This is a genomic window from Bifidobacterium sp. B4111 (genome assembly GCF_026537235.1).
Lineage (GTDB): Bacteria > Actinomycetota > Actinomycetes > Actinomycetales > Bifidobacteriaceae > Bombiscardovia.
The window spans coordinates 1-115343 of sequence record NZ_JAFNMO010000003.1; the positions used below are offsets into that span (position 1 = coordinate 1).

The following is a 115343-nucleotide window of genomic DNA, read 5'->3' on the forward strand; positions in this document are numbered from 1 at the left end:
CACCATCATCCCCCTGGTCATCGCCTTCCTCCTCCTGCAGAAATACTGGCAATCCGGCCTCGCCGCAGGAGCCGTCAAAGAATAAACCAAAAATTCTATGGAATCGTTATATTGGATTCGTCACATGTAATCGTGCATCAATAGGGTGGACTGGAATGCTTGTCTGCCTGCTATTGGACGGTGGTGTGACGTTCAACCAGCCGATAGCCAGTTGTTAGTACGTGGACTTTTTCGCTGGAACCTTCGATGCGTGCGATGAGTTGTTGGACCGCTAGTTGGGCGTATTGCATGACATGAGGGTCAACCGTGCTCAGTGGCGGCGAGGAGTAATGGGACTCGCGTGTATTGTCAAAACCGATTACCTGTATTTGTTCCGGTACGGAAATATGGTGTTTGGACAAAGTAGACAGGGCGCCCAGCGCTAAGGCATCGTTAGCGCATATAATGCCTGACGGCATATCTCCTGTTTGTAGCAGCATCTCTGTAGCTCTTTCGCCTTCTGCTTCGATCAATTTACGGACGGGACGAATAATCGTCCAATCAGGTTGTATAGCGTGATCTTGCAGGGCTAATAGATATCCGTGCAGTCTCATATCTGTGTTTCTATCCCGCGTATGACGAAGTCGTTGGGGTATCGGATCAGGATCTTTGGCATCCTGTTCGTATGTTTCGAAAGATGCGCCAATCATTCCTACATGGCCATCAGAATGTTCGATAAGCCAATTCGTGGCGTAACGTGATGCGTCAACATTGGGCATCATAACTGCATCCAATTCACCGTCGCCCAAATAGTCACCTGCCAATACGACAGGATAGTCCTGCTTAAGGTGACGGATGCGTCGCAAAATAGTGGCATCAGCGAAGAAAATCCACCCATCTGCGTTGAGTTGGTAGGTTTCTTTGATGGTCTCTTCAAAATTGTCGCCGAATACGCTTACGGCCAGGCCGTACCCTTCTTGATGGGCATATTGTGCTACACAGTCACAGAATAAACTGCAGAACGGCTGATCAAACCGAGGAACAGTGATGCCGATCATCCGGCTATGCCCCGTTCTCAGCATCTGAGCGGGCCGATTGGAATGATATCCCAAGGTAGTTATGACAGACTGCACCCTTTTCTTGGTTTGTTCGCTCATTCGACCGGTTCCGTTAATTACATTGGAAACTGTCTGTTGAGATACCTGTGCTTTGTGAGCTACTTCGCGGATAGTCACCCGGTGCTTCGTCACTTCATCTTCTCCCTACATGGTTGATGATTCGGTGATACTTCCACATTATCTAGAAAGTTCTTGAGGCGAATGATGTGTTGTTCAGAGTATAAGCACATGGGTTTTGTGTTCAAGGACAAAGCGCATTGCGGCAGATAATCTGACCGTCGTACTCGCGTCTGGACTGCTCAATCGATCAGGCCCTCGAGCTGGCGGCGGTTGATCAGAGAGGGAATGACGCCTTCGCGGGCGACGCTGAAGCCGGCGGCCAGATTGGCGATATGGGCGGCTTTGTCCAGGGAACATCCGTTGCACAGATAGGAGGCCAGAGCACTGATGAAGGCATCGCTGGCGCCGGTGTCGTCGATTGCTCGGGTTTCGTGGGCTGGGAAGTCCTTGTGTCCGCTGGCAGTGACCAGGGTGCAGCCGTGCTCGCCCAGGGTGATGATAACCTTGCCCACCCCGCCGTCGATGAACTGTTTCGCCTTATCAACCACGGGTTCTGGTCCATGTATCAGGGTGTTCAACTCGTTGAAATTCGGGATCAGGATGTCGATCGAAGACAGGAGGTCCTCGGGCAGGTGATCGCAGGATGATGGCTTGACGATGGTGACAGCCTGGTGGCGCTTGGCTGTTCTGCAGGCCTCGGCGACAGTATCCATGGGGATCTCTGTCTGGATCAGGCAGTAGCCGGTGTTTCTGAAGATCTGGTCACGCTCGGTGATGTCACCCGGGGTCAGGGATTCGTTGGCGCCCGCCACCAAGGAGATCATCGACTCGCCCTTGCTGTCGACAAAGATGTAGGCTTTGCCCGTGTCCGCCCCGCTGATTCTGCGCACACCAGTGGTATCCACATGGGCTTGCCTCATAGCTTTGTAAATGTAGTCTGCAGCGGGATCACTGCCGACATTGCCAATAAGGGAAACTTGATGCCGCAGCCTGGCCACGCCTACCGCCTGGTTGGTGGCCTTGCCCCCCGGTGTAGAGGCGAAATTTCTGGTCGTGGTGGTCATGCCCGCCTTAGGCAGACTAGGAGCGGTCAGGTAGGTGTCCACGTTGATGCTGCCCACCACCACGATCTTCTTGCATCGCTGGTCCGGGGGTCGGCCAATAGTCTTCTCGCCGTCCAGGGCAAAAACATGCTCGAAGGTCTCGCTCGAATCAGACTCATGCTCGATGGCGCGGATGATCCGTCGACACAGATAGGCGCCGAAATCGGCATTGCGCATGACGTAGGACGATATCTCTGGGCTGCCTGGGTAGCGCAGATGCACGTTGGTGTCGTTCATCAGGGAGACCAGGGAGAGGTCCTGGGGCAGGTGGTAATGCATGGATTCAGCGAACTGGAGGAATTCCAGGGCATGGTGGTAGTGGGATGCCACGATTCCGGTGACGTGCCGGTTCTCCAGGACTTGGGTCAGGTCCTCGCCGATGGTTTCCAGGACCATGTCGGTGTGGTACTGGAGGTTATGGTCGAACAAGCAGCGTCGGTAGCCGTGCAGGAAGCTCTGGGTCCGCCTGCCTGGCGAGAGCAGGCAAGCGATGCTGGTGTGGTGGCGATTGATCAGCTCTTCAGTAAGACTGTAAGCAGCCTCCTCGTAGGGCATGAGCGCGGCCCGATCGTCCCTCAGGGGTCCAATGGTGAGTTCGGGGATCCTGCGTTCCTCGATTTTGCTTTTCAAGGCCAAGCTTGCGCGGTCGATCGGCTCCCATACCATGCCATCCACTCGATGTTCCAGAGCGGCCAGGATGTTTCGTTCCTCCTGGTCGTGATCGCCGTAGCTGTTGAAGACCAGGGTGCCGTACCCCGACTTTTGTGCCTGCTGGATGATCCCATCCAAGGTGGAATCCATGGAGATGGATGAGCTCAGCAGGACTCCGATTCTCCAGGTGGTGGTGTTGGGCTTGGAGGATCCGTAGGGCGTGTAGTGGTACTTCCTGACCAGTTCAAGGACCCTGTCGCGCGTGGCGGCGGTAATGCTCGCGTCCCTGTGATTTACGATCTTGGAGACCGTCGATGTGGATACGCCGGCAAGCTCAGCAATGTCCTTGATATTCATGGGGTTCCTGCCCTCCTCATCTCTGATGCTCCGGCGAATGGCTTCGTTGGCCTGTTGGGTCTAGCGAATCAAGCTTACCTGAGAGATCGTCGTCAGAGGTTTCGCATTTGACACCTCATGCAGCTGTTGATAGTCTCTGTCAATGAAAGTTGTTTACGAAAGTGGTTTCTCAAAGCGGTGATGCGGATCTGGCTGTGAGCGACGGCCGTCTGCAGAAATCGACATTCAAGGACCAAAGGCGGTACGAATTATGAGCGCGCGATCGTTGTGGAGAGGAATCACAGCTCAATTCTCGACAAAATCCTTGGTGCTGATACCCATTGCGGTGGGCATCAACCTCATCGGTGGGACCCTGAGCTCCACCCTCAAACTGCCGCTCTTCCTGGATATGATTGGCACCACGGTTATCGCCTGCCTGTCCGGGCCTTGGGTGGCTGCCCTGTGCGGACTGCTGACTAATGTCTTCCTCGCCTTGGTAGCTAATCCGGTTTACCTGCCCTATGCGCTCTCCAGCGTTTTGTGCGGCCTGGTGATCGGATACATGGTCAAGGCCGGGCTCTTCAAACGGATATGGGGAGTCGTCCTGGTCTGGCTGGCCTGCGCCCTGGTCAACACGGTAACCGCCTCTCTGATCACCGTGCTCGTCTACGGGGGCGCCACCGGAGTCAATGGCACTTCGGTCCTCACAGCTGCGCTGGTGGTGGCTGTGAAGAACATCGTCATTTCAGTGCTCTCCTCCTCCATGCTGGAGAATCTGATCGACAAGGGCATCACCGTCCTGATCGCTTATGTGATTGTGCGTCGAATCCCCAAGCGCTTCCTGAGCCAGTACGCCTTGGACGGCAGCGATGACCAGTCCGATCTGGACGATTTGGATGACCTGGATGAGGATGAAGACGAGGATGAACGCGAAGCGACTGGAGCGTCCAGTCTGGCGAGTTCAGCACGGCCGGGGAAGATCGACGGCGCAGCAGAAGCTGATGGTGGCACATCGACAGGCGACTCAGTGGCCTTGGACTATGAACGCACCCAAAGGTCTGAACGCTGATGCCTGGTCCTGCATCGAACGGGATTCCTGATTCTCCCCTGGCCCGCATGCATCCCATGGCCAAGATTGCTGGAGTGTGTTCCTTGGGCCTTGCGACTTTGGTTTGGCCGGACTTTACCATGGGTCTGGGAATCGTCGTCATACTTTTCGTAGCAGCGGCTCTGGCCCGGGTGCTCAGGCCCTTCACTGGGGTTATGTTTGGGTTCGGCATTCCCATCACGCTCATGCTGCTGTTTATTCAGGGATGCTACAGCCCAAAAAACACCAAGGTCATTCTTGATCTGGGATTTGCCGAGCTGGGTCTTGAAGGCAGCCTCTACGCAGCCAAAATCGTAGTAACCCTTTTGGTTTTCCTAGGGTCTTTCTATCTGACCAATAAAACTACCTACATGGGTCGCCTGGTTGCGGCTCTGACACAAATAGGCGTGCCATCCAAGATCGGCTACCTGATCCTGGCCAGTCTGAATGTGGTTCCCCAGATGCAGCGCAGGATTGCGGTCATCGAGCAGTCGCAGCACGCGCGTGGCTTGGAGACCGGCGGCGGCTTGATTTCCCGGACGCGGGCCTTCCTGCCCCTGCTCGGACCGGTTGTTCTTTCCTCCCTGACGGATTCGCAGGAGCGCGGGATGACCTTGGAGACCCGCGGATTCGGTATCCGTAGGGTGCGGCAGACCAGCTATCTTGAGGTGGTTTGGCGGCGCAGCGACACCGTGATGACCATCCTGTTCACCGTTTTTCTGGTGCTTGCCCTGGTGCTCGGCTGCCTTTCTCGCACAGGTCTGGTCACCTTCGCAATCCAGTGGGGAGGTCGGGCATGACCGAGGTCATACGAGTGGAGGACTTCTCTTTCAGATACCGTGATGCCAATCGGACCACTTTGAAGCGGGTGAGCTTCAGCGTGGAGCAGGGCAGCTTCTTCTGCATCGTCGGAGCCAACGGATCGGGAAAGTCGACCCTGTGCAACGCCCTGGTCGGTCTGATTCCTCACTATTTCGTAGGTAAATCCAAGGGGAGTGTCCAGATCGAGGACATCGACGTAGCTGCTTCGAGCATTGCCGATCTGTCCAGACATGTGGGCTTGGTCTTTCAGAACCCCTTCAATCAGCTCTCCTATACGGCCGGGACCGTAGCCGAGGAACTGGCCTTCGGGCTGGGCAACCATGGGGTTCCACGTGAAACCATGCATGCCAAGGTGGCTCGGGTGGCGGCCCTTATGCATATCGAGGATCTGCTCGACAAGAACCCTCTGGAACTCTCCGGTGGACAGGTGCAGCGGGTGGCCTTGGGCTCGACCTTGATCATGGAACCGGACATCCTGGTTCTGGACGAATGCACGGCCCAGCTGGACCCGCTAGGCAGCGAGGAGATCTTCGACATTGTCAAGCGGCTCAACCAGGAGGGGATCACCGTAGTCATGGTCGATCACGATATGGAGCGGGTCGCTCGATGCGCCGATCAGGTCATGGTTCTGGGGGCAGGCCGGGTTCGCTCCATAGGTACTCCCGGGGAGGTCTTCACTGATCCCGAGACCGCGAAGTGGGGGATTGACATACCGGATTACGTCAAACTCGGCAGGGGTTTGCAGGACGCTGGATTCGACCTGCCGGATCTGCCCGTACGCGAGGACCAGGCGGTACGCATGATTCGGGAGGCGTTGCGGTGAAGATCGATCTGGAGCATCTGGAGTACGTCTACCCGCATGGCCATCGTGCCCTGGACGGAGTGAATCTGACCCTCGAAGGTGATCAGCCTGTAGCGCTGATCGGTCAGAACGGCGCTGGCAAGACCACCCTGGCCAAACATCTGAACGGCATCCTTAGACCAACCAAGGGTCGCATCTTGATTGACGGCGTCGATCTGGCTACAGCGAACACGGCCCAGTGGGCCCGGAAGGTGGGGTACGTCTTTCAGAATCCCGACGATCAGCTCTTTCTGGACAGTGTGCGCAAGGAATTCGCGTTCGGTCCCCGGCAGCTTGGTTTCGATCAGGATCTGATAGCGCGACGTATGGAGCAGGTTGCTGGGTTGGTGGGTCTGGCGGACCGGTTGGACGATCATCCTTTCGATCTGAGCCCTACCGAGAAGAAATTCTGTGCCATCGGCTCCGTCCTCATGATGGATACGGGTGCCGTAGTTTTCGACGAGCCCACATGCGGACAGGACAAGGCGGGCGATGATCGGCTGGCGGCCATCATCGCCCGTCTTCGGGGCCAAGGCAGACTCTGCATCACCATTTCCCACGACATGAAGTTTGTCGCCCGCAACTTCCCCAGGGTTGTGCTCATGCAGCATGGCCGGATCCTGCTGGATGGCAGTCGCGAGGAGGTCTTCGCCCGGGACGATGTGCTCGAGCAGGCCTATGTGACGCCTCCGCCCATCACTCGGGTGGCCCGGCAAATCGGCTTGGATGGCCCGGTCTTCACCGTCTCTGCCTTTGTCGATGCAGCCTGGCGGGCCAAATCGGGGAGCAGGAATTTGAGTTTGGATACGACAAGAGCAAAAGGAGTGAAGCAATGACCAGACCACTGATCATCGACACGGATCCTGGCATCGATGATGCTGCGGCCATTACGATGCTGGTCGACGAGCCCAGCTTCGACATCAGGCTGATAGCCTCGGTGTCAGGCAATGTGGGCATCGGCCACACCACCAACAATGCCCTGAAGCTGCTGACCTTCCTGGGCAGGCGCATCCCCGTGGCCCGTGGTGCTGCGGCCCCGCTCATGCGTGACAACAGGTTCGCCACCGAAGCCCATGGCAAGTCAGGGATGGGGTCATTCGTCTTCCCTGAGCCTGACGCCAGCCTGCTGACCGAGAACAATGCGGTCCTGGAGGAGCGGCGGGTGCTTCTGGAGAGCGATGAGCCAGTCACCATCCTGACCCTGGGCCCTCTGACCAACATCGCCCTGCTGCTGGCCACCTTCCCGGAGGTCAAGGACCACATCGACCGGATCGTCATGATGGGAGGTTCCACCGGGCGCGGCAACATCGGAGTCTATGGCGAGTTCAACATCTCCGTCGATCCTGAAGCTGCCAAGATGGTCTTCCGCAGCGGGCTGCCTGTGACCATGGTTGGTCTGGACATCGGTCGCAAGGCCCATCTGGTCGCCGGAGATCTGGACGATCTGGACGCAGCCGGCGAAGTGGGCGGCATGGTCGCATCCCTCTTCCGGTCGTACGACGGTGGACACATCGAAGAGGGGATCAAGATGTACGACCCTTCGGCCGCCATGGTCCTGCTCCAGCCAGACCTGTTCACCATGCGCGAGGCCTTAGTAGACGTCGAAATCTCCAGCCCGCTCACCCTGGGCGCCACGGTGGTCGATTACGACGGCATCTTGAGCGACAAGGCCAACGCCAGCGTCTGCGTGGACGTGGATGTGGACGGATTCCGCTCCGCCTTTGTCGACAGGGTCGGCCGAGTTCGCCGTCAGTAGCTTCCGCATTGAGAAGAACCGAAAGGAAATTAAAGAAAAAATGAGCGAGTCAACTGTCTCCGAGGAGCAGAAGAACGGTATACCCGTTCCCGAGGAGGGGACTCCGGAGTTCGCGAAAATGAACAAGATGGCCCGAGTGGCCATCCCGGTGGTCCTGATCATCTTCACCCTGGGCGTGCTTCAGCAGCAGGCCTTCGGGATGATCTACGTGAACATCGGCAAGCAGCTCAACCAGGCCAATCTGGCTCCGCTGATCACCTCGCTGCCCGGCATCATCCTGGGAATAGTCTGCGTCATCTACGGTTCGCTGGGTGATTTTGTCTCCCTGAAGAAGATGATGATCCTGGGTACGATCGTCTTCGTGCTGGGTTCGATTCTGGGGTGCTTCGGCACCTTCAGCATCTGGATCGTCATCGCGGCCCGCGTGGTGCAGTCGGCCGGCTGGCAGGTCTCCGGCTCCATCTTCCTGGTTCTGGTCTCCAAGTACGTGGAGAAGAAAAAGCGCGTCATCTGGTACGGCGTCTTTGTAGCGGTCTTCCGCTTCGCTGCCGCCCTGGGAGTCTTCCTTGCTGGCTACATGACCCTGCTTGACTGGCGCTGGCTCTTCGGCGTGGGCGTTGTGGCCGTCTTCTTCATCCCCGTCCTGGCCAAGAACCTGCCCGACCAGCATGCCGCCGGCGCGCGCATCGACGGAGTCGGCTTCACCCTGATCGGACTGTTCGCCGCTTCGGTGACCATGTTCTTCACCGATATGAACTGGGGCTGGGGCATCGCCTGCATCGTGACCCTTGTTGCATTCGTGGTGTACATCAACAAGGCCAGGAACCCCTTCATCACTCCCAAGATGCTGACCAACCCGGCCTTCGCCTTGACCATGACCGTCATCTTCGTCGGCTACTTCTTCAGCTACACCCTGAACGCGGGCGTGAACGCCATTGGTCTGAACGTGTACGGCATCGATTCCTCCAAGGTCTCCAACCTGCTGGTCTGGTCCATCATCCTGGCTGGCATCATGGGATTCGCTGCCGGGCCGGTCATCCAGAAGATCGGGCGCAAGGCTTCCGTGATCCTGGCTCTGGCCTGCATGGGCGGCGGCCTGATCGCCATCGCCTTCCTGATCCCTGCTGGCAAGATCTGGGCCCTGGCCGTGGCGCCCTGCATCTACTACTTCGGCACCTCTTTCTTCTACCAGCCCATCGTCGACACCGCGACTTTGACTGTGGAGCCCGAGGAGTCCGGACGCGTATTGGGATTCAATGATCTTCTGCAGGCCATCACCGGCTCCATCGGCGTTTCGCTCTTCGGCCAGCTGATGGCCAACGGTTCCATGGGTTCGGGCAGCCTGGCCGGCACCAAGGCCGGTCTGGCCTCCACCTACGCCAACGTCTTCATGATCGGCGGCGTGATCATCCTCGCTGGCATGGTGCTCTTCATCTGCTCCATGAAGATGATCTACAGCCACTCTCGCGTGGCTGAGGACGAGGACTGACCTTCCGAACTGCTGGTTGAGAGAACCGGACCCAGGATTTGCCCCTGAGCCCGGTTCCTGTCCATAAGGGTGTGGGCAGAATTCTGCTGGGCGTATCTTCCGCAACCCAGTCGGCGGTGGCACAATCTGCGGCCTAAAAGTACCCGAATCCGACGTGAACGAGGCAAGGGAAGGAGCGGGTCAGCCATGGCCATATCCAGGTTGGGCAGGCAGATGGATGCGAACATTGTGATTTGCCTATTTGGGACCCAGGCCATGAGCGGACTTGTCAATGTGGCTGAAGTCAGCACTCATGTCAAGATGGAAGTGGGAACTGTCCCGCGTATGTAACTTAACTCATTGACTGCTTTCCACATGGACTTGTGCGGTTCTGCACCCGTTGGCTCTCCCTGGCATTAGGCATTCCTTGCGTTCCAAATGCTCCTGTGTGTGCGATATCAAATATGCGAATCAATCAGTCTGGCAAAGCTGGCCGGGATAGAATGACCGCATTGACTTAGTGGTGGCGCGACAATCTGTTCCGCCGCCTTTATCTTTCTTTATTTTCGGTCTTTAGTCTGGCTCCTGCCATACGGAAACGGAGAGGAGCCGATCATGCATTACATATTACGGACCGAGGGGCTGACCAAGGTCTTCGGCCATGGGCAGCGGGCCGTCGACCAAGTGTCCCTGCATGTACCCGAGGGCGGAGTCTACGGGCTTCTGGGCCCCAATGGGGCTGGCAAATCCACCACTCTGAAGATGGTCACAGGCATGCTGCGCCCTAGCGGCGGGTCCATGATCCTGGATGGACACCCTTGGTCGCGCCGGGACCTTTACGACATCGGTGCTCTGATTGAGCAGCCGCCCGTCTACCCCAACCTGACGGCCCGCCAGAACCTCAAGGTGCGCACCACCCTGTTTGGCCTGCCTGATGAGCGGATCGACCAGGCGCTCTCCATTGCCGGACTTGTCGATACGGGCTCCAAGAAGGCTGGGCAGTTCTCCCTGGGCATGAAGCAGCGCCTGGGGATAGCCAACGCCATCCTGACCAAACCTCGGCTGCTGATCCTGGACGAGCCCACCAACGGGCTGGATCCGCTGGGCATCGAGGAGCTGAGAGGGATGATCCGCAGTTTCCCCCAGCAGGGGATGAGCGTGATCGTCTCCAGCCATATCCTCTCCGAGGTGTCGGTCCTGGCGGATCACATCGGCATCATCGCCGACGGCCGCCTGGCCTACGAGAATGAGCTGCATGCCGGGGAGGACCTGGAGGGGCTGTTCATGGATGTGCTCAGGAGGTCGCGATGAGCAGCAGGAACCTTGAAGAACTGACCCAAGATAATGTGGCTGCATCAGGCGACCAGATCGGGACGCGGGTCAGGGCCGGAGGCATCCCCTTCGGCAGGATCCTGGCAGCAGAGATCATGAAAGGTCGGTCGGCCGCGCCGAGGCGTATGGCCCTGGCCTTTCCTCTGGTGCTCATTATCATCATGGCTGTCCTCGTGTTCGGACTGCATGTCTGGTCGCCCTCTTCGGTCAACTACTGGTATGTCCTGCTTCTCCCAGCCATGGCTGCCCTGATGAGCGCCGCCGTGGCCAGCATCGACGCAAGGCAGCAGTGGAGGACGACCCTGGCCCTGCCCGCCGCGCCCATTCTGGTTTGGTGGGCCAAGATCGTCTACTGCCTGTTCCTGGTCGGCGTCGCCACCCTGCTGGCTCTGGGCCTGCCGGCGCTCATGGTCGCCATCTCTGGAGTCGAGGGGCCCTCTCCGGCTGATTTTGTCATCAGCGCCCTGATGCTGGTCCTGGCCTGCTCCTGGATGATACCGGCGGGATTGGCGCTGACCGCCAGATTCGGCATCCTGATCGGATTCGGCCTGCCTTATATGGCGGACCTGCTGGTCTCGACAACCTTCTGGGGAAACCAACGGCTATGGCCCTTCCTGCCGCCCTCCGCCATGATCAGCCTGCCAGTGCCTTTCATGAGGGTCATGCCCGATGGCGTGCCCCTGAAAATCGAGAGCAGTAGTCCGATCAAGACCGCACTGTCCGTCTTCGGCGGTCAGAGCCTGACGGCGCTGGCGGTCTGTCTGGTCTGGTTCCTGCTCCTGTCCCTCCTGACGGGAATCTGGTTCTCGCATAAGGAGGCCGACTGACATGACCGTGCACTACAGACGCGCCGCCAGACAGACCGTTCCGACCAGGCAACCCAGGGCAACCATCTGCCGGGCCATAGTCTCGGAGGCCGGACGGCTGCGCGGATCAGCGCTCATCCCCATCCACGCCGTCTGCGGGCTGGCGGCCGGGATCGCCTGCGGCGCCTACTTCGCTGCGGCCCCTTACGACCCCGGGTTCGGGACCGATGCCTTCTTCCAGATTCTGGGTGCCTTCATGCCCCTGATGGTCGCCATCATCGTCGCCTTGAACATCGAAACCGAGCGCGAGGCTGGCGACATGGCCAACCTTCTGGGGATTCCCAGCCGCCGCCTGGGCCTGACAGCCAAGATCATAGTGCTCTGGATCTTGGGCCTGCTGGCTCTGGTCCTGGCCGCCCTGGCCTTTCGCCTGCCCATGGCTCTGGCAGGCCGGGCGGGGACGCCGGTCTCCGCCCTCGCGCTCGCCATCCTGGGCATTGCCGGGGGTTCCCTCTGCCTCTACCTCTTGGCCATAGCCCTGGCCATGCGTTTCGGCAGGAACCTGACCATTGCCGTCGGGGTCGTCGGCACGGGGACCGCCATCGGCTCCCTGGGAGGCCTGCTCAACGGCCTGTACAGTCACACCCTGGCCGGGGCCGGCCCCACTGGGGTCAGCCGGTGGATCCCCTTCACCTGGCCCGCCCGCTTCGGCTCCCTGGGCATTGAGCAGGCCTTGGCCCTGACCATGCCGGGAGGGGACGGCCTACGGGTCTCCATCGGCGTAACTGCCTTGGATAATCTGGTTCCCTGCCTGGACTTTACCTTGGCCTTGGCCGTGGCGCTCATGCTGTGGATCGGCTGGTTCGAAGACCGGCACAAGTCCAGCGATTAGACTGGGCTGAGAAACGCCTGACAGGCATGTATGCCGGCTGAGCCGGGGGAGGCCAAGCGCAGAGAAGGAGCCGATCATGGTTGACACGCAGGCCGACCTTTCCCATGGGGGCGATCGGCATCCGGCCACCATCCTGGTGGTGGACGACGATCCCAGGATCACTGCGCTGCTGATGGCGGCCCTGTCCAAGGACGGCCACGCGGTGACCGTGGTCAACGATTCCCGAAAGGTTACGAAGATGGATCTGTCCTCGGTCGACCTGATCCTGTGCGATGTCATGATGCCTCACATGGACGGCTTCGCCCTCCTGGCCTCCATCAGGGACCGGGCGTCCTGCCCGATCATCTTCCTGACGGCCAAAACCGACGAGGACAGCGCTGTGCTGGCCTATGGCCTAGGTGCCGACGATTACATACGCAAGCCCTTCGGCGTAGCCGAACTCCGCGCCAAGGTCAGGGCGCGGCTGTCCCAGGGCAGCCGGTCCAGACGCCCGCTTCTGCGTTTCGGCTCCTTGGACATGGATCTTCAGACGCGTCAAATCAGAGTGAATGGGCACAAAGCCAATCTGACGGATGCGGAATACCGCATATGCGCCCTCTTGGCCCAACATCCTGGGCGGGCATATACGCCTCCGCAGATATGGGAGGCCTGCCTGGCCACGGCGGACGACCCGGCCGCCAATAGTCCAAACGGCGATGCCACTGCAGCGGTCAGGGTGCACCTGAGCAATGTCCGGCGCAAGTTCAAAGCCCTGGGAGCGGATCCCATCAGAACCATCTGGTCGGTGGGGTACCAGTGGGCGGCCTGACCGGCGGCGGGCCCGGATCGCCACAGAGGCGGAGCAGCGAGGGGAAGGGTGCGTCCGGCCGCAAAGGGATCCCCATTGTTCTGCTGATTATCAGATACTTTCTTTATGTGCTCCTAGCACTGGTCCTGCTCTTCGTCGGCATCGACGCGGTCTGGACGGGTCTGGGCGCTAGGGGCGACTTCCTTTGGGCCAACTACGGCGAACGGCACCTGGAGGAGGTGGGGCGCACCATCAGCAGTTCGGCCACTGTGGACGACGCCATGATTCCCGCAGCCTACTGGTACCGGACCTATGACCATCGAGGACGTCCCTTGGGGGGCGACATGGGCCCTGGCATGGCCGCTGATGCGGACCTGCTGGCGGCCGATCATCCTGAGCGCGGAGCATCCACGCTGGTGGAGGAGCAGGGAAGGAAGACCGGCCAGCCGCTGGGCACCCGCGTGGGCAAGGAAGCGACGTATGCCATCTATGCCACGGCTGATGGAAGCCGGTGCGTTCTGGCTTATCAGATCATGCCGCAGTGGGTTTCGAAGCAGGCCCGTGACCGGTACCCCAACCCTCAGGACTTCCTGCTGGCGGCATTTGCGGCGGCCCTGCCGATTACTCTGCTGGCGGTCGGGCTGAGGGCAGCTCATGTCATATCGTCCAAGCTCAAGGTTTTCAACCAGGTGGCTGCCGATATAGGGCGCCAGGATCTGGAGGTCGGGCTGCCCCGCACCAACATCCTGGAGATCAACCGGGTGCTGGACTCCTTCGACCGGATGCGCGTCACGCTCAGGAAGTCCCTGGAGGCGACCTGGACGGCACAGGAGGCCCAGCGGCGGCAGGTGGCAGCCCTGGCTCACGATTTGAAAACGCCTTTGACCGTCATGCGAGGCAATGCAGAACTGTTAAGCGAGACCGAGCTCAGCCAGGAGCAGCAGACCTACCTGGGTTACATCGAGGGTGCCATCCATGAAATGGCTGACTATGCCCAGGCCATCAGCCAGGGCTCCATGGGTGCGGCCTCCGGACGATCTGGGGTCGCCACAGCTGTTCTGAGGGATATGGTCGACAATCAAGCCCAAGGCTATGTGAAGGCCCGGGGGTTGCGGCTTGAGAGCGATGGCCGTCTGGATTCCGCCGCCGGTCACATTTCCGGTTATGCCGCTGACCTTGTCCGAGCGATCATGAACATCGTTGCGAACGCGGCTGACTACTCGCCGGACCATGGCCTAGTGACGTTGACCTGGAGGCTGGAGGGTGGTCAGGAGGGCGGGCGAGCCTTAGTGGTGACCGTGCGTGACCGGGGTCCAGGTTTCAGCAGCCGGGCTCTGGCCCATGCCACGGAATGGCTCTATCAGGCTGACAGCAGTCGGCACGGCTCCAGCGGTCACCATGGCATCGGCCTGGCTGCAGCGCGGTCGACTGTGGAAAGTGCAGGAGGCCGCCTAATCCTGGCCAATGCAGCCAGTGGCGATGGCGCAGCAGTCACTGTATCTTTGCCAGTGCAGTGAATTCAGCGGAGCTGATACCGGTCACAGCAAACTCGGTGTCCAGTTAAGAATTGCGCAGTGGTAAAGATTAGGAAATAGTGTTAGTCGTGGGCCAATAATTATGAAAACATCAATTATTTAGTAATTATTTAAGCAATCTATTACTAATAGCTTGCCGTTTTTTAGCCCTCTTGCTTGAAGTGGGTGCGCTCGCCATAGCACTTTCCGAATAATCTAGTGTAAGTACTCTTATACATATTATTCTAACGAAAAACCTTTAATAATAGTATGCATAATAATTTAAAATCTATAATGGTCCTAGTGCTTGCGACAGTTATAGGATAGGGCAGATGGAAGAATTCCCATGCCAGTCTTTCCATGCAGATATCAGGTATTCAATTAACAAGTCGATATCAGTAGATGGTCTATTGTTCGGGAAATAGCATCTATGCTGCTTATGCGCTTTTCTGGCGTTCTGGGATCTAGAGCGAGCATCGTTGCAACTATGTGGAGGTAGTGTTGTGAAATCTATGTCCATGCCTTTTTTATAATTTGGCCACACTTTTTGTAATTCTTTTAACGTCTCCTTTTGGTCGCATGAAGGGTTCATGTAATCAAGGAAATGCCACACCAGCCATAGTTCAAATGCTGGATTTGACAGCGCAACGTGGACGCGATTTTTCTTTGCAAGGTGTTTGGCTTTTCTAACCTGTTCCGTTCTACCGTCCCAATCGAATACTGCCCAAACCTCGTCGTAGTAGCCTTCATCCACGCCTTTATGTAGGTCCCCTCTATTTGCCTTTATTGCTTCTTCTACGACTTCACTTGGATCTGATTTATCAGAATAAGGTTTTATCTGGATGCCAGATGTTCGTAATTCAGTATTTAAATATCGAAAATAAGCACGCTCCGTTTGTCCTTCACACGCTACAAAGATACGCGACGCCGGTTTCCGTTTTCTGCTTCTTCTTGTAGAGTCGAATCTCCTCTTCCTGGCCTGCATAGTTGAGTTATAGCTTATTACGCAAAGGTAGGCAAATCGTCGATCAGGGGTACAGCTCCAAAGCGCCCACCAATATACATTTTTTCTGTATTTGCATCTCGTCTCGGATCAAAGTCAGTCAGCGGGTATAGGCTGGTAGCTCCGTTGGCATCTTTCTCAGTAAACCATATTTGATCCCTGTCTAATGCGTATCCTAGTCCGCCGAAATTTCCAAGTAGACTTATATCGTGAGTCGTAAATAAAATTTGAGCGTTGTTCGGATTGGATCGTTTAGACTGAAAGATATATACGAGCTGGCGCATTAAGGCAGGATGCAAGTCAGACAATTCGTCTATCCAGAAAGGCAATCCCTTTTTTAGGCAGGTGTATAAGCCTCCTGCGAGGTCCCACAAACTTAAAGTTCCCGCAGACTCATAATGCCAATCCAGGCGGACGGATTTAGATTGTTCGCCGTAATGATATAAGGCCGGATGCCTGTTCATCCTAAGCAGTTTATTTATTGTTGCATCATCTTGTTGCTTGTTGTCGCTCTCATTCATCATCTTATATAATTTTACTAATTCTTTTGGTGGATTTGTTGTTGGTGGTATTATTTCGATATTGCCGATGCCTAAATCAGATTTTTTTATTAGTTGTAATACCCATTTTTGGAATTCCTTATCGTTCTCAAATAGAGCAACGCTCAGACTAGGCGTATCGATGGCCTTGACCTGGCTATCTTCTGGTGGTACAAACCATTCATACGCATCTAAAATATCTTTATTATTCTCTTGAGCTGCTTTAGAAAGGAAGAGTGAATTTGGCCTTGTACTATCGACTATATGTTTTTTTGCTCCATGCATATACGACGAAGTTTTGATTATGTCGCGCTGTCCTTTCTCTGTTTGTCTGGAAAAGATTGTCTGAATTGATCTTCGTTTTCCAGCAGGATTTATTCGTAATAGCTCCTCGTTGGACACGTTGCCTTTGTGGTTAATTTCGAATCTATAACTATATTCTGATTTAGCTGTTGTAAATACGATTTCAGTCCGAAAAGGCTCTGCCCTTGTTTGCTCTGATAAAGCGAAGAACGGGACGCGAATAGGCTGCCCAACAGGCCTTAGAGCGGATGTCGAAACTAGTTTTTTGACGAAAGAAAGAGCATGGAGGAAAGTAGATTTTCCTGATGCATTCGCGCCGTATATCACTGCAACTGGGGAAATATCATTACCGGCTAGTTCGTCATCAATTACAATACGACTTTCCATGCCGCTTTGATATCGCCTTAAAGAAAGGATTTGCTTTTCCTTAATTGAGCCATAATTTGCTACGCTGAAGCTGATTAACATAAGTTCTGGCGCCTTCCCTTATTTTTTTCATGCTAGCACAATAATGAAAAGTAAAGCGATTTTTCGCGAGAAACAGCGTTGTGTAGATTATATTAATGATACTGGCTCTTCCTAAATGTTTGCTTCTCCCAGCAGGAAGCATTTGTAATATAGAAATATATATATAAATATATCTTAACTGATGTTAGACATTCTGAGTATATAAGCTCGATAAGTTCTAAGTTCGTAAGTGATTAGAAAACAATACTAACAAATTAAAACTTGTGAATCTTATTGGAAAGAGATATTTGCTAATAAATGAGATAATGAATAAACTGCGCGACAGTTTGTCATAATACCGAGTCTTTTAAGTTTTGCTCTCGCTATATCTAATTACACATGGGGAAGCCTAATATTATAGCTTTGCAAAAAGTGGACATTATAATCTTACTATACGAAATACAGACTCTAGTTAAACTGGTCTGCACCATGCTTCTGACGGGGTGCTATGCAAAAAGTGCTTATAGACCTATTATTTCAGTAAGGGCTTGGAGTGTTTGTATTTAGGTTTCCACGCGTGGTGCAGGTATTGCGTTGGGTAGCATATCATCAAGTCAGCAACGAGGCTAAACAAACAATGTTTCTAGGGTCACCTTACACAATTGTGCATTGTTGCATGTGTGAAAGTTCAGCTTATATATGCAAGACAATTTAAGCTGTTCGGGTTTGGTAAAAAGAAGTCTGTGGTTCGGCAAGGAGTAGGTGGCCTTATTCGCTTACTGTTTATTCCGTCTGACTATATATTGAATTATACTTATGAAAATGCTCTGAAGCATAGCCGACAGTTCGTGCCCATGTTGCGCAATAAGTAGATTTACCGTAGTTAATTTAGCCTGCAAGCCCACGTCCGATAGACTTGTTGTTGTACAGATATCATCGTCGCGTAATGCGATTGCTTTGCCTTGGGACGAAGGCCTTGACGACTCCGGCCGTGTTTATGTATATTATAAATTTAACTTGGCAAGCATCCACGCAACGTTTTGGTCTGGCCGCTTATGATTTCTTCCAACGGGCCTCTGAAGCGTTGACTACTCCGTGGCATAAGCAGGAGAGTGGCATGACTGGGTTGATCAGCGACCCCAAGCATGAGCAATCGACAGATACCGGCGTGATCCCGACTGCAGGGCAGGACCATGAGCAGAGGCGCAGCGTGAATGGCCCCGTCCTCAAGGACCCTTCTATAGTAGGTGTCGATCAGGTTGCCCTTGCCCTGAATGTTGACCCCGACCGGGGCCTGGATGAGGCCGAGGCGGCGCGTCGGCTGGACAGGTTCGGTCCTAATGAGCTGGCTGGAGCGCCTCCCGTTCCTGGATGGAGGAAGTTCCTTCAACAGTTCAAGGACCCCTTGGTCTATCTGCTTCTGGCAGCCACGGCCATTTCGTTGGTGGCCTGGGTGGCGGAACGCTCACATCCGGCATCAGGAGGCGGGGAGCCCCTGCCCTTTGATGCCATCGTCATCATGATCATCCTCATCCTTAATGCCGCCCTGGGGTACGCTCAGGAGGCTAAGGCCGAGCGGGCTGTGGATGCTCTGGCGAGCATGACGGCCCCGCACGCCTCGGTGCTGCGAGGCGGCCGGGTGGTCAGCCTGGAGACCAGCAGGATCGTGCCTGGTGATGTAGTAGTCCTGGCTGAAGGCGATTCGGTCGGCGCCGACGGAAGACTGTTTCAGGCCGCGGGTCTGCGCGTGGCCGAGGCATCGCTGACCGGCGAGTCGCTGCCGGTGGGCAAGCGGCCCGGTCGGCTTGACCAGCCCAAGGCTTTGGGCGACAGAACCAACATGGTCTTCAACGGCACCGCAGTGACCCAGGGGAACGGGCGCATGATCGTCACCTCTACTGGTATGGACACCCAGGTCGGGAAGATCGCCGACATGCTGGCTGATACCCAGGAGGAACCCACGCCCCTACAGAAGGAGACGGCCCGCGTCTCCAAGCTCCTCGGACTGGCCGTCTGCTTGATTGCCGCCCTGGTTTTGGCTGCTTTGGCCCTGATGGAAGGCTTTCAGACAACTCAGGATCTGATTGATTCCCTGCTCATGGCCGTATCTCTGGCCGTAGCTGCTGTGCCGGAGGGGCTGACGGCCATCCTGACTGTGGTTCTCGCCCTGGGCGTGCAGCGCATGGCCAAGCATCATGCCATCGTCAAGAAGCTCAGCTCGGTGGAGACCCTGGGATCGGCATCAGTCATCTGCTCCGACAAGACAGGAACTCTTACACGCAATGAAATGACCGTTGAACGGGTGGTCGTCCCCTCGGGGCAGGTCAGGCTCACTGGCACCGGGTACGCTCCGGAGGGAACCATGCAGCCGGTCGAGGCCAGTGGGTCAGATGATCAACAACTGACAGATACCATTGGTTCATCTCTGGCTGAGGCAGTGGAAGAGACCCTGATGGTCGGGGCCATCGCCAACGACGGAGACCTGCATTGGCAGCCGGTCGAGGCCGAACCTGATTCCCAGGCCCAGTCTGGATCCGGGCAGGGTCACTGGCAGAGCGTCGGCGATCCCACGGAGGTCTCTCTGATTGTCGCCGCTCGCAAAGTCGGCGCTGATGCCAAGGCTGACGGCTACCGTCGTTTGGCTGAGATTCCTTTCACGTCCGAGCGCAAGCTCATGTCGGTCCTGGCCGCTCCGCGTGACGGCAGCGAAGGGCAATCGCGCCTCTTCTGCAAGGGTGCTCCCGATGTGCTGCTCGGCCGGTGCGACCGGATTCTCGAAGACGGCCAGGTCAGGCCTATGACTAGCGCTGATCGGGAGAGGATACTCGCCCAGGTCAGCCATCTGTCCGGCGATGCCTACAGGACTCTAGGACAGGCTTTCCGGCCTGTATCCGGTCAGGAACTGTCGTCCCTGACCGAAGATGACGAGGGGGAGAGGCCGTCAAGCACGATTGGGACAGGCCAGACGGACCGTTTGTCTAAGGAGACTCAGCGTGCTTCCGCAGTTCTCCTGTCTGCGGACAAGGTATTCCAGGAGAGCGCCCATTTGGAAAGCGATTTGATCTGGGCGGGCATGGTCGGCATCATCGATCCGCCTCGGACTGAGGTCCGCCAGGCTGTGGCTCAGGCTCACAGTGCCGGCATCAGAACGATCATGATCACTGGCGACCATCCACTCACTGCGGCCAGGATCGCGGGTGACCTGGGCATCACCGAACCCGGCGGCCCCGCCTGCACCGGCGAGCAGCTGGATGCCATGGATGCGGACCAGCTTCGGGAGACCACCTCCAAGGTCTCCGTCTACGCTCGCGTGGCCCCCGAGCACAAGCTGAAGATCGTCGAATCGCTTCAGGACCAGGACAAGGTCGTGGCCATGACCGGCGACGGCGTCAACGACGCCCCTGCTGTAAAGGCTGCGGACATCGGCGTGGCCATGGGCATCACCGGGACCGAGGTCACCAAGGAGTCGGCCAAGATGATTCTGGCGGACGACAATTTCGCCACCATCGTCCAGGCTGTACGAGAGGGCCGGGGCATATTCGACAACATCCGCAAGTTCCTGCGCTACCTGCTCAGCTCCAACATGGGCGAGGTTTTCACGGTCTTCGGGGGCGTGGTTTTTGCGGGTCTTCTGGGCATATCGCAGCCCGGTGTGGCGGGCGTGACCGTGCCGCTCCTGGCCACTCAGCTGCTCTGGATCAACCTTCTGACCGATGCGGTTCCCGCCCTGGCCATGGGAGTGGACCCGCAGAGCGACGATCTGATGGGCCGTCCGCCCCGGTCCATCGACGACCGGGTGATTGACCGGAACATGTGGGTCGACATCGTCTATATCGGCCTGGTCATGGCCTTGGTGACCCTGATTGGCATGGACATGCATTTGAGTGGCGGTCTCTTCACTGACAGGTCGGTCCAGGCGATCGGCCATGAGGCGCAGATGCGTGAGGCGCGGACCATGGGCTTCACGATCCTGGTCTTCGCCCAGCTGTTCAACGCGCTGGCCTCACGCTCATCCCGGAGATCGGCTTTCCTGGGCCTGTTCGGCAATCTCTGGCTCTGGGGCGCCATCGGCGTCTCCATCCTTTTGCAGATGGCTGTGGTCTATCTGCCTTTCCTGGGCGAGGCCTTCGGGACTGTCCCCCTCCGGCCCCAGGCCTGGCTGGAATGCATCGTGCTGGCCTCTCTGGTCCTGGTCGCCTCTGAGCTGCGCAAACTGGCCATGTGGGCAGTCAGACGACTGCGGGCGTGACCCTTTCGCCCTCCCGGTTCCCTGTGTAGTGCTGCCGATCGGGGGGGGGGTAATCCACTTTGACGCTATACGGCTGTTGGTACGCTCGATACCAGCCTAGGAAGGCTGCCCAGGCCGATTGCCTTGACTGCTTTGTGACGAAAGTGCCCTCCCCTCAGGCAGAGGAGAGCCTCTACGCTGCTCAGTGCTGCTGCATCTGCGCTGTCGACGGTTTTGGCGCCCCTGCAGTCGCCAAGGTCTTGCATATCGAATCATTCAGGAGCGATGGGTGCTATTTGACTCAAACTGTGGTTTGTCGGAAATCTTATCTTGAAGCCTAGGTTTGCATCTTGGTGGCATTGATTGTGTTTGTTGTGTGGTTGTTTGCTGGCGGTGTGTGGTTGGTCCGACTGGGGTCTGGTTGTGGTTTGTAGGGTTGATGGGTGTGGTGGCGGCCCCGTCGTGTTGGGGGTGGCGGGGCCGCCTGTTGGCCTGGGTCCTGTTGGGGGTGTGGCCCGGGCTGCTTACTCGTGTGAAGTGTGTGTTTGGGTTTGTTGTCGTCGGTTTTTGGCGGCTGCGGCGGCTCCTGCGGCGAGCAGTCCTGTGGCGAGCAGGAGGAGCATGCCGTTTCCTCCGGTCAGGGGCAGGCTGGCGATGGACAGGTACCGGTAGGTGTTGCTTGTGTCGGTTTCCTGTGGTACGCCGTCCTGGGTCCAGTCGATGGCTGCGGGGACCGGGCCTGGCGTGTAGGCGGGCGTGGTGGCGTTCCAGGTGCCGTCGGGGTTGGGCGCCAGGTTTTTGCCGGCGGCGGAGCAGACGCCTCGCCACCGGGTTTGGTCGAAGCAGATGCTGGTGGCTTGCGGTTTCCCGGGGAAGCCGACCGGTCCTGGCCGGCTGGCCGGCCAGGCTTCAGCGGGCTCGCGCCCCAGCTGGCCGGTGCCGTTGTATCCCCAGGTGTAGAGCTGGCCGTCGGAGCCTAATGCTGCGGAATGGTTGAAGCCCAGGCTGACCTGCGTCCAGGCGAACCCGTCGGGAGCGCCTTGGGGCCTGCCGACCTTGACTGGCCTGTTCTGGCTGCTGGTGGTGGTGCCGTCGCCCAGCTGGCCGTCGCCGTTGCTTCCCCAAATGCAGAGGCTGCCGTCGGAGCCGATCGCCGCGGAATACCACCTGCCTAGGCTGGCCTGTGTCCAGGTGAACCCGTCTGGCGCGCCTGTGGGCTTGCCGACCTGGGTCGGCGTGTGCTTGTCGACCTGGGTGCCGTCGCCCAGCTGGCCGTAGTGGTTGCCTCCCCAGGTGTAGAGCTGGCCGTCGGAGCCTAATGCTGCGGAATGGTTGAAGCCCAGGCTGACCTGCGTCCAGGCGAACCCGTCGGGAGCGCCTTGGGGCTTTCGGATCAGGGTCGGCGTGCCCCTGCTGCTGGTGGTGCCGTCGCCCAGCTGGCCGTTGAAGTTGTACCCCCAGGTGTACAGGTTGCCGTCGGAGCCGATCGCCGCGGAATGCTGGTCGCCCAGGCTGACCTGTTTCCAGGTGAACCCGTCGGGAGCGCCTTGGGGCTTGCCGACCAGGACTGGCTTTGCTTGGCTGCTGGTGGTGCCGTCGCCCAGCTGGCCGCTGCTGTTGCTTCCCCAGGTGTAGAGGTTGCCGTCGGATCCGATGGCCGCGGAATGCTGGTCGCCCAGGCTGACCTGCGTCCAGGTGAACCCGTCTGGCGCGCCTTGGGGCTTGCCGACCTTGACTGGCCTGTTCTGGCTGCGGGTGGTGGTGCCGTCGCCCAGCTGGCCGCTGCTGTTGCTTCCCCAGGTGTACAGGTTGCCGTCGGATCCGATGGCCGCGGAATGCTGGTCGCCCAGGTTGACCTGTTTCCAGGTGAACCCGTCGGGAGCGCCTTGGGGCTTGCCGATCTGGACCGGCGTGCTGCGGCTGCTGGTGGTGCCGTCGCCCAGCTGGCCGCTGCTGTTGCTTCCCCAGGTGTACAGGTTGCCGTCGGATCCGATGCCTGCGGAATGGCTGCTGCCGAGGCTGGTCTGGCTGAATCTGATGCCTCGCTGTGCGGGCGGGGTCAGGGTTAGCTTGGTGCCGCCGGCCTCGGGTCCTTGGGCGGGGCTGATGGTCCAGTGCTGCGTGTCCGTCCTGGTCCACCGGGCGGTCAGGGTGACTTTCCCGGTGACGGGCTGGGTGAAGTCGTAGGCCACATTGTCCTGGAACCAGCCGTCGAACAGGCAGCCGTCGGCCTTCGGGTCCGGCTGGGGGCGTTCCGCCTGCCCGTCCTGGGTGACGGCCTGGCTGGGGGGCATGCCCGTGGGGGCGGGGCAGGAGCTGTCCTTGGAGGTGAAGCCGACCTGGTATTTGGGGGCGATATATGTGTATTGCAGGTGCGCGTCCGGCTGGGGCCCGTTCCTGTTCCAGACGATGGTCACGTCCACGGCTCCCGGGGCATGCTCGGGCGTGGTCGCCTGCCAGGTGCCGTCAGGGTTTGGCGTGATCCCCCCCATGGCCTTGGCCTGGCCGAACAGGACACTGGTGGGCGTGGCGGCGCCAGGGAAGACGACCACGCCCGGCCTGCCCTGTGGCGTGGCTTCGGTGACGTCACGTCCGAGCTGGCCAGGGTTGTTCTCGCCCCAGGTGTACAGGTTGCCGTCCGAGCCGAACGCTGCGGAATGATACCTGCCTAGGATCGCGTATTTCCAGGTGAACCCGGCGGGCGCGCCTTGGGGCTTGCCGACCAGGGTCGGCGTGCTCCTGTCGGTGGTGGTGCCGTCGCCCAGCTGCCCGTACTGGTTCCATCCCCAGGTGTAGAGCTGGCCGTCCGAGCCGAACGCTGAGGAATGAGAGTTGCCTAGGCTGGCTTGTTCCCAGGTGAACCCGGCGGGCGCGCCTGCGGGGTTAACGACCTGGACCGGCCTGTAGCTGTCGGTGGTGGTGCCGTCGCCCAGCTGCCCGTTGAAGTTCAATCCGCAAGCATAGAGGCGGCCATCGGAGCCTATGGCCGCAGAGTGCCAGCCGCCTAGGCTGGCTTGTGTCCAGGTGAACCCGTCGGATGCGCCTTGGGGCTTGTCGACCACGCCCGGCCTGTTTCGGTCGGTGGTGGTGCCGTCGCCCAGCTGACCATTGCTGTTCCACCCCCAGGTGTAGAGGTTGTTGTCCGAGCCTATGGCCCCGGAATGGCGGCCGCCCAGGCTGACTTGTTTCCATGTGAATCCGTCGGGTGCGCCTTGGGGTTTGCCGACCAGGGTCGGCGTGTTTCGGTCGGTGGTGGTGCCGTCGCCCAGCTGGCCGTAATAGTTCCATCCCCAGGTGTACAGGTTGCCGTCCGAGCCGATGCCTGCGGAATGATACCAGCCAATGTCGACTTGTGTCCATGTGAATCCGTCGGATGTGCCTTGGGGCTTTTCAACTTGGACTGGCCTTGTCCGGTCGGTGTTGGTGCCGTCGCCCAGCTGGCCGTAGTTGTTGCTTCCCCAGGCGTAGAGCTGCCCGTCCGAGCCCATGGCCACAGAATAATAGTCGCCTAGGCTGACTTGTGTCCATGTGAATCCGTCGGGTGCGCCTTGGGGCTTTTCAACTTGGACTGGCCTTGTCCGGTCGGTGTTGGTGCCGTCGCCCAGCTGGCCTTCAAAGTTTCTTCCCCAGGTGTACAGGTTGCCGTCGGAGCCGATCGCAGCGGAATGCATGTAGCCTAGGCTGGCCTGGCTGAATTTGATGCCGCGCTGTGCGGGCGGGGTGAGGGTGAACTTGGCGCCTCCGGCTGCGGGCCCTTGGGTGGGGCTGATGGCCCAATGCTGGGTGTCTGCCTTGGTCCATCGGGCGGTGAGAGTGATGCTGTCGGTGACGGGCTGGGTGAAGTCGTAGGCGATGTCGCCTTGGAACCAGCCGTCGAACACATACCCGCCCCTGGACGGGTCGGGGCTGGGCCGGCTGGCCTGGCCCCCGTCGGGGATGGTCTGCTGGTCGACGCTGCCGCCGCCTGCCGTGTCGAAGCTGACCGTCCAGACTGCGGAGGACCGGGCCTGAGCTGTGGCAGTATCGCCGGAAGTGCCGCGCGTGGGTGATGCAGGTGTCGGGGTCGTGTGGCTCAGGGGCGAGGACGTGGCCAGCGGGGATGATGACGGGGCTGCGGTCAGCGTGCTGCCAGCGGCATCGAACTGTCGGCTATCCGCGCGGGGGGGCTTGTATTCTTCCTGCCTGGCGTTTCCCAGGGTGGCGGGTGTGGCTGCTTCCGATGGGCTGCTGAATCCTCCGGCCAGGGCAGGAGCGCAAGACAGGGCCAGGAGGATGGCCAGAGCGGCGGCCGCCAAGCTCGGACGCTGACGCATAATAGAAAAACCCTCTTTTCCGCAGAGTCGCAACCATGCCCTGGACCCCCCCTGGCCGGGCTGTGGCCGCGCGCCGGGGACAGCCCGGCCGTGCCTATCACCGTACCACGCGCACCAACACTCTCCCAGTCCGAGGGTGTCGCCAGGGCGAGCGAAGTGCCGTGCCCTCCTTGCACCCGCATTCAAGAGAGCCATGGCCGCTAAAAGTGCACCTCTGCAGCCGTCGTCGGCAACGATCAGTGCAAATCGCTGAACAACGCTGCTGCCGCAGGCTCCGGCTTGCCTGATGCCGCGCAATTCAGCTACGAGGACCTTCCTGAGTACCAGATAAAAAATTGTAAAGGGTATCAGCAAGGACTATGCCAGAGGCACTTGGTCTTCGTAGGCCATCAGCGGCGGCATCTACGGTCTGCCCATGGACCCCGGCCCAATGGCTCTGTTCTGCAACAAGGAGGTTCTCGACAGGGCGGGAGTGGGGGAGCCTCCGAGGACCTGGGATGAATATTGCGAAGCTGCTAGGAAGATCAATGCAGCTGGTTCGTACATCGAGGCCGACGCGGGCGATGCAGGCTTCTTCAAATCCATGATCTGGGCATTCGGAGGCCACCCCTATAGCGCCTCAGACGATGGGCGGAATGTCACCATCAACCTGACAGGCGACAAGGGGACCCAGAGGTTCATCTACTACTTCGGCACCTCTTTCTTCTACCAGCCCATCGTCGACACCGCGACTTTGACTGTGGAGCCCGAGGAGTCCGGACGCGTATTGGGATTCAATGATCTTCTGCAGGCCATCACCGGCTCCATCGGCGTTTCGCTCTTCGGCCAGCTGATGGCCAACGGTTCCATGGGTTCGGGCAGCCTGGCCGGCACCAAGGCCGGTCTGGCCTCCACCTACGCCAACGTCTTCATGATCGGCGGCGTGATCATCCTCGCTGGCATGGTGCTCTTCATCTGCTCCATGAAGATGATCTACAGCCACTCTCGCGTGGCTGAGGACGAGGACTGACCTTCCGAACTGCTGGTTGAGAGAACCGGACCCAGGATTTGCCCCTGAGCCCTGTCCGTGTAAACAGGAGTGCATGAATTCTTTGGTAGGCAGGGACTGGCCAGGCATAGGCATTCATCACTCAATATTCACGCAGTTTGGAACTGCCGCTTGCCGGGGCCAATGCCGTGCTCGGGAGGGTGGATTCGCCTGTTGCCTGGCTAGGCATAGCAGCACGCATGTTGCGTAATCGATAGCTGCGGATTGCCCAAGGTCGGACGGTATGCACGTCAGGCGATTTCAATGATCAAAGTGCCCAGGTCGAGTGTGATGTCCTACAGGAAGTCAACGGCCGCCGCCCGTCCTTCTGCTCTACTGATGCCAGCATTCTCAAGCCTTGCACGCATCCAGACTCTGCTCTGGCCTTTCCCTTCTGGAGGGCGGTTGAATGGCTCAGTGCAGGCGGAGGCGAACATAAGAATCAAGCAGATGTCGGGAAAAGCGAGGCCCATACATCCGTACGTCGGTATTGCGAGATGTGGAGGATCGTGCGATAGGGCGCACGTTGAAGGGGCATCGGGACTGTACGAGCAATAATTTGGTTTGGTTGGCTTTCGTCCCCTGGCAAGGTCTCGTGAGAGTAATTGCTGGCGACCGGCATGACCTGGCTCATGCATGGGGGCGACTCAACCGTTCCGCACTGCTAGGAGATGCTCTACCGGCATTGAAGCGCTTGAGGCCAGGGTGCATGAATTGCAGGGGCAGACGGGTTTCTTGAACCGGAAGATAGTGGATATGAGCAGAATTTTGATGAAGAAGCGACTCAGCCGTTTTTAACAACTGCGGCTAAAGGGGGCTTTGCAGAAAGCCATCCAGGCAATGGGCATGAAAAAGATAGATTACGGCTATCCGGTACTGAGCGATATTGAAGAATTGCCTGTGTGCGGGGCTGAATCGTGAGTTGGCCATAACAGATGTCTAGAAAGGCATAGGTCTGCTCGTATTTCTCAAGCTTGTGCGTCTGGGCAATGTCATGAACCTCGATCGGATAATGGAACGCTGAAACTCTTAAGGCAATAAGAGGTGACGGTGTCACAAAATCAGTGTGCGATCGTTCCTGGCCTATCTAGCGGAACCCACCGCGTTTGAAAGGACTAGACCTGGTTTTCTCCCAATCCTCTGAATCTTCCGAAGAATTCAGAGAGCCTGTCGATCACCTGCTGTTTCTTTTCGCCATGACCGCCTTGCGGGATGAACCTGGACACAGGTGGAAGAATGGTAGCGATCGTTGTGCCGCCGGTCTGCAGTGTCCCATTGCGGAATGCCTCGTCCATGAACCGTTCAGTCGGCTGGGGTTTGAGTCCTTCCTCCCTGATGATGGTCTGTAATTCCTCATCGCGTCTATGGTCGATGAACTCCCGCCACTGGTCATCCACGGTTCCCTTCATTGAAACCGTGTTGACGAAGTCGTCAATCAGGTCCTTCTTGTTGCGCAGGGAGGGGCTTGCCGAGACAGCCTTGTTGATCTCCGTGCGGATCTCCTTGTCCTCGCCGTTGCCATGCTTCTGACGGTACTGCTCCACCAGCATCAGGATATAGTCGACATTGATCTCAACCTGTTTGACCAGTTCGATCTCGAAGGTCAGATCATCATTGATGTTCTCCTTGTCGGCCTCCCCGGCCTTCCGGTACTCGGCATACAGATCCAGGTAGATGCTGCGATAATCCTGGCTCTGGCGCTCGGACAGGATCTCGTTGCCTGCGAAGTCATCGAAGCTGTTGAGGATGTTCTGCAACCTGAGGATGTTCCCGAAGAGGGTTATGAAGTCCTTCTGTGCCTGTTCTCCAGAGATGGGTTGACCGATGGGGTAGGAATCAAGCAGTTCGGCAACCTTGTCTGCATACTCCTTGTGGTACTGCCGGTAGGGTTTGAGCAGGACGATCCCGCATGCTTCCTTGTTCCCGAACAGTTCCAGAGCCTCATTGGTCTCCTGCTCCAGGTTTCTGAAGGAGACGATGTTGCCGTAGGTCTTGACCGAGTTGAGGATGCGGTTGGTCCTTGAGAAGGCTTGGAGGAGTCCGTGCATCCTCAGGTTCTTGTCCACGAACAGGGTGTTCAGGGTTTTCGCATCGAACCCCGTCAGGAACATGTTGACCACGATCACCATGTCGATCTCACGGTTCTTGAGCCGCATGGAGAGATCCTTGTAGTAGTTCTGGAACTTCTCGGCACTGGTGTCGTAGCTGGTCCCGAACATATGGTTGTAATCGTCGATCACATCTTCGAGGAAGTCCCGATCATCCTTATGCAGGTCCTGGGTGCTGAAATCCTCGTCATCCAGTATTCCGTCAGTCTGTGGTCCGTTGGGGGCGTAGGAGTATATGAGACCGATCTTCAGTCTTTCATCGGGGACCAGATCGGCCTGCTGATGTTGGAACTCGATATAGTACCGCTTGGCGGCTTCAATCGAGGCGGTGGCAAAGAGGGCGTTGAATCCATGCACGCGGCGAGATTGCTTGACTTCCTCGACCTTGCGCCGTGATGAGATCACATCACGGACGTTGGTAACAACCGATTGCTGGTAGGAGTCGAGTCTCCGGGTCTTCTGCGCAAAATGCTCGAGAGTGTATTTGACGATCTGATAGATACGACGGTTAGATAAGAGGGCCTTTTCGGTATCGATGCCATGGACGGTGGCAGTGGGGTCGATAGTGTTGTTCTCACCCAGGCTGTCTACATAGTCGATGCGGAAGGGGAGAACGTTCTTGTCGTTGATGGCATCCACGATCGTGTAGGTGTGCAGCTTGTCCCCAAAGGCCTGTTCAGTGGTCCTGAGTTTGGGATTCTTGCCGCTGCCGGCGTTCCTTGCGAAGATGGGTGTTCCTGTGAAACCAAAGAGGTTATAGCGCTTGAAGGAGCGGGTGATCATGGTATGCATGTCACCGAACTGGGATCGGTGGCACTCGTCGAAGATGATGACCACATGCTTCTCATATACAGGGTGGCCGGGGTTGGCATGAATGAAGGTGGACAGCTTTTGGATGGTGGTGATGATGATCCGTGCCCCGGGATCTTCCAGCTGCCGCTTCAGCACCCTGGTTGAGGTGTTGGAATTGGCGGCACCCTTCTGGAAGCGGTCATACTCACGCATGGTCTGGTAGTCCAGGTCCTTGCGGTCGACCACGAAGAGAACCTTGTCGACATCCTCCATTTGGGTTGCTAGCTGTGCGGTCTTGAAGCTGGTCAGGGTCTTGCCTGATCCGGTCGTGTGCCAGATGTATCCGCCCGCCTTGACCGTGCCTAATTGATGGGCGTTGCTGGAGACGAGGATGCGCTGGAGGATGCGCTCGGTGGCCACAATCTGGTAGGGACGCATCACCATCAGGGTATCGTCTGCCGTCAGCACGCAGTACCGGGTCAGGATGTTCAGAATCGTGTGCTTGGCGAAGAAGGTCCTGGTGAAGGCCATCAGGTCCATGATCGGCTTGTTGGCGGCATCGGCCCACCAACTGGTGAACTCGAAGCTGTTGGATGCCTGGCTCCCTACGGTCTTCCGCTGCTTGACGGTTTCGTCGATATGCTGCTGGCGGGTGGTGTTGGAGTAGTACTTGGTCAGGGTGCCATTGCTGATGACAAAGAGCTGGATGTACTCGAAAAGCCCGGAGTCCGCCCAGAAGGAGTCGCGCTGGTAACGGTCGATCTGGTTGAAGGCCTCGCGCAGGTCCACGCCGCGTCGCTTCAGTTCCACATGAACCATGGGCAGACCGTTGACCAGGATGGTCACGTCATAGCGGTTGGAATACCTGGCCGTGCCTCCCTCGGTCCTGCCTGGCACCACATACTGGTTGATGACCTGAAGACTGTTGTTGTGTATATCCTTCTTGTCGATCAGCATGACGTTCTTGGTGGAGCCGTCATCACGGCGGAGCACCTGGACGCTGTCCCGTTGAATGCGGATGGTCTTCTCCCTGATGCCGTCGTTGCTGTCAGCGATGCTGTGCTTGAAGAATCGTCCCCATTCCTCATCAGTGAAGGTCATATGGTTGAGCTCTTCGAGCTGGGCACGTAGGTTGTCGATCAGGTCGGCCTCGGCATGGATGGGCAGATACTCATAAGCTTGGGATTCCAGCAGTGAGATAAGGGACTTTTCCAGGTCAGCCTCCGACTGGTATTCCGTCTGTTCGGATTCGGGCGCCTTATATTCGGCAACCACCGTACTCTCGGACGAGAGGGCGATTGGATTGAATGTGTAGGCTGCTGCTTCACTCATGGCCCAGCTCCTTGAAGGTCAACAAACGATCCCGGTAGTACTCGTACTGCTTATGGCGCGCTTCGATTTCAGCGGGTAGACCGATATTCAGGCTAGTAATCATGCTTGAAAAGTTATTGAGCGTCTGAATGATTCTTCTTTGCGTCAACATGTCAGGGAGAGGAATAATCATCTTCTCAACATCTGATTTCCGTATGGATGGAACAGCTCCTGAGTCATGGGCTAATGAAAACAAGTCAATAGTCTGCATCCAATAATAAAGGTACTCAGATAGGATGATGTCGCCGTTAGGAATAAGCCCCATGACATTGTTGTCGTAAGCAGCTTTGCATTCCAATAGTCTTTTTTTATTTGTGGCTATCGCAGCTCCAATTTTCGGGAAAAGCACTGTTCCTGCGGGCGCAGGATGTATACCAAGTTCGTGGGCATTTTCACTTGAAATGTAGTTATTTGACTTCTTCATAACCATTTTGTTCGAAGGTAGATTCATATCACTTACCTTGTAAAAAGGCAGGCTCCCTTGTTTGCTTCCTTGATAGCCTTTCGGGAATCCCCATCCGCTACGAACTTCGGCAACAGAATTCAAAGCAACCCGAGGAACAGTGACGCTAAAATTAAACAACGAGTAGAGATAATAGCCGTATTGTTGTTCTCTGCTTTCCAGTTCTGCTTCCAGTTCTGCTTCCAGTGAGGTGAATGAGTCAAGGATCCGTACAATCTCTTCTTGTACTCTGAGTGAAGGTACAGGAATGCGAATTCGTTTCAATGTAACCTGTGTCAAGCTTGGCACGCCGCCTGCTTGATTCAAATCTTCAATGTGTTGTGTGAGAAGATAGTAATATAAAAATTTTGGTTTTATAATATCTTTCGCGAGCGTATAAAAAATTGTGTCTACTGTCCAGAATGGGCCATCAACATATGTAATGTTTGCGAGTGAGCCTTTACGGGGGACTAATACAGCGGGGCCACTATTAGCTGCTTTGTTGACGTATCGCATTATGCCGCCGCTGCCATATACAGGGACACTGCCTTCGGCTAGATGTCTGTCAGTTTTGCCGTTGCAGATTTCAGCAACTTTCCCTAGAGGTAAGAATGGTACTGGTCTTGATAGTTGTGTTTTTGTGTTTTTGTTTTCAGACATAATTTCATTGCTCATTATTAATATGTGCTGCATCTTCGTCGTCCCAGCCCAATCCAGTCACCGCTTGAGATAGCTCTTCACTATTGCTTATGTTGTCGAGGATCCCACAAACAAGGCGTCTGAAATTTTCATATTTAACGAGTGCAACATTCTCATCAAAGTCACCGTGGATGACATCGCTTAGATCACCAAATAGTCGATAACCATTTCTAGAAAACTCTTCTGGTATTATACGGTGGATACTATTTACATCTTCAAGTATATCTTTAAATGGCCTTCTTCTGTTATTGTGATTTTTTATGTCGATGTTGCATGCAGAGGCAGTTTGAAATGTGACCTTCTCGAATATCTTCCTCAGATATATTACCGCTCCGGCACCGAGACGGTTGCTGTATGCTCGGTCCGCTTTCTCCAAAAGATCCGCAAACTTTCCCCCCTGTTCTCTCGGATAACAGATACCCCCAGTAAGCCTTTCGCTGCATTGAAGTAGATACACCGTAGGAGAAGCGGAGAGGATCGTGTCTCGGCAACCAATTAAAAACCAGGCTTCAACGTTTGTGGGAGTATATCGCGGACATATTGAGCAACTTAAAATGGCGTCAATGCTAACAAGATGTTCATTTTCGAATAGGCAGGTCAGCTCTTCGGTAGAAGTGAAGGTCCTGTTGGAATTGCATTGTGGACAATAATAGTTACGTCCTATTTTCCCAGCTCTTATTTTCCGAGATGTTCCAGGTTTAATCGGGGACTTACCAAGGAATCCTTCTACTTCATGGTCGTTGGAATTATGCTCCATGCTGAGTACCTCTGTTATTCGCATCTTCCCTCGAGTCTCGGATAATTTCTATCACTTGTTTTCTAAATCGGCGATGATTCTGTCAATCTGCGTGCGCAGCTCTTGCTCGCGTTTGACAATGCCCTCGATGCGTTGGTTGAGCTCGTGGATGTCGACCTTTTTACTGGTGTCCTCGGGTTGCACGTAGCTGGAGACGGCGATGTTGTATTCGTTCTCGCCGATTTCCGAGTTCTGCACCAGTTTGGTCCGGTGTTCCACATCCTGGCGCTGTGTGAACCAGTCCAGAATCTGCTGGCGGTTGTTGCCATCGAGCTTGTTCTTGTTCCCCGAGTGGATGAATTGGTCGGATGCGTCGATGAAGAGCACGGCGTTGTCCTTCTTGGACTTCTTGAGCACGATGATGCAGGTGGCAATCGTGGTGCCAAAGAAGAGATTGGGCGGCAGCTGGATCACCGCGTCGACATAGTTGTTGTCAATCAGGTACTTGCGGATCTTCCGCTCGGCCCCGCCACGGTAGAGCACACCAGGAAATTCGACGATGGCCGCCGTCCCGTTCACAGCCAGCCAGGAGAGGATGTGCATGGTGAAGGCCAGGTCGGCCTTGGAGGGAGGGGCCAGCACACCGGCAGGGGAGAACCGCTCATCGTTGATGAGCAGGGGGTTGTTTTTGCCCTCCCAGTGGATGGAGTAGGGCGGGTTGGAGACGATGGCTTCGAATGGCTCCACATCGCCGTGTGCCGGTGCCGTCAGGGTGTCTCCATGGGCGATGTCGAACTGCTCATAGTTGATGTCGTGAAGGAACATGTTGATGCGGGCCAGGTTGTAGGTGGTCAGGTTGATTTCCTGGCCGTAGAACCCACCCACCTTCTCCTTGCCCAGGACCTTGTCGAACTGGAGCAGGAGGGAACCTGAACCACAGGCCGGGTCATATACCTTGTCGACCCGGGTCTTGCCCACTACGGCGATCCTGGTCAGCAGCTCGGAGACCTCCTGGGGGGTGAAGAACTCACCACCAGACTTGCCGGCCTGCGAGGCATACATGGTCATCAGGTACTCGTAGGCGTCGCCGAAGGTGTCGATCTGCGTTCCCTCGCTGATTCCCAGTTGCATGTCTCCTATGGCATCCAGCAGGCGGACCAGTTTCTTGTTGCGGTCTGCAACCGTCGGGCCTAGCTTGTTGCTGTTGACATCAAGATCGTCGAAGAGCCCCTTGAGGTCGTCCTCACTGGCCGTGCCCACGGCTGACCCTTCGATGTGTTTGAACACGCGCTCCAAGGTCTCGTTTAGGTTCACGTCATGCGGTGCCTGGGCACGCACGTTGGTGAACAGCTCAGAGGGCAGTATATAGAAGCCCTTTTCCTGCACGGTATCATCCCGCCCCAGTTCCGCCTGGTCGTCGGGGAGCCGGGAGTAATCAAAGCCAGGGTCTCCCGCTTCTTGCTCCCCCTGGTTTATATAGGTAGTCAGGTTCTCCGAAATGAACCTGTAGAAGAGCAGACCCAGCACGTAGGATTTGAAATCCCACCCGTCGACAGAACCCCGCAGTTCGGTGGCTATTCGCCATATGGTCTTGTGGAGCTCGGCACGCTGCTCTTCTCGGGTGGTGGATTGCATCGATTTCCTCCTGCTGTGGGGTGGAAGCCGCTCTTCTGCTCCTGGCCGCTCGGCCGACAGATGAGCGGTCCTTCTCATGTTCAGTATATGCATCCGCCGTTTGCCTCAAATCGGGCATGTCCGCACAGGCCGGATGCCTGACCCTGCTCGTTTGCATTCCTGAGATAGGGAATAAACGGGTCTCAGCATTCTATGGATGTCCTTTCGCATTGGTGCGTCGTTGAGTTGTTCTCTCCTCAGTCCTGGCTCAAACCCGATTTGATTCTCTTGAATTCCCATGATTCCAGTGCGTGCAGCCGTGAGGCGGAGAGATGGGGAGGGTGGTCCTCTCCCCTGGGAGCACATACGGGTCCCGGCCTGTAACTAAAAGCCGATGGAAAGGGGCCGCTACGCAGTTCCAAAAGAATCTGCCCCTGGCCTACTATGTGATGCGATCAAGTAAATTCAACCCTGATTAGTAGTTGACCGCTTGACGGGCTTTTCCTTGGGTGCTGCCGGTCATACCCACATCTTTCGCTTTCTTCTTCCGAGTGTTTTTCGGCTTGGGAAGGCAGGCCTTTGGCTGGGCATGCCTCTGGTCGTTCATCGGCGCTGCGATGAGCGCATGTTCTCTATATGCAACGTATGGCCTATTCCGGTCGAATGATTCGTGTGCGGCCGGAACACAAACCTCGCACTTGTATGGCAGACACGAGCGCTGGCAGCGAGCTGCCCCCCCCCCCCTGCTGGTATGACGTGCCGGCGGGGCGGGATGAACAGGGATCGGCCTAATGGAGACCTCAGGAGGGCTATGAACTGTACAGGCGTTTGTGTGACCTGATTGAGGGGGCATCCATCATGTGGATATCCTGGTCATGGTGCCTTTAAAGTGGCCGCCTCCAAGCCGATGTTGTGCTTCGTCCTGGCTCCAAGACGCTCTCAGTAGACGGGCCGGTCGGATCCTTCTGTGGTGGGGTCAGCTATTCCTAGGCTGTCATTCGCGCCGATGGCCGGGTCCTTGACGATACGCAGGATCAGGTCGGCTGCGCTCTTCCTGGATCCGGATACCCCCTTGAAGGTCTCGTCCCGCTTTGTGGTGACATATCGGACCTCGTCGCGGTTCGTCAGCCAGCACAGGCGGAGGGTGGTGTGGTCGAGGCCTGATTCTCTCAGAAGGCGGTCGGAGGCTGCGGCGGTGGGCAGACCCCTGCCGACCATCTCCGCGTTCCATCTGCCAAAGGCGCCCGGGACCTCGCCATAGATGCCGGCGACGTTGGCGAAGATGACGCGGCCCACCTTATTGGCCTTCATGGAAGCTATCACGTTGCGGGTCATGGCGTTGTCGGGGTCGTGGTCGACGACGTCCACGAAAACCAGGTCCTGTCCCTTCATGACGGCATCGATGTCTCTCCGGTTTTCCAGGTCGACCTCGGCCACGGTCACACGGGGGTTGGCCCCGAGCCTGCGGAGACGGTCGCTCTTTCTCAGTCCCAGAGTGAGTGTGACATTTTTGAATTCCGGTTCGGACAGGATGCGGTCTTCGACGATGCGGGCTATCTGTCCGTATGCTGCAAGAATAAGCATGTTCATGGTTTTTCTTTCCTCGTCACTCTTCTTTGTTCGGCCCGGGGCCAGTGTTGAAAGGCAATGACCAGATGCCACAGCCTGCCTGTCCCTCGCAGACTCAGCTTTGCCGTGCCGTTGATCGGCGCAGCCTACTTTCCTAGCATGACTGCCTGCAAGCGTTGAGCCTGGTCCTTGTTCTGGGCGATGCCGACGAGATTGAGCCCGAACCGTTTGGCCACGCGGTCCAAGGTGCCGTAAGTGGAGTTGATGGCCCTGGTCTGGTCGCTGTCCGACCCCTGTACGATCAGGTAGAGGTCGGCTCCTTTGAGATCGTCGTTGACATCGACGTGGTCGATGAAGGTCTTCAGGTATCCGGACATGTTGGACCAGTAGACGGGCGTGCCGATGACAATCACATCCGCTCCTTTGAGCTGTTCCCAGACACGGTTGAAATCCCCGTCGCCCTGCCCGACCTGAGGGATGTGGTGTTCAGCCAGGTTGACCTGTTTGTAGTCCTGACCTCCCATCAGTTCCTTGGCCAGGGAGGAGGTGTTCCCGTCGACATTCTGGCTGGCGTTGAGGAAGACCTTCTTGGTTGCGGCTCCTATGTGCCGCGGTTTGGCGTATGCCCGCCCGGCTTTATCCCCGCCCAGCATGGCGGCTCCTTCCTGGGTCCTGACTCTGGTCTGGTCCAGTGCCGAAGATGGTTCCAAGACCGCATAGCAGATCAAAGCCCCGAGTCCCAGACCCAGCAGCAGGGCCACCGCCAGTGCGGCTAGGGCCTTCCAACGATTCTTCGCCATTTGTGAGCCTTTCTCCCTGGATGGTTGAATGGTATTGCTTCAACCCGGCTTGAAGGCAAATCGCCTTACACTGGCAGCTGAAGGAGTCCATGGCATCACTAGCAAACCGGTCATATGGGTTCTGCAGGGCAGGTTGTCGTCTCCGGCTGAGGTCAGGAGACCACATGGTGGGAGACTGGGGCAGGGCGTGGCGGAGGTTGATCGGCAGCCTCCATATCCGTGCAAGATACATCCGAATATCATGGTCAACTGTTTCTGTCTTCTGATGAACCAGGCTGTCGGCTACATTGTTGTTCTCATTATTTATATGCCGCTGCTGTCCGCTGGCTGACCGCGCAGTGGTTCTCTATGGCACATGCAGGTCTCCATACCCTACCCCCCCCCCCCCATGATTAGTGCTCGGACATAACTAAATTTTTGCTGGTTTATTAGATTGTGGCCATATCCGGCAGTTGGATTGGTCTGCGGGTAATCCAACCTTCCATGGTCGATAGACCCCCGTCGGCCGGGTGGCGTTGCGCCATATCCCGCGCAACATACCTGAGGGGCTGGCTCAGAAGACGTGCCGTGGTCCGCATGTTGCGTCAGGGTTTACCCGTGTGTTTGCCTCCCAGCCAGGCGGGCCGTCTGTATGAAGCCCGACTCTGATTCCGGGGCATGCACTGCGTCCTCCATGCGGTCCTGGCATATCCGGCCATGGTCTTTGACGGTCGTGCCATCGAACAGCCACAGGCGCTCTACAGTACCCGCTCATCCATTTCCCCGATCAGACAAGCGCGGCAGCGGCCCCCGGAACCCGTCAAACGCAGTCAATGGACAGTGGGTGGGGGGTTCTGGTGTGCTCTTCGCCTGTGTGGGCAGACCCAGAACCCGTATTCTTGGCTTGCAGCCTGCCGCGAGGGCGATGCGGCAAAGCCGGCTTCCCCTCATCGGAGGGCTGTTCTCGTGGCTTGCCTTGAGAAGGGATACTGCGAGTGAAGGCGTGAGAAAGATTTAGGAGCAGCAGGATGCAAATCCGCTAAAGATTCGATTGTGATTGAGCGAACCGTGCATGAAGGCCGGCATGTTCAAAGCTGCAGACTCCAATCTTCGTCCACATACAGACTGTGAGGGCTGAGCCAGAGGGCTCAGAACATTCATAATGGTCGCCAGCGCTTTCATGGCGTTCCCTCCCTGGCCAAGGCCAAGCGACAGTTATGGGAGGGGGAATGCGTCAATCCCCTGCCACAAACGCCGACATGACAACACCACGGGCTACATATTGCTTATTGCTTCTGCTTGCTCACCGCTTCTGCTCTAAGTACTTAATCGGCAGCCCATGCTCCACAAAGTGTCCCCCGTGGGGCTCGAACCCACGACCCACGACTTAAGAGGTTGCAGGAAGAAAAGAATGGGATGACCTGGCCTGAAATTGGGTTAAGAGTGGTGCTCATTGCTTTCAGGCTTATAAGGCCTGTATAAATAATCATTTATTGACGCACCATAGTGATTTGCTGGCCGTGTCGGCTTTTTTCGTGTTTAGGGCAGGGAGAGCCGGCATGGAGTTCCCTGAGCATAGGCAGACGACGAGCGGATGGGTCAGTAGCGGACTATTGGGTGGCCTCGCTACGGGCTCACGGAGACACTCCAGCCACGGTGGAGCACTGGTGGTATCTCGTGACCCAGTTCGCCATCTTCATCAGGATGAACCCCGAAGACTTACAGACCCAGGACATCCTTGACTGGTTGACCAGGGGGGGGGGTTCAACCAGCGCGATCAGATCTGGCGTCAACTCCCTGAGATCCTTCTATGGATGGCTGTACAGGGATGGCGTCATACAGGTCAATCCGATGGATGGCGTTCCCGCAGTCAAACGACGATGCAAGTAGCAGAAGCCCGCCCCGCAGGCGGCTGTTGACCGGGGTTTGGACCGTGCTGACCCCCGGGTGCGGCTCCTGGTCAGGCTGTTCTATGAAGCGGGGCTGCGAAGATCCGAGGCCATAGCCGCCAGGACGTATGACCTGATGGTGCGGCTTATGCCCTGGTTAAGGAGGCGACGGAGCGGCCGCCTCACTCCTTCAGATGACGGTTCGCCACGGACGTGTGGAAGGCCACAGGGGATGTGGCTTGCAGTCGCTCCTTGGCCACGAGTCCCTGGCGACGACACAGGCCTACATCTATGACAGTGCCGACGATCTCAGACAGGCAGTCGATGGCATGCTCTCATACCGGAGCCATAAAGGGGTGCGTGTGATGCAGCCCGAGAAGATCCTGGAGGCCTATGGGCCGCCCATACCACTGATCAACAAGATACTAAACGGGCAAGAGCGACGTATACAGGCAGGACACGCTATTCTGCTGACAAGCGCAGATCCAACATGGTTAGAGATTATGGCCGGCTTGGGTCGGAAACCGAGTACTTGGTTTCCAGATCTCTCACCGTGCTTTCCCTGGCCCCGTAGCGGATGGCGACCAGGTCCTCCCTGAGCTGCCTATGTAGGCTTGCAAGGCGTTTTTCTCAGGATCCGGCAGGTCGGGGCGGCTTCTTGGTCGATGACCGTATCGAGGCGCTTATGCAGGGCAAGGTTCAATCGCTTCAGTCGGTCCTCTTGCGCAGGAATGTAACCGGGGTGGTTGTCGGGTATCTGGCTGACGTCGTCAGGGATGTACATGCCTTGGATGATAGGGTGCGGTCATATCCTTCGGGTGCATATTCTTCCACAGCGCGGGGTTGGCCGGCTTTCTGAAGAGAGGAGAAAAACGCAACAGGAATATTCGCTTGGTTGCAAGACCGGGAGGCTTCCACGCTTGTGGGACTTGTTTGTAGCACATATTTGTAGTTCCCCTTAATCAGGGTCAGAATACTGCGGAACGCCTTGAAGCACGGGGTCGAGCCCGAGAAGTTGGCATAAGCCATCGCCCATGTCGTGATCGACGAATGAGCCGAGGACGGGCGGGTGTGCGTCTTCGTCGGGCCGCGTCACGCCGGCGCCTTGGAGCAGGACTACATTGAGGTGTTTGCCGACACTGCGGCCAACCAGCGGGGAGGGCGACATCTTCCATGCGATGACGGCCCAGGACCCGTGGAGGATCTGAAACGCATACCGAAGGAGGAGACCATGAGTGATCTGAAGGTGGATCCGACCCCCATGGAGCTGGGGGAGCGGGATCGCGCACGGCTCGAGAGGCTGGACAGGATGGCCGAGCGGGGCGAGATCCGGCCGGTCGGCAGGCCCCGACGCTGTCTGGCTTCTTCGGGGCCCATCAGCGCGGAGGAGTTCGAGGCTACCATGGCCTTGGGCCGTCCCCGCAGCGAGGAGGGCACCCGGACGGTGACGACCTGGAGGGTCCGCACACCCGAGGACCTGGACAAGCGCGCCAAGGCCCAGGCCGCGAAGGAGCATCTCCCGCTGTCGGCCCTGGTCCGCAAGGCCATGAACGTCTACCTGCAGCAAGCCGCCGCCTGACACCCACACACACCCACAGGTCTCCGTACCAAAACACTCGGCACGGAGGCCTTCCCCCGTATGTGGCAGATCCATGAAGGGGCTTGGCCATCGGATGCCGGGGGCAAAGCCTCGGCGGCAACCCCTCCGGGCGTCCGCATCCATCCGGATGCGGGTCGCCGCCATCGGCCTGACCCCACCATCCTGCCACTGTGCTCGCTCACGCACCAGACCGGAGCGTCCCGATTCACGCCCCGCCCTGCGGACGTGGTGGCCCAAAGCATGCCACGCCACCAACCGGCCGGTCGCGTCCCGATCTGCACGCGGGTTCACCGCTCCGCTCACCCGCCGGTCTCCGGCCGAGCACGTTACACAGGCCGTGGCCCTTCTCGACACCGTGGCCGCCACCAACCCGAACGCTCATACGAATGTCCTCGCCCTGCAAGCGACCCTGCTGTGGCTCGACGTGCGAAACGGGCAGGCACAGCAAAGGGTCGTCGGCGCCTTGCGGGACGACCCGTGGAACCGGATGGCCAACTCATGTTCAAAGCCGCCTCGGCCGGGGTTCACCCCGCTGGGTCCACTGAAGAAAGCCCGGCTCCCTGACGGGGCCGGGCAGGGGGGCAAGCCGCCGTCGGACCGTCTTTCGACGGGCCGGGCCTTGTGCTTGGCGCACGCCTGCCGCACTTCCCCGGGGGATTCACGCCATGCCGCCAGGGCCGACGTGAGCCCCTGTCATCTTCTCCTCCTTGCGCTTCAAGTCGTCGCGCTCCCGCGACGTGGACTCCGCGGCCAGCTGCTTCACCCAATCGTTCTGGGCCTTCGATAGCTTCATGCTTCTCCTTCCGGATCTTTCCCGGTTACACCCCCGTTTTCCACTCACATGGGGCGAACCTGTAGTCGACACGAAACGAGGGTAACAATATGAATCTCATAGAAACGGGGTGCAACCGGCTGACCGGTCACGGCCGGCCCGCGTAAAAGAACCCCCGGGGGGTTGGGGTTAGAGACCCGCAGCCCATGCCTGTAGCCAGTCGGACTTCTGATGGTGGACATCGCAGTTGAACTGCTGGTCATGTTCGGTGATGACGCCTACGGAGACCATACGGCACTGGGCCTGGCCGACCTGGTCGGGGTGCGCCTCGTTGAAACGCACCGTACAGTTGCCGTTGGCCTCGTTCAAAGCCTCCTGCGCGTGGGCGACACCCTCGGGCAGCATGGACACACCCGTCTGCGCAAACGCATTGTAGACACTGTTCAGATCCCCGCCGGGGCCGAACGCCCCGTCATTGTTATCCCTGTAGGCCCAGCTGACCTGGGTGGCCATGACACCACCACCGCCGTCGGAACTGCCCCACCGCCGCCGACGAACGCGATGGGCGCGCCGGCCAGCATCGTGGCACCCTCCACGGCCACGCCCTTGCGGACCGTGCCCGAAGCCAGACGCCGGAGCCGGCCGACCCGGATCCGTAACTCTCCTGGTAACTTCATTATGTTTCCCTTCCGATATCATGAAGGGGACGGCCTCAATGGTCGCCCACAAATAACGCCAGCGGGATAGGAACCGTCCAAAGCAACCAGTCCCGCCGGCAAATTCTTTATATTTCATTAGCCGATACCACAAACTCCAGCCGAATTACAGGCTTCTCCATATGGTTTGTGATTCTGCACCCATTGGTTCCAATCGAATCCACCACTTCCCCCTCCTTGCGGTGCTGCTGGTACGGGTGCGGCCGGCGCCGGCGCCGGCGCGGGTGCTGGTGCGGATCCGCCACCGCCACGGTTGTATGAAGGCGTGTAACCGCCACCCGAATAGGAGGGTGCAGCCTGTTGGGCCTGCGCGTGTTGCGTCGGCTGTTGGGCGGCCTGGTCGGCCTGGTTCTTCTGTTGGATGGAGGCGTTCACCTGGTCGATGGCCGACTGGAGGGCGCCGGCCGCGTCCTGGTAGGCTTTCGCCTTGTCGCCTTTGATGCCGCCGGCCTGGCTGATGGCCTGCTGCAGGCTGTCGCGGACGGCGTTGTCCGCCACCTTCCCGTCCGAATCGTTTAAAAGCTTTGAAGCCTCGTCCTTCTTCGCGTTCAAGGCCTTCCTGGCGTCATCCAGGCTTTTCGCGTCACGGGAGGCCAGCACCGCCTTCGACGCCTTGTCCAGGCTCCGATAAACATCGTCCATCTTCTTCGCCTTGCCGGCCATGGCCTGCAGGTCGTCTGTGGGCATGGACGCCTCGCATCTGAAGGCCTGGGCCTGGGTGTGCTTGGCCTTCCCGACGGCCTTGGCCATATCCGTCACGGTCTTCGCGTCCTTGACCTGATCCGTCTTCACCGCCGCGGCCTGAAGGTAGCTGGAGGAGGCCGCCTCGGCCCGCTGCTCCGACCCCTTCACAGCGCGCACCTGCCGGGAGCACTGCGCCAAGGCCCGGTCGTGGCTCCTGTTCGAGGACACCCTCCAAACAGCCAGGCCGAGGCCAACGCCCAATACGGCCACAACCACTACGATGATCACCGGCACCAGCCACCTCGGGCGGAGCTTCCCTGCCGGGCCCGGATCATTCTCGGGTTCGATGGCTGGCGGCAGACTGGCCCCGCCCGGCTCCGGATGTTCCCCCTGCGCTTGGTCGTTGGATTCGTTCATGTCGGTTAGGGTCTTCGTCTCCCGGTCGTCCTCTTCCTTGCTCATGATCCCTTCTTCCTGTCGACGCGTACAGGGGTTCCCGCATCACCAGCTTAAGATACCCGGAACCTTGCCATCCCATAGGATGTGATGTCACGCGACTTCCCCGATCGGCATACGCGATCCCCGGGGATGTCCACGGACCCGACTCTACGCCGATGCGACCGCGCGGGGCCGGGTGGGGTCGTCGTCCTCCTGGGTTGGTCACGTTTACTCGTGCGCCATCTTGTGGAGGACCTTGCCCAGGCACTCGTCCGAACTCATGGGAGGCTTCCGCGTAGGCTCTGAAGCGTCGTGCTGTTCTCCGGGCTCCATGCATGAAAAGGCGTTGGCAGGGTCGAAGGGGTTGCTTTGCTGATGCCCCTATGGGCCTCCCTTGAAAATCAGGGGGGGGGGAGGAGACCGGGGAAGGATAATCGGATGACGGCTGTGGGCCGATATCAAGGCGGGGTGAACCCGCCATCATGGTGGGCCGGAATGCCTGTAATCGCGCCGGTTTCCTGCGCCGACAGCTCGCTGTCCGAACATGTAGCGCCGTGAGGTTTGGCTGTCTATCGAAGTATGCGCCGGGGCGGCAAGGGGAAAAGAGACCGCCCCGGCTTGTCCGCCACGAGGATCCGTGACGGCGTAACAGCGGAGGAGCCGAGATGAGGGGATCAAGTCCGCTTCCCCGCGCATCATCTCGTCCGCGTCGGCCAGGACGCAGGCGGGAAGAATGAAGCATCGGCGGCGGGAAGGAGCCCGTCAGCCGGCGTGTCCAGCCATCCCCGAGATGAGGGTGGCGCCTCTGCCGGGCCGAGAAATAGAGGCAACTAGAGGTAGGAGGTTACCAAAGAAGTCTGAGAAGGAAGTGCTCAAGGGGCGCGCCGCGCCCTCGGCAGGCGCGGCGCGGATGCCGTCAGCGGGGCTGCCCGTACCATTGGTTGGCTTGGTTGTTGGGCATGGCTTGATTGTTGGGGTATTGGACCGGCTTGTACCGGGAGGGCCAGCACAGGATGAACAGCTGGCAGACCACGGCGGCCAGGAGCATGAACATGCCGGGGACCATGGATCCCCTGGGCTCGTCGCCTTCGAGCATGGCCATGAGCGTGTTGGCCAGGAGGATTATGGCCAGGATATTGAACAGGTAGGGCACGACCACCAGCCAGCCGGGCAGGAGCAGGTCGTGCAGCCGCCGCATCTCCAGGGCGATGGAGGGGATGATGCACGCCAGGCCCCACAACAGGGGGATGATGGTCAGGGCGCCGCTGTGGAACAGGCCGCCCAGGCAGCCGGACATGAAGGCGTACCAGATGTTGAACACCCAGACCTCCTTGCGGCTGGCCCGCCCCCGGGCGCGCGCATACAGGCGGAACGGCCGTTGCAGGCATTCACGCAGGGTCGCGTCGGGCATGGCGTCCTCGCCACGCATCAGGTCCGTCCGGGCGGGACGGTTCTCGAACAATGCAATCATGATTGATATAGTCCTTTCATGCGGACCTTTTGTTGGACCGCGAACAGTTGTTGTTGGAATAGGGGACGGAGCGGGCGGCGGCCTGGTGAAGGGGCAGAAGGCCGCCGGACTTCCGTCGGTCCCGTCCGGGAGAGGGAAGAGGACGAACCCCGGGCGGGAGGAATCAGGGGGTCCGCGCCCTTTCAAGGGCGCGGATCATGCATACTCAGCGGAACTGGTTATCCCGTTGGTCATTATCGTGGTCCTTGCCAAGGGCGTGGGCCAGACCGGGTTGGGCGACCGTGGCGTACAGGTGCTCACGGCCCTGGGCGTCGCGGCGGATCGTCCTGACCAGGAGGAAGCCGCCTCCTAGCAGCATCCAGATGACGGCGGAGCCGGTGACGGCCATTATGGTCGCCCATAAGTAACGCCGGCGGGATGGGAACCGTCCAAAGCAACCAGTCCCGCCGGCAAATTCTTTATATTTCATTAGCCGATACCACAAACTCCAGCCGAATTACAGGCTTCTCCATATGGTTTGTGATTCTTCAGTCTTTCGCGCCAGTTTGAAGTGTCTTCTTGCGGTGCTGCTGGTGCGGGTGCTGCTGGCGCGGAGCCGCTGCCGTGGTTGTATGAGGGCTGGCGGGAGGGCGTGTAGCCTTGCCGCCCCGGGCTGTTGGAGGGCGCCGAACGTTGCTGGGCGGCCGACGCCGGCGCCGCCTGGGCGGCGGCCTGTGCTTGCTGTTGGGCGGCCTGGTCGGCCTGGTTTTTCTGTTGGATGGACGTGTTCACCTGGTCCATGGCCGACTGGAGGGCGCCGGCCGCGTCCTGGTAGGCTTTCGCCTTGTCGCCCTTGACGCTGCCGGCCTGGCTGATGGCCTGCTGCAGGCTGTCGCGGACGGCGTTGTCCGCCACCTTCCCGTCGGAATCGCCCAAAAGCTTGGCCGCCTCGTCCTTCTTCCCGTCCAAGGCCGCCCTCGCATCCTCCAGGCTCTTCGCATCATGGGAGGCCAGCACGGCTTTCGCCGCCTTGTCCAGGCTCCGGTAGACGTCGTCGGTCCTCTTCGCCTTGCCGGCCATGGCCTGCAGGTCGCCTGCGGGCATGGACGCCTCGCATCTGAAGGCCTGGACTTGGGTGTGCTTGGCCTTCCCGACGGCCTTGGCCAGGTCCTTCACGGTCTCCGCGTCCCTGACCTGGTCCTCTTTCACGGCGACGGCCTGAAGGTAGCTGGAGGAGGCCGCCTCGGCCCGCTGCTCCGACCCCTTCACAGCGCGCACCTGCCGGGAGCACTGCGCCAAGGCCCGGTCGTGGCTCCTGTTCGAGGACACCCTCCAAACAGCCAGGCCCGCCACAGCCAGCACCGCCACGACCACCACGACGATCACCGGCACCAGCCACTTCGGGCGAGGCTTCCCTGCCGGGCCCGAACCGCCTCCAGGCTCCTGACCATCCACCGGCTCTATGGCCGGAGGCAGACCATCCTGGGCCGTCCCCATGCTATCCTCCTGCGGAGGCTGGCCGCCGGGTTCGTCGGCATCGGCCAGGGTCCTAGTCTCCTGGTCGTCCTCGTCCTTGCTCATGATTCTCTCTTCCTGTCGACGCGTATAAGTATTCCCGCATCATCAGCTTCAATACTCAGATCCGTGCTACAGTGAATCCCATACATGTTCGAATATTCTTGTTTCAATGAACCGGCTTTTCCGGTGATGGAACTTGGCTGATAGTCGCCGGTCTCTATAGGTCCTGAATATGCGCGCCCCGGTTACGCCGGGGGTTTTCTTTTCCAAACATCCTTACCTGGTATGAGGATCCGCTCTGTACCCTTGGGTGGTATGAAGCGTCCTTGCTGTGCGTAAGGACGCGCTTCGCCCCAGCAGGACGTCTAGACCGCCGTTGGCGGCATTTCATCTGCTCTGTGCCTCCTCCTTCACGCCGACCTGGACTCTGTCGGCTCATTCAGCATCGACGAGCTCTGTGGATGTTCGCGTCATTGCCGGTTGCAATACAGGCTTCGGCCGCAACTGCTAAGACATCTCTAAGAGAGAATACATCAGAATTCTAATTTTTTACAAATCCTTTAATTTATTATGCTTGAACTCTGATACTCCAGAAGGAACCAGACATTTTTCCCAGCTTATCGACATTTTTCCCAGCTTATCGAAGAAGGGCCCGAAACGTGATCGTCACTGTCCGAAAAGGGCTTGACTGTATCGTAAACTGGCTTTTGATGAAATCTAGCAGATGGCATCAAGCCGATAAGGAGTCGGTTGTTCTGATCAAGAGCTGGCTTCATGAAACGGGTTCCGTCACCTCGATCACTGACCTGGCGGAGCTTTTAGGCTTTTCTGCCGCAAAAATGTACAGCGTCATGCATATGACCGGTGTTCCGCTGACCATAGCGGAATTCGCCATGGTCTGCGCGCACTTCGGCAAGGATCCGACGGAGCAGTGCATGAACATCTTCTCCAAATGCGGCTATGACCTGAAGCCGACGCATGAGCACCTGCTGAAGGAGGCCGATGGTGGCAGACGCTTGAGCGAACGCATACAGAATGCCCTGAACATCTATCGGCAGGAAACGAATCATCAACGAGAAGAGTCCTTCTGCGGCAGAGCGGATATGCGAAATGAACGTCAGGGTTGACCCCCCCCCCCACCACTGACAGACCACGCACGCCATGGGAGCAGGATATTATGTTTCTGGCCTATGCTTGCCTGCCGATAATGCCATCTTCTATTGCATCCGGGGCAGAAGCCGTACCGGGAAGACCCCAATGGTGGCGAATCGCCCACAACCGGCCAATCTGATCCGCACCTTCCGTATGTTGATGTCTTTCATCTCTCGGGCGTGAATATAAAAACCGCAGCCATGTGTAATCCTACATAGAAGCAAGCGTCCCAGAGATGCCTGATAGTTGCTGAGTGAATTAAGCGGAAGCTGCCGATCCGAGACTCCGATTCCAAGCGGGCTGATTCACAGTGTCCGCAGGTCGGCTGTGTGGTGATCGAACGATGATCACTGCTGGGGCTGGCTAGGCTCAGGCAGTGTGAAGCGGCAGATTGCCATGGGGGTGAAGGCTTTGATGATTTCGGCTGTGTTTATGTATATTGTGGTTTCGACTTGGTAAACATCCACACAGCGTTTTGGTTGCGCCGCTTCTGATTTCTTCCAGCAGGCCTCCGAAGCGTTGACTACTCCGTGGCATGAGCAGGAGAGTGGCATGACTGGGTTGGCCAGTGATTCCAAGCATGAGCAATCAATCAATGATGGCATGTTCCCGGATGCGGGGCGGGGCTCGGGCGGAAGCACGGAGTGAATGACTTCGTCCTCATGGACCCATCCATGGCGGATGTGGTTCAGGTTGCCTTTGCCTTGGGTGTGCAGCGCATGGCCAGGCATCATGCCATCGTCAAGAAGCTCGGCTCGGTTGAGACTCTGGGGTAGGCATCGGTGATCTGTTTTGATAAGACGGGGACGCTGACCCGCAATGAGATGACCGTTGAGCGGGTGGTTGTCCCCTCGGGGCAGGTCCGGCTCACTGGCACCGGGTACGCTCCGAGGGAGTCATGCAGCCGGTCGAGGCCAGCGGGTCGGATGATCGACAGCTGGCGGATGCTATTGGCTCATCTCTGGCTGAGGCAGTGGAAGAGACCCTGATGGCCGGGACTATCTCCAAGGACGGAGACCTGCATTGGCAGGCGGGCGTGACCGTGCCTCTGCTGGCCGCCCAGCTGTTCAACGCGCTGGCCTCTCTGGTCCTAGTCGCCCTGGAGCTGCGCAAACTAGCCATGTGGACAGTCAAACAACTACGGGCATAATCGCTTCTTCCCGATGCGATAATTGGAATTGACATTGTCGCATCGGGGTTTGTTCTCTCCATGGCCTCATCTGTTGCTCGAGCCTGTACCTGCACCTGTCCCCGATTATCCGCATACTGGCAAGTATGGGGAACGATGAGCAACAGCATGCAATAAATGTTTTGTCATATTGGTGCGCGGTTGAACTGTTCTCGCCACAAAATTGGAGGGATGACCAGCTTATTGCTTTATCTTCCTCCGACAACGACGGCCACAAAGTAAGCGTTTCGGAACAGGAGCGACTTCCTTGGGATCAGATTCATGCTGATCTTCTCATTGGGCCGGTTGTCAATGAGCGTCGTTCGTATACAAACCTCTATAACGATCTGCAGAGCAGAAAAATATACCGGCTGCAGACAGACATGAACGCTCAGCTGATCAAACCCTTCTCATTCACAGAGGATACCGAGAACTGGCTGCAGGCGCAGGCGGTCAAATCAGGGCTCGACGAACAGACTATAACCGGTCTGCTTGGGGAGACGAACCAGTTATGGCTAGAGGTGGCCAAGCGGCCCGACCCTCTGCCGGCGGGCACCGAGCTGACGGATTCCATGGTTTCGCGTCTGCTGCAGGTGGTGGAAAAGCTGTCAGCAAAGGCCAATCGGCCTGGCTCAGCCTGTGCTGTTTACTGCAAGGACTATGACCGTCGATTTGCGCGTCGCCCCGTGCACCAGGCAGTGAAACCTGGCGAGAACTCGGAGCAGCAAGAATTAGAAGGGCAGAGTCGGTGGCTTAAACATGAACGTTTTCGAATAGCAGCCGGGCTTTCCCAGCGTGTAGTCACGAATGCGCTGATGAAGGCCGCCAAGCTTGTTCGGGAACTCTCGCCAGCCGAGGAGACTGCTCAGGACGAGGTGTTGCAGGAGCTCGCCCATCGGCAGAGCAAGCGTATTGGCGGTTCTTCTGCCGTGGCTTCCCTTATGGAGTTTTGCGTAGGGGATGATGGCTGTCTGGTCCCAAGAACGTTGATGCTTTCTCAATATGCCAAGGCGGTCTCCTGCCTGTTCAACCATGAGGGCTGGCCCGATTGTCCGGCTGGGTGGCCGCATATCGAAGTATTCGACGAGACGGAAAGCAAACTCAAATCGGAATTCAATCATCTAGCTGGGGAAGGCTCTGAAGACGAGACAGGTCCGGTCGGCAGATACGAGATCGAAAGCCTTATTGAACACGTAGCGGAACGGATGGGGCTGGATGACCGCGCGGTGAGTAGTTCTCCTCTTTTCGCCCGTGCTGACGGCTCGCCTCTGATCAGGGATTATGTCAATTGCCATCTGGAAGCCGGTTCAGAATCATTGAATGGCGAAATGATGGATTCGTTCTTCCTGGAAGATCTTGAGGATCTTTATCAAAATGGGCCTGACATATTTTCTGAGCCGATCAGACAATATCTATCGATTGGTCATCCTCAACGGTTCAATCTGCAGAAGGACTCCGAAGGGCATCTGGTCGGCGACTTGACGGAACCTGCCAGCATGCCGTTCGGGCGATGGCCGAGTGCTTCCAATCAATTTCAGTCAACAGGTCAGCAGCTGGCAATCAATCAAATACGGGCGACCTTGGAAGGCTACGGCAGTTCATCGCTTCTAGGTGTCAATGGCCCTCCTGGAACTGGCAAGACCACCCTGCTCAAGGATGTGGTGGCCGAGATTATTGTGGCCAGGGCTCGGCGGTTGGCAGGATTCTCCCGTCCTCAGGATATTTTCACATCCCGGAGGCTGGCCAAAGCAACCTCGGACGAGGACAAGGACTATGTCTACTGGACGCTTGATCCGTCGGTGACCGGCTTTGAGATTGTCGTTGCTTCCAGTAACAACAAGGCTGTTGAAAACGTCAGCCAGGACCTGCCCAGCGCCGATGCTATAGACGCCGAGTGGGAATCCTATATTGGCAGTGAATTCAAGCAGGTTCCCTGTGGATTCGCTTTTCGAGACTTTGCCGGACAAATTGCCGATCATAAGAATCAGGATAAGCAGAGCAGACCATCGAATACCTCCTCCGCTTGGGCCCTTATGTCGGCGGTCTTGGGGAACATGAGCAATAAAAACCGATTCCTCTGGCCCTTCAAAAACAAATTTATCTATAAGTCATTGAAATACGCGCCAAGTGAAAGAGGCGGCGGAAACAATTGGATAAACGCTAGGAATGACTTTAATGCTGCTCTGAAGAAAGAAGAGAGCATCCGCGCCAGGAAAATTGCACAGTACAATCTTGTGCGTTCTTATTCAGGCCTATGCAATCAGCGATCCGATCTGTCAGCCGAGCTGAAAAACCTTACTGAACAACTTCATGGCATGCAGGCAAGCCGCTCAAGATATGTCAGACAGGTTCAATCAATGGAACGGCAGATGTCAGATGCTGGCCAGGCTGCCAATAATGCCCGAGCGGTTTGGGAGCAGGCTGATAGCATTTGTCAGGTTCACTTGTCTTACTGGAAGGCGCATCCTCTAAGGTCGTTTTTCCACAGCTACGAAAGGCAGCAGGATGAGCTTAAGGTACGTACTGATCTGGAGCAGGCACGTCGTGCAAAGCAGCATTGTGACGAGCAGGCCAGCACGGTCCATCAGCGGTTGCAGTCCTTCTATGGAGGGTTGGAAGTCGGTGATCAGGAGTTAGGAAAATGCCAAACGCAGATTGCGACTTTGACCAGGCAACTTGCTGCCATTGAGCAGCAGATTGCCGAGGCCGAACAGACTCAGTGGCCCAGGCCCGACATTGGCGATGATCACGTTGCGTGGATGGATCAGGAGTGGAGCAAGGCGCGGACAGAGGTCTACATCAAGGCGCTGGCTCTTCACCAGCAGGCCGTTATGGGCGCTTCCCACCAGTTCATGTGCAATCTGTCCCTGGCTTGCGCCGTGATGCAGTCGAATGGTTTTACGGATGACGAGAGACTGGTGGCTTGGCAGACCTTCTTCCTGGTGATTCCGGTCGTCTCCTCGTCCTTTGCATCAATATCCAGAATGTTTTTGGGGATAGGCAAGGAGGCGCTTGGCTGGGCGATTGTGGATGAGGCCGGACAAGCCCTGCCCCAGGCCGCTGCTGGTCTGTTGCAACGTGTGAGGCATGCGGTTGCGGTCGGGGACCCTATGCAGCTCCAGCCCGTGGATACCATGCCCAAGCCGATGCGTGAACTCCTGGCGAGCACCCATCACCTCCAGCGCCTGGGACTGGAGTCCGAAAACATGCAGGCCTTGGTCGATTACCAGACTCCTTGCGGTCTGTTGGACGAAACTGATGACCACTGGCTGGGGATGCCTCTGGTGGTGCATCGGCGCTGCGATGAGCCCATGTTTTCCATATGCAACGACATGGCCTACTCCGGCAGGATGGTTCGCGTAGGGCCGGAGCATCAGCCCTGTGCCTATCCGTCCGGGCCTCATACGAGAAATGAGTTGCCGGACTCCTGTTGGTACGACGTGCCGCCGAACTCCGGCGAAACCGGGAGAACGCAATGGAGGCCGCAGGAAGGATACGAACTTTACAGGCGGCTGTGCGGACTCTTCCAGGGCGGGATCGACCCCACCAATATTCTGGTCATCGCTCCGTTCAGGGCTGTGGCTAACCGGGTGCGTGACATCTTTGCGGATGCCTTGCAGCAATGCACCGGTTGCAACAGCAGCGAAGCGAACCGGCTGGCATCGAGCCAGGCCGGAACCGTGCACACCTCCCAGGGGCGGGAGGCCGATGTGGTTTTCATTGTTCTTGGCAGCAGAGCCGGCAGGCGTGGAGAAGGTTCCCGTTCATGGGTTAACGGGTCGCCCAATCTGCTCAACGTCGCTGTGTCGCGAGCCAAGCGACGTGTCTACGTGGTCGGCAATCTCGCTGATTGGAAGAATGGAACCTATACGTCCAGGATCGCCAAGGACCTGGCGGTGGAGGCGAGTATGAGAGCCTGATCGGAGCAGGAAAGATACGGCCAGAATTCCTCACTGATGGCGTGCTGGCAACTGCTGGCGCGGACCGATGAGGCTTGTGCTGGTTCCCACCGGTGCTTTCGCGAGATATTCGAAGCGCATGGCCCGCAGGCACGTCCGTTAAAGCCGGTCCAGGGGGTGCTTGACCTGATAGCAGAGAATTTCGAAGCATCGGTCGGTATTTTGAAGGCGCGTCAACGGATGCATATGCTGCAAGGTTATGCAGCTGTATATGAGTGCCATGTAGGCAATGCAGAAGATCTGCTATTGGCATGGCATGCGGAGGGCGGTGCCGCCTATATACTGCGACTCGGTTCCCATGATCAGGTGCCGGGCAGGCTCGGTAGATGCTGAGCCTCAGCAAACGGATCAAGGCTATATACCAGGTGCCTGGCCCACCCCTGCACAGGTTGATGGTCTGGATGGATGCTGTATCAGGGTTGTAGTACTTGGGTATTGCGGCAGATACCTGAGTTTTCGCGGGAGGAATTGTTTACGAAGCACAGTAGCCGGTATTAAATAATAGACAACCAAAGTGCCCCCCGTGGGACTCGAACCCACAACCCACGACTTAAAAGGACGCTGCTCTAACCATTGAGCCAGAGGGGCAACAGCTCAACACTACATGTTTGTTCTCGATTTTTCCAGTTCGCGGCAAGCCGGTTCTCGGGCGAAGCAAGAACGAGAACCCGTACAGATCAACGAAGAATATCAACTTGAAACGCTACCTTTCCGCCCACTTAAGAAGGCTGTTGGGATGCGTGGGGGAGGGGTGGGGCAAACTCTGAACCCGCCGATGGGAGCCGTGCCGGACAGTAAACCAACCTGTCTGCCAAAAGCTTCTGCCAAAGCGTAGAGTGGCTTCCTACCCGTTGCGCAGTGAGTCGGACCATGTTTTGCCATCTGCAGATGGCGAAGTGGAGGCCGACGTTGATTCCCCGTACTCGGATTGAAAGAATCATCTCTGCGAGGCGATCTCTTGCCCTCGCAACTGCGCTGAGGGAGGGAGCTCCGATGAAACATCCGGCTCAATACACACCGCCGCGTGTACAGAGCGGCACAGGCTCATACGGACATTCACCCGTTTGCAGGCGCGGGGATACTGCTATGAAGCAGTACCGTCGATCCTTCCGGCCAGGGCGAGCCCTTCCCCATCCACGCATCCGGCCTGTGCAAGCAGGTTTCGCCCAGGAAAGGGGAAACCATAACTTTCTTAAACAATGTGGAGTTCACTGCTTCCTGGAGAGCCATGACCGGGATTGTAGGACCATCGGGTAGCGGCAAATCAACCCTGCTCTACTGTCTGGCAGGTCTCGAACCAGTCAGCTCGGGCCAGGTGGAAGTCCTGGGTCGGCGCATCTCTGCTATGGGGCCTGCAGCGTCAGCGCGGTTCCGCCGTGCGCACCTGGGCTTCGTTTTCCAGTCCTATAATCTCGTGCCTTCGATGAGTGTGGAGGACAACCTCAAGCTGCCCTTCGTTCTGCGCAAGACCCGCTGGCCGGAGGATCAGGCGGCCAAGCTGTTGGACAGACTGGGCATCAGGGGGCTACTCAAGACCAATGTGACCCTCCTGTCAGGCGGCGAGCAGCAGCGGGTTGCCCTGGCCCGCGCGCTGATTTCGGAACCCGATATCATCTTTGCCGATGAGCCTACCGGCGCCCTTGACCAGGAGACTGGCGATGTGGTCGTCGATGAACTCGCTGCCTTCGCAGAGCGACCGGGCCACGCAGTGATTATGGTCACTCACAGTCCGGAAGTTGCCTCCCGTTGCAATACTCTGGTGCATCTGTGCGACGGTCGCATAGCCACAGCCGACAAGGTTCCCATGCCGAAAGCGGGCGTCTGATGCGACTTCTTCTGCGAGATTTCAAGGATGCCCCCTTGGCTTGGTCTGGCGTCATCCTCGTGTTGATCGCATCACAAACCATGGTCGGCCTGCTTGCCATGATGCTCTCTTCGGCCAAGGCCCTGGGCGATCTCCCCGGCATGGCCGAGCAAAGCCACACTGCCTACCAAAACTTGATGATTCCTTTCATGGCTCTTCTCGTTGCCGCAGTATTGATCGTTCTACAAATCGTTTCGTCGGTGATCAACCAGCGCAGGCGCAACCTTGCCCTGTTAGCCTTGCAAGGCGCCACGCCCTGGCAACTGACCTCGTTGACCTGTCTGCGAGTGTTCACCTTGGCGCTCGCGGCCAGTGTGGTCTCGCTGGCGGTCTCTTTTCTGTTGGCCCGTCCCCTCTATGCCTGGGAGACCTCACAGTTCATGATCGGTAGGCAGCCTTTCATCGCCAGCCACCAGCTGGCTTCCTGGACAGCAGGAACCTCATGCGGAATATTGGTGGCCTTGATTGGCGCGCTGCTGACCATCCGGACCATCAGCAGGATCAGTCCCGTGGAATCTCTGTGTGCTGCAATCATTCCTCCAAAAACAGCGGGCTTGGCTCGTCGTGTCGCCGCTGTCTTGTGTCTGCTGGCAGCATTGGTAGTCATGCTGATGCCGGTTATGCAAGCGCGGACCATTCCTAATGAGCAACTGGTCCGTTTGCACACCGCGGCACCCATCCTGCCTATCGCCATGGGCAGCACTTTCGGCTTCATGCTCCTGCTGGCCGTAATCTGTTTGGCAGGTCCCTCCCTACTGGGCACGGTCACAAACGGCTGGACCAAGCTCGTCGCTCTTCGCCAGCCCTCATGGCTGGTCGCTTGCCGACAAGCCAATGCTCGCATGCGTAGCCTCAGCTCCACGGTCATACCGCTGATTGTGGGGGTTTCATTGCTGATGATGACCGATTCCTTCTACCAGACCAGCGCCGATTCCAGTCGCCTGCTGCCTCCCAACCTGGATGTCAGCAGCTCTGATTTCTTCATGCTCATTACGCTCTTGGGCCCCGCGCTTGTCGCTACGCTGGCTGGAGTATGCGCCGGATACCTGATCTCAGCCCACGGTCGAAGCCTGGATCTGTCCCTCATCTCGATTGCTGGCGCGGACCCGAACCAACTTGAAATCATGTCCGCTCTCGAAGGGTTCATCATGGCGACTACCGCCGTATCCATATCCTTCACCTCCAGTCTTCTGCCCGTCATGGCCTATGCTGCCGGATTTCACAAGGTCTTTGGCGCAGCCAGCATTGGCATACCATGGGCTCACTGGGCGCTGGTCTATCTGCTTCTGACTTCGGCGGCATCACTGGCTTCGTGGGTCACGGTGCGCAAATCAGCAGGTCGTTCCCCTGCCGGTGTGATAGCACAGTACACTGGCGAATGAACCTGGGGATCCTCAGCATGACAGCGTGAGGGGGCGCGATAAAGGGTATGGCAACCAACCTATTCGAGCTATTGAGCAATCAACGCTTGACCAGATTTGTCGCGCCTCTGCTGAGCCTGGTTTATACGCTTCTCTATGTCAGTGCCCCCATGTTTCCTCCAGTCTGGGCCGAGAACATTCCTTTGCCCGTTTGGAAGACGGCCATCGGCCTGATCGGACTCCTGTGTTCCTGCCTGTTGTATTGGAGCAGACAGCTTCCTCTGCTCATCACGACCTTGGAGACCCTGCTGTACCTCGGCCTGTCATTTGCCACCTCGGACGATAGCTTCCTGATACCCCTGGTAGGGGCTCTCTATTTCTGCGTCTGTTTATCGTCAGCACCCAGGATTGCGGCAGGTGTGGGTGAGGCAGTTGCGGCCGTCAGTCTGGTCACCGTCAGCATGCATGCCGGGCACATGCTTTTTCTGGAATGGTCGGCCAGGATGGCTGTCGTCATGGCGGTCGCGGCCGCTGCCGTAGCCGTCAGGTCCTATCGGATTCGACGCGAGACGCAGCAGCGTGAGGAGCAGGAGCGCATCCGCTCTGAGATGCTTGCCAGGCAAAGGGATCAGGCTATATCACGTGCCCAGGTGGCAGGGGAGTTGCACGACAGTGTGGGCCATGACCTCACCACGATCATTGCCCTGTCCCAGGGATTTGCTGATTCGGTTAAGGTCGAAGAGCTGCAAGAGGTGCTTAAGGACATCAATCAGGTTGCCAGGAACGGATTGGCCGACACCCGACAAGCTGTTCGCACCCTTGTCCACGAGCATGAGGCGCTCCCTCAAGAGTCCGATGATGACGGGCACAGGTTTGGTTCCAGGCTGCACACGCTCGACGAACTCGGCACCGTAATCGCCCATGCCCGCGCGGCTGGTCTGGCTGTCGTGTCTACCGAAACAGGGCGTCAGCGGCACGATCCCAGACAGGACAACCTCTGCTTCATCATCAGCAGAGAGGCCATCACCAACACGCTCCGACACGCCTCAGATCCGAGCACCATCGTCATTTCCCGCGACTATGAGCAGAACGGCACCCTCCGCATCAGCATCCACGACGATGGGCATGGGGATAAGCATGGGCGAACCTTGGGGGATCAGCAACCGGCTATTCATGATCATCAAGGAGTGGGCCTCAAGCAGATTGGCCAGCAATGCCGACTGATGGGAGGGAGTCTGAGTTGCGGACCGGGCAAGAATGGAGGATGGACAGTAGAAGCCGTCCTACCTGGCCCCAGCGAGAAAGAGGGCAACGCCCATGATTGGACCTGATGCTGGTCGATGACCTTGCGTTCCTCCGCAAGGGGTTGGTACGCATGATCGAGTCTGACCACGATTTACAGGTCGTCAGACAAGCCTCCAACGGTCAGGAGGCAGTGACCATACTTCGAGAGATGAAAGCAGCCGCTCAGCCGTTGCCTCGGGTGATCCTGATGGACGTTCGCATGCCGGTAATGGACGGCATCAGTGCTACTGCGGTCATTGCCAAGGAGTTCCCCGAGATTCGTACGCTGATCCTGACCACCTATGACGAAGACGATTACGCCTTCACCGGTCTGCACGCAGGTGCCTACGGCTTTCTGCTCAAGGACGTATCCACCAGAGACCTGCACCGAGCCATTCACGCAGTGGCCGATGGAGACGCAGTGCTCACCCCCCGTATTACAGCAGAGCTCATCAACCGCGACAGAGCCTATGCCCGGCATAAGGTCAGTGATCTGCAGGCCAAGCAGCAGCTGAATAAGTTGACCCCCAGGGAATACGAGATAGCCGGGCTCATCGCTCGAGGGCTCTCCAATCAGGAAATAGCCCAGCGTCTCACTCTCGAAACTACCTCCGTCCGGCGCTATGTAAGCCGCATACTCGACAAGACCGGCTTGCGAGACCGTACGCAAATTGTTATCACATGGTTTCAGGCCGGAATGTCTGACTGACGGTTCTGACCAGCCATTCGGGGCATCGCGAGAAGAAAAGCAGAAGAACGATAGATTCCGGAGTGGCGATTTCGTTGACCTGATGAAGCTGAAGCCGAAGACTGAAGACCAGAACTTAAGTTTAGAAGAACCTTATTGAAGGTTATGATTCTTGCTGTATTGAGTTCCGACTATTTACCCATGCGCGCGATGTCCCGGTGGCGCTTGTTCACTTTGGAAACCCCCAGTTCCGTTGAATGCTGCTCTTGTAAGCTGAAGCACAAAGAGGTGGCCAAGCACTCGACAGAGGAGGTGGACCATGGGAATCCGTCTGGTGAGGTTGGACCAGCCGGGGGCAGTGGATGCCGAAATGACCTGGGAATATCTGCAGGCCTGCCGTTCTCGGCCTCAGGATGAAGCGGCTGGTCTCGGCCCTCTGGAGGACTGTCACAGCCTGGATGAGGTTCGTCGGTCGGGTCTGCCCGAGGTGGCTCGTCAGGCGCGTGGCGATGATCTGCCGCCGGGGTTTGTGCCAGCTCTGCAGTTCGCCGCCATGGACCCCAGCGGCAAACTGGTGGGGATGATTCAGCTGAGGTTGCAGCATACGCAGGCCCTTCTGCGTACGGGCGGTAACATCGGCTATTCAGTCCGTCCGGATTGTCGCCGGCGAGGCTATGCCGGGCTGATGCTGGATGAATGTCTTCGACAAGCTGCCACTCTGGGCATGAGCAGGGTCCTGATTATTTGTTCCCCGTCGAATCTGGCCAGCCGCCGCACCATCCTCTCGCATGGCGGGCAACTGGAGAATGTGCTTCCCTGCAGATCTGGTCATCCAGTAGAACGGTATTGGATTGATTTGCCTGCGGAACGAACAGGCCAAAGAACGCGTTAGCATGAACCAGTGTGAAAGAGACCGATAGATTCCTCGTGTCTTAGCGCGTCTATGGCGTTCTTCTGAGAGAATGGCGTGTATGGTCTGGCTGATTGTCCTGATATGGGTGCTGGTGGTGGCGGCATTCATCGTATTCGTCATGCGTCTGGCGCTTGGCGAGTCCCAGGGCCGTGCCTTCTCCTCGTCTCTGAATGAGCGTGTGCACAGGGCCGCCCGCCGTCAGCAGGAGCGAGAGAATCAGCTGCCGCGTGTAGCAGGGGGGCATCTGTCTTTCGCCCCTGGATCGGGCGAAGATGCATCAACCGCTGAAGATTCCGAACATCCCTATCCGGTCTATGTCAATTCCTCCTCCGTGGTGGAGGTTCGAGGCATGCTGGCCTCCGATTCCACGGTCGAAATAAATCTGCCCCCGCCACCGAGCAGCGATTCCGCATCGTCGGTCAGCCCGAGACAACAGAAGAATGCCGCGCAGTCGGCTTCTACGGCCTCTGGGCCTCCAGCTCCCAGGAGCTCCACCCTGCGATCACCCAGCCCTGAGCCTTCGCGTTCGCAGCGACGGGAGCCTCAGTCCACCACCTCCGACGTCATGCCTGCAGTCAAGAGCGGTTCGCAGGCGGGAACGAGCTATCCAAGCGGAAAGTGATCGTTGGTGGTGACCGTCCGTGTCCCTTTTCGCCTTTAGGCTGGTACCTATGACAACACAGCAGCTCCTTATTCTTATCGCGGTGCTGATCGTCCTGGTGCTGGCGGTGGTCGGCATTCTGGTGGCGGTCCGTAAACGCCGGTCCCAGGAGGATTCCACGCGCTCCGACAGAGCGGAAGAGCCTGATGCTTCCCCAGCGGATTCGCATGCATCGAGTGCTTCTCCCAATCCGGACGCTTCTTCGGGTTCCGGCTCAGTAGATTCAAAGGAGTCCAGTCAGCCGTCCTCGGTTGAGCAAGTGGCATCGTCGGCGCAGGAGGAGCTGGCTCATCCGGAGGCCTCTGCATCCCGTATGACCAGGCTCAAGGCCAGGCTGGCCAAGAGTCCCAACCCCTTCGGCAAGGCCCTTTTTGCCATTCTGACCAAGGACCATCTGAGCGAGTCCGACTGGGAGGATGTGGAAGACACCCTGCTCATGGCGGATGTGGGCGCCGAGGCCAGCGAACAGCTGGTGAAACAGTTGCGTGACGATGCCCGGGTTACCGGGCAGAAGGACCCCGCAGCAGTGCGCAGTGGTCTTCGTCAGCGCCTGATCGATCTGGTCGATCCCAATATGGACCGAACTCTTGTGGCTGCCCGACCTCAGGCCAACAGGCCGTCGGTCATCATCATGGTAGGTGTCAACGGCACAGGCAAGACCACTACGGCGGGCAAGCTGGCCAGACTCTTCGTGGCCGATGGCAAGTCGGTGGTCATGGGTGCCGCCGACACCTTCCGTGCCGCCGCCGCTGACCAGTTGGAGACCTGGGGCGGCAAGGTGGGTGTGCCCGTGGTCCGCAGCGACCGCGACGGCGCCGACCCGGCCTCGGTGGCCTTCGAAGCGGCTGAACGGGCCAAAAATGATCAGGCAGATGTCCTCATTGTGGACACAGCCGGCCGTCTACAGAACAAGGCCAATCTGATGGATCAGCTGGGTAAAATCCGGCGGGTGATCGAGAAGAACCTGCCCGTGGACGAGGTTCTGCTGGTCCTGGATGCCACCACCGGGCAGAACGGGATGATCCAGGCCCAGGTCTTCGCCCAGGCCATCGGGGTCACGGGCATCGTCCTGACCAAGCTGGACGGCTCAGCCAAGGGCGGCATCGTCGTTTCTGTCCAGAGCGAGCTGGGTGTGCCTGTCAAGCTGGTTGGGCTGGGCGAGGGACCCGATGATCTGGCCGTTTTCGATCCCGAGTCCTTTGTCGACGGCATTCTGGGAGACGAGTAGTCCGGCCGTTCGGCTGGTCATAAAGTGGTCATCCAATAGTCACTCGCAGGTAATGTGACGGTGACCTGACCGTTATCCTCTTCCTGTTTGATGAATCGGGAAGTGGAAGAGAATCTGACGTAGGCTGTCCGGAGGGAAGCCCTCTTTATTGGGGACTGCCCGCCCGGATGGGGAAAAGAGAGGTGTAGGCATGGATTCTGGAAATGCTGCCTGGATGCTGGTAGCGGCATCCATGGTTTTCCTGATGACTCCAGCGGTGGCTTTCTTCTATGGGGGTATGGTCCGAGCCAAGGCTGTGCTCAACATGATGATGATGTCCACGCTGGCCATTGCCGTGACGGGCGTTATTTGGGCCTTCTGGGGCTGGTCGATTTCCTTTGCAGGTAAGGATATTGGTGGCATCTTCGGCGACCCAGTCACCGGCTTCCTGCTCAAGGATACGGTCACGGCCAAGGATGGGGTCTTCACCTCGCTTGATTCCGCAAACGCTGCCTACCCGCACACGGTGGACATCGCCTTCCAAGCCGCCTTCGCCATGATCTGTGTGGCCTTGATCTCGGGAGCCCTGGCAGAGCGAGTCAGAATCAGCACCTGGATGATTTTCGTGGCCCTCTGGGTCACCTTGGATTACGCGCCCATGGCCCATATGGTCTGGAATCACGGACTGCTGGCTGCCGATGGACCCATCTCCAACGCCATTGGAGCTCAGGCACATGATTTCGCAGGCGGTACGGTCATCCACATCAATGCGGCAATAGCAGCCCTGGTCATTGTGCTCATCATCGGCAGGCGTATCGGCTTCCCCAAGGAGTCCATACGCCCCCACAACGTGCCTATGGTCATGCTGGGCGCCTTCCTGCTCTGGTTTGGATGGTTCGGTTTCAATGCCGGGTCTGCCTTCGCCGCCAATGGCACGGCTGGATATGCCTGGGTCTCCACGACCATGGCCGCCAGCGCTGCCACCCTAGGCTGGCTCTTTACTGAACGGATCCGTACCGGGCATTACACCGCCATGGGTGCTGCATCCGGCATGGTTGCCGGCCTGGTGGCCATCACTCCAGCGGCCGACGTGGTTTCCCCGCTCTGGGCCATGGTCATCGGCCTCCTGGCTGGTTTCGTCTGCTGCCTGGCCTGCGGGCTCAAGTTCCGTTTCGCCTATGACGACTCCTTGGATGTGGTAGGCATCCACGGTGTGGGTGGTTTATTGGGCACGCTGCTGATAGGCTTCTTTGGTACTGGCACGGGCTTCCTGGCCGGCGGCAATTTCCGGCAGCTGCTGGTTCAGTTCCTGGTGGCGCTGATTGCGATCATCTACGCAGCTGTAGTAACCGGTGTGATCGCCTTTGCACTGGAGAAGACCATTGGTTGGCGAGTCAGCAAGGATCAGGAGGTCATCGGCGTCGATCAGAGCGATCAGGGTGAGAGCGCCTACGACTTCGGGTCCATTCTGAACTGATCAGAAAGGAAGGCAGCATGAAACTCATTACCGCCATCGTTCAGCCCGGGCGGCTGGATCAGATTAAGCAGGCCCTCAACGAGGTCGGCGTGCACGGCATGACCGTCTCGTCAGCCCAGGGCTATGGTCGGCAGGGCGGCCATAAGGAGGTCTACCGGGGCAGTACTGTCAAGGTGGACCTGGTTCCCAAGGTGCGCCTGGAGGTGCTGACCGAGGATCGCCGTGTTGACGAGCTGGTCGACACCATCGTCCAGGCTGCCGCCACCAACACCGTGGGCGACGGCAAGGTCTGGGTGCAGACCCTGGACTCGGTGGTCAGGGTCCGTACCGGGGAGACCGGCGTCGACGCCATCTGAGGCCGTCACCTACTGACCAGTTTCGGCAGGATCCCGTCGCTGTGACCGATTTCATGGTCCGGCAGTCGGGGTCCTGCTTTTTCTATGTCTTTTCAGGCTTGGCTGGCTTGGTCGATTGTTCCCATCCAGACATCGGTGCGCGTTCTCAGGCCATTGCAGATGGCTCTGACGCCGATGAAGAGGACATTGAGCACGGCCCAGAGCATGGCTATCCGCCAGGTGGGTGTCCGGTTCACGGCCAGAGCAGTCATGCCCAGCAGGCCGATCACGTAGATCACAGCCGTCAGGGAGCAGGTGGCCGCCAGGTAGCGATAGTCCCCAGCCCCGACCAGGATCCCGTCCAGTGCCCACATCCATCCGGCGACGGGCATGAAGACCCCCTGGACGATCATGCCCACGGTGATCAGCGATCTGATGGCCGGCGTTGGGCTGAATAGGGGAGCGGCGAAGAGGCCCAAGGCAATCATGACCAGTCCGACCAGCACTCCCATGGCCATGCCGGCCTTGGCTGACAGATCAGTCATGACCCTTGCCCGTGATCGCTGTCCGGCGCCCAGCTCGGTGGCTACCAGTGATTGACCGGCGATGCCCACGGCATCCAGCATGTTCAGTCCGAAGTTCCAGGCCGAATTGACCCCCTGGTAGGCGGCCAGCACCTGCTCGCCCAGGTGAGCCGCAGCCACCACGGTCATAAAGAGGCAGACCCGCAGGGCCAGGGTCCGCAGGAAGAGTGGGAAGCCGTCGCCCATGCTGGCCGCCATGCCTGAGAGCCGGGGCCGCAGTTGGGCGCCTTCACGACGGGCCCAAACCAGGGCGGGAATGGTTAGGAAGAGCCCCATGGCCCACTCGGCGATCAGGGTGGCCAGGCCCGAGCCCAGAATGTCCATGTGCAGGCCGAAGACCAGAAGGATCTCCAGGGAGGTGTTGAGTATGGCGCCCGACACGGCGGCCACCAGGGTGATCTTTACCTTCTGCAACCCGCGGAAGATGCCGTTGGCCGCGTAGACCAGGAGCATGGCCGGGAGGCCGAAGACCAGAGCGTTCAGATAGGTCTGCGCTGCCTGCAGGACCGGCCCGCGGGCTCCCATCAGGCTGCAGATGGGCCGACTCAAAGCCAGGAGAACGGCACAGACGACCAGGCCGATGACGAAGGCCAGCCACATGCCGTCCACACCGGCCTGCATCCCCTCCCTGCGGCGGCCGGCGCCCATGAGTCGGGCCACCTGGGAGGTGGTTCCGTAGGCCAGGAAGATGCACAGGCCCACGGTGGTCAGCACCACGGTGGATCCGACGGAGAGTCCGGCCAGGGCCGAGTCGCTGATGTGGCCCACGATGGCGGTGTCGATCATGACGAAGAGCGGGGAGGCGATCAGTTGGCCGAAGGTGGGTATGGCCAGTCCAGCGATGGTCCGGTAGGTCGCCCGCCGTTCTTCCGGCGTGATTGGTCCGGTCTTGGTTTCGGTGATGTTCCTCTGGCTACGCATGGACGTCATGCTAATGCTCTGGACTGAAGACACAACCCCTGGAAGTCAGTCCGTGGACGCCTTGCCGGTAGATGCCGTATCACCAAATAGGCCCGAGTGCAAGCTGGATTGATGATATGGAAGACTGTCCCCAAGTTTTACACAGAGTTATACCCATGAGGTGGATAAGTTGCGCACATGTCCTCTAGGACACGCCTTGAATGTGGATAACTTATTTTTCTATGCACATGCAGAGGCGACTCTGTGCTGCACCGGAGAGCTCGGTACCTCCTGGTGAATGCCTTGGGTGAAATCCTCCTCTGAGGGCTGTTAAGGACGGTCTTCTTCGTAGAATCGTGGCTATGGCTTCCGACGACTACACCGACTACACCCATCCCGAACAGCATCCCACCGATCATGCCCAGACCGGCCGTGACATGCTCTTCGACCGGGTGCCCCCGCATGACGACGATGCGGAGATGGCCGTCTTGGGCGGCATGCTCATGAGCAAGGATGCCATCGGCGAGGTCAGCCAGATGATTGACATATCCGACTTCTACCAGCCCAAGCACCAGACCATCTACGAGGCCATCGTCACCCTCTTTTCGGCCTCCCAGCCGGTGGATGCGGTCCTGGTGGCCAACGAGCTGCTCAAGTCCGGCGACTTGGAGAAGGTGGGGGGCACTGACTATCTGCACTCTCTGGTGGCCTCGGTTCCTACAGCCGCCAACGCCACCTACTATGCGGAAATCGTCCACCAGCGGGCCATCCTGCGCAATGTGATCGCGGCCGGCACCAAGATCGCCCAGCTGGGCTACTCGGCCGAGGGCTCCCAGGCCGAGGACATCGTCAACCTGGCTCAGGCCGAAGTCTACGAGATGAGCGTGGGCAGGGTCCGACAGGATTACGAGGCCATCGGTCCGGTCGTCCATGACACCCTGGACCAGTTGGACAAACTGCAGAACGGCGACATGGAGCGGGGCGTGCCCACCGGCTTCAAGAGCATCGACGACGTGACCCAGGGCCTGCAGCCCGGGCAGATGATCGTGGTGGCCGGCCGCCCCGCCATGGGCAAGTCCACCCTGGGCATCGACTTCGCCCGCGCTGCGGCCCTCCACAACAACATGACCACGGTGGTCTTCTCCCTGGAGATGAGCAAGACCGAGCTGGCCCAGCGCATCATCTCGGCCGAGACCGACATCCCCCTGGTGGCCCTGCGTCGGGCGGACGACATCACCCCCGAACGCTGGAACACCCTGAACACCTTCTGGAGCAGACTCCAGGATGCCCCGCTCTTCCTGGATGATTCGCCCAACATGAGCCTGATGGAGATCCGCGCCAAGTGCCGTCGGCTCAAGCAGACCAACGACCTGAAACTGGTGGTCATCGACTACCTGCAGCTGATGACCTCGGGCAAGCGGGTCGAGTCCCGCCAGCAGGAGGTCTCCGACTTCTCGCGCGCCCTGAAGCTGCTGGCCAAGGAGCTGGAGGTGCCGGTGGTGGCGCTGAGCCAGCTCAACCGCGGCCCTGAGATGCGCAACGACAAAAAGCCCATGCTCTCCGACCTGCGCGAGTCGGGATCCATCGAGCAGGATGCCGATGTGGTCTTTCTGGTCCACCGGCCGGACTTCTACGACAAGAAGGACCGCCCGGGGGAGGCCGATATCATCCTGGCCAAGCACCGCAACGGCCCCACTGACACCTTCAAGCTGGCCTTCCTGGGCGAGAAGTCCAAGTTCAAGGACATGCCCCAGGACTACCAGCAGGGAGGGGTCTGATCATGCGTTCAACGGCTTCCAAGACGCAGCCTGCCGATCAGCCGGGTCGTTCTTCCCGACGCTGGCGTTCGCTCCTGGCCCTTCTGGTTGGCAAGGCTGTGCGCCTCGTTTCGCGTCTGTCCCATCACGGCGGTTCGGCGCTGCCTGGCAAGGTGGTCGAGCGGATTGACCCGGGCTTCCTGGCCAGGACCTTGTCGGAGCTGCCCCGTGGTGTGGTCCTGGTCTCGGGGACCAACGGCAAGACCACCACCACCAGGATGGTGGCCTCCATGCTGGAATCCCTGGGTCTCAAAGTCTTCACCAACCCGACCGGGTCCAACTTCACCCGCGGCGTGGTCTCGGCCTTGGTTTCTGCACTGGGGCTGTCCGGCCGGCTGCATGCTGATATTGCCGTTCTGGAGCTGGACGAAGCCTATGCGGTTCACTTTGTGCGACAGGTCAAGCCCCGCTACGCCCTCCTGCTCAATGTCATGCGTGATCAGCTGGACCGGTTTGGGGAAATCGATACTACTGCCCGGCTGCTGGGTCAGGTGGCTCAGGCCACCACGGGCACGGTGGTCCTCAACCGTGAGGATCCGCGCATCGCTAGGTTGGCCGCTCAGACACCGGCCCAGACCGGCGTGGCCTACTTCGGTCTGTCAGACGATCTGCTGACCTATTTCCCCACTGATGACGACATGCATGCCTCGGATCGGGAGTCTGACGGTGCCGGTGCGGACAATGTTTCCCGTTCGTTCCGTCCCGGCCATCGGTTGCCGGCCGAGGCGACCCTGGAGCGAGTCATGGAACACAGGGCCGCCTTCCGCCTGGATGGTCGGCTTCTGGAGACCGATTTGCGTCTGGAGGGCGTCTACAACTTCTACAATGCGGCCGCTGCTCTGGCGTTGGTGAGGGTCGTGCTGGAAGACAGGGAGCCTGATGATGCAGCGCTCATGGATGCCCTGTCCAAGGTGACGCCCGCCTTCGGGCGTGGAGAGGTCATCACCTACCAGGGCGCGCCGGTCGAGCTGGTCCTGGTCAAAAATCCCATGGGCTTCCGTCTGGCCCTGTCCTCCTTCAACCCTGTCGGTCAGGACACCATGATCGGCATCCGTGACGAGTATGCGGACGGGCGTGACATGAGCTGGCTCTGGGATGTGGACTTCACCTCGCTCAGAGATACCGGCGTGGCCATGGTTTCCGGCACCCGGGCCTATGACATGGCCCTGCGCCTGGCCTATGACCAAGTGCCCACTGAGGCAATCGAGACCGACTTGGATCGGGCGCTGACAGCCTTCCTCAAGGCGCACCCAGGGCGTCCTAAGCGGATCTACTGCACTTACACGTCTATGCTCCGGCTTCGGTCCGCCCTCGGCAGGATCACGAGTGTGGACGATGCCGGGGTGGGCGCATGAGCGAGAGAATCAAAAGGAGCGCAGGAATGCCGCAGACACAGGATAAGGCCGAGGCTGCGGGAAACCGTCCACCGCTGCGGATTCTTTCCCTCTACCACCGTGATATGAACATCTATGGGGATTCAGGGAACATACTCAGCGTGATCCGCAGGGCTGAGCTGTACGGGTTCCGTCCCTTGGTCCGATATTACGATCCCGGCGATGCGTGGCCGGAGGGAATCGATATGATTCTGGGCGGCGGAGGCCAGGACCATGGCCAGGAACGGATTATCGACGACCTGCATAAGCGGAGCAGGCTGCTGCGTGATCTGGCCGACCAGGATGTGCCCATGCTGATGATCTGCGGGCTCTATCAGCTTTTCGGCCACTATTTTGAGACCTCCGAGCATGAGCGTCTGGAGGGGGTCGGCATCCTTGACGCGCACACCGTTGCCCAGCCCGATCGGATGATCGGCAACCTGGTGGAGCAGGCACAGGACTTCGGCAGGGTGGTCGGCTACGAGAATCACTCGGGTCTGACCTATCTGGGGAAGGGGACCCAGCCCCTGGGCACGGTGGCCGAAGACGGCCGCGGCAACAATGGCAAGGACCACACCGAGGGAGCCCGATGGAAGAAGATCATCGGCACCTACATGCATGGGTCATTGCTGCCTAAGAACCCGGCCATCACGGACTTCCTTATCAAGGGAGCAGCAGAAAGACGGTATGGTCAGGGCACCCTCGCCCAGATGCAGGCGGCCATGGACCAGAAGAGCCGGAGCGAGCTGGAGCGTCTGGACTCTTTGGCAGATCAGGCCAGCCGCATCGCTGCGTCAAGGCCCCGATGAGAGGAAGCCTGTTCCGGCGAGCTCTCGATCGAGGGTGGCAGTCAGCGCCAGTGAAAGGGCCCGGACCGTCCGTCTTGTCATAGTGTCGAGCCGGATCGGTCAAGGATATTCGTCTAGACTGTAGAAAGAGACGGCCGTTCGTCTCTCAGCGGTCAACAGGGCCCGGTACCTCGAGGGCTTATGAATGCTTGGAGGCATATCATGTCGGATTTGCATATAGGTGATGGATTGCACAAGGTGCTTCTGGCTGGCATCGGAGCGCTGGCCACAGGGGTGGAGAAGAGCCAGGAGGTCGTCGACAGCCTGGTCAAGAAGGGCGAGCTGACGGTCGAGCAGGGGCGGATTCTCAATACCGAGCTCAAACGCAACAGGCAGAACCGTCCTGCTCCGGCTCCAGCCGCTGGCGCGCCCAGGCCAGCAACTCATGTTGCCCCCTTCCGTCCTGACCAGGAGCCGCAGGCGCCAATTCCGGATCGCCGGCCCGGGTCCATCCCCATCACCTCCAATGATCCCATCGCGGGCCAGCAGGGCTGAAGGCAGCCAATCGCTGTCGGCGTCGGTCATCTGCACCGGGAGGTCCCGTGCCGGTCGGCCATGCGGGCAAAGGATGCGGGTGAGCAGTGAGCATGGATGCCATGAATGGACATGATGCCCAGGTGCAGACCATTGGCCTCTTCGGGGTTGGAACGGGAGCGCACCAAGGGGCGGCAGGAAGGATCCGGCACAGGCGTGGCAGGGTCCGCCGATTGGCGGAGATGATTCGCATCGCCAACCGGTTCGACATCATCCACGGTCTGACCCCGGTCACCATGCGTCGCATGTTCGAGGCGCTTGGGCCCACTTTCGTCAAGGTGGGCCAGATTCTCTCCATGCGTTCTGAGATCTTGCCGGAGGCCTTCTGTCGTGAGCTTTCCAAGTTGCGCGCTGACGCGGATCCCATTCCCTATTCTGTGGTGACCAGCACCCTTGCCGCCGAGTATGGCCGTCCACTCGACCAGATCTTCTCCTCGATAGACTCTGTTCCTCTTGGTTCGGCCTCTCTGGCGCAGGTGCATCGGGCGCGCCTGGTGAGCGGGGAGGACGTGGCCGTCAAGGTCCAGCGCCCGGGAATTCAAGAGACCATGGCCCAGGACATCGACATTCTGCGTAGCATGGTCAGGTGGGCCTCGCGGTTCGTCCGCAGCAGCCAGGTGGTGGACCTGCGCGGGGTGGTCGAAGAGCTCTGGGAGACCTTCCAGTCCGAGGTCGACTTCCAGCAGGAGGCTGCGAATCTGGCGGAGTTCAAGGATTTCTGCGACTCCTATGCCTATATCGACTGTCCGAAGCCCTATCCCGGGCTCTGCACCAGGCATGTGGTGGTGATGGAGTACATCGACGGGATATCCCTTTCACGGCCCGCGCAACTGGTAGCCCAGGGCTATGACCTGAGGGAGATCGGCACCAAGCTTGTCGACAACTATGCCAGCCAGATCATGGACCGGGGCTTCTTTCACGCTGATCCGCACCCTGGCAACATCATCATCCGCGATGGCTGTATTGTGCTTATCGACTTGGGGATGGTCGGCCGCCTGGACAAGGTGACCAAAGCGGCCTTGAAGGACATGATTTTCGCAGTAGGGCGCGAGGATTCACCGGCCCTGGCCCAGGGCCTGCTCCGCTTCGCCGGCACCGGAGAGGCCAGGGCCGAGGACTACCCCTATCTGCTGGCCGATCTGGATGCTGTCGTCCAGCGGTTCGGCAAGCTGGATCTGGCCGATCTTGATATCGCCGAATACGTCAATGCCGTCATGAAGCTGGCCGCCCGGCATGGCATCAAGGTGCCAGGGTCGGTCACCATGGTGGCGCGGTGCCTGGTCACCCTTGAAGGACTCCTGGATGAGTTCCTGCCCGAGGCCAATATCGTGCAGATCATAGCCGACCATGTCGCCTGCAGCCAGGGCGCAGGGTCAAGGCTCAAGGAAGAGACCCGGAAGCTGGGCGCCCAGGGCGATCTGGCCCTGCACGGCCTTCTGGGCGCCTTGGCCGAGTCTCAGACTGCAGCCAGGATGCTGACCCGGGGCCAGCTTCGGGCCAACGTGCAGCTGGTGGGGTCCGAGGAGCCCCTGCAGCAGCTGTCCGACATGGTCAACAGACTGACCATGGCCCTCATTGTCGTCGGCCTCTATGTGGGCTCTTCAATCGTCTACTTCGCCCGCATCAAACCAGTGGTCTTCGGCATTCCGGTGGTCAGTATGCTGGGATACGTGGTGGCCTTCATCCTTTCGGTCTGGATAGTCCTGGACATCCTGATCAAGCATCGGGCCCTCAAGCGTCGGCGACGCAACGGTGAAGCCTAGACTGAGAGCCCGCCCATCCTGCACAGATACAGATACTGTCTGATGCTGAATCAGTTGGCGAAGTCCTCCACGGTCTCGGGGGATTCGTGGTTCATGAAGGCGGATTTGCCGGTATCCATGGCCCGCAGCCGGTCCATCTCCTGGTCGCTGAACTGGAAGTCCCAGATGTCAAGGTTCTCGCGCATGCGCTCGCGGTGGGTGGTCTTAGGAATAACGATGACCCCGTCCTGAACCAGGAAGCGCAGGGCCACCTGGGCCGCGGTCCGGCCGTGTGCCTGCCCGATCTCGGTGAGGGTCGGGTTGGTGAACATACCCTGGCGTCCCTCGGCGAAGGGTCCCCAGGATTCGATCCGGGTGCCGTACTTGTCCATGTAGGCACGTTCCTGGAGGCGTTGGTGGAAGACATGGGTCTCCAGCTGGTTGACGGCGGGGACGATTCTGTTGAACTTGACCAGGTCCACATAGCGGTCGGCATAGAAGTTCGAGACGCCGATGGCCCGCAGGAGACCTTGGTCATAGAGGTCCTCAAGGGCATGCCAGGCTGCGTAGTAGTCGTTGAAGGGCTGGTGGAGGAGGACCAGGTCCAGGTGGTCCGTGCCCAGCTTCTTCATGGACTCCTCGACCGAGACCTTCGTCTTGTCGTATCCGTAGTTGGTGATCCAGACCTTGGTGGTCAGAAAGACCTGGTCGCGGTCGAGGCCGCTCTGGGCCAGGGCATCTCCAACGGCCTGCTCGTTTCCATAGGCCTGGGCCGTGTCGATGGCCCGATACCCTGCCTCCAAGGCATCCATGACGGAACGCCGGCACTCGTCGTGGTCGGCGATCTGGTAGACACCGAAGCCCTCCATGGGCATGAGGACACCGTTGTTGAGCGTGACGGTCGGGATTGATATGGATTGAGTCTCGTGCAAGGTCAGGCCTCTTCTCTGATACCGATGGGGCGGAGCGGATGATGGAACCGCTTTGCCCTTTTAGTCCACCATATGCCTGTGAAGCCACTCGAAGTCAAATTGACGACCCCGGTTTTACATTCCGGTGATGCTAGCGTGGATGGTGACATACCTGACGGCGGGAGGCGATGATGAGGTCCAAGGGACATTCGATTGGCAAGGTCGCCCTGGGTTTAAGTCTCGGGGCGCTGGGGGCATGGTGCTGGGCCCTGGCACCGGGGATTTCGGTGGTCGCGGGCAGGAGACGGCCGACGAGCCTCTCCTGCCGTCCATATGCTCATAGGGGATTGCACGATGCCGGGTCTGGTATGGATTCGGACGAGCCCGGCCCAGCGCGGACGGCGTATCTGAACCGGGTCCATGAGTGTCTGCAGGTCGAATCAGCAAGATCGGCTGGCAGGCATGCATCGTCGGGGAGGCCGGAGGAGGTCGCCATGGCAGTGGCTCCGGAGAACTCCTTGCCTGCCTTCGAGGCCGCATGTGAAGCCGGCTATGGCATCGAGTTGGACGTCCACCTCAGCCGCGACGGCCAGGTGGTGGTCATCCATGACGGGGACCTAAAACGGGTGGCGGGTGTCAATTGTGCCGTGGCGGACCTGACCTATGCGCAATTGCAGCAGATTCCCCTCTACCCTAGGGAAAACGCGGCGGATGGCCCCGATGACAGGGGCCCGATGCATGCCGATCATGTCGGAGGTCGAGGCGGGCAGACAGCAGATGGGGAGGTAGGGAGTCCTGAAGCCCCGCACGTACCCCTTCTGTCCGAAGTGCTTGCGCTGGTGGATGGCCGGGCGCCCCTGATCGTCGAGATCAAGATGGATGGCGGATTGGACAGGGAGCTCATGAGCAAGACCGATGCCCTCCTTTCCGCTTATCGCGGGGACTATGTCATCGAATCCTTCAATGTCCTGGCGCTTGCCTGGTATCGGGCCCACCGGCCCGAGGTGATCCGAGGGCAGTTGATGGCCCCATACCACGGTCGAGTGGACTCCTTCGATTCGGCCCTGCGGTGGATTGCCGGCTCCCTCCTCTTCAATTGGCTGGGCCGGCCGGACTTCGTGGCCTGCGAGTGGCATGGCGGCCACTCTGTGCCCATGCGCCTCTACCGATTCCTCGGCGGGGTCCCAATCGCCTGGACCATCCGTTCCGAACAGGCCCAGGAGACCGCCGGCCCGGATTTCGACGGCATCATCTTCGAGTCCTATCTGCCCAAGAACTGAACCAGCCGTAGAGACCGGAGATCAGGGCGGCCAGGGCCATCGCGCACAAGGACATGATGAGGAAGTAATCGTATGGCAGGGGCACCATGTCCATGTCGACCTGCTTCGACAAGGCCCTGAAGATGATTGCCAGCACACCCACCATGGCCAGGGCCGAGAGAAGGGTGGCCGAAAGGGTGTCAATCACCGATTCCCAGACGGAGGCGCGGACCAATGTTCCGTGTAAAACACCAGCGGCATGCATCCTGCGATTTTCCTGACGGCGCTCGCTGACGGCGATGGCGCAGGATTGGACCAGGAAGATGGATGTGAGGATGACGGCTCCACCCACCATCTTGGGCAGGGCCCGTTGCACCTCCTGGGACCTGCCTATGTCATACCTGATGTGCTCTTTCCTGGTGCGCGCCTTGATGTCCTTATGGTCCCATGAACCGTTGAGCCGACTGGCCAGGTCGTCCGTCTGGACTCCCGGGGCGGCCTTGACCAGGGTGGTCAGTCCCCTGGGGTCGGGTGCCAGATCAATCAGGCCGGTATCCGTACTCAGGTATTGCTCCGTCTGCCCTGTGGGGGTCATGTCAACTACGGCGGTGATGGTTACTGTGTGGCGTCGGTTGTTCTTGTCGACCAGGTCCAGCTTGTGCCCCAAGGGGTCCTGCTTGTTGTGGTACAAGGACCAATTCGGGGTGACGGCAATCCTGCCCGGGCCCAGGTCGTCAGCGGATCCCTTGACGAAGTTGGGGCTGAGTTTGTCGGTGGCATTGCCAGCCTTGTTGATGTGCATGGTCGTGATGGCGGGAAGGTTGTCCGTTGTCTCCTCATCATCGGCCGCGCTGGTTCTGTCTTCTTCCACCCTCCAGACATCCTTGCTGTAGGTGACGGCGGATTCGATGTCTGATGAAGACTGAAGTCGCCGGTCCAGGTCCCCTGTCCGTTCGCTTCCTGCACTGATCACGACATCGGCCGCGACCGGCTTGTATCGGTCGATGGCTGAGTTGGCCCAGCTCGTTCTGGCCATGCTCAGCATGCCGGTCATGATGACCAGCATCAGGATGACGGGCAGGGCTATTGCAGTGGAACTGCGGCTTTCCTTGTACGCTCTTTGCCTGGCCAGGAGGCCGGAACCGTGGGAGATGAGCTGAAAGGGGATGCCTATCAGATTGTTGCAGGCAGACACCAGGACGGGGGCCAGAGCGCCGACGGCGACAAGCATGCAGCCGGTGGCAGCCAGAATCTGACTCTCCACATCCATGCTGTGGAAGTTGTGGAAGACCAGGACCAGGCCGCCGACCAGGCCTGCCAGGGCGGTCACCAGGCGCAAGGGACCGATCGGCTTGGCTCCCGCCCGGTGCTCCGAGGCCTGCATGGCCTCGATGGGAGATATGGATGTGATCCTCCTGGCGGCGAACCAGGCCCCTATCAGGCAGGCCAGAAGGATGCCGCCGAAGGAGATGAGGGCCCCCTCGGGATGGGGCCGGGCAGTCATGCTCAGCTGTTCGAGACCCGAGTTGATGAGGGACTTGGCGAAGAAGGGAACCAGGGAGCAGCCTGCCGCACTGCCGATCAGGTCGGCCAGGCCCAAAGGAATGATGAACTCCAGCAGACAGATCAGTCGCACCAGCCTGGGGGAGGCTCCGGAAAGACGCATCATGGCATACTCGCGCCGGCGACGTTCAATCAGGAATCCTACGGAGGTGATGACCAGGAAGATCGAGATGAACCCACAGACACAAGCGGCCATGATGGACAGCTGTTTGGCAGCTTCCTGCGCGCTCTGTGCCATTGTGCGGTCGAAGACGCTCAGGGTCTGCATGTCCGGCATCCCGTCGCCCATCCGCGCGGCCAAGGCGACCTGGACCCAGGCGCTGGTCAGCGCAGATGAGGCAATGACCGCCAGGACCATGACCGTGTAAGAGGCTCGATGCTCATGGAGGAGGGATGAGACCAAAGAAAGCAGATCAGGCCTCCTGACGGTTCCGGTTCTGGTTCCGGCATTTGGGTATGGTGCCCTGTTCGTCCTCGTCGTCTGCATAGCCGGAGTCCCTCCATCCGATTTCCATGGGTCCGTCTCATCGGGGGCATCCCGATTGTTCGGATACCACCATTCGAGCACAGGAAGGACCGCCCCTCAGGGTGTTTTCGGGGTCGGATCAGTGATGAATCAGGGTACCTGATTACAGCAGGAAATACGGCATGGAGATGCCGGGCATGCTCGGATGGGCAAAAATCTGTCAACTAAGACCGTTCGCGGGTTGGCTCTTGGAAGGCTGGGACTCTGGGTCGCTCGGTCGGTACATGGAAACAAATCGGAGAGGAACTGGCAGGGATGGTATTCGTACTATCCCGAGGCCGGCTATTGGGGATCCTGATTGTGCTCATCTGAGTGGAAGAGGTGGGTTATTCTCTTTTTCAGATTGGCGTTATGCAGAATTTCCGACGACTGGCGGGAGACGGAGCCGGCTATCCTGCCACCGAGCTCCTTGGCCTGGTTCAGGGCCTGGTCACCAAGGTCGCGGGCATTGTCCACGCCTCCCTTGGTCCGGTCAAGGGCCTGGCCGCTCAGATCCCAAGCGGTGCTTACGCCTTTCAGGGTCTTTCCTAGAACCTGCCCGCCGATGTTGCGTGCGGTATCGACGCCCTCCCTGCTTGTTTCCATGATCTGGGACGTGGTATCACGGGCTGCATCCAGCCAGGGTCGGGAGGTGAGGGGGTCGCTGCTCCGGTCCAGTCCGATGCCCTGGCCGAATTCCGCCATGTCCTGCTTGATCAGGTTGCAGTAATCAACTATTCGTGGCGACTGTTGGGGGTGGAGCAGAACCTCCTTGTTGGCTTTTTCTGCTGTCTGATCAAGTTGCTTGAGTAGATGGTCGGCATTCTCTGAAATGACACGGACACGGTGTTCACGCGCGGTCTTCACCGCCTGGCGGTGTTGGTCGAGTTCATCGGGTTCCACCTGGGCGACCCGGTCCAGTTCCAGGATCGTGCTGGCATCCTGCAGTTGGAGTGATCTGGCCAGGACGGCCAGCCACTCATTGATCTGATCCCGGTAATTCCCCATGTCGGTGCCCAGGTCATGGACCCCTGATCCATCACCTATCTTCTCGGTGATGACATTGATTTGGCGGATTGCGTAAGCCTGCGTCTGGGCGATGGCCAACGACGTGGCCTGCACCTTGTCCCAGGTGGTCTGTGAAACGTGCTCGATCTGGTTGCGCGCGGCCAGGGCATCTTCGATGACCAGGTTGACCCCGACCATGTTGGTCAGGACCGTGTCCCGCTGGGCGCGCAGGATGTCGTCCACATGCTTGTCGATTCTCCGCAGGTACTCCACCATGGCCTGCATGGTCTGTTGAAGCTCATACTGGGTTATAAGGGCACCGATGTTGGTCAGCATGACCGGAGAAAGGGCGGATTTCCAACCGTCTAGGAACCGCTGCCCACCCTGGGCCTCCTCGCCATCCTTCACCAGGACCGTGCCTGCGGACAGGCCCGTGCGCTGGTCCCGGTGCAGGTCATATTGGCTGAGGGCTTTGGGGACCTTCCCGTCTTGCCTGACCCATTTGCCGGATAAAGCCCTATCGCCAAGGACCTGAGCGACCATTCCCGATAGGTACCCTCGGTCGGTATGGGGATTGATGGGCTCGGCCAATGATTGCAGATGGTGCGACTGCAGGAACCCGTCGATGGCTTCGAGGTCCCCCAGTATTGCCATGCTGTCGCCGTCGTCGATGACCTGTATTGATTCAACCATGATCGGCCTCTCCCCGGGCAATCGTGACTATTCGACCCCTAGGGGAAGCCTATCATCGCAAGTCGGGAAAAGGGGAGATTGAACGGCGTTCTGTCTACTTATAAAAAACGGTGGGGATCGTCAATGCGCGACGATCCCCACCGAAGAAAGAACAGAATCAGTCGATGACGCCGTAAAGGCGGTCGCCGGCATCGCCCAGGCCGGGCACGATGTAGGCGTGCTCGTTCAGCTTCTGATCGACTGCGCAGACCACCACTTTGAGGTTGATGGAGGGGTCCATCTCCTCCTTGAGTCGGTTCAGGCCCTCGGGAGCGGCCAGAATGTTGATGGAGGTCACGTCCTTGGCGCCGCGCTCGGCCAGGTATTTGGTGGCGGCGATCAAGGTGCCGCCGGTGGCCAGCATGGGATCCAGCAGGAAGCACTGACGGCCGGAGAGGTCCTCAGGCAGGCGGTTGGCGTAGGTGATGATGTCCAGGGTGTTCTCGTCGCGCTTGAGACCGAGGAATCCGACCTCAGCGGTAGGCAACAGACGGGTCATGCCGTCAAGCATGCCCAGCCCGGCACGCAGGATGGGAACAACCATGGGGCGCGGGGAGCAGAGCTTCTTGCCCACCATGGGAGCGACAGGGGTCTCGATGGGGTGATCCTCTATGTCCAGATTGCGGGTGGCTTCGTAGGCCTCAAGCATGACCAGTTCGCTGATCAGCTCGCGGAAAGTGTTGGAAGGGGTGTTTTTGTCCCGCAGTACGGTCAGCTTATGCTCGATCAACGGGTGTTCCAGTACGTGAAGTTCCATACCTCTCAGCGTAGCTCAGCGGGTCGGCTTCTGGTAGCGACCGGCAAGCCATGCTGTTTTCGATTCGGGAATGGAAATGAAAACGCCGAACCATGTAAGCGCCTGTCGGCGCAAACGCCGCTCGCAGCGGCAACAAACGGAGCCCGGGGCTTAGCCATGGTCCGACGCAGTCCCCATTGTAGGGCATGCCGGGGTCTGATCTGCGCTCGCGACGCGCTTACGCTTCCGGCTTGAAAGGGTGGCGGGTTCTACTCCAGCCGTCCTCGCCGCCAGAGCGAGGCGCCCCGCATGAAGTCACGGGCCGTCTGATTAAGGGAGTTGACGGTGCGCTGTGCTGCGTCCACCTCCTTGGCCTCCTGACCGTCCAGCTGCCGGCTCTGGGCATCCCGGATGGTGGTCTTGATGCCGCGGGCGATCACGTCGCAGAAGGCTCCGGCCCGTTCCAGGGCTATGGCGAAGTCGCCGGTAAAGGCTCCGGAGAGGATGGAGTCGGCGGTTCGGATGATGTCGTCGGCCTCTGGGGCTTGGTCGACGCCGGCTATGGCTGATGCAGCGGTGTCGGTGGGTTCGCCCAGCCGCCACAGCCGACTGATTCCATCGGCGTCCTTACGCATCCAGCTGCGAAGCATGTAGAGCCGCCAAAGAATGCCGGGCAGGGAGTCGGGGTCGCTGTCGCTCCAGAGCTCAGCCACGACATCCACGCCCTCGCGGTCCACAAGGGTCAGAACCCGTTTTACGATGACGGGGTCGGCGCTGTGGTGGACCCGGTCCAGCAGGGAGGCGGCCGAAACGTGGCTCATCTCGCTGATCTGCTGCGGGTCCATGCCTCCGGAGAGCTGGTCGGCGATGGCCGGATCCAGCTGGCCCGGGCGTGAGGGTCGGGATGCTCCGGTGCCGGACGCCACGAATCCCGTACGGGAAGAGCGGATTGAGGATGAGCCGATTCTGGAGTTGCTGTCAGTAGACAATGGGAGTCACCTTCTGTATGTCGATGATGGTCGGATGATTGGGGTCGCCGGTCAGACTGAGAACGACGGCGTTGCCGGTGGGCATGAAGGGGGAGTCGTCAGGCAGCCGTTTGGACAGTGATCCGCTGGAGCACAGCCCGCGTAGCTTTTCGAAGATGCCGCCCAGGACCGGGCGATGCATGCAGATCATTGTGGTTCGGTTTCCTGTCAGCAGGTCGGCCATCTGCCTGTCCAACCAGCTGTGGGCCTGTTGGGGGCGGCGGTGGTAGGAGGACTCCGTCAGGCAGGCCACCATCTCCATGGGCAGGCCTACCTCGTCGGCGTAGGGTCGCAACGTCTGCACACAGCGGATCCAGGGGGAGGACAGGAGGTGGTCGGGCGCGAAGCAGGCCAGCTCCCGAGCCAGGGCGTAGGAGGTGCCGGCGCCCCTGGGGGTCAGAGGACGATTCGCGTCCTTGCCTGTCCACTCCTTGCGTGCCACTGCCTTGCCGTGGCGGACGATGATCAACTGACGAGCCCGGATGCCGCCCTGCTCCACCCTGTCCACGAAGGCATCCAGTATGGTTCTGTCGCTGGGGTGGGTCAATAGTTTGCGGGCTTCGGAGACTCCGACCCATCGTATCTGGTCGACTTCCCTGGAATCAGGCCGGTGGATGGGTCCCAGCAGTGCGCTCTGACCGGCGGCGTGTTCCGAGTCGGTCAGCGTGGCCATCCAGTAACAGATATGTTTGAGCCTGCCGCCCTTGCCGCCCCGGCGTCGGCCCTCGTTGTTCAGGGGATATTCGGCATCTCCCAGGTATGGCCCCAGCCGGACAAGACAGCCTGTCTCCTCGCCGACCTCGCGCACGGCCGCACGCATGTGGGTCTCACGATTCTCCAGCTTGCCCTTGGGCCAGCTCCAGTCGTCGTACTTGGGACGATGGACCAGACAGAGCTCCAGCTCATCGAGGTCGGAGCGTGGGCTGGCTCCCGAGGCCGCCCGGCCGTCGTCGCTGAATTTCATCCATCCCTGGAAGCTTGTGCGCCACCGGTAGAGGATGGCTCCGGCTGCCTCGACCGTCCTGCTCATGGCCGGGTGCCATCCCAATCGTCTGCCTTGGCGGCGGCCATGCTGGCCTGGAGGCGTATCATCATCGCCTGGCCCTGGGGGTTCGTGTGTGACGGTCGATCAGGTACTCCTGCGAGTCGACCAAAGGCTTGCCCTGGTCATCGCGGCTGTGGCGCACGTAGGTGCCGTCGGGCTGCATGTGCCAGGAGCTGGTGGTGTCGGCCATCTGCAGATCCACATAGTCGATCAATCCCTGCACCTGCTCGGGCGCAGTGATGCGGACCAGCGCCTCCACACGGCGGTCCAGGTTACGGTGCATCAGATCGGCAGAACCTATCCAGACCTCAGGTCCGGCTAGGGGACCCTCGCCGATCTGAGGGCCTTGGGAGTTAGCGAAGGCGAAGATGCGGCTGTGCTCCAGGAATCGTCCCAGGATGGAGTGGACTCGGATATTCTCGCTCAGTCCGGGCACACCTGGTTTCAGGGAGCAGATGCCGCGCTCCACGATGTCGATGCGGACCCCCGCCTGGCTGGCCCGATAGAGGGCGTCGATGATCTTTTCGTCCACCAGGGAGTTGACCTTGATCCGTATCCACGCAGGCTTGCCGTTCAGGGCGGTTTCTTCCTCACGGGCGATCCGCTGCAGCAGCCCGGAGCGGACCGTGCGCGGGGCTACCAGCAGGCGGTGGAAGGAGGACTTGGGCGCATAACCCGACAGCTGATTGAAGAGCCGAGTCAGATCCTGTCCCACCACCGGGTCGCAGGTGAGCAGACCCAGGTCGGTGTATTGGCGGGCGGTCTTGGGGTTGTAGTTGCCGGTGCCTACGTGGCAATAGCGACGCAGGCCGTCCTGCTCCTGACGGACTACCAGGGAGAGCTTGCAGTGGGTCTTCAGCCCCACGATCCCGTAGACCACATGGACGCCGGCCCGTTCCAGCTGACGAGCCCAGGCGATGTTGGCCTCCTCGTCGAACCGGGCCTTGATCTCGACCAGGGCCAGGACCTGCTTGCCGGCGTGTGCGGCATCCACCAGGGCATTGATGATGGGCGAGTTGCCCGAGGTCCGGTAAAGGGTCTGCTTGATGGCCAGCACTCGCGGATCGGCCGCCGCCTGTTCCAGAAAGGCCTGAACCGAAGTAGAGAAGGAGTCATAGGGGTGGTGAAGGAGGATGTCATGCTCACGGATGGCGGCGAAGATGTCCTGGGCTTGGCTGGATTCCACCTCGGCTATCTGTCGGTTGGTGGTGGGAATGAAGGGGCGAAACTTGAGGTCGGCCCGGTCGATGGACTGCAGCTCGAACAGGACCGTGCAGTCCAAGGGGGCAGGCAGCCGATAGACCTCCTCCTGGTTGACCCGGAGCTTGCTGGCCAGCAGCTGGGAGAGGAAGGGAGAGGCGGAGTCGGAAATCTCCAGGCGGATGGGCGGTCCGAATCGCCGCTGCAGCAACTCCTTCTCCATGGCATTGAGCAGGTTCTCTGCGTCGTCCTCTTCTACGTCAATGTCTTCGTTGCGGGTGACGCGGAAGGAGCGGGCCTCTTTGATGATCATGCCCGGGAAGAGGTATTCCAAGTGGGCGATGATCAGGTTCTCCATGGTGATGAACCCGTAGCGCTCCTCCCGGCCCTCTTCGTCGGTCAGATCGTCCACAGGAACCAGACGGGAGAGGTTGTCGGGAATCTTGACGCGGGCGAAGTGGGTCTTGCCTGAGGTCGGGTTCTCCACCAGGACCGCCAGATTCAGGGAGTTGCCTGAGATGTAGGGGAAGGGGTGGGCCGGGTCGACGGCCAGCGGGGTCAGGACCGGAAAGACCTGGTTGCGGAAGAACTTGGTGAGCCGTTCCTGCTCTTGGCTGCTCAGCTGTGGCCAGCTCAGCAGGATGATGCTTTCGGCGGCCAGATCCGGCAGGATGTGGTCGATGACATAGTGGGCATGCTCGTCCTGGAGCTTATGCGCTTGTTCGGAGATGGCCCTCAGTTGCTGACGGGGACTCATCCCGCTGGCGGCCGTCACAGCGATGCCAGTGTCCACGCGACGCTTCAGACCTGCCACGCGGACCATGAAGAACTCATCGAGGTTGCTGGCAAAGATGGCGGCGAAGTTGGCGCGTTCCAACAGGGGCACGCTCTCGTCTTCGGCCAGTTCCAGCACGCGTTTGTTGAACTTGAGCCAGCTCAGTTCCCGGTCAAAAAAGCGATCCTCAGGCAAGGGCGAGACCGTGTGATCCGAGTGCTTGGATACGTGCCGTGCCTGGCCGTCGGTCTCGGCAATATGCTCCGCGATCTGGCTGCGTAGCAAAGCCTTGGAGGGTGCGTCAAATTTCTGAACCATACCATAGCACTTTATTCGCAGGTGCCGTCCTCTGCAATCGTTGATAACGCTTGTGGATAAATAGGAACGGCCCCCCGCAGGAGGCCGTTCCCACAAGGTCGGTCCAGATGGAATCTCTGCACAACATCATCGTTGCAACGGTCAAGTCTTATACACACGTTCAACGTATCGGTCCTAGTGGCCATACACTTTGTGGGCTTCCGTATTCTCGAACCGTCCTTGTATATGCCATTATGCCAGTTTTCAGGCAGCTGGCAAGCATGCCTGGCAGTTGGGGCGAAGAAAGTGGTCTGCTTGGTCTTTTGTGCGATTGCGTGCATTACGGCAGGCTGAATACGCCAAGTTTGGAGGAATCTGTTGCTTCCGTGTGATCATCTGAGGCCTTTCATGGATATGGGCTCAAAAATACTGCAGTTTCAGGCGTGTCGTAATCTCGATGAATTCGTGCACAGTGAGGACGAAGCGATGTGGAGGCATAGGGTCATTCGACCACATAAGCCCGAGGGGCTGGTGCCGACGCCAGGAGGCGGATGTACTGGTTGCCATGACAGCAATGAGCATAGGCAGACCGCCGATGATGGTAAAGGGCGGCATGAAAGGGCGAGAGCCTGACTGGGCCCCGCATTCTTTAAATTCAGTTGGGTTGCCTACTGAACACCGACCAGGGAGAGTGATGGGCGCGGTCCGACAGTTTGATTTTCCAGGATCCTCAGGATCGGATCGCCTGCAAGACGAAGATGCCGTTCGGTTCAAGCAACCCATCCTGTCCGATCGGCGGATTGCGGGCAAAGATGCTGAATATGAGTCCGCCGTGACCGGTTTGGTCTTTCTCTCGGCCTCGGGAGGAATCGGGCTGACAACCATGACGGCTCTGATGGCCAAACAGCTTCGGGACATGGCCTTGTCATGCGCTCTGGTGGATCTGGACCTGGATGGCGGAGGGATGGATGTTCTGGTCGGCATCGAGGGGGCGCCTGGCATGCGGCTTGGGCGAATCCACGCGCCCCTAGGTCGTGTGGATCCTCAGGCACTCCGTGAAGAACTGCCGATCTGGGATGGCATCCCGCTGCTCAGCAATGATCCTTGGAGTGCTCCGCCACAGGGCTGGTGGGACCTGGATGCGGCAGTCAGTGCAATGGCTGGATTTGCTGATCTCTTGCTGATTGATGCCGGTCGGGGCCAGGGTCTGGGTAATCTGCGCTCGCTGAAAGGGTTGCCTTCGCTGTTGATGGTGGACATGACCGTGCTGGGCCTTGCACGGGCGAAGGCGCTTCTCCACGTTCTGAACGGCCGAAGAAGTGCTGGTGATCGCGTCCAAGACAGTCCATTGATTTCATGTAGACCCCCCATGGCTCTGATTGGCATGATGCCTACACAGCACCGGATCAGTCATGGCGTCGACCCGGAACAGGCGGAGGATTTTCTGGGCCGATCGGTGGACGTGGTTCTTAAGCCGCAACAGAAACTGTCGACATCCGTTCTGGATGGACGTGGCCTGGAACGGGTGCCGCGTGCCTACGCGCGGGCCCTTCATCCTTTGGCCGAGCGGATCGCAGGGATGATCGTCGTCGGGGAAAGAACAGGAGAACGGATCTCTTCACGCGAATCGGTTCGGTCTGGAGCTGTCGAATGATCATAGGAAGTGGGGAAAGCAATGAAGATCCATTCCCTGACGACGATTCCGATCAGCCGCCCACTTTCGGGTATTTGGACGGGCTGACGAACGATCCTGCGGTGACCGACATCACAGTGACCGGTCAGGGCAATGTCTGGATCGACCGAGGCGCGGGCATGGAGGAGGTTCTGCTTCGACCTGGATTTGCAGGCCCTCGAGCTGTGAGGGACTTTGCCGTGCAGCTATGCGCTCAGCTGGGACGTCGCCTGGACGATGCCCGGCCTATGGCTGATGCTTCCAGCAGGGAGGGGATCAGAGTCCACGCCGTGCTGGCCCCACTCGTTCCCGAGGGTGCCGCCATTTCCATCAGATTGCCCAACAGACACCCGCCAGGTCTGGAAGAGCTGGCGGCTGCTGGGCTGTGTCCCGCCAGCTGGCTCTTCATCCTTCGGGCGCTGGTGGTCAATCGGGCCAGCATTCTGGTAACCGGAGGCACGGGTGCCGGCAAGACCACATTCCTACGAGCCCTGCTTGGCATGTGCCCGCAGGAGCAACGGCTGGTCGTCGTGGAGGAGGTCCGTGAGCTTGGACGTATCGCCGGCCACAGGAATATGGTTTCCCTGGCTGTCAGAGAGTCCAACGTTGAAGGGGCGGGGGGTGTGGGGCTGGTCGATTTGGTCAAGGCCACACTGCGCATGCGGCCCGATCGGATCATCCTGGGCGAGTGTCGGGGTGAGGAGATAGCTGATCTGCTGCGTGCTTTCAATTCCGGTCATCGGGGTGGCATGGCAACGCTGCATGCTGACAACGTGGAACGCGTCCCTGCCAGGCTGGCGACTCTGGGGTTGTTGGCGGGGTTGCAGCCGAGGGCCCTGGCTGCTCTGGCGCAGGGGGCGTTCGATGCTGTTATCCATCTGGAACGTTCCGGCGGCCACAGACATATCGCTCAAATTGGTCGACTGACAACTGCAGCCGATGGCCGGCTTCTTGGGGAGGCCGTCTGTTCCTGGACGGGTCGAGGGGTCGCTACATATGGAACGGCTTGGTCGAAGTTCGCCAGGCGGTGGGGCATTGTGACCAGCGCCCAGGCGAGCGTTCCGTAGTTGAGGTGGATTATGAATGATGAGACTGCGGCCTGGCTGGCTGCAATGATGACGGCTATTGCCTGTATGGTCTTGCTTGCGCCTAGCGGCAGCGCAGCCGCACGACTGAAGGCCATGTCAGTCAGGCCCTCGAGGCAGTCGGATCGGCCCGGCCTGGCGGTGCTGGTCACTTCCCTGCTGGCCTATGTCGACAATGGAGGCGGTCTGGTAGAGGCTTTCGAGGAGGCATCCGGGCGGCGGTTCGCCACCCAGGAGGTCACGTGGGAACGTGTCATGGTCATGTTGGAGAACCGATGCTTGCCTCAGGAACGGGGGCCGACTTTGACAATTATGGCTCAGGCTCTGATGGCCTGCTATGGGCTCAGCGCCATCCTGGGCTGTCGGGCTTCTGATGGGCTGCGGACCGTGGCAGCTATGCAGAGGCGGCGGGCGGCTCTGGATGAGGCCCGAGAAAAAGCCTTTGCTGTGCCCAGGGCCACGATCCGCCTCTTGTCGACCTTGCCGGTGTTGACCATCATCATGGGGGAGTTCATGGGTGCGCGACCGTTGTCCTTCCTATGTCGCCCAGGCTTGGGAACTATATGCCTGATACTTGGGATGGCCTTCTATGTTCTCGGTCTGGTTTGGATAGATCTGCTGATGAACGATTTGGGCAGGGAGGATCTATGGATCTGAAACCACTGATTGCCGCTCTGTCGACTATACTGGCCTTGCTGTTGGTGGAATCCGACGGCCCGGGTGATCGATTAGCCGATGAGCAGGTCTCCACGCCATCCTTGAGCCTGGTATTGGCCTTGTTGGGAGTCGCTGTTCGCCAGGGGGCCTCCCTGCCCAGGGCCCTGGGTGTGGTTGGCGGGCTGCTGCCAGGCCCTTATGGGCTTCGGATGGTTCGCGTGGCTCACCTGCTCGGACGTGGCAACGGATGGGATCTGTCCTGGTCGGGAGCGATCGGGGATCCTGATTATGGGCAGTCCATGCGAGTCCTGGCTGACTGTCTGGAGCCGTCCTGGCGTTTGGGATCATCACCTCTGACGCGGATCGAGACGACTTTGCGCCAGTTGGATCACCATGCACGCAGCGTGCTGGCCCGGGCCACGGCGACGATAACCGTCAGGCTGCTGGTGCCAACCGGGCTGTGCATTCTGCCGGCCTTCGTGCTGATCGGAGTCATCCCCTGCATTGCGGCCTTCGTGGGCGGGATGTCCTGAGGGCATGGAGTCCATGCTGACACAGTTGTCCACAGGTTGCCGATGCAGGTCCACTCGTCCACATGCATCTGACAAGGAGACAGAAAGGGTCTGGGGCGGGCAGAGTGAAAGGTATCGGATGCCGATTCTATGAGGAACGGCCATTCGCCGGGGCGGGGAAGACAAGGAAAGGCAAAGGTGAGAACGATGACATATTCACAGGAGGTTGCGACGGCCTTCCATCTGCAGACCAGACAGGCAGGAGGGCAATTGGTGCCAACTGAGACATGGACTGCTGCCAGTGCCGGATCCCGGTGGCTGCAAAGAATGAGGCAGCGTTCCAACCGATTCATGACGGCTCTGTACATTCGCATCAGCCAAGCTATGGACTCTGCAGTGGGTGCTCTGCGTGCGCGGATGGGTGTGGTGCTGGCCAGGCCTGAATCGGGGGCCATCACTGCTGAATACGCCGTGATCATCGTGGCAGCTGCCACGTTGGCTGGCGTATTGCTGGCCATCGTCAAATCCTCTTCCACGCGTACTTTGCTGATGGGTTTGGTGAAGAAGGCGCTCAGTGCCGCTGGCTGAAAGACGGTTCGAGTGGAGACGACGGTGGCGATCCGATGACGGTACGGTAACGGCCGAGTTCGCCATCGTTCTTCCCGCCGTCATGGTTCTGGCTCTCTTACTGCTGACGCTGACCCAGACGATCAGAACCGGCATGGTTTGTCAGGATGCGGCTAACGCGGCTGCCAGAGACCTGATCGTCACCCGGAGCAAGGGTGATCCCCAAGGGCTGGTGCATCGGATGGCCGGTCCGCATGCTCAAGTGAAGTTGAGCCCATCGGCCGGGCAGACGACAGTCAGGGTGTCATGCCCAGTGGTTTCCGGCCCCATGGGCGTGCTGCCTGCGCAGGTCCACGGCGATGCCGTGGCCATATTGGAGGAATGAGTCATGTTCGGACATGTCAGGAGGACGCGCGTGGAGCGTACCGGTTCGTGGCTAGGAGGTTCGGATCCTGGCTCTGGTACGGTTTTGGGCATCATGCTGATGGCTCTGGTTGGCCTGGGTCTGGTTCTGGCCGCCCTGCTGGGCAATCTCATGATCTGCCGGACACATGCACGCACCGGTGCCGATGTCTCGGCTCTGGCTGCAGCTTCCGCCCTGGACGAAGGGCAGGCGCAGCCCTGTACTCTGGCCTCCCGGGTTGCCCGTCTCAACCGCGGGGTCCTGACAGACTGCCAGGTGGATGGGAGCGACGTGAAAGTCTCGGTGGGGGTAGACACCGGAGTCTCGATGATGCCGCGTCTGGTCCAGTCTGCCCGGGCAGGGCCTGAGCCCTGTGAATGAGAAAAGGAAGCATGGTCGGAAGCCTTAGGAAGGAAAGTGAACGTGTCTAAAGAAATGGATAGCCTTAAACTATGGCACTAGCACTCTATCGGCGGTATCGGCCTGACACTTTTGACGGCATCATCGGTCAGAAGCAGGTCACCGTGCCCCTTACCCGAGCTCTGGATGAGAACCGGCTGACCCATGCCTACCTCTTCTCCGGTCCCAGGGGATGTGGAAAGACCAGCAGTGCCAGGATTTTCGCCCGCTGTGTCAACTGCGCCAAGGGACCGACCAGCCATCCCTGCGGCGAATGCGACAGCTGCAGGGATCTGGCCACGGGAGGCCCCGGTTCCATCGACGTGGTGGAGATTGACGCCGCCAGCCATAATGGCGTTGACGATGCAAGGGAGCTCAGGGAGCGGGCAGGCTTTGCCCCTGTGCGTGACTGCTACAAGATCTTCATTTTGGACGAGGCTCATATGGTCACCCAGCAAGGATTCAATGCCTTGTTGAAGATCGTCGAGGAGCCGCCGGAACACGTCATGTTCATCTTCGCCACCACAGAGCCGGAGAAGGTGATCGGCACCATCCGCTCCCGCACCCATCATTACCCCTTCCGTCTCGTGCCCCAGGAAGTCATGGGGCCTTATCTAGAGGGCATCTGCAAAAAGGAGGACATCAAGGCCGAGCCCGGTGTCCTCAAGCTGGCCATGCGGGCTGGAGGCGGATCGGTGCGTGACACCCTTTCTGTGTTGGATCAGCTCATGGTAGGCGCTGACGAGCACACCATCACCTATGATGCGGCTGTAGCTCTGCTGGGGTTCACTCCTGCCGCACTGATCGGCGAAGCTGTGGATACGCTGATCAACCACGATGGTGCTGGTCTCTACGGGGTCATTCAAAAGGTGGTCGTCGGCGGGTTCGAGCCCCAGCGCTTCGTTGAGGATCTGCTGGCCCATGTCCGCGACCTGCTGGTTCTCAAGCTGGCGGGGGAACGGGCTGAAAGCGTGCTTAGCGAAGATGCCGACGACGACCAGGTGGCCGATCTGCGTCGGCAGGCGGATGCTTTGGATCTGCAGGTCCTGACCAGAATGGCCGACATCATCAACGATGCGCTGGCGGGAATGAACGGGGCCACTTCGCCCAGAATGCGCTTGGAGCTGCTGGCCGCCAGGCTGCTGGCAATTGGCTGCGAACCTATGGAGCAAGCAACGGTTGCAGGGGGAACTTCCACCAGTGGCGTGGCCCCGGCGCCCGCCCGTAGCGGGTTCATTGGCGCTGACAGGTCTCAGCAGAACGGTCGACCGCCCAAAGCATCACAATCTGGTCGTGCTGACGGTGCTGTTCGCCCTGAACAGTCTGGCGGGGCGGGTTCGTCGTCTGCTGCGGCATCCGCCACCTCGGCTGGGTCGCGGAACATGGCAGGTTCCCATTCTGATTCCCCGGCTGAGGGAAAGCAGGAAGGCGAAGGGCAGCCTGATCATTCCGGTTCCGCCCAACCCGTGCGGAAAGAAGTTCCTTCCTCGTCGGCTCAACAGCCTGTGGCGCAGCATGATACTTCGCGGGGACAGGAAACAGAGGTTCCGACCGGCACAGAGCTGGACAAGCGCTGGGATGCACTGGTGGCTGCCCTGCCGGATGAGGTACGTCAGTATGTGGTGCGGGACCGTGTGCCTACCGTGGCCATGAAAGCAGACCCATCCGGACGCAAGAGACTGTCTATGACCTTCGACCGTCCACTCAGCCAGCATGCTTTTGCCATGGCTGTGGCTGCACAGTCGGTTGATGGGGAGACCAAGGTGCCGCGTATCGTCATGGTCCGCGCTCGCCAGGAGTTCGGACAGTCCACCATGATTGCTCCATCGGGGACGGCTGCCAACGGCGAGACTGTGGAGTCCGTCAACAGGATGTCTCCCCAGCGTCGCGCAGAGGTCAAAAAGGAGGTGGCTCTAGCGCGAGCTGGATTGGCCACTATGAACCTTGGAGCGGCGGTTATGCCTCATGCAGCCACGGAACAGGGGCATGCCCCTAGGAAGATGACGGCATCTGCTGGTCATGAGGGTGGGGCTGGAGCATCGGCATCGGAGGGGAGGTCCACCTCTGGAGAAGCTGCAGGAGACGGGAATTCCGACGACGCTCACCACCCAGTCGGCGGTCCGGTCCAGTCGTCTCCGGAAGCGTTGCCGTCGGCAGGCTTTGGCTCCACTGCTTCGACGGTATTGCCAGACGATGATCCCTGGGCCCACCCCATGCCAGCGACTCATGCGCCGCAAAAGGTCTGGCAGCCCGGTGAGGGCAGCGACGGATCCAATGGTCAGAAAGACCATGAATCCAAAAAAGTAGCTCTGCCGGACATGAGCGACGACACGGATCCTTGGGCCGTGCCCGATTCCGGGACCAGCGCCGCAGCCTCTGCAGTGTCCTCCGACAGTCAAAGCCATGAAGTTTCTCCGTCGGTTGATTCATCCGGTCAGGGGAGCGCCTCGAGTGCAACTTCGGATCCGACATCGGGGACTGGAGCGGTTTCCGATGAAGGGGTCATGGCGACTGGCATATCAGCCTCGTCGGATGCGCAGAGCGACGTTCACAGTTCCGAGTCTGTCGGCGGTTCGGATGGCCCCCAGGCAATGGCAAAGGCTGCTGGAGCTGAGAGCAGGAGAGTGCCGGCAGGCTTCGCTGGTCCGTCCTCCAGTGGTTCCGATCAGGATGGGGCCTCGCCTGCTGCAGTCTCCTCCCAGGCTGCAAGGCCGTCAGTGGATCCTGAGGACGATGTCTATTCCATGGACGATGCCAGGCTCGGGGCGGACAATGCCATGAACCAGGATGAACTGACCAAATTGTTTGACGTGACCAAGGTGGAGGACTTTGCTGCTGACGACCCCCAGAATCCGATCAACGTCCAAAAGCGCCGGCAGGAACAGGCGCAGCGACAGGGAGGTGAATGATGGCTGCTACCTATGATGGAGCTATTCAAGAGCTGATCGATGCCTTTGCTCAACTGCCGGGCATTGGCCCCAAGGGTGCTCAGCGCATCGCCTTCTACATTTTGGGAGCCGATCGGCGTAGCGCTCAGGATTTGGCCGATGCTATCGTCGCCGCCAAGGAGAAGGTTCGGTTTTGCGAGATCTGCGGCAACGTCTGCGAGACCAGCCCGTGCCCTATCTGCCAGGATCCGCGTCGTGACCGCAGCATCATCTGCGTCGTCGAGGAGCCCAAGGATGTCATGAGCATCGAACGTACCGGAGAATATCGGGGCCTTTACCATGTTTTGGGCGGGGCCATCGACCCTATGTCCAACGTCGGACCTGGCGATCTGCGCATTCCCGAGCTCTTGAAGCGGCTGGGGACGGATCAGGTCAAGGAGGTCATGCTGGCCTTGGACCCCAACATCGAAGGCGAGGCCACCACCACCTACCTGGGAAGGCTGCTGGGCCCTCTGGATCTGCGGGTCACCCGGTTGGCCAGCGGTCTGCCCGTCGGTAGCGATCTGGAATATGCCGATGAGATCACCCTTGGCCGGGCAATATCCGGCCGTCGCGATCTGTAAGGCCTGCGGTCACTGATTCACGGGTTCCCTGGCTGCCGTCAATGTTTCGCATATTGGTGGAGGGGGTCTGATAGAACGGTGTCGTTCGTATAATCCATGTAATCAACATGTTGCAGATGATGGTCTAGTGGCTTAACCGTCGCGGGATGGAACAGCAGTGGCACTTATCGTTCAGAAGTATGGCGGGTCCTCGGTGGCGGACTCGGACTCCATCAAGCGTGTGGCCAAGCGCATCATTGACACCAAGCGCGCTGGCAATGACATCGCTGTGGTGGTTTCCGCTATGGGGGACACCACTGACGATCTGATTGATCAGGCCATGGATGTGGATTCCAATCCTCCTGCCCGAGAGATGGACATGCTTATGACGGCGGGGGAGCGCATCTCCATGAGCCTGCTGGCCATGAGCATCCATGCACAAGGCGAGCGCGCCCACTCCTTCACCGGTTCGCAGGCGGGATTCATGACCGATGCCCGCTACGGCGCAGCCCACATCCGCCATGTCCGACCTCAGCGTGTCATGAAGGCCCTGGACCGAGGCGAGGTGGGAATTGTGGCGGGCTTCCAGGGGGTCAACCCCGATGGCGACGCCACCACCCTGGGTCGTGGCGGCTCGGATACCTCGGCTGTGGCCCTAGCCGTGGCACTCAAGGCGGATGTCTGCGAGATCTATACCGATGTGGATGGCGTCTTTACCGCCGACCCGCGCATTGTGCCCACCGCCCGTAGAATCGCCCGCATTTCATATGAGGAGATGCTGGAGATGGCGGCCGGCGGATCCAAGGTGCTGGCCCTGCGCTGCGTGGAGTATGCCCAGCGCTTTCGCATGCCCATCCATGTGCGCAGTTCCTTTTCCCATCGCCCAGGCACGCTGATCATGCCCGACGATGTCGATGCTGACAAGATTCCCAATTTGGAGACCGGCCAGCTGCCGGATCGCCCCGCCGCACGCGCTGACAAGTGACGGGATATGACGGAAGGAAGGACATGACCAACGGCGAATCCATGGGTGACCTGTTTCCGGACCTGAACGGCCCTGAGTCACCCATCATCTCAGGGGTTGCCCACGACCGCAGTGAGACTCAGGTCAGTCTGCGTGCCGTGCCCGACCGACCTGGCGTGGCCGCACAGCTCTTCACCATCCTTGCCGAGGGCGGCATCAACATCGATATGATCGTCCAGGCTGGGGCGGCTACCGGCACCGTGGACATCTCCTTTACGTTGCCGTCCGCTCAGGCTGATCAGGTGGTTCCCATGCTGGATGACTCACGCGAGCAATTGGGGTTCCGATCAGTGGACATCAATCCCGAGGTGGGCAAGGTGACCCTGGTGGGCGTAGGGATGAAAACCCATTCGGGCATCACTGCCACCTTCTTCCGGGCCTTAAGCGACCGACATATCAACGTGCTCATGATATCGACCTCCGAGATCCGCATCTCCGCCTTGGTGCCCATCCAGGACCTGGACGAGGCGGTACGGGCCATCCATACGGCCTTCCACTTGGATGCTGATCAGGTCGAGGCGGTCGTTTATGGCGGCACGGGTCGCTGAGCGGAGAGGAGAGAGCAATGACGAATAAGGCTGATTTGGCGGGCAACGGACGTCGCGGCATCAATGTAGCCGTTCTGGGTGCCACCGGCCAGGTAGGCATGGTCATGCGCCGCATGCTGGACGAACGGAACTTCCCCGTGGCCGACCTGCGATTCATGGCCTCGTCCCGGTCGGCCGGAGAGCAGCTGCGCTGGCGTGACAGGACCATCACGGTCGAGGATGTGGAGCAGGCCGACCTGAGCGGGATCGATCTGGCCATCTTCTCCGCCGGTGGCTCGACCTCAGGAACCTGGGCTCCGCGTTTCGCCGAGGCCGGGGCCTACGTGGTCGACAACTCCTCCCATTGGCGGATGGATCCCGAGGTCCCCCTGGTGGTGTCTGAGGTCAACCCCGAGGACCTGGATCTTATCCCCCGGCGGATCGTAGCCAATCCCAACTGCAGCACCATGGCCTGCATGCCGGTGCTGAGTCCCTTGGCCAGGACATACGGTCTGCGCCGCCTGATCGTCTCCTCCTACCAGGCCGTGTCAGGGGCTGGGCGTGCCGGCGTCCTCCAGCTGCGCGACGAGGCCAAAACCGCCGTGGAGCAGGGTGCTGACCGACTGGTCTTCGACGGATCGGCTATCGAGTTCCCCCCGCCCACCAAGGTGGTGCGCACCATTGCCTTCAACGCCGTACCTTTTATAGGCGACTTGGCCGATGACGGCAGCGGCGAGACCGACGAGGAGCAGAAGCTGCGCAATGAGAGCCGCAAGATCCTGCACCTGCCTGATCTGGCCGCCTCCTGCACCTGCGTGAGGGTAGGGGTCTTCACAGCCCACGGCATGAGCATCAATGCCGAGTTCGAGCACGATGTGACCCCTGATCAGGCCCGCGAGCTGCTGTCCAAGGCCCCCGGAGTAAGTCTGGCGGAAATACCCACTCCTCTGGATGCCGCCGGCAAGGACCCCAGCTTCGTGGGACGCATCCGCCAGGACCAGGCCGTGGAAGGCAAGCGGGGATTGTCCATGTTCGTGGCCAATGACAACCTGCGCAAGGGAGCCGCCCTCAACGCCGTGCAGATCGCCGAGCTGATCGTCCGCAAGCATTTCGCTGACAGGATCTGATTGTGCATCTGGGCTGATTGCTTGGCAGACCTAAAGTATCCCGCATATCTCTTGGGTATGGGAAGACCGGCTCTACCAGGCCTTGTCAGCCTGATGGCTTTCATATAGGGTCAGTCCTGTTTGGCCTTTGCTCGGCTCGAAGCTTGTGAGGCTTGTCTGCCCGATCCCCTCTGCTGTTGATCCAGATCGAGTATTCCCTCGGCCGTGTCGCGGTCGGTGGCCAGTGCCGAGATAAGCCCGGCCCGCAGACAGGCGAGGATGCTGGCAACTTTTTGCGGTCCCCAGGCTACGCCTATGACCAGAGGGATCCGCTTGAGACGTTCGAATTCAATCGATATAGTGCGTTCGCACAGGCTGGTTTGGATGTGGCGACCCTGTGCATCGATGTGGTGTCCGCAGATGTGCCCCACAGCCTTGAGCTCGGTCACCTCCTTGACGAAAGCCGCATTCTCGTAGTCCTTGAAAATGTGTCCTGACCTTCCCTCCTTGACGGACCCGACTCCTACCACCGCAACATCGGCATGTCCGCCCAGGGACAGGGTGTCGGCGATCTGGCGTTCTTTGCGCATGGCTTCAGCCACAGGAGTTGAAGACAGGATCATGGGCACTGGCAGCGTCGAGTAGCTGCCGCCCAATCGTTGGGCCAGCATGCGGCATATCTCCGGTGAATCCGTCATGGGATTGGTCGGCGACAGGGAGCCGATCATCTGCACGACCTTGGACTTTGCCCAGTTTTGCAGGGGAACTTCACGAACCGTGTAGGCGACCGCGTTGCCATTGGAGACGGTTATCAAAGAGTCGGGTCTGGTCTGCTCAACCAGGAGAGCCGCCGCGCTTCGGGGTACGACATCATACCCGGTGCATCCTTGGGGTGGCTCCGAGACCCGAGCGCAACGGAGGTTGAATTGTCGGATCAACCTGGACTCCAGGTCTTCAAGCCGTTCCAGTGGATTCTCAATGGAGATCTTCACCAGTCCTCGCTCTTGGGCCTCCTTCAGCATCCGGGAGACGGAGGGACGGGAATAGCCTGTCTCTGTGGCGATCTGGGACTGCAGCATGTGGTCCTGGTAGTACATGCGGGCTGCGCGAAGAAGCAGCTGGACCCGCTTGCGGGCATCCGAACTGGTCATCATCTGTAAATCGCTGAACATATGTACATTTTATCAGAATCAATGAAAAACTGCTTATCTGCTCCTGAAGGTCGAAAAATACTTGTTTCCAAGGGTAAGAATGCGATCTATATGCGTTTGAACTCGTAGTTCAAGTACATATGTTCATCAATATCCTTGTTGTTTATTGACTGCTCACATAGTCTGTCTCCTGTCAAAGGCACCGAATGGAAAAGCCTAAAGACCGGTGCCGCGAAGTCGCAGAGCACAAACAACAAAGGAGTTCACATGGCATTCGCACGAACCATTCTGGGTGATGTCGATCCGAGCACGCTTGGCGTAGTCAACAGCCACGACCATCTGATCCGGGTGGGAGCCGGTGAGGTCTACCTGGACAAGGACCACCAACTGGATTCAGTCGAGAAGGCAGAGACCGAGGCCGGCTATTTCGCCAAGGCCTCGCTGAACTGGAGCAAGCAGGGCGGCACCGTGGTGGATATGTGCCCCATCAACTGCGGCCGTGACATCGAGAAGCTGGCCGAGGTGGCCCGCTCGGTGGAGAACCTGCAGATCATAGGGGCTACCGGCTTCCACCGTGAGCATGTCTACCTGGAGACCCAGTCCCACTGGATCAACCGCTACAGCGTGGATCAGATCGCCGACCTGGTCATCGCCGATATCCGTGAGGGCATCGACCGCAACGACTACACCGGCCCCCTGGTGGATCGCAGCCCCTATAAGGCAGGTGTTATCAAGATCGGCACTGCTTACGGCGAGATCACGCCCTTCGAGCACAAGTGCATGGAGGCTGCCGCCAAGGCGGCCATCGAAACCGGCGCTCCCATCAACACGCACACCACCTATGGAACCTGTGGTCTGGAACAGGCCCAGACCCTGATTGGACTGGGGGTCCCCGCCGACCAGATCGCCATCGGCCACATCCAGCGCAATGCCGATGTCTACTACCTGGAGGAGATCCTGGATCTGGGCGTTTACCTGGAAATCGACGGCACCAACAGGATCAAGTATCAGCCCGATTCCAACAGGATGATGGAGCTCAAGGCTTTCAAGAAAGACGGCTACGAGGACCGTATCCTCCTGGGCACGGACTCGGGCAAGCGCTCCTACCAGAAGGTCTACGGCTCTGTGAGTGGCGTGGACTACAACCCGGCAGTGGACGGCCCCCGCATGATCGCTGAAGACTTTGATCCCGACTACGTGGACAAGCTGCTCATCCGCAACGCCCACAACTTCTTCTCCTTCCGTAAGGAGGCCTGAGCGCGATGGCAGCAGACAAGACCCTGGAACGCCCCCAGCTGCAGATCGCGCTGGACACCTTTGATATGCCCTCGGCTCTGAGGCCTCTGAATGCGGCCGTGAGCCAGGTGGATGTCATCGAGTGCGGAACCGTCCTGATCATCGCCGAAGGGCTGAGAGCCGTGCGCGAGATCCGTGCCCTCTATCCCAATAAGACCATCCTGGCGGATGTCAGGATCGCCGAGGCCGGTGCGGTCATCTCCCGCGCCTGCTTCGAGGCGGGTGCCAGCTGGGTCTCGGTGGTCGCCGGGGCTAGCATGACCACGGTCGAACAGGTGGTGAAGGTGGCCCAGGAGTCCGGCGGCGAGGTCCAGATTGAGCTGGGCGAAACCTACGATCCCGAACAGGCGCGCGAATGGCGGCGACTTGGAGCCACCCAGGTCATCGTCCACCGTTCTCGTGATGCTGAAGCGGCCGGAAAGCTGACCTGGGGGGAGGACGACAAGGACCGCATCCGTCAGCTGCATCAGATGGGCTTCAAGGTCACTGTGACCGGCGGGGTCACGGCCAAGGACCTGCCCTTCTTCCAAGGAGTTCCCGTCGGAGTGGTGATTTCGGGTCGCGGCATTGTCAAGGCTGACGACCCCCTGGCCGCTGCGACCGAGCTGCGGGAGACCATTGGCAGGGTGTGGCCGCAATGAGTGGCAGTGTCACCCTGGGCATCTATGAGAAGGCCCTGAAGTCCCCCGCCGAGCCGGATGATTGGGATGCGTTCATGTCCCAGGTGGTGGCCGATGGGTTCACCTTTATGGATCTGTCCATTGACGAAAGCGACAAGCGGATGGCTCGCTTGGACTGGACGGCTGCCCAGGCTTCCGCCTTCCGTCAGGCCGCTGACCGCCAGGGCGTCCGGGTCGGAGGGATCTGCCTGAGCTGCCACCGCAAGGTGGGCCCCGGCTCCGCCGATCCGGCTGTCCGCCGTCAGGCCTATGAGATCTTCCTCAAGGCGATCGATCTGGCTCATGAGGCGGGCATTCCCTTGATCCAGGTAGCTGGTTACTACGCCTACTACGAGGACCCTGATCCTGACCAGCGCGCCAGGTATGTGGAGGTTCTGGCCAGGGCGGCTGAGTATGCGGCCCAGGTCGGCGTCATGCTGGGTATAGAGAATGTGGACGGCAATGACATCACCTCCATCACCAAGGGTCTGTCCATCTGCGACCAGGTCGGGTCCTCCTGGCTGAGCATGTACCCGGATATCGGCAACCTTTATGAGCAGGAGCTGGATGCCGTGGCTGAGCTCAGGGCTGGAGCCGGCAGAATGCTGGCCATCCACGTCAAGGATGTGCTCCCAGGGCAACCCCGTCGCATCACCATGGGCGAGGGCTGTGCCGACTTTCCTGTGGCTTTCGCCGAGCTGGCCCGGCAGTCCTGGTCGGGGCGGATCATGCTGGAGATGTGGAACGATGATTCGGACCAGGCCGATCAGATCGTCATGAATGCAAGGGAGAAAGTGGAAACCTGGTTGCGAGGGGCCGACATAGATGTGCTCGATCCCAAAGGCTGAGGTAAAGGTCGCAGCCGTCACGGTTGCGACCCGGGGGTGGTTGTGCCGGTCCTCCACCCCCTTGGCATCGGCAGGGAGGCAATGATGCCAGCGGTCGCCCTTGATGGGTCGACCCGATCGGTGCGAGTTTGAATGTGACAGGTCGTAATACGGACTGAAGCGGACGTCGTGGTCCATCCTAGAAAAGCGACCGTGTAGACAAGGAGCAAGTGATGGCAGAACATGCATATGACCTTTCGACCATAGGAGAGGGGCAGATCAGGCTCACGGTCAGGAGGGGGGAGCGGCTGATGAACGCCCGGTCGGTCCTGATGAATCCCGCCTGTTCCGAGGCCAATGTGGCTGGAGTCCTAGCCCAGCTTCAGCGCAGGACCCTGTGGACCTCCTCACTGCCAGAGGGGGACTTGGGCGAATACGTCCTGAGCGAGTACAGGTCCGTGGGCGTTGACCTGAGCACCATGGTCCGCAAGCCGGCCAGCCGGATCGCCCTCTACTTCATGGAGCCGGGCGAGCCCCCTATGCCGGCCAACGTCATCTATGACCGCGAGTACACCCCCTTCAGATCGACGGGGATCGATGATTACGACTGGGACCGGATGCTGGACACCCGCCTGCTTTTCCTGACCGGGATCACGGCGGCCCTGACCGATACCACAGCCCAGGTAGTGACCTATGCGGCCGAACAGGCGGACAAGCGCGGCATCGACATCGCCCTTGACGTGAACTTCCGCAGCAAGCTCTGGACCGGTGACTAGGCCAGAAAGGTCCTGGAGCCCATTGCCCACAAGGCCCGCATTCTCTTCTGCTCCATCAAGGACGCCAAAAGCGTCTTCGGCATCGAGGGGACCGGCGAGGAGGTTTGCGAACAGCTCTACCAGCGCTTCGGCAACGAGTACATCGTTTCCACCAATCACCTGGATGGTCCTTACCTGAGGACCTCCAAAGGAATCAAGAAATACGTCACCACCACGGTTCCGGTGGTGGACCGTCCCGGCGCCGGGGACTCCTTCGTGGCTGCCACTCTCCATGGCTTCCTCTCCGATGATGTGGAGTGCGGTGTCAGATGGGGGCAGCGGGCCGCCGAGTACGCCCTGACGCATATGGGCGATCTGACCCGTATCCGCGCCCAGGAACTTGATATTCCGCTGGGCGGGGATATCAATCGCTGACCGTTCCTTCACGATCCAGGCCCGTCGCAGCCTTCTCCAAGGTCGGAGAAGGCGGCCTGGATCCTCAGGTCAGACCATACCGGGGTCGGGCCGCCATCATCATGATCATCCGAGAAAGAAAAGCAACCCATTATGAGCGATACACATGTCACACAGGCCGGGGAGCTGCTGACCGCTTACGAGCAGATAGACTCTCGTCCCCTGACCGGACATCAGAAAAGCATCATCGGCCTGGCCATAGCCGGCAACATATCCGAATTCTTCGATATGTTCCTGATCGGTTTCGTGGTCTCCCTCCTGACTTCGGCCTGGCACCTGACCGGGGTCTCCGCAGGAATCATCCTGGCCTGCTCCGGGCTGGGCACAGTCATCGGATCCATCCTCTGGGGGCGTTTGGCCGATCGCTTCGGCCGCAAGCATGCCTTCCAGTGGTGTGTCCTCTGCTTCGTGGTCTTTACGGCCCTGTCGGTCTTCCTGCCTGACGGTGCCTGGATCCTGCTGGCCATCCTGCGCATAGGCGTGGGCATCGGCGTAGGCGGCCTTAACATTATCTCCATTCCCTACGTCCAGGAGTTCGTCCCGACCAGGCAACGCGGCATGCTCTCCGGCTTGGCCTCGGTCTTCATTCCTATGGGTCTGCTCCTGGGATCCGTCTCGCAGAGCCTGATCGGCGACAATTGGCGCGTGCTGGTGGCCCTGGGCGTTATCCCCGTCCTCCTTCTCTTCTGGCTGGCGACGGTGCCTGAGTCCCCCCGTTTCTACCAGAGTGTGGGACGTGACGACGATGCCCGCAAGGCCTTGGCCTGGGCTCTGGAGCTTCCTGTGGACCAGGTCGGTGCCCTGCCCGAGGTTGAGCAGGAACAGAAGGCCAGCTATCGTCTGCTCTTGTCCAAGCATTTGAAGCCGCTGGTCATCATTTCTGTCGGATCCTTCTGCTTTATTCTGGGTTCCTTCGCCATCCAATCCTGGGGTCAGACGCTGATGAAGGATGCCTTCGGTTTTTCAACGCAAATGGTGGCCTACCTGTTCATGGGCGTCTCCGTGGCCGACTGCATAGGCAGATTCGGCTCTGCCTGGCTGGCTGACATCATCGGCCGGCGTTGGACCATGTTCTCCTTCGGCATCATCGGGGCCCTGGGTTGCTTCTATGCAGCTTTCTTCCACAATTCCGGCTGGCAGTTCTACATCGCCGTCCTGGTCATCATGACCTTCGCAGACGGCGTCTTCGGCATCCTCAACGCTTTCGGTGGCGAGCAGTTCCCCAACGATGTTCGCTCTACCGGACTGGGATTGGGATACGGCATCGGTGCCACAGCCAAGATAGTAGGCCCTATATTCATGGGGCTCCTGGTGGGCGGCGACTATGTCTCCCAGCACATCAACATCGGCGTTGTCACCACGGCATTCACCTTCTTCGGTGTCTGCCTGGTCATCGGCGCTGTTATATACCTCTTTGCCCAGGAGACCAAGGGCAAGGATCTGGAAAGCCTGTGAGGACGGGCAGCAGGGTCTGCGCACACAGGTAAGCAAACCGGGCCGGCTTTTCACAGGGAGGGTCGGCCCCATATTGGGAATGGTGGTGGTTCTTATGACGTCCTTGGCTGATTTTCCTGATGAGGTACGTGTTGAAGTGGGGCTGGTCCGTGAGCATGTTGCCGCCCTGCATGACCAGCTGATCAAGTGGGGGCTGGTGGTGTGGACGGCCGGGAACGTCTCGCAGCGTCTGCATTCGGCCGACTTGCTGGTGATCAAGCCGTCCGGGGTGCGCTATGAACAGTTGACGCCGGAATCAATGGTGGTTACGGATCTGGAAGGGCATGTGGTGGACGGATCTGCCACCCCCTCCTCGGATGTGTTTTCACATGCCTACATCTACCGGCATATGCCTGAAGTGTTTGGCGTGGTGCATACGCATTCGACCTTTGCGACGGCCTTTGCTGCAGTGGGCCGGTCAATTCCATGCGTATTGACGATGATGGGTGACGAGTTCGGTGGTCCGGTGCCGGTGGGGCCCTTCGCCCTGATCGGTTCAGACCAGATAGGTCGTGGGGTGGTCGAGACCCTGGCGGAACATCCGGGCAGCCCTGCGGTGCTCATGCGCAATCACGGCCCCTTCACTGTCGGTGCTGATGCTGAGGCTGCGGTTAAGGCGGCGGCGATGACGGAGGAAGTGGCGCGTACGGTGTGGGCTGCCGAGCAGATCGGTACGCCAGTGCCCCTGTCTGACGAGGATGTGGCCAGTCTGAACGACCGCTACCAGCACGTGTACGGCCAGCGCTGACTTTGGTTGAGACGCCTCGCCTGGGCAAGGGGGCTTCTCCAAGGCTCCGGGGTGGGTGTCGACAGCGTGGGTGCTTGTCGCGGCGGATTCGAATTAGACTGGAGGCCATGACCAGATCTTCCCAAGAGGTGCAGCGGCAACTGGATCGGATCGTGGCCTTGGGCTATCCGGATGTGGCGGACATCAGCGCCGCTGCTTTCAGAGCCTTAGCCCAGCCCCTGATCTCTGCGCTGGAGTCCACTGAGCTAGGCGAGCAGATCCTGCTTATCCCCACCAGGGAGCTGGTCTCGCCCGAATCGCTGATCGCCCGGACCAGCATCAATCGCATGGCGGGCTTTACCACCATGCCGCCGCGCGACATCGCCAGCTTCCTGCCTCAGAACGGGTTTGAGCCGCCTGAAGGGCCCTTTTACATTGTCTTGGAGCCACATACCGGCACCTGCTACACCAACCGAGAACCGGACGTGGCTCGCAAGCTGATCGACTCCGACGACCGGCTCCCTCTGACCTTGGAGGAGGGTCTGGCCATCGCCACCCAGCATCCCGACTGGCTGGCAGTCAAGAATGGCTTCAACCTGCTGGGTTCCCACAGCGCCGATGGGCGCGTGCCCAGCATCTGGATGAGCCAGAACGCCCCCCGCCTAGGTTCGGTCTGGCCCAACTCGCGTCACACCTGGCTGGGCAACGCCTACTGCGAGGGGCGTCGCGGCGTCTCCCTCTTCCAGTGAGTCATTTGCAATGAACCTTATGCAGTGAGCATTCTTCGGTGTTTGTGCCGTGTGGTGTTTGCAATGCGGGCAACTGCGCAGATCATGCCGGTCCCTGTGCGCTCGCCTTCCTCTGCGTCGGAATGCGGACCTGGACCGCATATCCCGGCTCTCCTCCGGTAGAATAATGGCACCCCCGGTACGGTTTCGGCCTGCCCGAATACTATTGCCGGGTGACATTGTGGTTTCCGACGAACGAAAGAAGGAGGAGAGATGGATCAGGATCGTGCATCCGTGTTTGATCTTGCGGCCCAGGCCGCGGCGTCCAATGGAGGGAACAACGACCTGCTGCTGCCTCCCCCCAGGTTCGTGGGTTCGCCGCAAAAGCCCAGCGCCATGCCCTACAACAAGTATGTGGCCTACAACAAGCAGGTCCCCTTTGACTATCCGCAGCGTACCTGGCCGGGCAAGACCCTGAAGCGGGCGCCCCGCTGGTGCTCGGTGGATCTCCGTGACGGCAACCAGGCACTGGTCGACCCCATGGATTCCGAGCGCAAGCTGAGATTCTGGAATCTGCTGATTTCCATGGGCTTCAAGGAGATCGAGGTGGGCTTCCCCTCGGCCTCCGAGACCGATTACGACTTCATCCGCTTGTTGATAGAACGCGAGCTGATTCCCGACGACGTGACCATCGTGGTCCTTACCCAGGCCCGCGAGCACCTGATTCGCCGTACATATGAGGCCCTGCGTGGGGCCAAGCGGGCTGTGGTCCACTTCTACAACTCGGTTTCGGTCCTGCAGCGGGAAGTCGTCTTCCACAAGGACAAGGCCGGTATTAAGAAACTGGCCACCGATGCCGCCGAACTCTGCCGCTCCCTGGAGGCCGATGCCGGGGGCGCTGATCTTTCCTATGAGTACTCGCCCGAGTCCTTCTCCGGCGCAGAGCCCGAGTATTCTCTGGAGGTCTGCAACGCGGTCATCGACGTGATCCGGCCCACGCCGGAGCATCCCATGATCATCAACCTGCCCAATACCGTGGAGATGACCACCCCCAACGTCTTCGCCGACGAGGTGGAGTACATATCCACCAACCTCAAAGATCGGGATGCGGTGGTGCTTTCCCTGCACCCCCACAACGACGAGGGCATGGCTGTGGCCGCCACCGAGCTCAGCCTGCTGGCCGGGGCCGACCGGGTGGAGGGCTGTCTGCTGGGCAATGGCGAGCGTACCGGCAATGTTGACATTTGCACGGTGGGGCTGAACCTGCTGGTCCAGGGGATCGATCCCCAGCTGGACTTCTCCGACATGCCCGGCATCCGTCGGACGGTGGAGTACTGCAATCAGATCGCCGTCTCCGAGCGGCACCCCTATGCGGGCAACTTCGTCTTCACAGCCTTCTCCGGCTCTCATCAGGATGCCATCAAGAAGGGGTTGGATGCCCGGCAGCAGGCGGCTTTGCGTGCCAATGCCAACCCCGATGACTTCCTCTGGCTGGTGCCCTACCTGCCCATCGACCCCAAGGATGTGGGCGGCAGCTATGAGGCCATCATCCGGGTCAACTCCCAGTCGGGCAAGGGCGGCATGGCCTATCTGCTCAAGGCCAACCATCATCTGGATCTGCCCAAGCGTCTTCAGGTGGAGTTCGAACGGCTGGTCCAGAGCTATGCCGACAGGACCAAGCGCGAGGTCAAGGATGCTGACATCTGGCGGCTCTTCAAGGATGAGTACCTGCCCGTCGAGGCCGGGGGAAGCGTGGTCGGCGGCGAGTCCATGGCCGATCAGCGTGATGAGACTCTGCATCAGTGGGGACGTTTCAAGTTGCTGAATGTGGCAGTCACCTCCGGCGAGGACGGCTCCGACACCGTGCTGGATGCCACCCTGCTGGACCGAGGACTTGCCCCAGGCGATCCTGAGGAGCGCCGTCGTGTTCAGGGGCACGGGAACGGCCCGATTGCGGCCTTCCTGGATGCACTCAAGTCCTTGGACCAAACCGTCTCCGTCCTGGATTACGCCGAGCACGCCATGACCGCCGGCACGGATGCTCTGGCGGCTTCCTATGTGGAATGCCAGGTGGGCGAACCGGCCAGGTCCCGGGTGATCTGGGGCGTGGGCATCGATTCGTCCATCTCCACCAGCTCCCTCAAGGCCATTATCTCGGCGCTCAACCGCTTCCAGCGCGGCTGAAGGCCAGAAAAACCGATACCGGTCTTTCAGGTCCGGTCCGGACGTACAACTACGCCCGGATCGGACCAAATTGTTTGGAGCGGTTTACTGCTGGGATGGCTGACCTTCGGAGTCGCCCTGAGTGCTGCCTTCGTTGCTGCCTTCGGTGTTGCCGCTGCTGTTCTCGTTCCCGGTTCCGCCCCCGGCGTCCGAACCGTTGCCGGAGCCGGACTGACCCTGCTCCGGGTTCTGCCGTTGGACGCGTTGCTGGGGGGTGTATGTGTATTCGCGCCTGGGCGTGTACGAGTAGCTCTGCCGGTAACCGGTGCCCCAGCTGCCGTCCGGCCCGCCGATCTTGCCATGGTCGACGGCTGCTGGGAAACGTTCCACAGGGGTGTTGCCCAGAGCCGGTTTCATGTACTGGGTGAAGAGCTGGACCGGGTAGAACTCGTTCTGATAGAGATCAGGGACCTTCAGGGCGCTGCCATCCTGTCCCTGGTTCCAGACGGCGAAGGTGGTCAGAAGCGAGGGGGTGAACCCGATGAAGGAGATGGCGGTCTGGTCATTGGCCGTGCCTGTCTTGCCGGCGATGGGCCGGCCCAGGGAACGCGCATAGGATGCGGTGCCGTACTGGACTGTGGTGGTCATGGCTTTCTGCAGCAGGGCTACCTGTTCGGCATTGAAGACCTGATCCGACTGGACGGCTGCCGTGTAGAGCTCCTGATCCTTGGCATCCTTGACCTCGGCTACCAGATGCAGCAGGGGGCGCTTGCCCCCGTTGGCCAAGGTGGCGTAGCCTTGGGTCGCGTCATAGACGGAAAGGGCATCCAGACCCAAGGTATCGAAGGTGGTCGTGTCGTCGATCTTGCCCGTGATGCCAGCGGTGTGTGCCAGCTGAGCCGTCTTCTGCGAGGTCACGTGCTCGCCCAGGTCCATGAAGACCGTGTTGACCGAGTTGGCGAAGGCCGAGTAGAGGTTGATGTACCCGTAGCTGACCTGCCCGGCGTTGGCGACGGACTTGCCTACGCTGGAGAAAGTGCGCGGCGAATTGCCGTTGAAGACCGTGTTCAGGCTGACCCCATCCTGGATGGCCCCAAGGAGGGTGTAGGCCTTCATGGTCGAGCCGACCTGGAAGGTCGCCTGATCCACGTTGTTGAGCTGGTGGGTCAGGTAGTCGTCACCGGCGTACAGGGAGATGATGGCCCCGGTCTTGGGGTCGACCGAGAGCCCCCCGATTTGCAGAGTGGGCGGCAGATGCTTGTTCCCTGTGGACGGGCTGGCCACCTGAAACATCAGATCCTGCTTGTCTTTTTGGATGGTGGTGATGATCCGGTAGCCGCCCGTATCCAGGTCGTCTGCGGTGAAAGGAGCCTTCTTGCCCGATGACAGTTCGTTGCGGACCATGCGCAGTAGGTAGCCATTGGGACCTTGATAGACGTTCTCCGGGGAGTACTTGATGGTCTGGGGCATCTGGGCGCCGAGTCGGTCCTTGTGGCTGATGTAGTGGTCCTCTTCCATGATGCCCAGCACCCGGTGGAAGCGTGATTCGGCCTGTTTGGGGTTGACCGCTGGATCCCAGGAGGCCGGTGCAGGAATGATGCCAGCCAACATGGCCGACTCGGGCATGGTCAGGTCCTTGGCATCCTTGCCGAAGTAATTCTGGGCGGCGGCCTGGATCCCGTAGGCGCCACGGCCGAAGTAGATGGTGTTCATGTAGTTGCACAGGACTGTGTCCTTGCTCTCGGTCCTGGAGATCTTCAAAGAGAGGATGGCCTCGCGCAGCTTGCCCTTGTAGGAGGTGGTCTCGCCCAGATAGTAGCGCTCAGCGTACTGCTGGGTGATGGTGGATCCGCCCTGCCGGGTGCCCTTGGTCACGTTGTTGAGCAGGGCCCGACCGATGCCCTTGAGGTCGATGCCGTTGTCTTTATAGAAGGAGCGGTTCTCCGAAGCGACGACTGCATTGCCCACATACTTGGGCAGGACAGCGCAGTCGATGATTTCCCGGTTCTGGTCGGCATAGGTTCCAATGGGGGTGGTGCCGTCCGCATAGTAGACCGTGGTCTTTTGCGCTAGTGCCTGCTTTTCCGGTGGGATGATTTCAGTGGTCAGATACAGGTACGCGAAGGCCGCCGCTCCGGCGACCAGCACCAGTCCCAGCAAAGCCAGGGTCCACTTAAGCACACGATGCGACTTGCGGGGTCGTCCGCGACGGGGGCCGCCGCCACGAGGATTCCGGTCGGCATGCCGCGAGGTGAGCCTGTCGGTGCGATTCCTGCCGCCGCGCGTCCCGGATCGGGTCCTGCGTGAGGGCGAGGTCGAACTGACTGAACGAGTCTGATTGGCCATGCCAACCACGCTATCCGGCAGGGCTGAAAACTGTTCGACCTAGGGCTGAACGTTCATCATCTTCGTACGTTTGTGCCCAGCTCGAAGCGAGTTCTGCTACTGAGTGCGAAGATACGGTTTAATTCCATTCATGCTTTCCATCGGGAGAAGGTATGCTTAAGTTGGAATAACTCAGTAAATCAGAGGAGTTTGTATGAGCATCCGTGTAGCTATAGCGGGCGTGGGCAACTGCGCTTCCTCGCTGGTACAGGGAGTCGAGTATTACAAGGACGCCAAGGATGATGACAAGATCCCCGGCATCATGCACGCCAATTTCGGCGGCTACCGAATTCGTGACGTGGAGTTCGTGACCGCCTTCGATGTGGATTCACTCAAGGTTGGCAAGGACTTGAGCGAGGCCATCTTCGCCTCGCAGAACAACACTTACAAGTTCTGCGACGTTCCCAACAAAGGCGTGAAGGTGCTGCGCGGGCCGACCGGCGACGGGTTGGGCGAGTACTACAGCAAGATGATCACCGAATCGGACGCCGAGCCTGTTGATGTGGCCCAGGTTTTGCGCGACAAGAAGGTCGATGTACTGGTCTCCTACCTGCCCGTCGGCTCTGAGCAGGCTGACAAGGCCTATGCCACCGCTGCCATCGAGGCAGGGTGCGCCTTCGTCAACTGCCTGCCCGTCTTCATCGCCTCCGACCCCGAGTGGGCCCAGAAGTTCCGCGATGCCGGCCTGCCCATCGTAGGCGACGACATCAAGAGCCAGGTGGGCGCCACTATCACACACAGGGTCATGGCCCGCCTCTTCGAGGATCGCGGCGTGCGTCTGGACCGCACCTACCAGCTGAACGTGGGGGGCAACATGGACTTTATGAACATGCTGCAGCGCTCTCGTCTGGAATCCAAGAAGGTTTCCAAGACCCGTGCCGTTACCTCTATCGTTCCTCATGATATGGATCCCCACAACGTCCACATCGGTCCCTCTGACTACGTGGCTTGGCTGGATGACCGCAAGCTGGCCTTTGTGCGTCTGGAAGGCACCACCTTCGGCGATGTTCCTCTGAATCTGGAGTACAGGCTGGAAGTCTGGGATTCACCTAACTCGGCCGGCATCGTCATCGATGCCCTGCGTGCCGCCAAGATCGCCCTGGACCGCCACCTGGCCGGCCCGGTGCTGGCCCCCAGCTCCTACTTCATGAAGTCCCCCGCCGTCCAGCATGAGGACAACGAGGCCCGTCAGCTGGTCGAGGATTACATCGCCGGCAAGGTGGAGGGCGACGAGAGCGCCCTGGATGCCGATGTCAAGGCCGCCAAGGAGAACGGCAAGGACGTCTGGCACGCCTGAGCCTGTAGATTCTGCCTGATTGATGTCTGGGGCGCCCCGTCCAAGGTCGCCCCGGTGTCACGAATGGCAGATGCTTGGTTTGGAAAGAGGCCGGTCGCTTTCCATAGGCGGCTGGCCTCTTTGTATTCTTACCCGGAAGAGTGGCTCCGGATTTGCTGGCTCAACCCGGCGCTGGACTCTTCAGTCTCAGGCTCCCTTCAAGAAATCCCGCTAAATTGCCTCTAGAAGATCGTCAGGGGTGCAATCAGGGTTTCAGTCCTGGTGTGGCCTACCAGGGGAGCGATCCGCTTGTCCCAGGCATCCAAGGCTGAATTGATGACCTGGTGCATGTCGTAGTAAGCGTAGGTGCCCAGGCGGCCGCCGAAGACCACTTTCGGCTGCTGAACGGCCAGTTGCCTGTACTGGGTATAGAGGGCCCGATCGTCACCCGTGTTGATGGGGTAGTAGGGCTCGTCGCCCTTGCCGGCGAAGCGGCTGTATTCCTCCCAGACCACGGTACGCTCATGGTTCTGTCGGTCGTAGCGTTCGGGATTGAAGTTCTTGAACTCGATGGCGCGGGTGTAGGGCACGTCAGGATCGGAGAAGTTCATGACCGGGCAGCCGAAGTGGTCGTCCTCGTCGTAGCGGCGCTCCTTGAAGTCCACGGTCCGCCACTTGAGCTCACCCAGGCGGTAGTCGAAGTAGCGGTCGACCGGGCCCGTGTAGACCACGGGGACCCGCCCCACCAGCGCATCCCGGTTCCAGGGCTGGGAGTTGTCGAAGAAGTCGGTTTTCAAGCTCACCTGGATGCGTGGGTCGTCGATCATCCTCTCGAACCAGGCGGTGTAGCCGTCCTTGGGCAGGCCTTCCCAGGTGTCCTTGAAGTAGTGGTTATCGTAGTTGAACCGCACCGGAAGCCGCTTGATGATCGAGGCGGGCAGCTGGGAGGGGTCGGTCTGCCACTGCTTGGCCGTGTAGTTCTTGATGAAGGCCTCATACAGGGGGCGGCCGATCAGAGAGATGCCCTGATCGTTCAGGTTGCCCGGGTCGGTCCCGGCCAGCTCGCCGGCCTGCTCCCGGATCAGTTCTCGGGCCTGCTGGGGGGTGTAGTGGGCGTGGAAGAACTGGTTGATGGTCCCCAAGTTGATGGGCAGGGGGTAGACCTCGCCCTTGTGGGTGGTGTAGACCCTGTGGGTGTAGTCGGTGAATTTGGTGAAGCGATTGACATACTCCCAGACCTTGCGGTTGGAGGTGTGGAAGAGGTGGGCCCCATACTTGTGGATTTCGGCCCCGGTTTCCTCGTCCATATAGGAGTAGGCGTTGCCGCCGATGTGGTCGCGTACGTCGATGATCCGCACCCGGGCGCCGGAATGCTCGACCGCCTGCTGGGCCACGGTCAGGCCAAATAGGCCGGCGCCCACAATTACCAAATCCGCGTCCATGATCCTCCTTGGTTCGCCTGCACTATTTTCATTTCGTGCATTCCCGACTGACAGTGGTTCTTCATGCTCGTACACCTTAAGCAGCAAGCCGACGAGCGGCAACCCCAATCTTATCGATCCCCCGCCCTGCCCTCCGCAATACGCAGCCGAATGGAGCTGCTGGACCTGTGGCCGCAGGGTGCCGAGAACCAGGACTGTTCCGGTCAATTGAAGAGCTCCTGCCGGCAGAGGGCGGGATTGCGTTGGTGGGCATCCCGGCATGAACCGCAGTCGCAATAAGAGCAGGATGTCGTCAAGCGGCTGTCGTCTTGTTTGCGGAAAGCGCTTGTCATGGCAGGCAGCCTGCAATCGTAGCGGTGGCACTTGTCAATCTTTCGACTGAGCCGGCGGTCTGCCTGTGCGTGGAAAAGGAAGGGACGTGGGGCCGTGTTCATATTCCCGGCACGAGATAGGCAACCGGCATGCACAGGTTTGATGTTCACAGTTTGTGATTATATGGTAAAAGTCTGCCTTGGGCTTATCCAGGCCCGGGGAGGGAACGAGTCAGAGAAGGATGACCGAATCATGAAGGTATGCGCATCATGCCAGGCCGAGAACCCGGATAACGCGAAGTTCTGCCGCAGATGCGGTACACCGCTTGCAAAACAGGAGCAGGATGCGCCTGTTGCCGACCAGAGTTCAGACTCAGCCGAGCAGTCGCAACAGCCCCAGCTTCAGCATGAGGCTACGGTTCAGCAGTCTCGGCAGGGAATCGACCCTAGGATCAATGACGAGCTTTCGGGCGATTCAGAAGCCCAGACTTTTGCAGATCATTCGGCTCAACCGTTCTGGCACGGCCAAGCGGCCCAGCCCATGCAGAGTCGCCTTCAGGAGTCTGTGCCCGGTGCGGCTCCAGGCATGGCATCAGCCCAGCAGAATGCGTCCACCCAGGCCAATCTCTTCTTTAACTGGTTGCTGGCTGCATTGAAGAAGCCCAGCCTGCGCATGATCAAACCTGCTTGGTACGCCTGCCTGCCCATACTGATGGAGGCTATAATTGTCTCGTTCCTGGTTACGATCTGGGCCTCGCAGGCGGTCTCCGTCGTTTCGCATGCAACCAGTTCCTTGGCTTCGATGATGGACTATCCTTCCCCTTCGGCTTCGACTGGCTCCTCAAGCAGCCTCGCCCTTTTCATCCGTGGCTTCATCGCTATGGCCGTGGTGCTGTACGCCATGGTTCTTATCGTCTTTTTGGGAAAAAAGATCTACGGTGATCCTGACGGCTTGCGGCAGGTGCACGATGCCTTTGGGCAGATCATGATTCCGGCCGTCCTCTTCCATGCGGTGCTGCTTCTGCTCTCCTTGGTCGGCGCCTCACTCGTGGCCGGCATCATATTCCTGCTCAGCTTCGGCCTGATGGCCATGATCCCTTCCTATCTGATAGCCACCTCCAGCAACCACCGCAAGCTGGACTCCTTCTGGCTCTGGATCATCTTCATGGTCGTGGCCTTCCTGATCCTCCTGCTGATGATGATCATCGTTCTGGGCATCGCCGGCACCGCCTTCATGAGCGCCATGTTCTCTATGTTCTGACGGCGGCTGCGACATGCAAGGGAACAGCAAGGAAGAGAGGTGAAGACAGCTATGTTCTGCACCAATTGCGGGGCCAAAATCGAGCCTGATGCCCAGTTCTGCATCTCCTGCGGGCACCCGCTGACGCCGGTGGCCGGCCAAGGTGCGGCTCCGGATGCTGATGACGCTGCGGTGGATGCCAATGTCGAAGGGGGCGGGGAGGCTGACGGCACGCTCGCCGAAGCCCATGCGCCGCTCAGCGAAGCAACTTCCCAGGCGGCTGCCGGAGGCGGTGCAAACGAGCCTGCTGCTCTGCCTGCTCCCGGGAGAGAGGTATCCTCCGCCGAGAACGACCCTAAGGTTCGGTCCCTTTCCCTGGAAGCGACGGACACTGCGGATATGGCGGACGCGGATCGACCTACTGCGATCCTGCCACAGGTCGGGCAAGCCATGGCCGACGAATCCGAGACATCGCCCCTGTCTGATTCCCCGGCCCAGACCCAGGCGGCCGTGGCTGTCCCGGTCGCACACAAGATGCGGCGGCGGACCCTCATCATTTGGAGCACGCTGATTGGTCTTGCCGTCATCCTTGTTGGCGCTTATCTGATACTCAAGAATACGGTCTTCACGCCGTCCGGGCAGATCAATGCGTACGTCTCCGCTGTATCCAGCGGGGATTACCAGCGGGCTAATAAGCTGGTGGACCCCGGTGTGGCCAACGACTCGCGCGTGCTGCTGACCAACGGCTATGCCAAGAATGCCGGCTCGCGCATCAAAAACGTCGAGATTGGCCCTCTGGTCCGAAACACGCAAGCCCCCGGCTACCAGGTGCAGATCTCCTATACGGTCAACGGGGCCAAGCAATCCAAGATGCTGTATGTGCAGGCATCAGGCAAGCAGTTCCTGATTTTCGACTCCTGGAGGATCATCACCCCCCTGACCACCAGGATCAAGGTAGCCGCCCCCAAGATCGTTGACGACATCGAGGTCAATGGCATCAATGTTAAGCTGTCCAAGGCCGGGATGAACAAAGAAGTCGTCACCCCGCCCTCTGATGCCTCCTCCGGTAGCATTGATGAGGTGCGCTACAGCTCAATGGATCAGTACACCTTGCCAGTCTATCCAGGCGTGGCCAGGGTAAAGCTCGCCAATGCCCAATACGTCCAGGCCCAGCCGGTCAAGATCAACGATCCCCAGACAGTCGCTTACATCGCCCCTCAGGCCACGGACGCATTGAAAAAAGGAATTCTGGATCAAGTCCAGCATCATATCGATGAATGTACGGCCTCCACTGCGACGAAGATGGCCGGCTGCTCCTTCTCCAACGGCGGCTTCAACGATTATGGCGATCCGGCCTATACGAACATCAAACGGACCGTCAGTACCCCGCCCACCTTGGAAAGATTGGATTTGAGCGCTGGCGAGTTCCAAACCGGTCTGATTCAGACCCATATCGGCTATCAGTATCGCTTCAATGAGAATGAAGACTGGAAGGACGACACAACCTCGGCATCCGACTACCTGACCGGCTCTTTCACAATCGGGGACGACGGCGAACTGAGCGTCAAATTCAGCGATCCAGGCAGGTATTACTATTGATCCACAGCCAAGTCGCCGGGTCAACTGGCCTGCGCGCATGAGCCCGGGCAGCTACCTGATGCGCTCAGCCAATGAATAGCGCTGGTCTTGAGAGTTGTTGCCAGACTCGGCTTAGGGCAGGCCGCCCTCATGCCGGAGGACGGTTTAGGCCGCAGACGACGGGTGTCCCTGCGCTCTGTTCGGCACGTCCTAATGGACAATCGGAGACGGTCTGCTATCATGGTGACTTGCTCTCACGTGGCGTCATATCACCTAATCCCCCAGGGCAGGAATGCAGCAAGGGTACGTGACCTCTGGCGGGTGCGTGGGAGTTTTCCTTATGCGGTCGTATATGTGGCGATGGTGTTGTCGGGCGGCCAATAATGGGCTTTGCTCGCCTTTTCCGTGTCGGCTGAGGGCGGGTCGCTGTGAGAGTCGTGAAAGGAACGCGCTCGTCGGCCGGTAGCGTCGGGTGTCGGCCAAGGCGTTGGATAGAGTCTTGAGGTATGAGCAGCAAGCATAAGCAGGGCGAAGCACAGGAGACCTGGTACCGGGACCCGAATGAACAGACCGAAGGGGACGGCAGTCATGTTGACCGTGATCCCTTGACGTCCCGACCTCGGATTTCAGCCCTGGTTCTGTGCATGGTCGCGGGCCTGGCCTGTCTGGGTCTGGCTGCTTTTGTCTGGTGGGCGGCTGTTTGGACTGTTCCCGGGCAGACTTATGACGACATGGCCCTGACCAACTTCCGCGGTTTCCTTGACCAGGCGCCCCTGGTCAAGGCCTACCTGGGACTGTTCACTATTCCTTATTTGACTGTGGTGATCTGCGTGGTGCTGGGTCTTGCAGCTTTTGCGGTTGTTCTGGCGCGACACCGGTGGTGGCTGCTCGGCCAGGTTGCCGTATATGCTCTGATGGTCTACGGGGTGGCCCGCATTCTCAAACGCTTTCTGCCGCGTCCTGTGCTTATCCATGCCCAGGCCTCCGCATCCAACTCAACTCCATCCGGGCATACCGTCCTGGCTCTGGCGGTGGTCCTGGCCCTGCTCTGTGTGGTGCCGCGCGTTTGGAGGGCCCCGGTCGCCTTGGTGGGGTTCGCCTTTGACCTGTCCGTGGGCTGTTCGTTGGTGCAGGGTGGCTGGCATCGCCCCTCAGACGTGATTATGGGCATTCTTATTCCGACCGGTCTCTGTCTTATTGCTCTGGCCGCTACGCGGGGAACCGGGATGGATGTTCCTGGGACCAGGATGTCATCGGCTTCGATTCAGATTGTCTCCACCCTGATGCTGGTTGCGGGTTTCCTGGGGATTCTCTACGCCTGCTATGTCATCTGGCAGGTCAGTCCTGGGCTGGAGATCGGAGCCCGGTGGACGGCCTACGGGGTCCATTGCTCGGCCGTCATAATGATGGCATCTGTGCTGTCGCTGACCCTGGGACTGGTTCTGGCGATAAGGCAGATCACGGCCTCGCCTCTGACCAGGATGGGCCTTGTCGGTCGGCCTCCGGCTCCGCCCCAGAACGACTGAGGCTGATCCCTGGGAGCACTGATCGCCGCTGACTCATCCGCCATCAGACGCAGGGATTCCACACCTGTGCACATGACCCCTTGATTTGCATGGTGACGGAACCTCGTGAGTAAGATGGCGTGCGAAAGACCACGATATAAGGAGAGGTCATGGCATCCGGCAATAAGCTCGTCATTGTTGAGTCGCCAACCAAGGCAAAGAAGATCGGCGGGTACCTGGGCAAGGGCTACACGGTCATGGCCTCAGTGGGTCATATCCGCGACCTGGCCCAGCCATCGCAGATCCCGGCTTCCCATAAGAAGGCCTACGGCAAGTTCGGCGTAGACGTGGATGATGGCTTCAAGCCCTATTACATCGTGGACGATAAAAAGAAACACACGGTGTCCGAGCTCAAGAAGGCGCTGAAGAACGCTGACGAGCTCTATCTGGCCACTGATGAGGATCGGGAAGGGGAGGCCATCGCCTGGCACCTGGTCCAGACCCTCAAACCCAAGGTGCCGGTAAAACGCATGGTCTTTCATGAGATCACCCCAGAGGCCATCAAGAATTCGCTCAAGCACACCAGGGACGTGGATGCCCACATGGTTGATGCCCAGGAGACCCGCAGGGTCCTGGATCGGCTCTATGGCTACGAGCTCTCACCGGTGCTCTGGCGCAAGGTAGGTCCGGGGCTGAGCGCCGGACGTGTTCAGTCTGTGGCGACTCGGCTGATCGTGGAGCGTGAGCGTGAGCGTATGGCCTTCGTCAAGGCCTCCTACTGGGATCTGTTGGCGCGTTTGGTGCAGAAGGATGCCGGGGAATCGGCGCCGTCGAGTGGTTTTCAGGCACGAATGATCGGTCTGGGGGAGCAGCGGCTGGCGGTCTCCAAGGACTTCACATCCAAGGGTCAGCTGACGGAAACGGCCACCAAGGAGCAGGTCCTGCAGCTGGACGAGCAGCATGCCCGGAACCTTGCTGAGGCGCTGAAGGAGCAGGACTTCACAGTGACGGGTATGGAGACCAAGCCATATCGGCGGCGTCCTCAGCCCCCCTTCACTACATCTACCCTGCAGCAGACGGCTGGCAACCGGCTGGGCATGAGTTCACGGGCCACCATGCGCGCTGCCCAGGGGCTCTATGAGAACGGGTTCATCACTTACATGCGTACGGATTCGGTCACCCTCTCCCAGGAGGCCATTGCCGCTGCCCGCAAGGGGGTCGAGCGTGAGTACGGCGCCGAATACCTTTCGGCTGAGTCCAAGCAGTATGTAACCAAGACCGCCGGCGCCCAGGAGGCCCACGAGTGCATCCGGCCCGCCGGTTCCACCTTTCACAGGCCTCAGGATCTGGCCGACCGTCTGGCTCCTGACCAGCTCAAGCTCTACACCCTGATCTGGCGGCGCACCCTGGCTTCGCAGATGGCCGACGCCACCGGGTCTACAGCCACCATCCGCCTGTCGGCGCAGGCAGGCAAAGAGGGTACGGCCCTCTTCCAGGCTTCAGGCACCGTCATCAAGTTCCCCGGCTTCCTCAAGGCTATGAGTGCAGGCTCTGAGCAGACCGATGAGGGTTCATCCCTGCCTCCGGTCCAGCAGGGGGACGTGCTTCGTGCCGCCTCGGCAGAACCTGACGGGCATGAAACCCAGCCGCCTGCACGCTACACCGAGGCCTCCCTGGTCAAGACCCTGGAGGCCAAGGAAATAGGCAGGCCCTCCACCTATGCCAGCATCATCTCGACCATCATCGATCGTGGATACGTCTATGAGCGCGGCCGTGCACTGATCCCCTCCTGGCTGGCATTTTCGGTAGTCAGATTGCTGGAGACCAATTTCCCCAGATATGTGGATTACCAATTCACGGCGCAGATGGAGAACGGCCTGGATATGATTGCCCATGGCAAGGAGCAGGGCAAGGACTGGCTGACACGGTTCTACTTCGGCTCAGGCCCGGGTGCCGCCCAAAACGCTGATCAGGCTCATCAGGGCTTGCAGGAGCAGGTGGCCCAGCTAGGAGACATAGACGCCCGCAAGATCAACACCATCGAGATTGGCGATGGCCTGCAGGTGAGGGTTGGCCGCTATGGTCCCTATCTTGAGGATACGGCCGACCTGGATGCCGACGGCAACCCCAAGCGGGCCTCGTTGCCGCCCACCATGGCTCCGGACGAGCTGACCGTGGCGGCAGGCCATGAACTGATTGCCGCCAATGCCGGCGGTCCCCGTCAGCTGGGCAAGGATCCGCAGACCGGCGGTCGGGTTGAGGTGCGTAAGGGTAGATTCGGGCCCTATGTGGCTCTGATCAGCCCCGAGGAGGAAGCGGCCGAGCAGAAAAAGCCGACCGGCAAGACTGCACGGACAACCAAGCAGGCCGGTCCCAAGCCCAAGATGGCCTCGCTCTTCAAAACCATGGATCCAGATACGGTCACCTTGGAGGATGCTTTGAAACTGCTCAGCCTGCCTAGGACGGTGGGCAGCATCGAGCTGACCGATGCCAAGACGGGAGAAACCGACCAGGCCACCGTCACGGCCAGCAACGGCCGTTATGGCCCCTATTTGACGGCCACTAAGACTGACGGCGGCACCGAGACGCGTTCGCTGACCGACGAGGGGCAGATTTTCACCATCGATCAGGCCGGGGCCAAAGCCCTCTTCGACCAGCCCAAGTACGGACGGCGTTCCCGGAGCGCGGCCAAGCCCCCTCTTCGTGAGCTGGGTACGGACCCGGACAGCGGCAAACCCGTCACCATCAAGGACGGGTTCTACGGTGTCTACATCACTGACGGGCAGACCAACAGGACCCTGCCCAAGCAGTACACGGCCCAGTCCATCGAGCCGGAGGTGGCCTTCCGCCTGCTGGCAGAGAAGCGCGCGGCTGGACCCGCCAAGCGACGCGGCCGGACCGCCCGCAAGTCGACTGCGCGAAAGTCCGCCGCCCGCAAGTCGGCGTCCAGCAAATCTGTAGCTGGCAAGTCGGCCAATCGTGCCCGTAAAACCACAAAGAAGGCCAAAACCGCCAAGACTTCCAAGAGTACGGAGCATAAGGCATGAGCGATGGTTTGTTCATTTCCTTCGAGGGCGTGGATGGTGCAGGCAAAACCACCCAGGTTCAACGAGCACATAACTATCTGCAGGAGTGCGGCCTGCGATCCCTGGTTACCCGCGAGCCAGGCGGCACCCCTGTCGGATTGACCATTCGGGAACTCGTCCTCCACGGCTTGGCCGCTTTTCCCTCGGTCGCCGTGACCGGAGGTACCGACGTGGTTGACGCCTCCGACGATCTGGCCCCCAGGACCGAGGCTCTGCTCTATGCGGCGGATCGGGCTGAGCATGTGGCCCAGGTGGTGCGTCCGGCTCTGGATCGCGGAGACATTGTGCT

General features: G+C 59.4%; 85 protein-coding genes, 1 tRNA gene, 1 other RNA gene and 6 pseudogenes (1 of these 93 running past the window's edge). 62 read left to right on the top strand and 31 right to left on the bottom strand.

Annotated features, from left to right (window positions below; genetic code table 11):
- Nucleotides 1-85 (top strand): annotated as a pseudogene (locus J3T93_RS06210) (carbohydrate ABC transporter permease); the annotation flags it as partial.
- Between the two features lie 85 nt (nt 86-170).
- Here the strand turns inward: J3T93_RS06210 and J3T93_RS06215 are convergent.
- The 3 genes and pseudogenes from J3T93_RS06215 to J3T93_RS06220 all read right to left on the bottom strand — a co-directional run bounded on the left by J3T93_RS06215 (nt 171) and on the right by J3T93_RS06220 (nt 3268).
- Nucleotides 171-1037 (bottom strand): LacI family DNA-binding transcriptional regulator, encoded by an 867-nt coding sequence (locus J3T93_RS06215; protein ID WP_267430981.1) that lies wholly within the window; start codon nt 1035-1037, stop codon nt 171-173.
- 48 nt (nt 1038-1085) lie between these two features.
- A pseudogene (locus J3T93_RS10035) lies at nt 1086-1229 on the bottom strand (LacI family DNA-binding transcriptional regulator); the annotation flags it as partial.
- A gap of 167 nt (nt 1230-1396) precedes the next feature.
- Nucleotides 1397-3268: a PfkB family carbohydrate kinase gene (locus tag J3T93_RS06220; RefSeq protein ID WP_267430982.1), complete on the bottom strand. Its 1872-nt coding sequence runs from the start codon at nt 3266-3268 to the stop codon at nt 1397-1399.
- Between the two features lie 250 nt (nt 3269-3518).
- Here J3T93_RS06220 and J3T93_RS06225 point away from each other — a divergent pair.
- From J3T93_RS06225 to J3T93_RS06275, 11 genes and pseudogenes are all read left to right on the top strand, one after another.
- Nucleotides 3519-4169, top strand: a pseudogene (locus tag J3T93_RS06225) (ECF transporter S component); the annotation flags it as partial.
- 146 nt (nt 4170-4315) lie between these two features.
- Nucleotides 4316-5134 (top strand): energy-coupling factor transporter transmembrane component T, encoded by an 819-nt coding sequence (locus J3T93_RS06230; RefSeq protein ID WP_267399146.1) that lies wholly within the window; start codon nt 4316-4318, stop codon nt 5132-5134.
- The gene (locus tag J3T93_RS06235; protein WP_267399147.1) at nt 5131-5979 is read left to right on the top strand and encodes an energy-coupling factor ABC transporter ATP-binding protein; all 849 of its coding nucleotides are present in this window, start codon (nt 5131-5133) and stop codon (nt 5977-5979) included. The genes J3T93_RS06230 and J3T93_RS06235 overlap by 4 nt, the downstream gene beginning before the upstream one ends.
- A complete protein-coding gene (locus tag J3T93_RS06240) occupies nt 5976-6833 on the top strand; it encodes an energy-coupling factor ABC transporter ATP-binding protein (protein WP_267430984.1) in 858 nt (285 codons plus the stop codon). The genes J3T93_RS06235 and J3T93_RS06240 overlap by 4 nt, the downstream gene beginning before the upstream one ends.
- A complete protein-coding gene (locus J3T93_RS06245) occupies nt 6830-7753 on the top strand; it encodes a nucleoside hydrolase (protein WP_267399149.1) in 924 nt (307 codons plus the stop codon). Before J3T93_RS06240 ends, J3T93_RS06245 begins: the two co-directional genes overlap by 4 nt.
- 40 nt (nt 7754-7793) lie before the next feature.
- On the top strand, nt 7794-9242 hold the full coding sequence (locus J3T93_RS06250; RefSeq protein WP_267430985.1) for an MFS transporter: 1449 nt from the start codon (nt 7794-7796) through the stop codon (nt 9240-9242).
- Between the two features lie 594 nt (nt 9243-9836).
- Entirely contained in the window at nt 9837-10532 is a 696-nt protein-coding gene (locus tag J3T93_RS06255; protein ID WP_198219579.1) for a lantibiotic protection ABC transporter ATP-binding protein, read from the top strand.
- Nucleotides 10529-11380, top strand: a complete 852-nt coding sequence (locus J3T93_RS06260; RefSeq protein WP_267430986.1) for a hypothetical protein — start codon at nt 10529-10531, stop codon at nt 11378-11380. Before J3T93_RS06255 ends, J3T93_RS06260 begins: the two co-directional genes overlap by 4 nt.
- A gap of 1 nt (nt 11381) precedes the next feature.
- Nucleotides 11382-12251 carry an ABC transporter permease gene (locus J3T93_RS06265; protein ID WP_267430988.1) on the top strand — a complete coding sequence of 290 codons (870 nt, stop codon included), beginning with the start codon at nt 11382-11384 and terminating at the stop codon, nt 12249-12251.
- A 76-nt stretch (nt 12252-12327) separates the two neighbouring features.
- A complete protein-coding gene (locus tag J3T93_RS06270) occupies nt 12328-13059 on the top strand; it encodes a response regulator transcription factor (protein ID WP_267430989.1) in 732 nt (243 codons plus the stop codon).
- Between the two features lie 107 nt (nt 13060-13166).
- Nucleotides 13167-14555: a sensor histidine kinase gene (locus tag J3T93_RS06275; RefSeq protein ID WP_267430990.1), complete on the top strand. Its 1389-nt coding sequence runs from the start codon at nt 13167-13169 to the stop codon at nt 14553-14555.
- A gap of 313 nt (nt 14556-14868) precedes the next feature.
- On the opposite strand, the gene J3T93_RS06280 is transcribed toward J3T93_RS06275, so the two are convergent.
- The gene (locus tag J3T93_RS06280; protein WP_220236490.1) at nt 14869-15537 is read right to left on the bottom strand and encodes an RloB family protein; all 669 of its coding nucleotides are present in this window, start codon (nt 15535-15537) and stop codon (nt 14869-14871) included.
- A 17-nt stretch (nt 15538-15554) separates the two neighbouring features.
- Entirely contained in the window at nt 15555-16865 is a 1311-nt protein-coding gene (locus J3T93_RS06285; RefSeq protein WP_267430991.1) for an AAA family ATPase, read from the bottom strand.
- 1096 nt (nt 16866-17961) lie between these two features.
- Between J3T93_RS06285 and J3T93_RS06290 the strand changes: the two genes are divergently transcribed.
- The gene (locus tag J3T93_RS06290) at nt 17962-21093 is read left to right on the top strand and encodes a cation-translocating P-type ATPase (RefSeq protein WP_267430993.1); all 3132 of its coding nucleotides are present in this window, start codon (nt 17962-17964) and stop codon (nt 21091-21093) included.
- A gap of 503 nt (nt 21094-21596) precedes the next feature.
- Here J3T93_RS06290 and J3T93_RS06295 read toward each other — a convergent pair.
- Nucleotides 21597-25385 (bottom strand): InlB B-repeat-containing protein, encoded by a 3789-nt coding sequence (locus J3T93_RS06295; protein WP_267430995.1) that lies wholly within the window; start codon nt 25383-25385, stop codon nt 21597-21599.
- Nucleotides 25386-25794: 409 nt separating this feature from the next.
- Between J3T93_RS06295 and J3T93_RS10040 the strand changes: the two genes are divergently transcribed.
- Nucleotides 25795-26394, top strand: a complete 600-nt coding sequence (locus tag J3T93_RS10040; protein ID WP_416378833.1) for an extracellular solute-binding protein — start codon at nt 25795-25797, stop codon at nt 26392-26394.
- A gap of 1133 nt (nt 26395-27527) precedes the next feature.
- Here J3T93_RS10040 and J3T93_RS06305 read toward each other — a convergent pair.
- From J3T93_RS06305 to J3T93_RS06335, 7 genes are all read right to left on the bottom strand, one after another.
- Entirely contained in the window at nt 27528-30644 is a 3117-nt protein-coding gene (locus J3T93_RS06305; RefSeq protein WP_267430997.1) for a type I restriction endonuclease subunit R, read from the bottom strand.
- Nucleotides 30637-31785, bottom strand: coding sequence for a restriction endonuclease subunit S (locus J3T93_RS06310; protein WP_267430998.1), 1149 nt, complete (start codon nt 31783-31785; stop codon nt 30637-30639). Before J3T93_RS06310 ends, J3T93_RS06305 begins: the two co-directional genes overlap by 8 nt.
- A 4-nt stretch (nt 31786-31789) precedes the next feature.
- Nucleotides 31790-32581: a hypothetical protein gene (locus tag J3T93_RS06315; RefSeq protein WP_267430999.1), complete on the bottom strand. Its 792-nt coding sequence runs from the start codon at nt 32579-32581 to the stop codon at nt 31790-31792.
- A 51-nt stretch (nt 32582-32632) separates the two neighbouring features.
- Nucleotides 32633-34195, bottom strand: coding sequence for a type I restriction-modification system subunit M (locus tag J3T93_RS06320; RefSeq protein WP_267431000.1), 1563 nt, complete (start codon nt 34193-34195; stop codon nt 32633-32635).
- Nucleotides 34196-35113: 918 nt separating this feature from the next.
- A complete protein-coding gene (locus tag J3T93_RS06325; protein WP_267399189.1) occupies nt 35114-35764 on the bottom strand; it encodes an NAD(P)H-binding protein in 651 nt (216 codons plus the stop codon).
- 125 nt (nt 35765-35889) lie between these two features.
- Nucleotides 35890-36543: a flavodoxin family protein gene (locus J3T93_RS06330; protein ID WP_267399190.1), complete on the bottom strand. Its 654-nt coding sequence runs from the start codon at nt 36541-36543 to the stop codon at nt 35890-35892.
- Between the two features lie 2472 nt (nt 36544-39015).
- Entirely contained in the window at nt 39016-39195 is a 180-nt protein-coding gene (locus J3T93_RS06335) for a hypothetical protein (protein ID WP_267431001.1), read from the bottom strand.
- Nucleotides 39196-39480: 285 nt separating this feature from the next.
- Between J3T93_RS06335 and J3T93_RS06340 the strand changes: the two genes are divergently transcribed.
- Nucleotides 39481-39990 (top strand): hypothetical protein, encoded by a 510-nt coding sequence (locus tag J3T93_RS06340; protein ID WP_267399192.1) that lies wholly within the window; start codon nt 39481-39483, stop codon nt 39988-39990.
- Nucleotides 39991-40669: 679 nt separating this feature from the next.
- Here the strand turns inward: J3T93_RS06340 and J3T93_RS06345 are convergent.
- From J3T93_RS06345 to J3T93_RS06370, 6 genes are all read right to left on the bottom strand, one after another.
- Nucleotides 40670-40804 (bottom strand): hypothetical protein, encoded by a 135-nt coding sequence (locus J3T93_RS06345; protein WP_267399193.1) that lies wholly within the window; start codon nt 40802-40804, stop codon nt 40670-40672.
- Between the two features lie 168 nt (nt 40805-40972).
- Nucleotides 40973-41296 carry a hypothetical protein gene (locus tag J3T93_RS06350; RefSeq protein WP_267399194.1) on the bottom strand — a complete coding sequence of 108 codons (324 nt, stop codon included), beginning with the start codon at nt 41294-41296 and terminating at the stop codon, nt 40973-40975.
- A 281-nt stretch (nt 41297-41577) separates the two neighbouring features.
- Nucleotides 41578-42645, bottom strand: a complete 1068-nt coding sequence (locus J3T93_RS06355) for a hypothetical protein (RefSeq protein WP_267431003.1) — start codon at nt 42643-42645, stop codon at nt 41578-41580.
- 892 nt (nt 42646-43537) lie between these two features.
- Entirely contained in the window at nt 43538-44092 is a 555-nt protein-coding gene (locus tag J3T93_RS06360) for a DUF805 domain-containing protein (protein ID WP_267431004.1), read from the bottom strand.
- Nucleotides 44093-44297: 205 nt separating this feature from the next.
- Nucleotides 44298-44480 (bottom strand): hypothetical protein, encoded by a 183-nt coding sequence (locus J3T93_RS06365; RefSeq protein ID WP_267431005.1) that lies wholly within the window; start codon nt 44478-44480, stop codon nt 44298-44300.
- Between the two features lie 80 nt (nt 44481-44560).
- Nucleotides 44561-45652: a hypothetical protein gene (locus tag J3T93_RS06370; RefSeq protein ID WP_267431006.1), complete on the bottom strand. Its 1092-nt coding sequence runs from the start codon at nt 45650-45652 to the stop codon at nt 44561-44563.
- 596 nt (nt 45653-46248) lie between these two features.
- Between J3T93_RS06370 and J3T93_RS06375 the strand changes: the two genes are divergently transcribed.
- From J3T93_RS06375 to J3T93_RS06395, 5 genes and pseudogenes are all read left to right on the top strand, one after another.
- Nucleotides 46249-46716, top strand: a complete 468-nt coding sequence (locus J3T93_RS06375; protein ID WP_267399196.1) for a hypothetical protein — start codon at nt 46249-46251, stop codon at nt 46714-46716.
- 717 nt (nt 46717-47433) lie between these two features.
- Nucleotides 47434-47643, top strand: a pseudogene (locus tag J3T93_RS09970) (hypothetical protein); the annotation flags it as partial.
- Nucleotides 47640-47891 (top strand): hypothetical protein, encoded by a 252-nt coding sequence (locus J3T93_RS10045; RefSeq protein WP_267431120.1) that lies wholly within the window; start codon nt 47640-47642, stop codon nt 47889-47891. The pseudogene J3T93_RS09970 and the gene J3T93_RS10045, both read left to right, overlap by 4 nt.
- Nucleotides 47892-48016: 125 nt before the next feature.
- Nucleotides 48017-51829: an AAA domain-containing protein gene (locus J3T93_RS06390; RefSeq protein ID WP_267431007.1), complete on the top strand. Its 3813-nt coding sequence runs from the start codon at nt 48017-48019 to the stop codon at nt 51827-51829.
- A gap of 36 nt (nt 51830-51865) precedes the next feature.
- Nucleotides 51866-52201 carry a type II toxin-antitoxin system YafQ family toxin gene (locus J3T93_RS06395; protein ID WP_267431009.1) on the top strand — a complete coding sequence of 112 codons (336 nt, stop codon included), beginning with the start codon at nt 51866-51868 and terminating at the stop codon, nt 52199-52201.
- A gap of 182 nt (nt 52202-52383) precedes the next feature.
- Here the strand turns inward: J3T93_RS06395 and J3T93_RS06400 are convergent.
- Nucleotides 52384-52456: transfer RNA gene (locus tag J3T93_RS06400), tRNA-Lys, on the bottom strand.
- A 559-nt stretch (nt 52457-53015) separates the two neighbouring features.
- Between J3T93_RS06400 and J3T93_RS06405 the strand changes: the two genes are divergently transcribed.
- The 9 genes from J3T93_RS06405 (at nt 53016) to J3T93_RS06445 (ending at nt 61679) form a co-directional block, all read left to right on the top strand.
- Nucleotides 53016-53693 carry an ABC transporter ATP-binding protein gene (locus tag J3T93_RS06405; RefSeq protein WP_267431113.1) on the top strand — a complete coding sequence of 226 codons (678 nt, stop codon included), beginning with the start codon at nt 53016-53018 and terminating at the stop codon, nt 53691-53693.
- A complete protein-coding gene (locus J3T93_RS06410) occupies nt 53693-55114 on the top strand; it encodes an ABC transporter permease (RefSeq protein ID WP_267431010.1) in 1422 nt (473 codons plus the stop codon). Before J3T93_RS06405 ends, J3T93_RS06410 begins: the two co-directional genes overlap by 1 nt.
- Nucleotides 55115-55200: 86 nt before the next feature.
- Entirely contained in the window at nt 55201-56424 is a 1224-nt protein-coding gene (locus tag J3T93_RS06415; protein ID WP_267431011.1) for a sensor histidine kinase, read from the top strand.
- Nucleotides 56424-57086, top strand: a complete 663-nt coding sequence (locus J3T93_RS06420; protein ID WP_267431012.1) for a response regulator — start codon at nt 56424-56426, stop codon at nt 57084-57086. The genes J3T93_RS06415 and J3T93_RS06420 overlap by 1 nt, the downstream gene beginning before the upstream one ends.
- 298 nt (nt 57087-57384) lie before the next feature.
- Nucleotides 57385-57957 (top strand): GNAT family N-acetyltransferase, encoded by a 573-nt coding sequence (locus J3T93_RS06425; protein ID WP_267431013.1) that lies wholly within the window; start codon nt 57385-57387, stop codon nt 57955-57957.
- Nucleotides 57958-58036: 79 nt separating this feature from the next.
- Nucleotides 58037-58600, top strand: coding sequence for a hypothetical protein (locus tag J3T93_RS06430; RefSeq protein ID WP_267431014.1), 564 nt, complete (start codon nt 58037-58039; stop codon nt 58598-58600).
- Between the two features lie 49 nt (nt 58601-58649).
- A complete protein-coding gene (ftsY, locus tag J3T93_RS06435; RefSeq protein WP_267431015.1) occupies nt 58650-59867 on the top strand; it encodes a signal recognition particle-docking protein FtsY in 1218 nt (405 codons plus the stop codon).
- A 190-nt stretch (nt 59868-60057) separates the two neighbouring features.
- A complete protein-coding gene (locus J3T93_RS06440; RefSeq protein WP_267431016.1) occupies nt 60058-61323 on the top strand; it encodes an ammonium transporter in 1266 nt (421 codons plus the stop codon).
- A gap of 17 nt (nt 61324-61340) precedes the next feature.
- On the top strand, nt 61341-61679 hold the full coding sequence (locus tag J3T93_RS06445) for a P-II family nitrogen regulator (RefSeq protein ID WP_024626993.1): 339 nt from the start codon (nt 61341-61343) through the stop codon (nt 61677-61679).
- A 92-nt stretch (nt 61680-61771) separates the two neighbouring features.
- On the opposite strand, the gene J3T93_RS06450 is transcribed toward J3T93_RS06445, so the two are convergent.
- Nucleotides 61772-63163, bottom strand: a complete 1392-nt coding sequence (locus J3T93_RS06450) for an MATE family efflux transporter (RefSeq protein WP_416378832.1) — start codon at nt 63161-63163, stop codon at nt 61772-61774.
- A 416-nt stretch (nt 63164-63579) separates the two neighbouring features.
- On the opposite strand from J3T93_RS06450, the gene dnaB reads away from it, so the two are divergent.
- The 5 genes from dnaB (at nt 63580) to J3T93_RS06475 (ending at nt 69477) form a co-directional block, all read left to right on the top strand.
- Nucleotides 63580-64920 (top strand): replicative DNA helicase, encoded by a 1341-nt coding sequence (gene dnaB, locus J3T93_RS06455; RefSeq protein WP_267431114.1) that lies wholly within the window; start codon nt 63580-63582, stop codon nt 64918-64920.
- Nucleotides 64921-64922: 2 nt separating this feature from the next.
- On the top strand, nt 64923-66314 hold the full coding sequence (locus J3T93_RS06460; protein ID WP_267399214.1) for a Mur ligase family protein: 1392 nt from the start codon (nt 64923-64925) through the stop codon (nt 66312-66314).
- 26 nt (nt 66315-66340) lie between these two features.
- The gene (locus J3T93_RS06465; protein ID WP_267431018.1) at nt 66341-67141 is read left to right on the top strand and encodes a type 1 glutamine amidotransferase; all 801 of its coding nucleotides are present in this window, start codon (nt 66341-66343) and stop codon (nt 67139-67141) included.
- 201 nt (nt 67142-67342) lie between these two features.
- On the top strand, nt 67343-67675 hold the full coding sequence (locus tag J3T93_RS06470) for a phasin family protein (RefSeq protein ID WP_267399216.1): 333 nt from the start codon (nt 67343-67345) through the stop codon (nt 67673-67675).
- Between the two features lie 92 nt (nt 67676-67767).
- Nucleotides 67768-69477, top strand: coding sequence for an ABC1 kinase family protein (locus J3T93_RS06475; protein WP_267431019.1), 1710 nt, complete (start codon nt 67768-67770; stop codon nt 69475-69477).
- Between the two features lie 50 nt (nt 69478-69527).
- On the opposite strand, the gene J3T93_RS06480 is transcribed toward J3T93_RS06475, so the two are convergent.
- Nucleotides 69528-70331, bottom strand: coding sequence for an aldo/keto reductase (locus J3T93_RS06480; RefSeq protein ID WP_267431115.1), 804 nt, complete (start codon nt 70329-70331; stop codon nt 69528-69530).
- A gap of 530 nt (nt 70332-70861) precedes the next feature.
- Here J3T93_RS06480 and J3T93_RS06485 point away from each other — a divergent pair.
- The gene (locus tag J3T93_RS06485) at nt 70862-71647 is read left to right on the top strand and encodes a glycerophosphodiester phosphodiesterase family protein (protein ID WP_267431020.1); all 786 of its coding nucleotides are present in this window, start codon (nt 70862-70864) and stop codon (nt 71645-71647) included.
- Here J3T93_RS06485 and J3T93_RS06490 read toward each other — a convergent pair.
- From J3T93_RS06490 to J3T93_RS06515, 6 genes are all read right to left on the bottom strand, one after another.
- A complete protein-coding gene (locus J3T93_RS06490; protein ID WP_267431021.1) occupies nt 71616-73592 on the bottom strand; it encodes an ABC transporter permease in 1977 nt (658 codons plus the stop codon). The genes J3T93_RS06485 and J3T93_RS06490 overlap by 32 nt on opposite strands.
- A 405-nt stretch (nt 73593-73997) precedes the next feature.
- Entirely contained in the window at nt 73998-75395 is a 1398-nt protein-coding gene (locus J3T93_RS06495; RefSeq protein WP_267431023.1) for a hypothetical protein, read from the bottom strand.
- A 157-nt stretch (nt 75396-75552) separates the two neighbouring features.
- On the bottom strand, nt 75553-76191 hold the full coding sequence (upp, locus tag J3T93_RS06500) for a uracil phosphoribosyltransferase (RefSeq protein ID WP_015022561.1): 639 nt from the start codon (nt 76189-76191) through the stop codon (nt 75553-75555).
- Nucleotides 76192-76439: 248 nt separating this feature from the next.
- Nucleotides 76440-77135 carry a hypothetical protein gene (locus tag J3T93_RS06505; RefSeq protein WP_024626983.1) on the bottom strand — a complete coding sequence of 232 codons (696 nt, stop codon included), beginning with the start codon at nt 77133-77135 and terminating at the stop codon, nt 76440-76442.
- A gap of 13 nt (nt 77136-77148) precedes the next feature.
- On the bottom strand, nt 77149-78228 hold the full coding sequence (locus tag J3T93_RS06510; protein WP_267431024.1) for an NUDIX hydrolase: 1080 nt from the start codon (nt 78226-78228) through the stop codon (nt 77149-77151).
- Nucleotides 78229-78289: 61 nt separating this feature from the next.
- On the bottom strand, nt 78290-80536 hold the full coding sequence (locus tag J3T93_RS06515) for an RNA degradosome polyphosphate kinase (RefSeq protein ID WP_267431025.1): 2247 nt from the start codon (nt 80534-80536) through the stop codon (nt 78290-78292).
- Between the two features lie 673 nt (nt 80537-81209).
- On the opposite strand from J3T93_RS06515, the gene J3T93_RS06520 reads away from it, so the two are divergent.
- The 12 genes from J3T93_RS06520 to J3T93_RS06575 all read left to right on the top strand — a co-directional run bounded on the left by J3T93_RS06520 (nt 81210) and on the right by J3T93_RS06575 (nt 91978).
- On the top strand, nt 81210-82169 hold the full coding sequence (locus J3T93_RS06520) for a hypothetical protein (RefSeq protein WP_267431026.1): 960 nt from the start codon (nt 81210-81212) through the stop codon (nt 82167-82169).
- Nucleotides 82166-83254, top strand: coding sequence for a CpaF family protein (locus J3T93_RS06525; protein WP_267399225.1), 1089 nt, complete (start codon nt 82166-82168; stop codon nt 83252-83254). The genes J3T93_RS06520 and J3T93_RS06525 overlap by 4 nt, the downstream gene beginning before the upstream one ends.
- A 12-nt stretch (nt 83255-83266) precedes the next feature.
- Nucleotides 83267-83929 (top strand): hypothetical protein, encoded by a 663-nt coding sequence (locus J3T93_RS06530; RefSeq protein ID WP_267399226.1) that lies wholly within the window; start codon nt 83267-83269, stop codon nt 83927-83929.
- Nucleotides 83920-84462, top strand: a complete 543-nt coding sequence (locus tag J3T93_RS06535) for a pilus assembly protein (protein ID WP_267399227.1) — start codon at nt 83920-83922, stop codon at nt 84460-84462. Before J3T93_RS06530 ends, J3T93_RS06535 begins: the two co-directional genes overlap by 10 nt.
- Before the next feature lie 186 nt (nt 84463-84648).
- On the top strand, nt 84649-85029 hold the full coding sequence (locus tag J3T93_RS06540) for a DUF4244 domain-containing protein (RefSeq protein ID WP_267431027.1): 381 nt from the start codon (nt 84649-84651) through the stop codon (nt 85027-85029).
- A complete protein-coding gene (locus tag J3T93_RS06545; protein ID WP_267399229.1) occupies nt 85016-85393 on the top strand; it encodes a TadE family type IV pilus minor pilin in 378 nt (125 codons plus the stop codon). Before J3T93_RS06540 ends, J3T93_RS06545 begins: the two co-directional genes overlap by 14 nt.
- A 3-nt stretch (nt 85394-85396) precedes the next feature.
- Complete coding sequence (locus J3T93_RS06550; RefSeq protein WP_267431028.1) at nt 85397-85792, top strand: Rv3654c family TadE-like protein; 396 nt, start codon at nt 85397-85399, stop codon at nt 85790-85792.
- Nucleotides 85793-85863: 71 nt separating this feature from the next.
- Nucleotides 85864-88719: a DNA polymerase III subunit gamma/tau gene (dnaX, locus tag J3T93_RS06555; RefSeq protein ID WP_267431029.1), complete on the top strand. Its 2856-nt coding sequence runs from the start codon at nt 85864-85866 to the stop codon at nt 88717-88719.
- Complete coding sequence (gene recR, locus J3T93_RS06560; RefSeq protein ID WP_015022549.1) at nt 88719-89321, top strand: recombination mediator RecR; 603 nt, start codon at nt 88719-88721, stop codon at nt 89319-89321. The genes dnaX and recR overlap by 1 nt, the downstream gene beginning before the upstream one ends.
- Before the next feature lie 157 nt (nt 89322-89478).
- Nucleotides 89479-90285 carry an aspartate kinase gene (locus J3T93_RS06565; protein ID WP_024626971.1) on the top strand — a complete coding sequence of 269 codons (807 nt, stop codon included), beginning with the start codon at nt 89479-89481 and terminating at the stop codon, nt 90283-90285.
- A gap of 23 nt (nt 90286-90308) precedes the next feature.
- Complete coding sequence (locus J3T93_RS06570; protein WP_015022547.1) at nt 90309-90872, top strand: ACT domain-containing protein; 564 nt, start codon at nt 90309-90311, stop codon at nt 90870-90872.
- 17 nt (nt 90873-90889) lie between these two features.
- A complete protein-coding gene (locus tag J3T93_RS06575; RefSeq protein ID WP_267431030.1) occupies nt 90890-91978 on the top strand; it encodes an aspartate-semialdehyde dehydrogenase in 1089 nt (362 codons plus the stop codon).
- A gap of 110 nt (nt 91979-92088) precedes the next feature.
- On the opposite strand, the gene J3T93_RS06580 is transcribed toward J3T93_RS06575, so the two are convergent.
- A complete protein-coding gene (locus J3T93_RS06580) occupies nt 92089-93129 on the bottom strand; it encodes a sugar-binding transcriptional regulator (protein ID WP_267431031.1) in 1041 nt (346 codons plus the stop codon).
- A gap of 246 nt (nt 93130-93375) precedes the next feature.
- Between J3T93_RS06580 and J3T93_RS06585 the strand changes: the two genes are divergently transcribed.
- The 8 genes and pseudogenes from J3T93_RS06585 to leuA all read left to right on the top strand — a co-directional run bounded on the left by J3T93_RS06585 (nt 93376) and on the right by leuA (nt 102252).
- On the top strand, nt 93376-94365 hold the full coding sequence (locus J3T93_RS06585; RefSeq protein ID WP_267431032.1) for a phosphotriesterase family protein: 990 nt from the start codon (nt 93376-93378) through the stop codon (nt 94363-94365).
- Between the two features lie 5 nt (nt 94366-94370).
- On the top strand, nt 94371-95045 hold the full coding sequence (locus tag J3T93_RS06590; RefSeq protein WP_267431033.1) for a 3-dehydro-L-gulonate-6-phosphate decarboxylase: 675 nt from the start codon (nt 94371-94373) through the stop codon (nt 95043-95045).
- Nucleotides 95042-95911 (top strand): L-ribulose-5-phosphate 3-epimerase, encoded by an 870-nt coding sequence (locus J3T93_RS06595; protein ID WP_267431034.1) that lies wholly within the window; start codon nt 95042-95044, stop codon nt 95909-95911. Before J3T93_RS06590 ends, J3T93_RS06595 begins: the two co-directional genes overlap by 4 nt.
- Nucleotides 95912-96123: 212 nt before the next feature.
- Nucleotides 96124-97080, top strand: a pseudogene (locus tag J3T93_RS06600) (sugar kinase).
- A gap of 132 nt (nt 97081-97212) precedes the next feature.
- Nucleotides 97213-98574: an MFS transporter gene (locus J3T93_RS06605; protein WP_267399239.1), complete on the top strand. Its 1362-nt coding sequence runs from the start codon at nt 97213-97215 to the stop codon at nt 98572-98574.
- 94 nt (nt 98575-98668) lie between these two features.
- Nucleotides 98669-99361, top strand: a complete 693-nt coding sequence (locus J3T93_RS06610) for an L-ribulose-5-phosphate 4-epimerase (protein WP_267431035.1) — start codon at nt 98669-98671, stop codon at nt 99359-99361.
- Between the two features lie 107 nt (nt 99362-99468).
- On the top strand, nt 99469-100089 hold the full coding sequence (locus J3T93_RS06615) for a DUF5701 family protein (protein WP_024626962.1): 621 nt from the start codon (nt 99469-99471) through the stop codon (nt 100087-100089).
- Nucleotides 100090-100341: 252 nt separating this feature from the next.
- Nucleotides 100342-102252, top strand: a complete 1911-nt coding sequence (gene leuA, locus J3T93_RS06620) for a 2-isopropylmalate synthase (protein WP_267431036.1) — start codon at nt 100342-100344, stop codon at nt 102250-102252.
- Between the two features lie 84 nt (nt 102253-102336).
- Here the strand turns inward: leuA and J3T93_RS06625 are convergent, their stop codons facing one another.
- Nucleotides 102337-104577: a transglycosylase domain-containing protein gene (locus J3T93_RS06625; protein WP_267431037.1), complete on the bottom strand. Its 2241-nt coding sequence runs from the start codon at nt 104575-104577 to the stop codon at nt 102337-102339.
- Between the two features lie 193 nt (nt 104578-104770).
- Between J3T93_RS06625 and J3T93_RS06630 the strand changes: the two genes are divergently transcribed.
- The gene (locus tag J3T93_RS06630; RefSeq protein ID WP_267431038.1) at nt 104771-105913 is read left to right on the top strand and encodes an inositol-3-phosphate synthase; all 1143 of its coding nucleotides are present in this window, start codon (nt 104771-104773) and stop codon (nt 105911-105913) included.
- A 221-nt stretch (nt 105914-106134) separates the two neighbouring features.
- Here J3T93_RS06630 and glf read toward each other — a convergent pair whose 3' ends face one another.
- On the bottom strand, nt 106135-107334 hold the full coding sequence (gene glf, locus J3T93_RS06635) for a UDP-galactopyranose mutase (protein ID WP_267431039.1): 1200 nt from the start codon (nt 107332-107334) through the stop codon (nt 106135-106137).
- 564 nt (nt 107335-107898) lie between these two features.
- Between glf and J3T93_RS06640 the strand changes: the two genes are divergently transcribed.
- From J3T93_RS06640 to tmk, 6 genes and pseudogenes are all read left to right on the top strand, one after another.
- Nucleotides 107899-108906 carry a zinc ribbon domain-containing protein gene (locus J3T93_RS06640; protein ID WP_267431040.1) on the top strand — a complete coding sequence of 336 codons (1008 nt, stop codon included), beginning with the start codon at nt 107899-107901 and terminating at the stop codon, nt 108904-108906.
- 39 nt (nt 108907-108945) lie between these two features.
- The gene (locus J3T93_RS06645; RefSeq protein ID WP_267431041.1) at nt 108946-110484 is read left to right on the top strand and encodes a zinc ribbon domain-containing protein; all 1539 of its coding nucleotides are present in this window, start codon (nt 108946-108948) and stop codon (nt 110482-110484) included.
- Between the two features lie 227 nt (nt 110485-110711).
- Nucleotides 110712-110801: signal recognition particle sRNA small type (ffs, locus tag J3T93_RS06650), an RNA gene on the top strand.
- A gap of 168 nt (nt 110802-110969) precedes the next feature.
- Nucleotides 110970-111989, top strand: coding sequence for a phosphatase PAP2 family protein (locus tag J3T93_RS06655; protein ID WP_267431042.1), 1020 nt, complete (start codon nt 110970-110972; stop codon nt 111987-111989).
- Nucleotides 111990-112138: 149 nt separating this feature from the next.
- Nucleotides 112139-115015, top strand: coding sequence for a type I DNA topoisomerase (gene topA, locus J3T93_RS06660; RefSeq protein ID WP_267431043.1), 2877 nt, complete (start codon nt 112139-112141; stop codon nt 115013-115015).
- A pseudogene (gene tmk / locus J3T93_RS06665) lies at nt 115012-115343 on the top strand (dTMP kinase); its annotated part runs 322 nt beyond the window's last position; the annotation flags it as partial. The gene topA and the pseudogene tmk, both read left to right, overlap by 4 nt.

Excerpts from the sequence above, each read along its gene's own strand:
- J3T93_RS06450 (WP_416378832.1), bottom strand. The coding sequence starts at position 63,163 with ATGCGTAGCCAGAGGAACATCACCGAAACCAAGACCGGACCAATCACG.
- J3T93_RS06270 (WP_267430989.1), top strand. The coding sequence starts at position 12,328 with ATGGTTGACACGCAGGCCGACCTTTCCCATGGGGGCGATCGGCATCCG.
- J3T93_RS06535 (WP_267399227.1), top strand. The coding sequence starts at position 83,920 with ATGGATCTGAAACCACTGATTGCCGCTCTGTCGACTATACTGGCCTTG.
- J3T93_RS06465 (WP_267431018.1), top strand. The coding sequence starts at position 66,341 with ATGCCGCAGACACAGGATAAGGCCGAGGCTGCGGGAAACCGTCCACCG.
- J3T93_RS06495 (WP_267431023.1), bottom strand. The coding sequence starts at position 75,395 with ATGGTTGAATCAATACAGGTCATCGACGACGGCGACAGCATGGCAATA.
- J3T93_RS06325 (WP_267399189.1), bottom strand. The coding sequence starts at position 35,764 with ATGAACATGCTTATTCTTGCAGCATACGGACAGATAGCCCGCATCGTC.
- J3T93_RS06290 (WP_267430993.1), top strand. The coding sequence starts at position 17,962 with ATGACTGGGTTGATCAGCGACCCCAAGCATGAGCAATCGACAGATACC.
- J3T93_RS06580 (WP_267431031.1), bottom strand. The coding sequence starts at position 93,129 with ATGTTCAGCGATTTACAGATGATGACCAGTTCGGATGCCCGCAAGCGG.
- J3T93_RS06530 (WP_267399226.1), top strand. The coding sequence starts at position 83,267 with ATGAATGATGAGACTGCGGCCTGGCTGGCTGCAATGATGACGGCTATT.
- J3T93_RS06245 (WP_267399149.1), top strand. The coding sequence starts at position 6,830 with ATGACCAGACCACTGATCATCGACACGGATCCTGGCATCGATGATGCT.
- topA (WP_267431043.1), top strand. The coding sequence starts at position 112,139 with ATGGCATCCGGCAATAAGCTCGTCATTGTTGAGTCGCCAACCAAGGCA.
- J3T93_RS06625 (WP_267431037.1), bottom strand. The coding sequence starts at position 104,577 with ATGGCCAATCAGACTCGTTCAGTCAGTTCGACCTCGCCCTCACGCAGG.
- J3T93_RS06655 (WP_267431042.1), top strand. The coding sequence starts at position 110,970 with ATGAGCAGCAAGCATAAGCAGGGCGAAGCACAGGAGACCTGGTACCGG.
- glf (WP_267431039.1), bottom strand. The coding sequence starts at position 107,334 with ATGGACGCGGATTTGGTAATTGTGGGCGCCGGCCTATTTGGCCTGACC.
- J3T93_RS06610 (WP_267431035.1), top strand. The coding sequence starts at position 98,669 with ATGACGTCCTTGGCTGATTTTCCTGATGAGGTACGTGTTGAAGTGGGG.
- J3T93_RS06285 (WP_267430991.1), bottom strand. The coding sequence starts at position 16,865 with ATGTTAATCAGCTTCAGCGTAGCAAATTATGGCTCAATTAAGGAAAAG.
- ftsY (WP_267431015.1), top strand. The coding sequence starts at position 58,650 with ATGACAACACAGCAGCTCCTTATTCTTATCGCGGTGCTGATCGTCCTG.
- J3T93_RS06570 (WP_015022547.1), top strand. The coding sequence starts at position 90,309 with ATGACCAACGGCGAATCCATGGGTGACCTGTTTCCGGACCTGAACGGC.
- J3T93_RS06335 (WP_267431001.1), bottom strand. The coding sequence starts at position 39,195 with ATGTACATCCCTGACGACGTCAGCCAGATACCCGACAACCACCCCGGT.
- J3T93_RS06315 (WP_267430999.1), bottom strand. The coding sequence starts at position 32,581 with ATGGAGCATAATTCCAACGACCATGAAGTAGAAGGATTCCTTGGTAAG.
- J3T93_RS06255 (WP_198219579.1), top strand. The coding sequence starts at position 9,837 with ATGCATTACATATTACGGACCGAGGGGCTGACCAAGGTCTTCGGCCAT.
- J3T93_RS06470 (WP_267399216.1), top strand. The coding sequence starts at position 67,343 with ATGTCGGATTTGCATATAGGTGATGGATTGCACAAGGTGCTTCTGGCT.
- J3T93_RS06350 (WP_267399194.1), bottom strand. The coding sequence starts at position 41,296 with ATGGCCACCCAGGTCAGCTGGGCCTACAGGGATAACAATGACGGGGCG.
- dnaX (WP_267431029.1), top strand. The coding sequence starts at position 85,864 with ATGGCACTAGCACTCTATCGGCGGTATCGGCCTGACACTTTTGACGGC.
- leuA (WP_267431036.1), top strand. The coding sequence starts at position 100,342 with ATGGATCAGGATCGTGCATCCGTGTTTGATCTTGCGGCCCAGGCCGCG.
- J3T93_RS06320 (WP_267431000.1), bottom strand. The coding sequence starts at position 34,195 with ATGCAATCCACCACCCGAGAAGAGCAGCGTGCCGAGCTCCACAAGACC.
- J3T93_RS06220 (WP_267430982.1), bottom strand. The coding sequence starts at position 3,268 with ATGAATATCAAGGACATTGCTGAGCTTGCCGGCGTATCCACATCGACG.
- J3T93_RS06235 (WP_267399147.1), top strand. The coding sequence starts at position 5,131 with ATGACCGAGGTCATACGAGTGGAGGACTTCTCTTTCAGATACCGTGAT.
- J3T93_RS06360 (WP_267431004.1), bottom strand. The coding sequence starts at position 44,092 with ATGATTGCATTGTTCGAGAACCGTCCCGCCCGGACGGACCTGATGCGT.
- J3T93_RS06345 (WP_267399193.1), bottom strand. The coding sequence starts at position 40,804 with ATGAAGCTATCGAAGGCCCAGAACGATTGGGTGAAGCAGCTGGCCGCG.
- J3T93_RS06280 (WP_220236490.1), bottom strand. The coding sequence starts at position 15,537 with ATGCAGGCCAGGAAGAGGAGATTCGACTCTACAAGAAGAAGCAGAAAA.
- J3T93_RS06585 (WP_267431032.1), top strand. The coding sequence starts at position 93,376 with ATGGCATTCGCACGAACCATTCTGGGTGATGTCGATCCGAGCACGCTT.
- J3T93_RS06520 (WP_267431026.1), top strand. The coding sequence starts at position 81,210 with ATGGGCGCGGTCCGACAGTTTGATTTTCCAGGATCCTCAGGATCGGAT.
- J3T93_RS06430 (WP_267431014.1), top strand. The coding sequence starts at position 58,037 with ATGGTCTGGCTGATTGTCCTGATATGGGTGCTGGTGGTGGCGGCATTC.
- J3T93_RS06330 (WP_267399190.1), bottom strand. The coding sequence starts at position 36,543 with ATGGCGAAGAATCGTTGGAAGGCCCTAGCCGCACTGGCGGTGGCCCTG.
- J3T93_RS06510 (WP_267431024.1), bottom strand. The coding sequence starts at position 78,228 with ATGAGCAGGACGGTCGAGGCAGCCGGAGCCATCCTCTACCGGTGGCGC.
- J3T93_RS10045 (WP_267431120.1), top strand. The coding sequence starts at position 47,640 with ATGCAGCCGGTCGAGGCCAGCGGGTCGGATGATCGACAGCTGGCGGAT.
- J3T93_RS06265 (WP_267430988.1), top strand. The coding sequence starts at position 11,382 with ATGACCGTGCACTACAGACGCGCCGCCAGACAGACCGTTCCGACCAGG.
- J3T93_RS06370 (WP_267431006.1), bottom strand. The coding sequence starts at position 45,652 with ATGAGCAAGGACGAGGACGACCAGGAGACTAGGACCCTGGCCGATGCC.
- J3T93_RS06260 (WP_267430986.1), top strand. The coding sequence starts at position 10,529 with ATGAGCAGCAGGAACCTTGAAGAACTGACCCAAGATAATGTGGCTGCA.
- J3T93_RS06480 (WP_267431115.1), bottom strand. The coding sequence starts at position 70,331 with ATGCCCATGGAGGGCTTCGGTGTCTACCAGATCGCCGACCACGACGAG.
- J3T93_RS06550 (WP_267431028.1), top strand. The coding sequence starts at position 85,397 with ATGTTCGGACATGTCAGGAGGACGCGCGTGGAGCGTACCGGTTCGTGG.
- J3T93_RS06365 (WP_267431005.1), bottom strand. The coding sequence starts at position 44,480 with ATGGCCGTCACCGGCTCCGCCGTCATCTGGATGCTGCTAGGAGGCGGC.
- upp (WP_015022561.1), bottom strand. The coding sequence starts at position 76,191 with ATGGAACTTCACGTACTGGAACACCCGTTGATCGAGCATAAGCTGACC.
- J3T93_RS06410 (WP_267431010.1), top strand. The coding sequence starts at position 53,693 with ATGCGACTTCTTCTGCGAGATTTCAAGGATGCCCCCTTGGCTTGGTCT.
- J3T93_RS06485 (WP_267431020.1), top strand. The coding sequence starts at position 70,862 with ATGGCAGTGGCTCCGGAGAACTCCTTGCCTGCCTTCGAGGCCGCATGT.
- J3T93_RS06575 (WP_267431030.1), top strand. The coding sequence starts at position 90,890 with ATGACGAATAAGGCTGATTTGGCGGGCAACGGACGTCGCGGCATCAAT.
- J3T93_RS06305 (WP_267430997.1), bottom strand. The coding sequence starts at position 30,644 with ATGAGTGAAGCAGCAGCCTACACATTCAATCCAATCGCCCTCTCGTCC.
- J3T93_RS06630 (WP_267431038.1), top strand. The coding sequence starts at position 104,771 with ATGAGCATCCGTGTAGCTATAGCGGGCGTGGGCAACTGCGCTTCCTCG.
- J3T93_RS06420 (WP_267431012.1), top strand. The coding sequence starts at position 56,424 with ATGCTGGTCGATGACCTTGCGTTCCTCCGCAAGGGGTTGGTACGCATG.
- J3T93_RS06640 (WP_267431040.1), top strand. The coding sequence starts at position 107,899 with ATGAAGGTATGCGCATCATGCCAGGCCGAGAACCCGGATAACGCGAAG.
- J3T93_RS06615 (WP_024626962.1), top strand. The coding sequence starts at position 99,469 with ATGACCAGATCTTCCCAAGAGGTGCAGCGGCAACTGGATCGGATCGTG.
- J3T93_RS06605 (WP_267399239.1), top strand. The coding sequence starts at position 97,213 with ATGAGCGATACACATGTCACACAGGCCGGGGAGCTGCTGACCGCTTAC.
- recR (WP_015022549.1), top strand. The coding sequence starts at position 88,719 with ATGGCTGCTACCTATGATGGAGCTATTCAAGAGCTGATCGATGCCTTT.
- J3T93_RS06395 (WP_267431009.1), top strand. The coding sequence starts at position 51,866 with ATGGCGTGCTGGCAACTGCTGGCGCGGACCGATGAGGCTTGTGCTGGT.
- J3T93_RS06355 (WP_267431003.1), bottom strand. The coding sequence starts at position 42,645 with ATGAGCAAGGAAGAGGACGACCGGGAGACGAAGACCCTAACCGACATG.
- J3T93_RS06445 (WP_024626993.1), top strand. The coding sequence starts at position 61,341 with ATGAAACTCATTACCGCCATCGTTCAGCCCGGGCGGCTGGATCAGATT.
- J3T93_RS06595 (WP_267431034.1), top strand. The coding sequence starts at position 95,042 with ATGAGTGGCAGTGTCACCCTGGGCATCTATGAGAAGGCCCTGAAGTCC.
- J3T93_RS06215 (WP_267430981.1), bottom strand. The coding sequence starts at position 1,037 with ATGATCGGCATCACTGTTCCTCGGTTTGATCAGCCGTTCTGCAGTTTA.
- dnaB (WP_267431114.1), top strand. The coding sequence starts at position 63,580 with ATGCTCTTCGACCGGGTGCCCCCGCATGACGACGATGCGGAGATGGCC.
- J3T93_RS06525 (WP_267399225.1), top strand. The coding sequence starts at position 82,166 with ATGATCATAGGAAGTGGGGAAAGCAATGAAGATCCATTCCCTGACGAC.
- J3T93_RS06460 (WP_267399214.1), top strand. The coding sequence starts at position 64,923 with ATGCGTTCAACGGCTTCCAAGACGCAGCCTGCCGATCAGCCGGGTCGT.
- J3T93_RS06295 (WP_267430995.1), bottom strand. The coding sequence starts at position 25,385 with ATGCGTCAGCGTCCGAGCTTGGCGGCCGCCGCTCTGGCCATCCTCCTG.
- J3T93_RS06250 (WP_267430985.1), top strand. The coding sequence starts at position 7,794 with ATGAGCGAGTCAACTGTCTCCGAGGAGCAGAAGAACGGTATACCCGTT.
- J3T93_RS06230 (WP_267399146.1), top strand. The coding sequence starts at position 4,316 with ATGCCTGGTCCTGCATCGAACGGGATTCCTGATTCTCCCCTGGCCCGC.
- J3T93_RS06590 (WP_267431033.1), top strand. The coding sequence starts at position 94,371 with ATGGCAGCAGACAAGACCCTGGAACGCCCCCAGCTGCAGATCGCGCTG.
- J3T93_RS06310 (WP_267430998.1), bottom strand. The coding sequence starts at position 31,785 with ATGTCTGAAAACAAAAACACAAAAACACAACTATCAAGACCAGTACCA.
- J3T93_RS06390 (WP_267431007.1), top strand. The coding sequence starts at position 48,017 with ATGGGGAACGATGAGCAACAGCATGCAATAAATGTTTTGTCATATTGG.
- J3T93_RS06515 (WP_267431025.1), bottom strand. The coding sequence starts at position 80,536 with ATGGTTCAGAAATTTGACGCACCCTCCAAGGCTTTGCTACGCAGCCAG.
- J3T93_RS06475 (WP_267431019.1), top strand. The coding sequence starts at position 67,768 with ATGGATGCCATGAATGGACATGATGCCCAGGTGCAGACCATTGGCCTC.
- J3T93_RS06425 (WP_267431013.1), top strand. The coding sequence starts at position 57,385 with ATGGGAATCCGTCTGGTGAGGTTGGACCAGCCGGGGGCAGTGGATGCC.
- J3T93_RS06540 (WP_267431027.1), top strand. The coding sequence starts at position 84,649 with ATGACATATTCACAGGAGGTTGCGACGGCCTTCCATCTGCAGACCAGA.
- J3T93_RS06440 (WP_267431016.1), top strand. The coding sequence starts at position 60,058 with ATGGATTCTGGAAATGCTGCCTGGATGCTGGTAGCGGCATCCATGGTT.